At 71.1% G+C, this 115,343-nt stretch carries 96 protein-coding genes, 1 tRNA gene and 4 pseudogenes (2 of these 101 cut by a window edge); 62 read left to right on the forward strand and 39 right to left on the reverse strand.

Translation table 11 applies throughout. The features are described from left to right. Positions 1-1,547: the 3' portion of a molecular chaperone DnaK gene (gene dnaK, locus ACZ5SK_RS21800; protein WP_361701861.1), read on the forward strand. It extends 367 nt beyond the left edge of the window; 1,547 of the gene's 1,914 nt are visible here — the last part of the coding sequence; its start codon lies off the left edge, out of view; it ends in the stop codon at positions 1,545-1,547. 20 nt (positions 1,548-1,567) lie between these two features. Here the strand turns inward: dnaK and ACZ5SK_RS21805 are convergent, their stop codons facing one another. The 5 genes from ACZ5SK_RS21805 to ACZ5SK_RS21825 form a co-directional block, all read right to left on the reverse strand. Beyond that, entirely contained in the window at positions 1,568-1,975 is a 408-nt protein-coding gene (locus tag ACZ5SK_RS21805) for a hypothetical protein (RefSeq protein ID WP_334575673.1), read from the reverse strand. Beyond that, positions 1,972-3,708, reverse strand: coding sequence for a right-handed parallel beta-helix repeat-containing protein (locus ACZ5SK_RS21810; RefSeq protein ID WP_468576482.1), 1,737 nt, complete (start codon positions 3,706-3,708; stop codon positions 1,972-1,974). Before ACZ5SK_RS21810 ends, ACZ5SK_RS21805 begins: the two co-directional genes overlap by 4 nt. Positions 3,709-3,822: 114 nt before the next feature. Then, complete coding sequence (locus ACZ5SK_RS21815) at positions 3,823-4,644, reverse strand: SAM-dependent methyltransferase (RefSeq protein WP_334575671.1); 822 nt, start codon at positions 4,642-4,644, stop codon at positions 3,823-3,825. 39 nt (positions 4,645-4,683) lie between these two features. Continuing rightward, complete coding sequence (locus ACZ5SK_RS21820) at positions 4,684-5,547, reverse strand: helix-turn-helix domain-containing protein (RefSeq protein ID WP_334575669.1); 864 nt, start codon at positions 5,545-5,547, stop codon at positions 4,684-4,686. Between the two features lie 122 nt (positions 5,548-5,669). Next, on the reverse strand, positions 5,670-6,500 hold the full coding sequence (locus ACZ5SK_RS21825) for a helix-turn-helix domain-containing protein (protein WP_334575668.1): 831 nt from the start codon (positions 6,498-6,500) through the stop codon (positions 5,670-5,672). Positions 6,501-6,594: 94 nt separating this feature from the next. Here ACZ5SK_RS21825 and ACZ5SK_RS21830 point away from each other — a divergent pair, with 94 nt between their 5' ends. The 3 genes from ACZ5SK_RS21830 (at position 6,595) to ACZ5SK_RS21840 (ending at position 7,979) form a co-directional block, all read left to right on the forward strand. Next, positions 6,595-6,741: an ADP-ribosylglycohydrolase family protein gene (locus tag ACZ5SK_RS21830; protein ID WP_468576484.1), complete on the forward strand. Its 147-nt coding sequence runs from the start codon at positions 6,595-6,597 to the stop codon at positions 6,739-6,741. Positions 6,742-6,828: 87 nt separating this feature from the next. Further along, complete coding sequence (locus ACZ5SK_RS21835; protein WP_079658549.1) at positions 6,829-7,134, forward strand: 4a-hydroxytetrahydrobiopterin dehydratase; 306 nt, start codon at positions 6,829-6,831, stop codon at positions 7,132-7,134. Positions 7,135-7,214: 80 nt separating this feature from the next. Then, positions 7,215-7,979, forward strand: a complete 765-nt coding sequence (locus ACZ5SK_RS21840) for a class I SAM-dependent methyltransferase (RefSeq protein WP_361701869.1) — start codon at positions 7,215-7,217, stop codon at positions 7,977-7,979. Here ACZ5SK_RS21840 and ACZ5SK_RS21845 read toward each other — a convergent pair. Both ACZ5SK_RS21845 and ACZ5SK_RS21850 read right to left on the reverse strand, forming a co-directional pair. Then, the gene (locus tag ACZ5SK_RS21845; RefSeq protein WP_334575666.1) at positions 7,927-8,424 is read right to left on the reverse strand and encodes a hypothetical protein; all 498 of its coding nucleotides are present in this window, start codon (positions 8,422-8,424) and stop codon (positions 7,927-7,929) included. The two genes, ACZ5SK_RS21840 and ACZ5SK_RS21845, sit on opposite strands and share 53 nt — an antisense overlap. Next, on the reverse strand, positions 8,421-8,909 hold the full coding sequence (locus ACZ5SK_RS21850; protein WP_468576486.1) for a hypothetical protein: 489 nt from the start codon (positions 8,907-8,909) through the stop codon (positions 8,421-8,423). Before ACZ5SK_RS21850 ends, ACZ5SK_RS21845 begins: the two co-directional genes overlap by 4 nt. A 40-nt stretch (positions 8,910-8,949) precedes the next feature. Here ACZ5SK_RS21850 and ACZ5SK_RS21855 point away from each other — a divergent pair, with 40 nt between their 5' ends. Together ACZ5SK_RS21855 and ACZ5SK_RS21860 are read left to right on the forward strand one after the other, a co-directional pair. Beyond that, positions 8,950-9,900: a helix-turn-helix transcriptional regulator gene (locus ACZ5SK_RS21855; protein WP_361701871.1), complete on the forward strand. Its 951-nt coding sequence runs from the start codon at positions 8,950-8,952 to the stop codon at positions 9,898-9,900. A 40-nt stretch (positions 9,901-9,940) separates the two neighbouring features. After that, the gene (locus ACZ5SK_RS21860; protein WP_334575504.1) at positions 9,941-11,830 is read left to right on the forward strand and encodes a rhamnogalacturonan lyase; all 1,890 of its coding nucleotides are present in this window, start codon (positions 9,941-9,943) and stop codon (positions 11,828-11,830) included. An 81-nt stretch (positions 11,831-11,911) separates the two neighbouring features. On the opposite strand, the gene ACZ5SK_RS21865 is transcribed toward ACZ5SK_RS21860, so the two are convergent. After that, positions 11,912-14,575: a cellulose binding domain-containing protein gene (locus tag ACZ5SK_RS21865; RefSeq protein ID WP_361701873.1), complete on the reverse strand. Its 2,664-nt coding sequence runs from the start codon at positions 14,573-14,575 to the stop codon at positions 11,912-11,914. 601 nt (positions 14,576-15,176) lie between these two features. Continuing rightward, entirely contained in the window at positions 15,177-18,092 is a 2,916-nt protein-coding gene (locus ACZ5SK_RS21870) for a glycoside hydrolase family 48 protein (RefSeq protein WP_334575501.1), read from the reverse strand. A 265-nt stretch (positions 18,093-18,357) separates the two neighbouring features. Between ACZ5SK_RS21870 and ACZ5SK_RS21875 the strand changes: the two genes are divergently transcribed. From ACZ5SK_RS21875 to ACZ5SK_RS21890, 4 genes are all read left to right on the forward strand, one after another. Then, a complete protein-coding gene (locus ACZ5SK_RS21875) occupies positions 18,358-19,845 on the forward strand; it encodes a cellulase family glycosylhydrolase (protein WP_468415931.1) in 1,488 nt (495 codons plus the stop codon). Positions 19,846-19,941: 96 nt separating this feature from the next. Continuing rightward, positions 19,942-21,660, forward strand: coding sequence for a glycoside hydrolase family 6 protein (locus ACZ5SK_RS21880; protein ID WP_334575498.1), 1,719 nt, complete (start codon positions 19,942-19,944; stop codon positions 21,658-21,660). Between the two features lie 244 nt (positions 21,661-21,904). Continuing rightward, positions 21,905-22,801: a class I SAM-dependent methyltransferase gene (locus ACZ5SK_RS21885; RefSeq protein WP_361701878.1), complete on the forward strand. Its 897-nt coding sequence runs from the start codon at positions 21,905-21,907 to the stop codon at positions 22,799-22,801. Between the two features lie 105 nt (positions 22,802-22,906). Further along, on the forward strand, positions 22,907-23,626 hold the full coding sequence (locus ACZ5SK_RS21890; protein WP_334575495.1) for an SDR family oxidoreductase: 720 nt from the start codon (positions 22,907-22,909) through the stop codon (positions 23,624-23,626). Between the two features lie 95 nt (positions 23,627-23,721). Here ACZ5SK_RS21890 and ACZ5SK_RS21895 read toward each other — a convergent pair whose 3' ends face one another. The 3 genes from ACZ5SK_RS21895 to ACZ5SK_RS21905 form a co-directional block, all read right to left on the reverse strand. Then, positions 23,722-24,558, reverse strand: coding sequence for an aldo/keto reductase (locus tag ACZ5SK_RS21895; protein ID WP_334575494.1), 837 nt, complete (start codon positions 24,556-24,558; stop codon positions 23,722-23,724). A 166-nt stretch (positions 24,559-24,724) separates the two neighbouring features. Next, positions 24,725-26,551 (reverse strand): AMP-dependent synthetase/ligase, encoded by a 1,827-nt coding sequence (locus ACZ5SK_RS21900; protein WP_334575492.1) that lies wholly within the window; start codon positions 26,549-26,551, stop codon positions 24,725-24,727. A 371-nt stretch (positions 26,552-26,922) separates the two neighbouring features. Beyond that, positions 26,923-27,864, reverse strand: a complete 942-nt coding sequence (locus tag ACZ5SK_RS21905) for a LysR substrate-binding domain-containing protein (RefSeq protein ID WP_334575491.1) — start codon at positions 27,862-27,864, stop codon at positions 26,923-26,925. Positions 27,865-28,008: 144 nt separating this feature from the next. On the opposite strand from ACZ5SK_RS21905, the gene ACZ5SK_RS21910 reads away from it, so the two are divergent. Next, positions 28,009-29,025, forward strand: a complete 1,017-nt coding sequence (locus tag ACZ5SK_RS21910; RefSeq protein ID WP_334575490.1) for a bile acid:sodium symporter family protein — start codon at positions 28,009-28,011, stop codon at positions 29,023-29,025. A 34-nt stretch (positions 29,026-29,059) separates the two neighbouring features. Here ACZ5SK_RS21910 and ACZ5SK_RS21915 read toward each other — a convergent pair whose 3' ends face one another. Continuing rightward, positions 29,060-29,977, reverse strand: coding sequence for a quinone oxidoreductase family protein (locus ACZ5SK_RS21915; RefSeq protein ID WP_468576490.1), 918 nt, complete (start codon positions 29,975-29,977; stop codon positions 29,060-29,062). A gap of 81 nt (positions 29,978-30,058) precedes the next feature. Between ACZ5SK_RS21915 and ACZ5SK_RS21920 the strand changes: the two genes are divergently transcribed. Both ACZ5SK_RS21920 and ACZ5SK_RS21925 read left to right on the forward strand, forming a co-directional pair. Next, positions 30,059-30,496, forward strand: coding sequence for a MarR family winged helix-turn-helix transcriptional regulator (locus ACZ5SK_RS21920; protein WP_468576491.1), 438 nt, complete (start codon positions 30,059-30,061; stop codon positions 30,494-30,496). A gap of 19 nt (positions 30,497-30,515) precedes the next feature. Beyond that, positions 30,516-31,043: an isochorismatase family protein gene (locus ACZ5SK_RS21925; RefSeq protein ID WP_334575486.1), complete on the forward strand. Its 528-nt coding sequence runs from the start codon at positions 30,516-30,518 to the stop codon at positions 31,041-31,043. A 129-nt stretch (positions 31,044-31,172) separates the two neighbouring features. Here the strand turns inward: ACZ5SK_RS21925 and fdhD are convergent, their stop codons facing one another. Both fdhD and ACZ5SK_RS21935 read right to left on the reverse strand, forming a co-directional pair. Beyond that, positions 31,173-32,021, reverse strand: a complete 849-nt coding sequence (gene fdhD / locus ACZ5SK_RS21930; RefSeq protein WP_334575485.1) for a formate dehydrogenase accessory sulfurtransferase FdhD — start codon at positions 32,019-32,021, stop codon at positions 31,173-31,175. A gap of 7 nt (positions 32,022-32,028) precedes the next feature. Next, positions 32,029-32,250 (reverse strand): annotated as a pseudogene (locus tag ACZ5SK_RS21935) (2Fe-2S iron-sulfur cluster-binding protein); the annotation flags it as partial. A 216-nt stretch (positions 32,251-32,466) separates the two neighbouring features. Between ACZ5SK_RS21935 and ACZ5SK_RS21940 the strand changes: the two are divergent. The 19 genes from ACZ5SK_RS21940 to ACZ5SK_RS22030 all read left to right on the forward strand — a co-directional run bounded on the left by ACZ5SK_RS21940 (position 32,467) and on the right by ACZ5SK_RS22030 (position 55,781). Further along, on the forward strand, positions 32,467-33,801 hold the full coding sequence (locus ACZ5SK_RS21940) for an OFA family MFS transporter (protein ID WP_334575484.1): 1,335 nt from the start codon (positions 32,467-32,469) through the stop codon (positions 33,799-33,801). Beyond that, the gene (locus ACZ5SK_RS21945) at positions 33,767-33,904 is read left to right on the forward strand and encodes an MFS transporter small subunit (RefSeq protein ID WP_334575482.1); all 138 of its coding nucleotides are present in this window, start codon (positions 33,767-33,769) and stop codon (positions 33,902-33,904) included. The genes ACZ5SK_RS21940 and ACZ5SK_RS21945 overlap by 35 nt, the downstream gene beginning before the upstream one ends. 181 nt (positions 33,905-34,085) lie before the next feature. Further along, positions 34,086-35,033 carry a beta-ketoacyl-ACP synthase III gene (locus ACZ5SK_RS21950; RefSeq protein WP_334575481.1) on the forward strand — a complete coding sequence of 316 codons (948 nt, stop codon included), beginning with the start codon at positions 34,086-34,088 and terminating at the stop codon, positions 35,031-35,033. 258 nt (positions 35,034-35,291) lie between these two features. Continuing rightward, positions 35,292-35,969 (forward strand): GntR family transcriptional regulator, encoded by a 678-nt coding sequence (locus ACZ5SK_RS21955; protein ID WP_334575480.1) that lies wholly within the window; start codon positions 35,292-35,294, stop codon positions 35,967-35,969. Positions 35,970-36,155: 186 nt separating this feature from the next. Then, positions 36,156-37,337: an ROK family transcriptional regulator gene (locus ACZ5SK_RS21960; RefSeq protein ID WP_334575479.1), complete on the forward strand. Its 1,182-nt coding sequence runs from the start codon at positions 36,156-36,158 to the stop codon at positions 37,335-37,337. Positions 37,338-37,612: 275 nt separating this feature from the next. Beyond that, on the forward strand, positions 37,613-39,136 hold the full coding sequence (locus ACZ5SK_RS21965; protein WP_334575477.1) for a sugar ABC transporter ATP-binding protein: 1,524 nt from the start codon (positions 37,613-37,615) through the stop codon (positions 39,134-39,136). Next, a complete protein-coding gene (locus tag ACZ5SK_RS21970; RefSeq protein WP_334575476.1) occupies positions 39,133-40,149 on the forward strand; it encodes an ABC transporter permease in 1,017 nt (338 codons plus the stop codon). Before ACZ5SK_RS21965 ends, ACZ5SK_RS21970 begins: the two co-directional genes overlap by 4 nt. Positions 40,150-40,166: 17 nt before the next feature. After that, a complete protein-coding gene (locus ACZ5SK_RS21975; RefSeq protein ID WP_361701885.1) occupies positions 40,167-41,228 on the forward strand; it encodes a substrate-binding domain-containing protein in 1,062 nt (353 codons plus the stop codon). Positions 41,229-41,747: 519 nt separating this feature from the next. Then, positions 41,748-42,974 carry a Gfo/Idh/MocA family protein gene (locus ACZ5SK_RS21980; RefSeq protein WP_457493979.1) on the forward strand — a complete coding sequence of 409 codons (1,227 nt, stop codon included), beginning with the start codon at positions 41,748-41,750 and terminating at the stop codon, positions 42,972-42,974. Between the two features lie 20 nt (positions 42,975-42,994). Further along, a complete protein-coding gene (locus ACZ5SK_RS21985; protein ID WP_334575472.1) occupies positions 42,995-43,993 on the forward strand; it encodes a sugar phosphate isomerase/epimerase family protein in 999 nt (332 codons plus the stop codon). A gap of 116 nt (positions 43,994-44,109) precedes the next feature. Then, on the forward strand, positions 44,110-46,632 hold the full coding sequence (locus ACZ5SK_RS21990; protein WP_334575470.1) for a PQQ-dependent sugar dehydrogenase: 2,523 nt from the start codon (positions 44,110-44,112) through the stop codon (positions 46,630-46,632). Positions 46,633-46,643: 11 nt separating this feature from the next. Then, positions 46,644-48,005, forward strand: coding sequence for a ThuA domain-containing protein (locus ACZ5SK_RS21995; RefSeq protein ID WP_334575468.1), 1,362 nt, complete (start codon positions 46,644-46,646; stop codon positions 48,003-48,005). 84 nt (positions 48,006-48,089) lie between these two features. Beyond that, positions 48,090-49,229, forward strand: coding sequence for an inositol-3-phosphate synthase (locus ACZ5SK_RS22000; RefSeq protein ID WP_334575467.1), 1,140 nt, complete (start codon positions 48,090-48,092; stop codon positions 49,227-49,229). Positions 49,230-49,236: 7 nt separating this feature from the next. After that, positions 49,237-50,460, forward strand: coding sequence for a sugar phosphate isomerase/epimerase family protein (locus ACZ5SK_RS22005; protein ID WP_334575466.1), 1,224 nt, complete (start codon positions 49,237-49,239; stop codon positions 50,458-50,460). Then, positions 50,457-51,263 carry an EboA domain-containing protein gene (locus ACZ5SK_RS22010; RefSeq protein WP_334575465.1) on the forward strand — a complete coding sequence of 269 codons (807 nt, stop codon included), beginning with the start codon at positions 50,457-50,459 and terminating at the stop codon, positions 51,261-51,263. Before ACZ5SK_RS22005 ends, ACZ5SK_RS22010 begins: the two co-directional genes overlap by 4 nt. Continuing rightward, complete coding sequence (locus tag ACZ5SK_RS22015; RefSeq protein WP_334575463.1) at positions 51,263-52,111, forward strand: TatD family hydrolase; 849 nt, start codon at positions 51,263-51,265, stop codon at positions 52,109-52,111. The genes ACZ5SK_RS22010 and ACZ5SK_RS22015 overlap by 1 nt, the downstream gene beginning before the upstream one ends. Before the next feature lie 3 nt (positions 52,112-52,114). Beyond that, entirely contained in the window at positions 52,115-53,290 is a 1,176-nt protein-coding gene (eboE, locus tag ACZ5SK_RS22020; protein ID WP_334575461.1) for a metabolite traffic protein EboE, read from the forward strand. Beyond that, the gene (locus ACZ5SK_RS22025; protein ID WP_468576496.1) at positions 53,287-54,669 is read left to right on the forward strand and encodes a nucleotide pyrophosphatase/phosphodiesterase family protein; all 1,383 of its coding nucleotides are present in this window, start codon (positions 53,287-53,289) and stop codon (positions 54,667-54,669) included. Before eboE ends, ACZ5SK_RS22025 begins: the two co-directional genes overlap by 4 nt. 71 nt (positions 54,670-54,740) lie before the next feature. After that, on the forward strand, positions 54,741-55,781 hold the full coding sequence (locus tag ACZ5SK_RS22030; protein ID WP_457493986.1) for a sugar phosphate isomerase/epimerase family protein: 1,041 nt from the start codon (positions 54,741-54,743) through the stop codon (positions 55,779-55,781). Positions 55,782-55,877: 96 nt separating this feature from the next. On the opposite strand, the gene ACZ5SK_RS22035 is transcribed toward ACZ5SK_RS22030, so the two are convergent. The 5 genes and pseudogenes from ACZ5SK_RS22035 to ACZ5SK_RS22055 all read right to left on the reverse strand — a co-directional run bounded on the left by ACZ5SK_RS22035 (position 55,878) and on the right by ACZ5SK_RS22055 (position 63,798). After that, positions 55,878-57,278, reverse strand: a complete 1,401-nt coding sequence (locus ACZ5SK_RS22035; RefSeq protein ID WP_334575457.1) for an OFA family MFS transporter — start codon at positions 57,276-57,278, stop codon at positions 55,878-55,880. Position 57,279: 1 nt separating this feature from the next. Continuing rightward, positions 57,280-58,573, reverse strand: a pseudogene (locus ACZ5SK_RS22040) (OFA family MFS transporter). Positions 58,574-58,696: 123 nt separating this feature from the next. Continuing rightward, entirely contained in the window at positions 58,697-60,841 is a 2,145-nt protein-coding gene (locus tag ACZ5SK_RS22045; RefSeq protein ID WP_334575455.1) for an acetate--CoA ligase family protein, read from the reverse strand. Between the two features lie 4 nt (positions 60,842-60,845). Next, the gene (frc, locus tag ACZ5SK_RS22050) at positions 60,846-62,096 is read right to left on the reverse strand and encodes a formyl-CoA transferase (RefSeq protein ID WP_443041316.1); all 1,251 of its coding nucleotides are present in this window, start codon (positions 62,094-62,096) and stop codon (positions 60,846-60,848) included. A 19-nt stretch (positions 62,097-62,115) separates the two neighbouring features. Further along, entirely contained in the window at positions 62,116-63,798 is a 1,683-nt protein-coding gene (locus ACZ5SK_RS22055) for a thiamine pyrophosphate-binding protein (protein ID WP_334575453.1), read from the reverse strand. Between the two features lie 208 nt (positions 63,799-64,006). Between ACZ5SK_RS22055 and sucC the strand changes: the two are divergent. The 7 genes and pseudogenes from sucC to ACZ5SK_RS22090 all read left to right on the forward strand — a co-directional run bounded on the left by sucC (position 64,007) and on the right by ACZ5SK_RS22090 (position 69,740). Continuing rightward, a pseudogene (sucC, locus tag ACZ5SK_RS22060) lies at positions 64,007-65,084 on the forward strand (ADP-forming succinate--CoA ligase subunit beta). A gap of 260 nt (positions 65,085-65,344) precedes the next feature. Continuing rightward, positions 65,345-65,429 (forward strand) — tRNA-Leu (locus ACZ5SK_RS22065). A gap of 446 nt (positions 65,430-65,875) precedes the next feature. Next, positions 65,876-67,048 carry an ATP-binding protein gene (locus ACZ5SK_RS22070; RefSeq protein ID WP_334575451.1) on the forward strand — a complete coding sequence of 391 codons (1,173 nt, stop codon included), beginning with the start codon at positions 65,876-65,878 and terminating at the stop codon, positions 67,046-67,048. Continuing rightward, positions 67,045-67,446 (forward strand): roadblock/LC7 domain-containing protein, encoded by a 402-nt coding sequence (locus tag ACZ5SK_RS22075; protein WP_334575450.1) that lies wholly within the window; start codon positions 67,045-67,047, stop codon positions 67,444-67,446. Before ACZ5SK_RS22070 ends, ACZ5SK_RS22075 begins: the two co-directional genes overlap by 4 nt. Continuing rightward, complete coding sequence (locus ACZ5SK_RS22080; protein WP_020125672.1) at positions 67,443-67,820, forward strand: DUF742 domain-containing protein; 378 nt, start codon at positions 67,443-67,445, stop codon at positions 67,818-67,820. The genes ACZ5SK_RS22075 and ACZ5SK_RS22080 overlap by 4 nt, the downstream gene beginning before the upstream one ends. Next, a complete protein-coding gene (locus ACZ5SK_RS22085) occupies positions 67,795-68,388 on the forward strand; it encodes a GTP-binding protein (protein ID WP_079658517.1) in 594 nt (197 codons plus the stop codon). Before ACZ5SK_RS22080 ends, ACZ5SK_RS22085 begins: the two co-directional genes overlap by 26 nt. 8 nt (positions 68,389-68,396) lie before the next feature. After that, complete coding sequence (locus ACZ5SK_RS22090) at positions 68,397-69,740, forward strand: cytochrome P450 (RefSeq protein ID WP_361701888.1); 1,344 nt, start codon at positions 68,397-68,399, stop codon at positions 69,738-69,740. A gap of 151 nt (positions 69,741-69,891) precedes the next feature. Here the strand turns inward: ACZ5SK_RS22090 and ACZ5SK_RS22095 are convergent, their stop codons facing one another. The 8 genes from ACZ5SK_RS22095 to ACZ5SK_RS22130 form a co-directional block, all read right to left on the reverse strand. Next, positions 69,892-71,178, reverse strand: a complete 1,287-nt coding sequence (locus ACZ5SK_RS22095; protein WP_334581095.1) for a flavin-containing monooxygenase — start codon at positions 71,176-71,178, stop codon at positions 69,892-69,894. 141 nt (positions 71,179-71,319) lie between these two features. Continuing rightward, the gene (locus tag ACZ5SK_RS22100; RefSeq protein ID WP_334575446.1) at positions 71,320-72,021 is read right to left on the reverse strand and encodes a GntR family transcriptional regulator; all 702 of its coding nucleotides are present in this window, start codon (positions 72,019-72,021) and stop codon (positions 71,320-71,322) included. 90 nt (positions 72,022-72,111) lie between these two features. Then, entirely contained in the window at positions 72,112-73,113 is a 1,002-nt protein-coding gene (locus ACZ5SK_RS22105; RefSeq protein WP_334575444.1) for a proline racemase family protein, read from the reverse strand. Positions 73,114-73,137: 24 nt separating this feature from the next. Continuing rightward, positions 73,138-74,061 (reverse strand): dihydrodipicolinate synthase family protein, encoded by a 924-nt coding sequence (locus ACZ5SK_RS22110; protein ID WP_334575443.1) that lies wholly within the window; start codon positions 74,059-74,061, stop codon positions 73,138-73,140. Positions 74,062-74,146: 85 nt separating this feature from the next. Then, positions 74,147-75,577 carry an FAD/NAD(P)-dependent oxidoreductase gene (locus ACZ5SK_RS22115; RefSeq protein WP_468576499.1) on the reverse strand — a complete coding sequence of 477 codons (1,431 nt, stop codon included), beginning with the start codon at positions 75,575-75,577 and terminating at the stop codon, positions 74,147-74,149. After that, a complete protein-coding gene (locus ACZ5SK_RS22120) occupies positions 75,570-75,869 on the reverse strand; it encodes a (2Fe-2S)-binding protein (RefSeq protein ID WP_334575441.1) in 300 nt (99 codons plus the stop codon). The genes ACZ5SK_RS22115 and ACZ5SK_RS22120 overlap by 8 nt, the downstream gene beginning before the upstream one ends. Next, positions 75,866-77,056 carry an NAD(P)/FAD-dependent oxidoreductase gene (locus ACZ5SK_RS22125; RefSeq protein WP_334575439.1) on the reverse strand — a complete coding sequence of 397 codons (1,191 nt, stop codon included), beginning with the start codon at positions 77,054-77,056 and terminating at the stop codon, positions 75,866-75,868. Before ACZ5SK_RS22125 ends, ACZ5SK_RS22120 begins: the two co-directional genes overlap by 4 nt. A 68-nt stretch (positions 77,057-77,124) precedes the next feature. Beyond that, the gene (locus ACZ5SK_RS22130; protein ID WP_443041197.1) at positions 77,125-78,021 is read right to left on the reverse strand and encodes a hypothetical protein; all 897 of its coding nucleotides are present in this window, start codon (positions 78,019-78,021) and stop codon (positions 77,125-77,127) included. Positions 78,022-78,294: 273 nt separating this feature from the next. Here ACZ5SK_RS22130 and ACZ5SK_RS22135 point away from each other — a divergent pair, with 273 nt between their 5' ends. The 5 genes from ACZ5SK_RS22135 to ACZ5SK_RS22155 all read left to right on the forward strand — a co-directional run bounded on the left by ACZ5SK_RS22135 (position 78,295) and on the right by ACZ5SK_RS22155 (position 84,390). Beyond that, positions 78,295-78,999, forward strand: a complete 705-nt coding sequence (locus ACZ5SK_RS22135; protein WP_457494046.1) for a nucleotidyltransferase domain-containing protein — start codon at positions 78,295-78,297, stop codon at positions 78,997-78,999. Positions 79,000-79,359: 360 nt separating this feature from the next. After that, positions 79,360-81,558, forward strand: a complete 2,199-nt coding sequence (locus ACZ5SK_RS22140) for an elongation factor G (protein ID WP_468576502.1) — start codon at positions 79,360-79,362, stop codon at positions 81,556-81,558. Positions 81,559-81,737: 179 nt separating this feature from the next. Then, positions 81,738-82,655, forward strand: a complete 918-nt coding sequence (locus ACZ5SK_RS22145) for an LLM class flavin-dependent oxidoreductase (protein WP_334575437.1) — start codon at positions 81,738-81,740, stop codon at positions 82,653-82,655. A 198-nt stretch (positions 82,656-82,853) separates the two neighbouring features. Further along, on the forward strand, positions 82,854-83,699 hold the full coding sequence (locus ACZ5SK_RS22150) for an alpha/beta fold hydrolase (protein WP_334575436.1): 846 nt from the start codon (positions 82,854-82,856) through the stop codon (positions 83,697-83,699). 145 nt (positions 83,700-83,844) lie between these two features. Continuing rightward, positions 83,845-84,390, forward strand: a complete 546-nt coding sequence (locus tag ACZ5SK_RS22155; protein WP_334575434.1) for a hypothetical protein — start codon at positions 83,845-83,847, stop codon at positions 84,388-84,390. 264 nt (positions 84,391-84,654) lie between these two features. Here the strand turns inward: ACZ5SK_RS22155 and ACZ5SK_RS22160 are convergent, their stop codons facing one another. Next, entirely contained in the window at positions 84,655-85,047 is a 393-nt protein-coding gene (locus ACZ5SK_RS22160; RefSeq protein ID WP_334575433.1) for an SCO5389 family protein, read from the reverse strand. A 58-nt stretch (positions 85,048-85,105) separates the two neighbouring features. After that, a complete protein-coding gene (locus ACZ5SK_RS22165; RefSeq protein ID WP_334575432.1) occupies positions 85,106-86,059 on the reverse strand; it encodes an ATP-binding protein in 954 nt (317 codons plus the stop codon). 142 nt (positions 86,060-86,201) lie between these two features. Here ACZ5SK_RS22165 and ACZ5SK_RS22170 point away from each other — a divergent pair, with 142 nt between their 5' ends. The 6 genes from ACZ5SK_RS22170 to ACZ5SK_RS22195 all read left to right on the forward strand — a co-directional run bounded on the left by ACZ5SK_RS22170 (position 86,202) and on the right by ACZ5SK_RS22195 (position 93,082). After that, positions 86,202-86,822: a GNAT family N-acetyltransferase gene (locus ACZ5SK_RS22170; RefSeq protein WP_334575430.1), complete on the forward strand. Its 621-nt coding sequence runs from the start codon at positions 86,202-86,204 to the stop codon at positions 86,820-86,822. A gap of 11 nt (positions 86,823-86,833) precedes the next feature. After that, positions 86,834-88,348 carry an ABC transporter substrate-binding protein gene (locus ACZ5SK_RS22175; protein ID WP_334575429.1) on the forward strand — a complete coding sequence of 505 codons (1,515 nt, stop codon included), beginning with the start codon at positions 86,834-86,836 and terminating at the stop codon, positions 88,346-88,348. A gap of 4 nt (positions 88,349-88,352) precedes the next feature. Next, positions 88,353-90,176, forward strand: coding sequence for an ABC transporter permease subunit (locus tag ACZ5SK_RS22180; RefSeq protein ID WP_361701899.1), 1,824 nt, complete (start codon positions 88,353-88,355; stop codon positions 90,174-90,176). A gap of 2 nt (positions 90,177-90,178) precedes the next feature. Continuing rightward, positions 90,179-91,423, forward strand: coding sequence for an MDR family MFS transporter (locus tag ACZ5SK_RS22185; protein WP_334581092.1), 1,245 nt, complete (start codon positions 90,179-90,181; stop codon positions 91,421-91,423). Between the two features lie 234 nt (positions 91,424-91,657). After that, on the forward strand, positions 91,658-92,263 hold the full coding sequence (locus tag ACZ5SK_RS22190) for a hypothetical protein (protein WP_334575426.1): 606 nt from the start codon (positions 91,658-91,660) through the stop codon (positions 92,261-92,263). 75 nt (positions 92,264-92,338) lie between these two features. Continuing rightward, the gene (locus ACZ5SK_RS22195) at positions 92,339-93,082 is read left to right on the forward strand and encodes a YcnI family protein (protein WP_334575425.1); all 744 of its coding nucleotides are present in this window, start codon (positions 92,339-92,341) and stop codon (positions 93,080-93,082) included. A 92-nt stretch (positions 93,083-93,174) separates the two neighbouring features. On the opposite strand, the gene ACZ5SK_RS22200 is transcribed toward ACZ5SK_RS22195, so the two are convergent. Continuing rightward, on the reverse strand, positions 93,175-93,930 hold the full coding sequence (locus ACZ5SK_RS22200) for a CDP-alcohol phosphatidyltransferase family protein (protein WP_334575424.1): 756 nt from the start codon (positions 93,928-93,930) through the stop codon (positions 93,175-93,177). Between the two features lie 108 nt (positions 93,931-94,038). Here ACZ5SK_RS22200 and ACZ5SK_RS22205 point away from each other — a divergent pair, with 108 nt between their 5' ends. The 5 genes and pseudogenes from ACZ5SK_RS22205 to ACZ5SK_RS22225 form a co-directional block, all read left to right on the forward strand. Further along, the gene (locus ACZ5SK_RS22205; protein WP_334575423.1) at positions 94,039-95,028 is read left to right on the forward strand and encodes a zinc-dependent alcohol dehydrogenase; all 990 of its coding nucleotides are present in this window, start codon (positions 94,039-94,041) and stop codon (positions 95,026-95,028) included. 111 nt (positions 95,029-95,139) lie between these two features. Further along, complete coding sequence (locus ACZ5SK_RS22210) at positions 95,140-95,538, forward strand: 6-pyruvoyl trahydropterin synthase family protein (protein WP_319671315.1); 399 nt, start codon at positions 95,140-95,142, stop codon at positions 95,536-95,538. Positions 95,539-95,570: 32 nt separating this feature from the next. Further along, positions 95,571-96,755, forward strand: a complete 1,185-nt coding sequence (locus tag ACZ5SK_RS22215; RefSeq protein ID WP_443041315.1) for a glycosyltransferase family 4 protein — start codon at positions 95,571-95,573, stop codon at positions 96,753-96,755. Next, positions 96,752-97,807 carry a trans-aconitate methyltransferase gene (locus tag ACZ5SK_RS22220; RefSeq protein ID WP_334575421.1) on the forward strand — a complete coding sequence of 352 codons (1,056 nt, stop codon included), beginning with the start codon at positions 96,752-96,754 and terminating at the stop codon, positions 97,805-97,807. The genes ACZ5SK_RS22215 and ACZ5SK_RS22220 overlap by 4 nt, the downstream gene beginning before the upstream one ends. Further along, positions 97,807-98,817, forward strand: a pseudogene (locus ACZ5SK_RS22225) (lysylphosphatidylglycerol synthase transmembrane domain-containing protein); the annotation flags it as partial. The gene ACZ5SK_RS22220 and the pseudogene ACZ5SK_RS22225, both read left to right, overlap by 1 nt. 158 nt (positions 98,818-98,975) lie before the next feature. Here the strand turns inward: ACZ5SK_RS22225 and ACZ5SK_RS22230 are convergent. After that, positions 98,976-99,806, reverse strand: a complete 831-nt coding sequence (locus tag ACZ5SK_RS22230) for a creatininase family protein (RefSeq protein ID WP_334575420.1) — start codon at positions 99,804-99,806, stop codon at positions 98,976-98,978. A 38-nt stretch (positions 99,807-99,844) separates the two neighbouring features. On the opposite strand from ACZ5SK_RS22230, the gene ribA reads away from it, so the two are divergent. The 4 genes from ribA (at position 99,845) to ACZ5SK_RS22250 (ending at position 104,081) form a co-directional block, all read left to right on the forward strand. Next, entirely contained in the window at positions 99,845-100,504 is a 660-nt protein-coding gene (gene ribA, locus ACZ5SK_RS22235; protein ID WP_079658375.1) for a GTP cyclohydrolase II, read from the forward strand. A gap of 113 nt (positions 100,505-100,617) precedes the next feature. Next, positions 100,618-101,763: an NAD(P)/FAD-dependent oxidoreductase gene (locus ACZ5SK_RS22240; RefSeq protein WP_334575418.1), complete on the forward strand. Its 1,146-nt coding sequence runs from the start codon at positions 100,618-100,620 to the stop codon at positions 101,761-101,763. Then, positions 101,760-102,815: a saccharopine dehydrogenase gene (locus tag ACZ5SK_RS22245; protein WP_361701904.1), complete on the forward strand. Its 1,056-nt coding sequence runs from the start codon at positions 101,760-101,762 to the stop codon at positions 102,813-102,815. Before ACZ5SK_RS22240 ends, ACZ5SK_RS22245 begins: the two co-directional genes overlap by 4 nt. A gap of 81 nt (positions 102,816-102,896) precedes the next feature. After that, positions 102,897-104,081, forward strand: coding sequence for a saccharopine dehydrogenase family protein (locus tag ACZ5SK_RS22250; RefSeq protein WP_334575415.1), 1,185 nt, complete (start codon positions 102,897-102,899; stop codon positions 104,079-104,081). A gap of 42 nt (positions 104,082-104,123) precedes the next feature. Here the strand turns inward: ACZ5SK_RS22250 and ACZ5SK_RS22255 are convergent, their stop codons facing one another. The 3 genes from ACZ5SK_RS22255 to ACZ5SK_RS22265 all read right to left on the reverse strand — a co-directional run bounded on the left by ACZ5SK_RS22255 (position 104,124) and on the right by ACZ5SK_RS22265 (position 107,501). After that, positions 104,124-105,353: a serine hydrolase domain-containing protein gene (locus tag ACZ5SK_RS22255; RefSeq protein ID WP_334575414.1), complete on the reverse strand. Its 1,230-nt coding sequence runs from the start codon at positions 105,351-105,353 to the stop codon at positions 104,124-104,126. Positions 105,354-105,420: 67 nt separating this feature from the next. Further along, complete coding sequence (locus ACZ5SK_RS22260) at positions 105,421-106,833, reverse strand: MFS transporter (RefSeq protein WP_334575413.1); 1,413 nt, start codon at positions 106,831-106,833, stop codon at positions 105,421-105,423. Next, entirely contained in the window at positions 106,830-107,501 is a 672-nt protein-coding gene (locus ACZ5SK_RS22265) for a TetR/AcrR family transcriptional regulator (RefSeq protein WP_334575411.1), read from the reverse strand. Before ACZ5SK_RS22265 ends, ACZ5SK_RS22260 begins: the two co-directional genes overlap by 4 nt. An 83-nt stretch (positions 107,502-107,584) precedes the next feature. Between ACZ5SK_RS22265 and ACZ5SK_RS22270 the strand changes: the two genes are divergently transcribed. Beyond that, positions 107,585-108,034 carry a PPOX class F420-dependent oxidoreductase gene (locus ACZ5SK_RS22270; RefSeq protein ID WP_334575410.1) on the forward strand — a complete coding sequence of 150 codons (450 nt, stop codon included), beginning with the start codon at positions 107,585-107,587 and terminating at the stop codon, positions 108,032-108,034. A 114-nt stretch (positions 108,035-108,148) separates the two neighbouring features. On the opposite strand, the gene ACZ5SK_RS22275 is transcribed toward ACZ5SK_RS22270, so the two are convergent. Together ACZ5SK_RS22275 and ACZ5SK_RS22280 are read right to left on the reverse strand one after the other, a co-directional pair. Next, positions 108,149-109,492, reverse strand: a complete 1,344-nt coding sequence (locus ACZ5SK_RS22275) for an MFS transporter (protein ID WP_334575409.1) — start codon at positions 109,490-109,492, stop codon at positions 108,149-108,151. A 297-nt stretch (positions 109,493-109,789) separates the two neighbouring features. Next, positions 109,790-110,467 carry a TetR/AcrR family transcriptional regulator gene (locus tag ACZ5SK_RS22280; RefSeq protein WP_457493999.1) on the reverse strand — a complete coding sequence of 226 codons (678 nt, stop codon included), beginning with the start codon at positions 110,465-110,467 and terminating at the stop codon, positions 109,790-109,792. A 157-nt stretch (positions 110,468-110,624) separates the two neighbouring features. On the opposite strand from ACZ5SK_RS22280, the gene ACZ5SK_RS22285 reads away from it, so the two are divergent. Continuing rightward, positions 110,625-111,509, forward strand: a complete 885-nt coding sequence (locus ACZ5SK_RS22285; RefSeq protein ID WP_334575406.1) for a shikimate dehydrogenase — start codon at positions 110,625-110,627, stop codon at positions 111,507-111,509. A gap of 20 nt (positions 111,510-111,529) precedes the next feature. Beyond that, positions 111,530-113,371, forward strand: a complete 1,842-nt coding sequence (locus ACZ5SK_RS22290) for a bifunctional sugar phosphate isomerase/epimerase/4-hydroxyphenylpyruvate dioxygenase family protein (RefSeq protein WP_468576508.1) — start codon at positions 111,530-111,532, stop codon at positions 113,369-113,371. A gap of 4 nt (positions 113,372-113,375) precedes the next feature. On the opposite strand, the gene ACZ5SK_RS22295 is transcribed toward ACZ5SK_RS22290, so the two are convergent. After that, positions 113,376-114,818, reverse strand: coding sequence for a membrane-associated oxidoreductase (locus ACZ5SK_RS22295; RefSeq protein ID WP_334575403.1), 1,443 nt, complete (start codon positions 114,816-114,818; stop codon positions 113,376-113,378). 42 nt (positions 114,819-114,860) lie between these two features. Continuing rightward, positions 114,861-115,343, reverse strand: the 3' portion of a protein-coding gene (locus ACZ5SK_RS22300; RefSeq protein WP_334575401.1) for a histidine phosphatase family protein. The gene runs 111 nt beyond the window's last position; the window shows 483 of its 594 coding nt (coding positions 112-594); its start codon lies off the right edge, out of view; it ends in the stop codon at positions 114,861-114,863.

Consider the following 115,343-nt stretch of genomic DNA (forward strand, 5'->3'; position numbering starts at 1 on the left):
TGATCACCGTGCCCGCCTACTTCGACGACGCCCAGCGGCAGGCCACCAAGGAGGCCGGGGAGATCGCGGGCCTGAAGGTGCTGCGGATCATCAACGAGCCGACCGCCGCCGCCCTCGCCTACGGCCTCGACCGCGGCGAGGAGCAGACGGTCCTCGTCTTCGACCTCGGCGGCGGCACCTTCGACGTGTCGCTCCTGGAGATCGGCGACGGCGTCATCGAGGTCAAGGCCACCAACGGCGACACCCACCTCGGCGGCGACGACTGGGACCAGCGGGTCGTCGAGTACCTGGTGAAGAAGTTCAAGGGGCAGCACGGCATCGACCTCGGCAATGACAGGATGGCGCTGCAACGGCTGCGCGAGGGCGCCGAGAAGGCCAAGATCGAGTTGTCGTCCTCCTCGGAGACGACGATCAACCTCCCGTATGTCACGGCCTCCGCCGAAGGTCCGCTCCACCTCGACGAGAAACTGACGCGCGCTCAGTTCCAGGAGCTCACCGCCGACTTGCTCGACCGCTGCAAGCAGCCCTTCCATCAGGCGGTCAAGGACGCGGGCGTGAAGCTGTCCGCGATCGACCATGTCATCCTCGTCGGCGGATCGACCCGGATGCCCGCGGTGACCGAGCTGGTGAGGGAGTTGACCGGCAAGGACCCGCACAAGGGCGTGAACCCCGACGAGGTCGTGGCCGTCGGCGCCGCCCTCCAGGCCGGTGTGATCCGCGGCGACGTCAAGGATGTCCTGCTCCTCGACGTCACCCCGCTGTCCCTGGGCATCGAGACCAAGGGCGGCATCATGACCAAGCTCATCGAACGCAACACCACGATCCCCACCCGGCGTTCGGAGATCTTCACCACGGCCGCCGACAACCAGCCCTCGGTCGGCATCCAGGTCTACCAGGGCGAGCGGGAGATCGCCGCGTACAACAAGAAGCTCGGTGTCTTCGACCTCACGGGCCTGCCGCCGGCTCCGCGTGGGGTGCCGCAGATCGAGGTGGCCTTCGACATCGACGCCAACGGGATCATGCACGTCTCCGCGAAGGACCTGGCCACCGGCCGCGAGCAGAAGATGACCGTGACCGGCGGCTCGGCGCTCCCCAAGGACGACATCGACCGCATGATGCGCGACGCCGAGCAGTACGCGGAGGAGGACCGCAGGCGCCGGGAGGCGGCCGAGACCCGCAACCAGGCCGAGCAACTCGTCTACCAGACCGAGAAGTTCCTCCGGGACAACGAGGAGCGGGTGCCCGCCGAGACGAAGGGGGAGGTGGAGTCGGCGGTCGCGGACCTCAAGGCCCTGCTGGAGCGCGACGCCGACACGGGCGCCCTGCGCGAGGGCGTGGACAAGCTCTCCTCGGTCAGCCAGCGGATGGGCCAGGCCATGTACGCGCAGGCCCAGCAACAGCCGGCCGAGGGGGCGGCCGGGGACACCGCCGGGGAGCGCACCTCGTCGTCCGCGTCGTCGTCCGCCTCGTCCCGGGACGACGAGCAGGTCGTCGACGCGGAGATCGTCGACGACGACGAACGCGACACCAGGGGCGGGGCGGCCTAGGGCACTCCCCGGCGCTCGGCTCAGACGAGGCCGGCCAGGCCGTGGATCGCCGACTGGGCCCACTCCTGCGTCCCCGCCGCCGTTCCGGCCGCGAGGCCGGTCGCGACGGGGGCGAGGGCTCCCCTGAGCAGGGTCACGGCACGGCGGAGCCTGCCTGGCTCGGGGGCCTGCGGGCCGGTGATCTCCGCGAGGACCTCCTGGGCCGCGCTCTCGGTGTCCTCGCGCTCCCGGTCGCCGAGGCCGGCCCCGGGCAGTTGCCGGAGCAGGTCGGCCACCAGCGTCGCCAGCGCCTCGTAGCCGGGGGCGACCGCGGTGTTGAGCTGCTGGTTCTGGTTGACCGTCTCGTTGTTCCAGGAGATCTGGGAACCCGACACGTTCCCGTGGAACACCGGACCGTCGTAGTGGTGCACCTGCTGCGGTTCGCTCATCGGTCGACTCCGTCCTGATCGCTCTGATCGCTGTGATGGGTCTGCTGCTGGACGACGCTGTGGTTGCCCCATGCCACCTGGATGCCGTGGACATCGCCGTGGAAGACCGGCCCGTTGAAGATCTGGACGATCGACGGGGGAGGCGTGGCCGGCGGTGTGCTCTTGTCCATGATCGGAAGGGATGTCCGCAGCGCGACCAGTTCGACGCTGCCGTTGTCCCGTACGGCCTTGCCCTTCGTGCCGGTGACGGAGCAGTTCACCAGCCGGCCGCCGGCCGCGTCGTCGAAGCTCGCCCCGAAGGACCCGCAGTCGTCGAACCGGCTGTCGGCGACGTCCAGCAGCGCGGAGTCCTTTCCGGCGATCCCGAAGGACGCGGAGCCGGTGACGGCGAGGTTCCTCGCGACGAGCCTGGACGTGCCGTACGCGATGGCGCCGCCCGAACTCACCGCCGTGGCCTCGCAGTCGTGCAGATGCAGCTGGGCCTCCTCGCCGACGCCGAAGCCCAGCAGCCCGCGGTGCGCCGAGACGTTTCTGAGGGTGACGCGGGACTGACCGAGCACGGCCACGGCGAGCATGTCGAAGTCGCTGAACGTCGTGTCGGTGAGCTCGGCCGTCGTACCGCCGTTGTCCCGGGTCTCCAGGCCGAACGGGCAGCGTTCCACCCGCAGGTGCTCGAACACCGCCTTGGACTCCTCACGGACCCGCAGGGCCAGGTTGGTGTGGTCCTCGACGCCGATGCGGGTGAAGGTGCCCCGGGCCTTGTCGGTGACGGCGATGCCGACGTTGCCTCGCGAGATGCGGCAGTCGCTCACCCGTGGGGCGCCGCCCCGTGTCGACAGCACACCCACGTTTCCCGCGCCGTGGATCTCGCAGTGCTCGAACGTGCCCCGGCCCGACTCCTGGACGTGGATGCCGGTGTCGCGGCAGTCGGCGAACACACAGCCGCGCACTAAGGGGTCGGCGCCGCTCGCCACCAGGATCCCGTTCTCGGCGTCGGTGACGCGGGTGTCGACCACGGTGCCCCGGGACTGTTCGATGAACGCGAGCGCCGCCATCTGGACGGCGTCGACCGTGCAGTCCTCGACGATCAGTTCGGCCCGGGTGTCCGCGATGACGGCGGCCTTCTCGGTGCCGGTGACCTCGCACCCGGTGAGCCGTGCCCAGGCGTCGCTGACGCGCACGCCGTGGATGCGGCTGCCGTCGATCCGCGTGCCCCGGACGGTGACCCGGGCGCCCTCGATCACCGCGATCGCGTTGTCGGCGGCGTCGGCGAACCGGCACCGCTCGACGTGCCCGGTGGAGCCGGCGAACACGGCTCGCCCGAACAGGAACTGACTGTCCGTCAGTAACATGGACGTGCCCGGTCGCGCATGCGCGCAGACCCCGTTGTGCGCCCGGATCTCCGTCCGGTCGAGGGTGAGGGATCCGGTGCGGCAGTCCACGACTCCGGCGTCGGCGTCCCGGCCGACCAGGACGAGGCCGCGGACGACGGCCGGTCCGAAGGCCTCGAGCACGGTGCCCCGGGGACGGCTCACCACCACCGAGCCGGGCTCACCGAGCGCGACCAGCTCGATCTCACCCCGCAGGGCGAGGGGGAGCGGTTCCTGGTAGTGGCCGGGCGCGATCTCGACCCGAGCGGCCCGGCCCCGCCCGGCCGCGGCACGCAGCGCGGATCCGATGTCGGGGTGGGCGCCACGACCGCCGTGCGGTGAGACGACGTACTTCTTGACCATGACCGCCCCCGCAGCACCCGCCCGTGCAGAATCGTTGACTCCCGGTCACCGATGCTACCGGAGCGGGGCAGCCGCGTCGGGTGGGCACCGAGTGGCCGCGCAGCCACAAGCGGCTCATCTCTTGCGCGCGACCCCGGCGTACACCGGCACGATGCCCTCCGCCTGGGCCGCCACGTCCTGGGGTTCCGGTCGCCAGCCGGAGACCGGGATCGCGCCCGGGCCGAGCAGCTCCAGGCCCTCGAAGAAGCGGGAGAACCCGGCGAGGGAGCGGGGGTGGAAAGGGGTGCCGCTGCGCCGGAACTGCTCGGCGGCCCTTTCGACGGCCTCGGGGCTCAGATCGGGTGTGACCTGGGAGAGGATCAGCCAACTGCCCGGGGCGAGGGCGGCCACGTATCTCTTCAGCAGGCCGTACACGTCGTCGCCGGCAAGGTCCTCGCCCAGGTAGTGCGTGAGCGCCACCAGCGACAGGGCGACCGGCCGCGTGAGGTCCAGGGTGTCGGCGGCCCGGTGCAGCAGCGCGTCGGGGTCGCGGACGTCGGCGTGCACGTACTGGGTGGCGCCCTCGGCCGAGCCGCGCAGCAGCGCCTCCGCGTGCCGCAGCACGATCGGGTCGTTGTCCGCGTACACCACCTTGCACTCCGGGGCCACGCCCTGCGCCACCTGGTGCAGGTTGGGCTCGGTGGGGATGCCCGTGCCGATGTCCAGGAACTGGCGGGTCCCGGCCTCGGCGGCCACCCGCACGGCCCGCTGCATGAACCGGCGGTTGGCCCGCGCCCCGCGCACCACCGTCCCGTCCACGGCGAGGATTCTGCGGGCCAGCTCCTCGTCCACCGGGTAGTTGTCCTTGCCGCCCAGCCACCAGTCGTACACCCGGGCCGGATGCGGCCGGCTGGTGTCGATGGGGACGGTGGCCTGCTCTGCCTCGGATCCGGTCATGCGGTCTGCTCCTGGCGGGTGGGAGGAGGACGGCCGAACTCAGTGGCCTGCGCGGGCGTCCCGCAGGATCTCCTTGGTGCGTGGCGCGGACGCGGCGTGCGTCGTCATGTGGTCGAGGACCTCCAGATGCGCGGAGACCTCCTTGCGGTCGTCGAGGTACAGCGCGCCGGTCAGATACTCGGTGACGACCATGTCGGGCAGCTCGGGCTCGGCGAACCGGAACAGCGAGAACGGCGCGGACGTGCCCGGGTGCGGACCGGCCGCGAACTCGGCGATCTGCAGGGTGATCCGGTCGCGCTCGGCGAACTCCACGAGCCTGTCGAGCTGTTCGGACATCACGGACGCGTCCACGCTGACCGGGCGGCGCAGCACCGTCTCGTCCATCACCACCCACAGATGGGGCGGGTCGGCGCTCTCCAGCAGCTGCTGGCGCGCCATGCGCAGCGACACATGCCGCTCGATCGTCTCCGGGGTGGTGCGCCCGACCGTCCCGGCCTCCAGCACGGCGCGTGCGTAGTCCTCGGTCTGCAGCAGCCCGGGCACGAAGTGCGGCTCGTAGGAGCGGATCAGCCGGGCCGCGCCCTCCAGGCTCACGTACAGGCTGAACCACTCGGGCAGCACGTCGTGGAACCGCTGCCACCAGCCCGGCCGGTTCGCCTCCTCGGTGAGCGCGACGAACGCCTCTGCCTCGTCCTCGGGGACGCCGTACGTCTCCAGCAGCACCTGCACATAGGGGACCTTCAGCGCGACGTCGGCCGTCTCCATGCGCCGTACGGTCGCGGGCGCCACGCGCAGGGCGCGGGCCGCCTCCTCGCGGCCGAGGCCGGCCGCCTCGCGCAGTTCCTGCAGCCGCCTGCCCAGTACCACCTGGCCCACGGTGGGTGCGGGCCGTCGCTCACTCACCCCACGTCTCCCCTACGCGTCGAGGCACGCGGGCCAGTGTGCCACGTTCCGACGCCGGTCACACCGGAACGGACTCGAACGTTCATCTGAGTCCGCCCTCCGGCACGGCCCCCTGTGGAGCATCAGTTGATCAGCGAGTGCAGGTGGGCGACCGTGGCGGGGTCGGCTGGGAGGAAGGTCTCGATGGCCAGCTCGGCGACGGTCACGTCCATCGGGGTGTTGAAGGTGGAGACCGACGAGATGAACGACAGGATCCGCCCTTCGTGCTCGATCTGCATCGGCAACGCGAAGTACGGGACGGGTTCCGCCGGTTCCTTGGTCGGCGCGCTCTGCGCGACCGGGTAGGCGGCGACCTCGTCGTACAGCTCCCGCAGCGGCGCCGAGCGGTACAGGGCGATCTGGCGTTCCATCTGTGCGAGCAGGTGGCCGCGCCACTCGCGCAGGTTGCGGATGCGCGGCGCCAGGCCCTGCGGATGGAGGGTGAGGCGCATCGCGTTGAGCGGGGCCGCAAGCAGCGACTCCGGTACGCCGTCCAGCAGCATCGTGATGCCCCGGTTGGCCGCCACCACGTCGTACCGGGCGTCCATCACCAGGGCCGGGTACGGCTCGTAGCCCTGGATCAGCCGGTCCAGGCCCGCCCGCAGGGCGTCCAGCGCCGGGTCGTCCAGCGGGGTCTGCGGATAGTGCGGGGCGTAACCGGCCGCCAGGAGCAGCGCGTTGCGCTCCCGGACGGGCACGTCGAGGTGCTCGGCGAGCCGCAGCAGCATCTCCTCGCTGGGCCGGGAGCGGCCCGTCTCGACGAAACTGATGTGTCTGGCCGAGGAGTCGGCGCGCAGCGCCAGCTCCAGCTGACTCAACCGCCGCCGCTCCCGCCAGGCCCGCAGCAGCGGGCCGACCCCCGGATCGGCGGGGGCGGCGGAATAGGCCTTCGTACCGGTCGCGACAATGGTCATACGTACGACGGTAGTTGAGAAGCGAGCGGATGAACGACCGGCGGACGCCTGCCCCGGAGCCGACGCCGGTGCACCGCGCCCGAGTCCGGTGCTCGTGCCCGATGTCAGGGCCACGCCCCGGGTCCGGGACGCCCTGCTGCCGTCCGTGAACCACTTCGGTGACAGTGACTCCACGGGCTCGATCCGCGGCGGCATCCCGGGCGCCCGGCACGGCGATGTCGTCCCTGGCTTCCCTGGCTGACCAGCACGAACCCCTCTGACCAGGGCCGCCACGGCCGTCCTGTGGCACGCTGGACGGGTATGCGCCGCCCAGGAAGGGAGCCGGGTCATGGCCGTCGAACCGCTGTCGCAGAAGGAGATCGAGGAGCGGCTGTCCGAGCTGCCCGGCTGGTCCGCGGACGGCGACCGCCTCACCCGCACCTACCGCCTCGACTCCCACTTCGCCGCGACCGCCCTGGTCATCCACGTCGCACAGATCCAGGAGGAGCTCAACCACCACTCCGAGCTCACCCTCGGCTACAACACCGTCTCCCTCGCCGTGAACACCCACAGCGCGGGCGACGCCGTCACCGACCTCGACGTAGAACTCGCCCGGCGGGTGGAGGCCGCGGCCCCGGGGCACGGAGCGCACTGAGGGCGCGGCGACGGGCAGGGGTACGGCCGGGCGTACGGCCGGGCGTCACGGAGTCGGCGGCGGGGGAACGGGGAGCGCGCGTGCTGGACTACGACAAGGAAGCGGAACGCTACGACGCCCTCCGCGGCGGAGAGCCCAGGGCGGCCGCCGCCGCGGAGGGCGTCCTCGGCCTCCTGCCGGCTCGGGCGCGCAGCCTGCTGGACGTGGCCTGCGGCACGGGCATCGTCACCCGGCACCTCGCGGCCGGGCGGCAGGGGCTGCGGGTGACCGGCGTGGACCGGGCGCCCGGCATGGCCCGGCACGCCGCCGCCCGGCTGCCGGGCGCGGTCGTCCTCGCCGACGGCCGCCGACTCCCCTTCCGGGACGGGGAGTTCGACGCCGTCAGCAGCGTGTGGCTGCTGCACCTCGTGGAGGACCCCGCGGACGCGCGGCGGATCGTCGCCGAGTGCGCCCGGGTGCTGCGGCCCGGCGGGGTGTACGTCACCACGGTCGACAAGGGCGCCTCCCACAACGTGGGCAGCGACATCGATGTCGTGCTGGCCTCCCGCCCGCGCCGTCCGGCCTCCGACGCCGCCGCGCTCGTGGAGTCGTACGCCGTCGGGTGCGGGCTGGTTTTGGCCGGGCAGGCCCGCTTCCGGGGCCGAGGCCAGGGCCGCAGCCCACGCCGGGCCATCGCCGACCTGCGGCGCGGCTGGTTCGTCACGCTGCCGCCCGGACACCCCCTGGCCGACGGTTTCGCCGCCCGCCTCGCGGCCCTGCCCGACCAGGACCGGCCCCGCCCGGACCCGGCCTTCACACTGAAGGCGTTCCGGAAACCGGTTTCCGATGCGTTCCCGGGCGAGTGAAGTCCATGACCCAGTTGGTCAGCCAGGTCTTCCCGCCGTCCAGTGAGAAGGCCTGCTCCCAGCGGGCGGACACGGCGGAGACCCCCGACCAGATGAACCGCGCCCGTACGTCCTTGTCATCGTGCGTGTCATCGCCGTAGAACGCGCCGCGGTCGCCGTCGAAACGGCCGACGACCGGCGGGAAGAGTCGGCCGGTGCTGCTGGAGGACCAGTTCAGCGACCACTGGCCACTCCCGTGGTCGAAGAGGCGCAGCGTCAGTCCCTTGGCGCCCAGGTGCGGCATGTCGATCTCGTCGATGTTCGCGGCCCCGTCGAACAGCGGCCAACAGCGGCTCGTGGACGGGAACTCCTCCCAGTCGCTGTCGGGGTCGAGGAAGTCGGCGCGCCGGCGGTGCCGGACCTCCCACTCGCCATGGAGGAAGTCGAAGTCGTGCGGGCTGCTCATGAGCGGTCTCCAGTGGTTCCTGCGGGCAGGGAATCGGCCAGGTAGGCGTCGAGGTCCGGGATGTCGGGCGCTGTGGGAGCGAGCATGTGCCGCACCCAGGCGTCCCGTTCGTGCAGGATCGGCGGCAGTTCCCAGACGCAGCCGATCCAGGGCCGGTGGGTGACCACGAAGTGGGTGGGGGCGTCGTCCGGACAGCTGAGCACCGGCTGGCCCGCGGCCGCCCCCCGGAAGTGCAGGACGTTGTCCCACACCCAGCTGTAGGCGTTCAGATAGGCGCCGTCGTCACCGCCCCGGTGCAGGACGACGAACGTGGCCGGCGGCGTCCCGTCCGGTTCCGGCAGCAGCTCGGGCAGGATCGCGTACGCCGCCTTCTCCACCTCGGGCGCGATGCCCGCCGGATCGGCGGTGACGTGGTAACGCTTGATCCGCCGCCCCGCCACCTCGATCGGCGGGGGCACGGTAAGGAGTTTCTCGGTGAAGGCCATGGACGGGACGCTAGGCCCACTTCACTGACATCCTGTGTCAGTGAAGTCCAGCCGACTTGTCTCCCTTCTGCTGCTGCTCCAGACCCGGGGCCGGATGACGGCCGCCCAGCTCGCCGAGGAGCTTCAGGTGTCGGTGCGCACGGTCTACCGGGACGTCGACGCGCTGGGCGCGGCGGGCGTTCCGCTGTACGGCGACGCGGGTCACGCCGGTGGATACCGCTTGCTCGACGGTTACCGCACCCGTCTGACGGGACTGACCGCGGACGAGGCGGAGGCCCTCTTCCTCGCCGGCGCCCCCGGCCCGGCCGCCGAGCTCGGCCTGGGCTCGGTCCTCGCCGCCGCCCAGCTCAAGGTTCGCGCGGCCCTGCCGCCGGAGCTGCGCGCCCACGCCGACCGGATCAGCGGCCGCTTCCACCTCGACGCGCCCGGCTGGTACGCGGACGACGCGGAGACGCCGTACCTCCCGGCGGTGGCCGACGCGGTGTGGAACAGCCGGGTACTGCACGTCCTGTATCGCCGCTGGGCCGAGCCCACCGATGTGGAGCGCCGCCTGGAGCCGTACGGGCTGGTGCTTAAGGCGGGTCGCTGGTACGTCGTCGCCGGTCCGGGGCCGCGTACGTTCCGCGTCGACCAGATTCTCGAACTCGCCTCTCGCGGCGAGGAGTTCGCACGTCCCGACGGCTTCGACCTGGCCGCGTACTGGGCGGGGTACCAGCGGGCCTTCCACGAACGGCTGTACCGCGGCGAGGCGCTGGTGCGGCTGGCGCCGGGCGTGCGGTTGCCGAGGGCGGTCGACGGGCGTGTCGACGACGACGGTTGGACACTGGCCCGGGTCCCCATCGAGTCCGTCGCGCACGCCCAAGCCGAGTTCCTGCGCCTGGGCGCGGACATCGAGGTGCTCAAGCCGCCCGAGCTGCGTGAGCGGATCGCCCGGACCGTCGCGGAACTGGCCGCCCGATACGGCAACTCGCTTGCCCCCGGCGGCGACTGACGGTACGGAACCCGTCCGTCCCACCCGGGAGGTACGTCTCGTGCAGCATCCGCACCCGCACTCGCACCCGCCCAGGCACCGCAGACGAAGGGCTGTCCTGTCCGCGCTGACCGCCGTCACCGCGCTGGTCGGCGCCGGACTGACCGCGCTCGGCGCCGGCACGGCCGAAGCCGCCACCGCCCGCCAGGTGGAGGCCCTCGACCGGGGCGTTGTCAGCGTGCACACCGACAGCGGCAACCTGGTCAGCTGGCGCTGGCTCGGCACCGACCCCGACAGCGTCTCCTTCAACGTCTACCGGGCCGGCACGAAGGTCAACGCGACCCCGGTCACCGGCTCCACGAACTACTTCCACTCCGGCGCCCCGGCCCAGGCCGACTACACGGTCCGCGCGATCGTGAACGGCGTCGAACAGGCCGACTCCGTCCACGCGATCCAGTTCCGCACCGGCTACAAGGACGTCCCGATCAGCCCGCCGGCCGGCGGCACGACCCCGGACGGCGTCGCCTACACCTACGAGGCCAACGACGCCTCCGTCGGCGACCTGGACGGCGACGGCGCCCTGGACATCGTCCTGAAATGGCAGCCCACGAACGCCAAGGACAACTCCCAGTCCGGCTACACCGGAAACACCATCGTCGACGGCGTCAAACTCGACGGCACCCGACTGTGGCGCGTCGACCTGGGCCGCAACATCCGCTCCGGCGCCCACTACACACAGTTCCAGGTGTACGACTACGACGGCGACGGCAAGGCCGAGGTCGCCATGAAGACGGCCGACGCCACGGTGGACGGCACGGGCACGGTGATCGGCAGTTCGTCGGCCGACCACCGCAACTCCAGCGGCTATGTGCTGTCCGGCCCCGAGTACCTGACCATGTTCAACGGCCAGACCGGCCGGGCCATGCAGTCCGTCGACTACGTCCCGGCCCGCGGCACGGTCTCGTCCTGGGGCGACTCCTACGGAAACCGTGTCGACCGTTTCCTTGCGGGAACCGCCTACCTGGACGGATCCCGGCCCTCGCTGATCATGGCACGCGGTTACTACACGCGGACCGTGATCGCCGCCTGGGACTGGCGTGGCGGCGCCTTCACCCGGCGCTGGACCTTCGACACCAGCTCCTCCACGAACACCGGCAAGGGGTACGACGGCCAGGGCTCGCACAGCCTCTCCGTCGGGGACGTCGACGGCGACGGCAAGGACGAAATCGTCTACGGCGCGATGGCGGTCGACGACAACGGAAACGGCCTGTGGACGACGAAGACGGGGCACGGCGACGCCCAGCACCTCGGCGACCTCGACCCCTCCCACCCAGGCCTGGAGTACTTCAAGGTCTCGGAGTCGAGCAGCCAGCCGGCCGAGCTCTACATCAACCCGGCCAACGGAACCGTCAACTGGAAGCTCGCCGCCTGCTGTGACAACGGCCGCGGAGTCGCCGGCGACATCTGGGCCGGCAACGACGGCGCCGAGGTCTGGTCCGCCTCCGACTCCTCCGTCCGCGACGAGGCGGGCGCGACCAAGGGCCGGGAACCGTCCTCCGTCAATTTCCTGTCCTGGTGGGACGCCGACACCACCCGCGAACTCCTCGACGGCACCCACATCGACAAGTACGGCACGTCCTCGGACACCCGTCTGCTGACCGGCTCGGGCGTCCACTCCAACAACGGCACCAAGGCGACCCCGTCCCTGTCCGGCGACATCCTCGGCGACTGGCGCGAGGAGGTCGTCTGGCCGACCAGCGACAACACCGCGCTGCGCATCTACTCGACGCCGCAGGAGACGACGACGAGGATCACGACCCTCCTGCACGACACGATGTACCGCACGGGACTGGCCTGGCAGAACACCGCGTACAACCAGCCGCCACACCCGAGCTTCTACGTCGGCAACGGGATGCCGACGGCGCCCCGCCCGGCGGTCTACACCCCGTGACCGAAGGTGGGTGCGCGTCCGCCGGGGCGCGCACCCACCGTCGTTCGCTCACCGAGCCGTCGTCAGCTCACCGAGCTGTCCTCAGCTCACCGTGCAGCTCTGGTCGCCGAGTCTGAACGCGGTCGGCTTCGTGTTCGTGCCCGACCAACTGCCCGTGAAGCCGAAGCTGACGGACGAGCCGGCCGCCACGTTGCCGTTCCAGCCGATGTTCTTCGCCGTCACCGCCGAACCCGACTGCGTGTAGTCGGCGTTCCACAGCTGGGAGATGCTCTGGCCGCCCGGGAAAGCCCAGTTGAGACTCCAGCCGGTCCACCCGCTCGTGCCCGTGTTGGCCAGCTTGACGTCCGCCTGGAAGCCGCCCGACCACTGGTTGGTGATCGTGTACGTCACCGCGCAGGCCCCCGTGGGCGTGGGGTCCGTACCCCCGCCGCCCCCGCTGCCGCCGCCGTTCGGGTCGGAGGTGTCGCCGTAGACGACGCCCCGGCCGTTGGTCGAGACGTACACCCGCCCGTACACCCTCGGGTCGCCCGTGATCGCTCCGCCCGTCCAACCCCACTGGTGCGCGTCGTCGTTGATGCGCGTCCAGGTCGCGCCCTTGTCAGTCGAGCGGAAGATGCCGCGGACCCCGGCGATCTTCGCGCTGGTGTACAGCGTCTGGTACGACGCTCCCGTCGCGGCCTTGCCGAAGCCGATCGTGTCGGCCTGCTCGACGCCCGACAGCTTGGTGAAGGTCGCGCCGGAGTCGGTGGAGTGCCACAGCCCGTAGGCGCCGTCACTCGCTCCGCCCGCCAGCCAGACATCGCCCTTGACGCCTGGCAGCGCCTTGAAGCGCACACTGTCCCCGCTGGGCAGGCCGCTCGCCGCGGACGCGGTGAACGTGGCGCCTCCGTCCGAACTCACGTAGAACTTGCCCGACTTGAAGCCGTAGAACGTCTTGGCGTCGACCCGGTCCGACTCGACGATCGCGCCGGCCGGGATCCCGCTCGACGCCGACCACGACGTACCGAAGCCGGCGGTGTACTGCACGCCGGCGCCCGCCGGGCTCCACACGAAGCGGCTGCCGTCCGCCGCCGCGGCGACCGTTCCGCCGCCGCTGACCCCCGAAGGGTCCGTCCCCGCGAACCAGTTGGCGCCGTTGTCCGTGGAGAACGCCACATGCGGACCCGAGTCGAGGTCGCCGACGCGGACCACCGTGTTGGGGTTGGTCTCGGCGTAGTCCAGGCTGGTGGTCGTCGTGAAGTTCGGCGAGGTGTACATCATCGACGGCACCTTGCTCAGGTCGGTGTGGCGGAAGCCGCCGACGTCGCCGAGCGCGCTGAGCAGCGGGGCGCCGGACGGGGGAGAGGCGAGGTCGTTGACCGCCGTCTCCTCCAGCCCCTGCACCATCGGCTTGATGGTGAACTGGCCGCCGCTGTCCCAGTTGGCCAGGTTCTCCGTGCCGTAGATCGTCGCACCCGTCCCGTACATCATGCGGCTGGAGTTGAACGGGTCGATCTCCAACGCCTCGGTCATCCAGCCGAGTTTGGGCGTCTGCTCCGGTGGCGACGGGTTGGCGCCCCAGGTCAGCCACGGTGAGGAGGAGACGTCCATCGTGAACCGGTTCGAGCGGTTGGGATACGAGGTGTAGTCCCACGCCTTCGTCCAGGTCCCGCCGCTGTCCGTGGAGCGGAAGATCTGTGTGTCCGGCCACCAGGAACTGTAGGCGGTGGCCATCACCGTGCCGGGCTTCTGCCGGTCGATCGTCAGCCCGCTGAAGCCGTAGTACGTGTCGGCCTCTGCCACCGGGCTGATGTCCGTCCAGGCGCCGGTCGCCGTCGCGTACCGCAACAGCCGGCCCTTGCCGCCGTCGTAGGGACCGCCTTTGTCGCTGTAGGCGATGTAGAGATAGCCGTTGACGGCATCCAGCACGCCCTTGTGCGCCAGGTAACCCGTCGGCTGGCCGGCCAGCCGCGTCCAGGTCGCGCCCGCGTCCGTCGAGCGGTACACCGCGTTGTCCTTGTCGGCCACCCCGACGTAGATGGTCTTCGTGGCCGTGCCGGAGGTACCGGTCGACTCGTCGAACGTGACCCAGACGATGCCCTGGTTGTCGGAGGCGTAGCCGCTCGTGTCGGTCGGGTCCTGCTGGTAGTTGCCGACGTTGGGGAAGTTCGTCACCTGCGACCAGGTGACCCCCGAGTCCGTCGACCGCCACAGCCCCTTCCCGCTCGGCGCGCCGAGATACAGCACGCTGTTTCTGTTCGGGTCGACCGCGAGGCGTTCACCCATGCCCCGGCCGGGCATGTTGCCGCCCAGCTTGAACGGCAGGTCCGTCTTCTGCCAGCTCGCGCCCCGGTCGGCGGACCGCAGCACGGCCCCGTTGCCGGGGTCCCAGCTGTTGGTGTAGGTGCCGACCGCCGTGTACACCTTGTTCGGGTCGACGGAGTCGGAGGCCAGGCTGACCACGCCCGTGTGCCCCCAGTCCGTCCAGCCGACCGAGTCCAGCAGCGGCGTCCACGTCTTGCTCGACTCCTGCCAGCGGTAGGCGCCGCCGATGTCGGTGCGCGCGTAGGCGAGGTTCTTCTCCTTGCGGTTGAAGACGATGCCGGGCACGAAGCCGCCACCGTCGATCCGGGCGTTCTTCCAGGTGTACGACTCTGCGGCCAGTGGCGCCTTCGGGCTGCCGTCCGCCGCCAGCACGGGTGGGCTGCCCGCGACCAGACCGGCGGCGAGCGCCAGTACGGCCGTGAGGATGCGGGTTCTTCGCACGGTGGGGGTCCTTCCTCGCGAAGCCATGTGGGAGGAGATCTGTGCGGAGGAGATTGGTGCGGGGTGGAAACGGTGGGGGTGGAGATTGGTGCGGGGTGGAGACGGTGGGGGTGGAGATTGGTGCGGGGTGGAGACGGTGGGGGTGGAGGTCGGTGCGGGGTGGAGACGGTGGGGGTGGAGATTGGTGCGGGGTGGAAGCGGTGGGGGTGGAGGTCGGTGCGGGGTGGAAGCGGTGGGGGTGGAGATTGGTGCGGGGTGGAAACGGTGGGGGTGGAGGTCGGTGCGGGAGGAAGCGGTGGGGGTGGAGATCGGTGCGGAGGAGACCGGTGCGGGAAGAAACGGTGGGGGTGGAGATCCGTGCGGGTGGAGATCGGTGCGGGTGATACGGGACGTGCGACTGCCGGGCGGCCCCCTGTGCGGGTGGGGGCCGCCCGGCCGGGGCCCCGTCGTCAGGTGACGGAGCCGCGTACGCGGAGTTTCGAGCGACTCCGCGGGAGAGCGGTGCGCTACCGCGCCCTTTCAGGGGCGCGGGGAACTGCGCGACCAGCCACGTCCGGCCGGCAGACGAACACCGCCCGACCCGCGGAGCGCCCGGCGGGGGCTATTCGAGAAGCTCCGCGTACGAACCCATGGCCAGGGCGATGTCCGCCTGGGCCCAGAACCGGTGATACGTGAACACGGGCGCGGCTCCGCCCGCGAGATAGCTCTCGATCTTCGACCAGGCCGGGTCGTTCTTGTAGAAGGACCGCAGCGAGGCGAAGGTCGAGGAGGAGTTGATCGTGTCGCCGTTCGGCATCTTGCCGCTCCAGCCGCTCGGGACGTACACGCTGTCGTCGAAGCGGTTGTAGTCGGCCCGGGTCTCCGGGACCGCGATGCCGAGGGCGTCCTGGTTGTTGGTCCACATGCCGTCCAGGAGCGCCTTGGCGGTCGTCTTCGCCTCCGTGTCACCGGACTTGGCGGCGTAGTACGTCAGGGTCTTGGCGTACGCGGCCGCCACGCCGACGTCATTGGTGTAGTCGGCGACGGTGACGTGAAGTCCGGTGTTCGCACCGGGACTTGACGCGTTCCAGGTGTCGGGCTGACCCGACCACTGGAGGGTGGAGGGGATCCGGAAGGTGCCGTCCGGGTTGATCGTGGTCTTGGACAGCGCCCAGTCCACCCACTTGTCGAGAACCGCCTTGGCGCTCGCGTTCCCGGTCTGCTGGTAGTACTCGGCGACCCGCTCCATCGACCACGCCTGGAAGCCGAACCACTGGTTGGACGGCGGGTCGTGGTAGACGGGCTGCTGGTCGTAGTACATGCCGTAGAACGTCGAGGTGCCGGCCGGGGGAGTCGCGTAGCGGCCCGCCCAGCTGTTCGTCGCCCCGCCCGCGATGGCGCCCTCGCTGGACTGCAGCCAGCGGTAGAACTCCAGCTGCCGGGTCAGCGACTTCGCCCAGTCCGCCTGGCCCGTCGCCGACTTGGGCTTCAGGTCGGCGTAACTGCTCAGCGCGTAGGCGGCCAGCGGGTTCTGGTAGCCGCCGTGGGTGTGGCTGGAGCCGATGCGCCAGGCCCAGCCGGCGCTGGTGTCCGTGGCGCCGCCCCAGGCGTAGTACCAGGACAGCAGATAGTGCGAGGCGTCCTTGCCGGTGCCGGCCGGGCAGGCGGTCGGTCCGACGCAGTTGCCGATCTTCTTGAAGTACTTGTCGTACATCGCGTAGCGCAGGTAGTCGCCCATCTTCGCGGCCTTGCCGACGGCCGCGGAGACGTCACCGCCCTTGCCCTGCGCCTTGGCCCAGATGTCCGCCCAGTACGCGGCCTGCACGACCCGGGCGTCGGCGTCGGGGGCGTCGGTGTACTTCCACTGCTTGGCGTAGGAGGAGTCACCGGTGAACAGGTCCAGGTACCCGTTCGTGCCGCCGTACTTGAAGGCGTCGCAGGTCGGTTGCGGAATCGTTTCCCACACCGATTCCTGCGCGCCGCGCTGGAAGGTGTTGATGTAGGACGGGCCGGTGTCCGTCGGACCGGCCTCGCACTTGCCGGGCGCGTTGCCGTAGCCGTAGGTGTTGTCGACGTCCTGCAGCCAGTGCATGCCGTAGACGTCGTCCGTGCCGTAGGCGGACTTCAGCTCACCGGCCAGGGGATCCGAACCCACGGACACTCCGGTGTCCAGCTTCGCCGGATACTCGTTCGGAGTGTCCAGCTCGGGCGCGTACGTGGCCGGTTTCGACGCGTTGTAGAACGAGTTCGTCGGCTGGTCGGCGTGGGTGGGGATCATGTACTTCTCCATGATGTCCCAGGCGCCGTTGAACTTGGTCCAGTCGCCGGTGATCTTCCCGTACATCGCCTGCAGCCAGAGAAGGTAGCTGTAGGCCTCCGACGTCGTCTCGTGCCCCTGGTCCGGAGCCTCGACGATCAGTGTCTCGACCGAGTGGTACGGGATGCCCTCGGGGGAGAAGTAACCGTTTGCCGGGTTGGTGATCTTGCCGTAGAGGTCGAGGAACCGGGCGTCGTACGCCTTGGTGCCCGCGATCTCCGTGGCCGTCACCGAGGCCTTCGCGTGCCCGGTCGCCGTCGACTCGAAGGTCGCGGCGCCTGTGCCGGAGGCGTTGGCCGTGACGGTCACGTTCTGGGCGGTGCTCCAGTTCGACGGCGTGAAGGTGAGGCTTGCGCCGCCCGTCACGGTCAGCCCGGTGTTTCCGGTGGTGCGGGCGGTCGTGACGGTGACATTGGCCGACGGCTGGGTCGACAGCTTCAACGAGTACGTGCCCGTCTTGCCCTGCTGCACGGCCAGTTGGTTCGTGGAGGCGACCACGGCCGGTCCCGAGGCCACCGTGATGCCGACCGGGGTCGACGACGCCGACGCCCCCAGGCTGTCGTAGGCCTTGGCGACCAGGGAGTGGTTGCCCACGGACAATCCTGAGGCGGACAGGGAGTACGGCGCACTCGTGTCCGTGCCCAGCAGGGTCGTGTCGTCGTAGAACTCGATCTTGGAGATCGTCGCGCTGTCGGCGGCCGCGGCGGTCGCCGCGAGCGGCACCGCGTTCCCCTGCGTGTAGACGGCGCCCGCGGTCGGGCTGGTCAGCACGGTGACCGGCGGCTGGTGCGCGCCGGCGCAGGTGGTGCCGTTGACCGCGAAGCTCGCGGGAGCGGCGTTCGTGCCGCTGTAGGTGAACTGCCCACCCGTACTGACTGCCGCTCCGGCGGCGATCGTCGCGTTGTACGAGGCGTTGGTCACCGTGATCTGCTGACCGGACTGCGACCAGCTGCCGTTCCAGCCGTTGGACAGCTTCTGGTTGCCCGCGTAGGAGTACGTCAGGGTCCAGCCGCTGATCGGGTCGGCGCCCCGGTTGGTGAGGGTCAGGTCCGCGGTGAACCCGGAGCCCCAGTCATTGGTCTTGTAGTCCACGCTGCACTGAAGTGCCGCCGCCTGGGCGGGAGTTGTGCTCGTGCTCAGCATGGCGAGGGGAAGCGCGAGGGCCGCCACGACGGCGGTCCACAGGCGCCGCGCCCTGCGACGTCTGCGTGAGGGATCCATGATGCTGGTTCCTCCTTGCGGCTCGGAGAAGTGGGGGGAGGAGCAACAAGCCTTGAACCAGTGGGAGCGCTCCCATAGTGAGGATGGGGGTGAACGCGGTCAAGGTGCTTGAAGAGTCGAAAAGATTCGACGCCGTAAGTTGAGGGAAAGTCAGCGACGCCCCTGTTCTTTGCCAGCACGTGGCGCTAACTTCGAGACACCAGTGGGAGCGATTCCATCAGTCGACGCGTCCGCCACGACGCGCCTGAGCTGCAAGGAGTCGCTCATGCGACACCCCCCGCGTTCAGTACTTTTAGCCGTCGCCGGCACGGTCGCCCTCGGGACGGGCGTGGCCCTGCCGGTCATGACGGCTCAGGGAGCCACGCCCGCCTGCACGGTGGAGTACTCCGTCACCGGCCAGTGGGACGCCGGCTTCCAGGCTGCCGTGAAGATCACCAACAATGCGGCGGCCGTGAGCGGTTGGAGCCTCACGTTCGACTTCTCGGCCGGTCAGAAGGTCACCCAGGGCTGGAGCGCCAAATGGTCCCAGTCGGGTACGGCCGTCACCGCCGCGAACGAGAGCTGGAACGGTTCCCTCGGCACGGGCGCGAGCGTCAGCACGGGCTTCATCGCCTCCAAGGCGGGCGCGAACAGCGCACCGACCACGTTCAAGCTCAACGGCACCACCTGCAACGTCGACACCGAACCGACCCCCACCACCCCACCCACGACCGATCCACCGAACACCGGTGACGCGCCGCCCGCGCTGCACGTCGCGGGGAACAAGCTCGTGGACGCCGGCGGAAAGACCCGCCGTCTGCTCGGCGTGAACCGCTCCGGCGGCGAGTTCATGTGCGTCCAGGGACGCGGTATCTGGGACGGACCGGTCGACGACGCGGCCGTCAAGGCGATCGCCGACTGGCACGTCAACACTGTCCGCATTCCGCTCAACGAGGAGTGCTGGCTCGGCCTGTCGAACATCAACTCCGCTTACGGCGGCGCGAATTACATCAACGCCGTCAAGGACCTGGTGGCCCGCGTCAAGGCGCACGGGATGACGCCGATCGTCGAACTGCACTGGAACTACGGGCAGTACACGGGCAACTCGGCCGGCTGCTCCGACGTGCACGCCAGCTGCCAGAAGCCGATGCCCGACATGCAGTACACGCCGTCGTTCTGGACCTCGGTGGCCAACACCTTCAAGAACGACACGGCCGTCGTGTTCGACCTGTTCAACGAGCCCTACCCGGACCGTGCCACCTCCACGACCACCCAGGCGTGGCAGTGCTGGCGGGACGGCGGAACCTGCCCCGGCATCGGGTACGAAGTCGCCGGAATGCAGGACCTCGTCGACTCCGTACGGGCGACCGGCGCCAAGAACGTGATCCTGGCCGGCGGACTCGCGTACTCCAACGACCTCAGTCAGTGGCTGACGTACAAGCCCACCGACCCGACCGGCAATCTCGCCGCCGCCTACCACGTCTACAACTTCAACTCCTGTGCAAACGAGAGCTGTTGGAATTCGACGCTCGCCCCGGTCGCCGCCCAAGTGCCGCTGGTGGCAGGGGAGATCGGCGAGAACACCTGCTCACACGGTTTCGTCGACCAGGTCATGAAGTGGTTCGACGAGCGCGCACTGTCGTACCTGGGCTGGACCTGGAACACCTGGGACTGCTCCACGGGACCGTCCCTGATCTCGGGTTACGACGGTACGCCCACGGCGTACGGCACCGGCCTGCGCGACCACCTGCGCGCACTCGGGCTCAACGGATAGGCGCCACCGCACAGCTCCACCGCACAGCTCCATCGAACAGCTCCATCGAAGGAACGCAACGGAAGACACCCGCAACCAAGAAGGAAGCCCGCACTCATGAGCCGTAGCAGAACAGCGATACTCGCCGCGCTGGCGCTGGTCGCCGGCGCCTCCGGGACGGCGCTCGCGGTCGTCCCCGGCGATCCCGGCATCGCCGCCATCCCGTGCAGTGTCGACTACAAGGTGCAGAACGACTGGGGCACCGGCTTCACCGCCGCCGTCACCGTCACCAACAACTCGGCCGCGAAGTCGAGTTGGTCGGTGAAGTGGGCGTACGCCGGCAGCCAGAAGGTCACCAGCGGCTGGAACGCGAAGATCACCCAGTCCGGTACGGCCGTCACCGCCAACAACGAGACCTACAACGGGACGTTGGCGACCGGCGGTTCGGTCAGCTTCGGATTCCAGGGCACCTACAGCGGCACCAACGCCGTCCCGGCCACGTTCACCCTCGACGGCGTGACCTGCAACGTGGACAGCGGGACCGGCGGGCCCACCGATCCCCCCACCGACCCCGGCACCCCGTCCACCAAGGTCGACAACCCCTACGCCGGCGCCAAGGTGTACGTGAACCCCGAATGGTCGGCGAAGGCCGCCGCCGAGACGGGCGGCAGCCGCATCTCCAACCAGCCCACCGGCGTCTGGCTCGACCGTATCGCCGCCATCAACGGCGTGAACGGCGGCATGGGCCTGCGCGCCCACCTGGACGCGGCCCTCGCTCAGAAGGGCAGCGGCGAGGAAGTCGTCCAACTGGTCGTCTACGACCTTCCCGGCCGGGACTGCGCGGCCCTCGCCTCCAACGGCGAGCTCGGCCCGACGGAGATCGACAAGTACAAGACGCAGTTCATCGACCCGATCGCGGCGATTCTCGCCGACAGCAAGTACGCCTCGCTGCGGATCGTCACCACCGTCGAGATCGACTCGCTGCCGAACCTCGTCACCAACACCGGCAGCCGGCCCACCGCCACCCCGGCCTGCGACACCATGAAGGCCAACGGCAACTACATAAAGGGCGTCGGCTACGCGCTGAACAAGCTGGGCGCGATCCCGAACGTCTACAACTACATCGACGCCGGTCACCACGGCTGGCTCGGCTGGGACGACAACTTCGCCTCCTCCGCCCAGGTCATGTACCAGGCCGCCACGGCCGAAGGCGCGACCGTCGACGACGTGCACGGCTTCATCACCAACACGGCGAACTACAGCGCCCTGAAGGAGAACAACTTCACCATCAACGACTCGGTGGCCGGCAAGTCGGTCCGCGAGTCCAAGTGGGTGGACTGGAACCGTTACGTCGACGAGTTGTCGTACGCCCAGGCCTTCCGCAACCAGCTGATCTCCACCGGCTTCAGGTCGAACATCGGCATGCTGATCGACACCTCCCGCAACGGCTGGGGCGGTGCCGCACGACCCACCGGCCCGGGTGCCACGACCAGCGTGGACACCTATGTGAACGGCGGCCGTTACGACCGTCGTATCCACATCGGCAACTGGTGCAACCAGTCCGGCGCCGGCCTCGGCGAGCGCCCGCAGGCGGCTCCGGCCGCCGGGATCGATGCGTACGTGTGGATGAAGCCGCCGGGCGAGTCCGACGGCTCCAGCTCCGCGATCGCGAACGACGAGGGCAAGGGCTTCGACCGGATGTGCGACCCGACGTACACGGGCAACCCGCGCAACGGCAACAGCATGTCGGGCTCCCTGGCGAACGCCCCGCTGTCCGGGCACTGGTTCTCGGCCCAGTTCCAGCAGCTGATGCAGAACGCGTACCCGCCGCTGTAGGCAGCCCGGTGAAACAGACCGCCACACGGCGGTGATCCGTACGGCGGTGATCCGTACGGCGGTGAGTCGAAGTGACGGTGATCCGTCGGGGTCGGTCGGCCCTCCCGGGCCGGGCCCCGGCGGATCACCGGCTCGAAAAGGCTTGCCATCCGCGTTTCTTTTTTTGCCGTCCCGGCAACAGGAGTGGCTCTCGTCCGGTGCGTCGGCGCACGCTGACGGCACACCGGACGAGAGGCTGACCACCATGGCGCACGATCCGCACGCATCCCACGGCGACCGGCACACCCACGGCCACCACACCGACATCGACTGGGCCGCGATGGCCCCGCATCTGGAAGCACAGGCCGAGCTGTTCACCCCGCTGTACGAGCGCGCCCTGTCCTGGCTCGGCAAGGAGGTGACCGACCCGGGGCTGATCGTGGACGCGGGCAGCGGACCCGGCGTCATCTCCTGTCTGTTCGCCGAGACGTTCACCGGGGCGCGGGTCATGGCGGTCGACGGCTCCGCGCCGCTGCTGGACCGGGCCCGGCAGCGGGCCGACCGGCTCGGGTACGGCGACCGCTTCGACACCCTTGCCGGAGAACTCCCCGGCGTCCTCGACGAGTTGGAGTATCCGGCGGATCTGCTGTGGGCCGGCCGCAGTCTGCATCACCTGGGCGACCAGCGCGCCGCGCTCACCGCCTTCGCGGAGCGGCTCGCACCCGGCGGAACCCTGGCGATCATGGAGGGCGGTCTGCCGGCCCGGTTCCTGCCGCGCGACCTCGGCTTCGGGCGGCCCGGTCTGGAGGCACGGCTCGACGCGCTGGAGGCCGAGTGGTTCGCGCGGATGCGGGCCGACCTGCCCGGCTCGGTGGCCGAGACCGAGGACTGGGCGGGGCTGCTCGGCGCGGCCGGCCTCAAGCACACCCGCACCCGCAGCTTCCTGCTCGACCTGCCCGCGCCTGCCTCCGACCGGGCCCGCGCCCACATCGTCGCGTCCCTGTCCCGGCTGCGGGACGTCTTCGGCGACACCCTCGACCCGGACGACCGCGCCACGCTCGACCGGCTGCTCGACCCGCAGGACGAGGGGGGCGTGCACCGAAGGGCGGACGTCTTCGTGCTCGCGGCGCACACGGTGCACACGGCGGTGAAGGCGGTTTAGGGCCTGCCCGGCGGATCAAGTCCGCCCGGTGGGGCTTGACTTGGAGAGTGCTCCAACTGGTGAACTGCGAGTCACGCAACACAGGCATCGCTATGGGGGCACGTCATGAGCAACTCTTCCGGCACGCCGGATTCTCCGGTCGCACTGATCACCGGCGGCGGCAGCGGCATCGGGGCGGCCGTCGCGCGGCAGCTGCTGGACGCCGGACACCGGGTCACCGTCACGGGGCGCGGCGAGGAACGACTGCGGGCCTTCGCCGCGGAACTCGGTGACCCGGACGGGTTGTTGACGGTGGCCGGGAACGCCGCCGACTACGACTCCGTACGGACGGCGGTCGACCGTACGCTCAAGCAATACGGCCGGCTGGACACGGTCGTCGCCAACGCGGGGACCGCCACGCACGACTCGGTCGCCGAGGGCGACCCGGCCGGGTGGACCGACATGGTGCTGACCAACGTCCTCGGCCCCGCGCTCCTTGTCCGCGCGTCGATCGACGCGCTGAAGGAGACACGGGGGCGGATCGTTCTGGTCGGCAGTGTCGCCGGGTTCGTGCACACGCCGGGCAACATCTACGGGGCGACGAAGTGGGCGGTGACCGGGCTCGCGGAGAACACCCGCCGCCAGGTCACCGAGTGGGGCGTCGGCGTGACGCTGATCGCGCCCGGTCGGGTCGAGACCCCGTTCTGGGACAGCTATGGCAGTCTGCCGCCCGGGCACCTGCTCACCGCCGACCAGATCGCCGACTCCGTGGTCTGGGCGATCCGGCAGCCCGCGGGCGTCGACATCAACACCGTCGTCGTACGGCCGATCGGGCAGCCCAACTGACGAGCGCGGCCGGCGGGCGCGTCCACGGGCCCGTCCGACGTGCCGAGGGCGCCCCCTGAACAGGGGGGGGCGCCCTCGACCACGTGCGGGAAACCTCAGCCGAGGTCGAAGGTGCCCGGGTCCGGACCGATGCGCCGGTCCTCGTTCAGCGCGCTGATCGCCGCCAGGTCCTCGGTGTCCAGGCTGAAGTCGAACACCTCGATGTTCTCCTTGATCCGCGACGGCGTCACGGACTTCGGGATCACCACGTTGCCGAGCTGGAGGTGCCAGCGCAGCACGACCTGGGCCGGGGTGCGGTTGTGCTTCTGGGCGATCGCCACGATCGCCGGGACCTCGAGCAGGCCCTTGCCCTGGCCGAGCGGGGACCAGGCCTCGGTGGCGATGCCCTGGTCCGCGTGGAACGCACGGGAGGCGTGCTGTTGCAGGTGCGGGTGCAGCTCGATCTGGTTGACCGCCGGGATGACCGACGTCTCACCGATCAGCCGCTCCAGGTGCTCCGGCAGGAAGTTGGACACGCCGATGGCCCGTACCCGGCCGTCCGCGAGGAGCTTCTCGAAGGCCTTGTACGAGTCGACGTACGTGTCGCGCGCCGGCAGCGGCCAGTGGATGAGGTACAGGTCCAGATAGTCCAGGCCGAGCTTCTCCAGGGAGGCGTCGAACGCGCGGAGCGTCGCGTCGTACCCCTGGTCGCTGTTCCAGAGCTTGGTGGTGACGAAGATGTCCTTGCGGGGCACACCGCAGGAGGCGATGGCCTTGCCGGTGCCCTCCTCGTTGCCGTAGATCGCCGCTGTGTCGATGCTGCGGTACCCGGCCTCCAGGGCGGTGGACACCGCCTGCTCCGCCTCGTCGTCCGGCACCTGCCAGACGCCGAAGCCCAGCTGGGGCATCTCCACGCCGTTGTTGAGGATGATCGGGGGGACCTTGCTACTCACGAGCTCTTGATCCTTCGGTTGTCCGTCAAAGTGGTACTCCCATCGTCAACGATCACGGCGGCCATCGCATTCCTGACGCCCGATCCCGTCCCCCGATTTCGGGGCGGGTGCCCGCCGACAACCGATTCACACCCGTTCCCACCCAGAGGAAACCCCAGGACCGCTCCTAGGTGCGGTACAGCGCGTCGACCTCGTTCGCGTAAGCGTTTTCGATCGCTTTGCGCTTCAGTTTCAGCGACGGCGTCAGCAGTCCGTGCTCCTCGGTGAACGGCTGGGCGAGGATGCGGAACGTGCGGATCGACTCGGCCTGCGAGACCAGCGTGTTCGCCGCCACGACCGCCCGGCGCACCTCCGCCTCCAGATCCGGGTCGCGCACCAGCTCGACGGGCGGCAGCTGCGGCTTGCCGCGCATCTGCAGCCAGTGCTCGACGGCCTCCTGGTCGAGGGTGACCAGCGCCGCCACGAACGGCCGGTCGTTGCCCACGACGATGCACTGGTTGACCAGCGGATGGTCGCGCACCCGCTCCTCCAGCAGCCCCGGCGAGACGCTCTTGCCGCTGGAGGTGACCAGGATTTCCTTCTTGCGGCCGGTGATGGTGAGGTAACCGTCCTCGTCGAGGGAGCCCAGGTCGCCGGTGGCCAGCCAGCCGTCGTGCAGGGTCTCGTCGGTGGCCTTGGGGTTGTTGAGGTAGCCCTGAAACACGTTTTCGCCGCGCAGCCAGATCTCGCCGTCGTCCGCGATGTGCACGGTCATCCCCGGGATGGGCTGGCCGACCGTACCGTACCGGGTGCGTCCCGGCGGGTTGGCGGTCGCGGCCGCGGTCGTCTCCGTCAGGCCGTAACCCTCGTAGATCTGCACGCCCGCCCCGGCGAAGAACAGGCCGAGCTTGCGGTCCATGCCCGAGCCGCCGGACATGGCGTGCCGGACCCGGCCGCCCATGGCCGCGCGCACCTTGGAGTAGACGAGCTTGTCGAAGAGCTGGTGCTGCATGCGCAGGCCCGCCGAGGGGCCGGGCCCGATGCCCCAGGCCTTCGCCTCGAGGGCCTCCGCGTAGTTCACGGCCACCTCGACGGCCTTCTCGAACGGCCCCGCCCTGCCCTCCCGCTCCGCCTTGCGGCGGGCCGCGTTGAAGACCTTCTCGAAGATGTACGGCACGGCCAGGAAGAACGTCGGCCGGAAGGCGGCCAGGTCGGGGAGCAGGGCGGCCGCGTGCAGTTGGGGCTGGTGACCGAAGCGGACCCTGCCGCGGATCGCCGCGATCTGCACCATCCGTCCGAAGACATGCGCGAGCGGCAGAAACAGCAGGGTCGCCGCCTCGTCGCCCCGCTTGGAGTGGAACACCGGCTCCCAGCGCTCGATGACCGTGTCCGCCTCGAACATGAAGTTGCCGTGCGAGATGACACAGCCCTTGGGCCGGCCCGTCGTGCCGGACGTGTAGATGATCGTCGCGGTCGAGTCGGGGGTGACCGCTTCCCGGTGCCGGTGCACCACGTCGTCCTCGATGGAGGCGCCGGCGTCGTACAGCTCCTGCACGCAGCCCGAGTCCAGCTGCCACAGCTGCCGCAACTGCGGGAGGCGGTCGATGACGGTGGCGATCGTCATCGCATGGTCCTCGTGCTCGACGACCGCGGCCGTGCACTCGGCGTCGTACAGCATCCAGAAACACTGTTCCGCGGAGGAGGTCGAGTAGACCGGCACCACCTGGGCGCCGATCGTCCACAGGGCGTAGTCGAACAGCGTCCACTCGTAGCGCGTGCGGGACATGATGGCGACGCGGTCGCCGAACCGGATGCCCTGGGCGAGCAGGCCCTTGGCGAGGGCGAGTACCTCGTCGCGGAACTCGGCGGCGGTCACGTCCCGCCATTCGCCCCGTTCGTCCTTGCGGCCGAGGCTGACGTACTGCGGGTCGTCCTGGGCGTGCTGGAAGACGACGTCGGCCAGACCGCCGACCGGCGGTGCCAACGCCAACGGAGGGATGGTGAACTCGCGCAAACCCCGCACCCCGCTTCTCATGGCCGCACAGCGCCGTGAAAGCTACCCCACCCGACGACGCGGCGGGAGGGGGCCAGAAAGCGAGCGATGCTCTCGTCTGCGCTGGTCAGTGCCGGAAAATGGGCTCACATGGGGAAGGGTCGGACAGAAAGCTGACGGTTGAGTAAGTTTCGGTACCGTAATCTCCACCGAATCTGCCCGTACCACTTACGCTGTCCGACCCCTCCCGAGGCCCGTCACGGCCTTCGTTGCCGATCCCTGCCCCATGGGTCCCGGCCGGGGGGTCACCCTCTTTTCCGACAGCGGCGGAGCGTCTGATTCCGTTACTCCGGCCGCAGGTGAACGCGGACCGCGGGGGGTGCTCGCGCCGCTCAGCCCTCGTCGGCGTCCCGGGCTTCCCGGACCTCCCGTGCTTCTCGCGGGCCGGTGCGCCGGGCGGGTCCCGGTGCCGGTCGTCGGTGCAGGCGGTCGCCGCCCGCCAGGATGGCCGCCGCCAGTGCGTCCGCGGTGCCCTGGGCCGACGTCCGCCCGCGTCCGTGCACCAGCACGAAGTCGACCCGCCCCAGTTCCGGCAGCCCCGCCCGGTCCGGGATCCGCACCAGGCCCGGCGGAATCAGGCCCCGCGAGTGCGCCATCACGCCCAGGCCGGCCCGGGCCGCCGCGATGAGACCGTTGAGGCTGCCGCTCGTGCAGACGATCCGCCAGGCCCGCCCCTGCCGCTCCAGCGCCTCCAGGGCCAGCGCCCGGGTGATGCCCGGCGGCGGGAAGACGATGAGTGGAACCGGACGGTCGGCGTCCAGCCGCAGCCGCTCCGCGCCGATCCAGACCAGCCGGTCGTGCCACACCAGCTCACCCCGTGGATCCTCGGGGCGCCGCTTGGCCAGCACCAGGTCCAGTTTCCCGGCGGCCAGCTGCTCGTGCAGGGTGCCCGACAGCTCCACCGTCAGTTCCAGGTCGACCTCGGGGTGGTCGTGGCGGAAGCCCTCCAGGATCTCCGGCAGCCGGGTCAGGACGAAGTCCTCCGAGGCGCCGAAGCGCAGCCGGCCGCGCAGCCGGGTGCCGGTGAAGAAGGCCGTGGCCTGCTCGTGCACGTCCAGGATCCGGCGCGCGAAACCGAGCATCGCCTCGCCGTCCTCCGTGAGCTCCACGGAGTGCGTGTCCCGGGTGAACAGCGCCCGGCCGGTCGCGTCCTCCAGGCGCCGCACGTGCTGGCTGACGGTGGACTGGCGCAGCCCGAGCCGCCGCGCGGCCTGCGTGAAACTCAGCGTCTGGGCGACGGCGAGGAAGGTGCGCAGATGGGAGGGTTCGTACACGCCCGTCACAGTAGCCGTTGTCATCGTGTTTCGCGATGACAGTGAGAGCGGTATGCCGGATTCCCGATGACGGTGCTCCGGAGGACGATGGAGAGGGGCCTTCCGGGCCCGGACGCACACCCATCGAACCGCACGTGGAGCACCGTGAAACGCCTGCACTGGCCGAGTTGGATGCCGGTCGATCCCTACATCCTGCTGTTGCTCGGGACCGTCGGGCTCGCGGCACTGTTCCCGGCCCGCGGCGGCGCCGCCGACGTGGCCTCCGGCGCCTCCACGGCCGCGATCGCCTTCCTCTTCTTTCTGTACGGGGCCCGCCTGTCCACCCGTGAGGCGCTGGACGGACTGAGGCACTGGCGCCTCCATGTGACCGTCCTGGCCTGCACTTTCGTGGTCTTCCCGCTGCTGGGCCTGGCCGCGCGCGGCCTCGTCCCGGTATTCCTCACCCACCCGCTCTACCAGGGGCTGCTCTTCCTCACCCTCGTCCCGTCGACGATCCAGTCGTCGATCGCGTTCACCTCCATCGCCCGCGGCAACGTGCCCGCCGCGATCTGTGCGGGTTCCTTCTCCTCGCTGGTCGGCATCGTCGTCACCCCGCTGCTGGCGGCGTCCCTGCTCGGCAGCAGCGGTGGCGGCTTTTCCGCCGACTCGCTCGTCGAGATCGTGCTGCAACTGCTCGTACCGTTCCTCGCGGGACAACTGCTGCGCCGCTGGATCGGCGGCTTCGTCGCCCGGCACAAGAAGGTGCTCGGACTGGTCGACCGCGGCTCGATCCTCCTCGTCGTCTACACCGCGTTCAGCGAGGGCATGGTCCAGGGCATCTGGCACCAGGTCAGCGCCGTGCGGCTGGGCGGACTGCTCGTCGTCGAGGCCGTCCTGCTCGCGGTGATGCTGACCCTGACCTGGTACGGCGGCAAGGCGCTGCGGTTCGATCGTGAGGACCGCATCGCGATCCAGTTCGCCGGCTCGAAGAAGTCCCTCGCCTCCGGGCTGCCCATGGCGAGCGTCCTGTTCGGCGCGCACGCCTCCCTCGCCGTACTGCCGCTGATGCTCTTCCATCAGATGCAGCTCATGGTGTGCGCCGTCATCGCCAAGCGCCGGGCACGGGATCCGTTGGAGGCGTCGGGGGAACGGCGCGACGACCGGGCGTCGGCCACGGCGTGAGACGGCCGTCCTCTGGCCACCGACGACCTCCAGCTCACGGCACCAGAACCACTTTCCCCAGATTGCTCCGTGACTCGATCGTCCCGTGTGCCTCGGCGGCGTCCTCCAGGCCGAATTCCCGGTGGACGAGCGGCTTCAGCGTCCCCTCCGCGAACACACGCCACAGTTCCTGGCGCCACCGCTCGTACACCTTCGGCCTCCCGCGCGCGACGTGGGCCATCTGGAAGCCGATCACGGACTTCGCGCCCACCAGCAGGTCGTACGCCCGGATCGTCCCGCCGCCCGAGCTGTAGGCCACGAGTCGCCCGCCGGGAGCGAGGGCCGCGACGGCGGGAGTGAGCAACGCGCCGCCGACGGCGTCCAGGACGTAGTCGACGGGGGCGCCCCAGTCGGCGCGGTCGTAGGCGATGACATCGTCGGCGCCCAGTGCGCCCACGAAGTCGGACTTCGCCGGGTCGGACACGGCGCCCACGACCCGGGCCGCGCCGCGCGTGCGCGCCAGCTGCACGGCGAGGTGGCCGACCCCGCTCGCCGCCGCGGTGACGAGGGCCGCCTCGCCGGGTTCGGGCCGCGCGGCCGTGAGGGCGCCCAGCGCAACCAGGCCGCTGCGCACGAGGGCGACGGCGTCGACCGCGCTCGCGTCCTGCGGGACGGGGGATGCCATGGCCTCGTGCAGGAGCGCGAAGTCGGCGTAGCCGTGGCCGAAGCACAGGCCCGTCACCCGCTCGCCCACCCGGAATCCGGCGACCCCGGGCCCGACGGCCACGACCTCCCCGGCGATCTCGCCGCCGAGCGGAATCGGCTCCGTGCCCTCGGTGACCTTGCGGACGACGGGCAGGGTCACACCGATCGCCGCGCAGCGCACGAGGAGTTCGCCCGGGCCCGGCTCGGGGACGGGCGTCTCCTCCAGAAACAGCGGTCCGCCGATGGAGTCGTACCGGACGCGACGCATCGCACCTCCAGAACTCGTTGGGACTCCCAACGATATCCAAGAGTTCGTTGGGAAGTCCAATGAATTCGGTAGGCTGGGGGCATGTCCGAAGCGCCCCTCGCCGCCATCCGCTCTCTCCCCAGCTGGCTCCTCGGCCGGGCCGCAGCGCGCGGCCGTGCCCTGGTCGCCGACGCTCTTGCCGTCGAGGGCCTGAAGATGTGGCACCACGTCGTGCTCTCCGCCGTCCGCGATCTCGCCCCCGTCGCTCAGGCCGACCTCGGGCGCAGTGTCGGACTCGACCCCAAGGACCTGGTCGGCGTCCTCAACGACCTGCAGTCCGCGGGCCTCGCCGTGCGCGCGCCGGATCCCGGTGACCGTCGGAAGAACGCCGTGTCACTCACCGAGGAGGGCCGGCAGCTGCTCCAGCGCTGCGAGAGGGCCGCTCGGGAGGCGAACGACGCCCTGCTCGCCCCGCTCTCGGCGGCCGAACGGGATCAGTTCATGGGCCTGTTGACCCGGATTTCCGGCACAGAGGGCTGACGGTGGATAACGTTTCGTCATGACCGCACCTCTCGCGCTCGACCCCGCGCACACCGCCCTTGTCCTCGTCGACCTGATGGACCGCATCGTCGCGTTGCCCCTGGAGCCCCGTAAAGGGACCGAAGTGCTGTCCGTCGCCGAGGAGTTGGCCGCTGGGTTCCGCTCGGCGGGCGGCCCTGTCGTCCTCGTCCGCGTCGAGCGCCCCGGGGTCGCCGAGCAGCCGCCCGGCAGCGGTCTGGTCCACGGGCTGCGCCAGGAAGGCGACCTGGAGATCGTCAAGCGCACCATCGGCGCCTTCCAGGGGACCGGACTGGACGACCGTCTCCGCCGACTCGGCGTCACCACGCTCGTGTTCGGCGGCATCGCCACCAACCTCGGCGTCGAGTCCACCGCCCGTGCCGCCGGCGACCTCGGCTACGACCTGCTCTTCGTCGAGGACGCGATGTCCGCTCTCACCGAGGCCGAGCACGAGGCGTCGGTGAAACTGGACTTCCCCCGGCTGGGGACGGTGGTGCGTGCGGCCGACGTGCGGTTCATGGGCGGCTGAGGCCCGAGCGGCTCACGAGCGCGCGGAGGAGCGGCACGGGATCGTGCGGGGGCCGAGGCGGGGCCCCCGCGGCGCAGCGGGCGCTCCCCGCCGGTCGGGGCCCCGCCGCCGTGCAGCGGGGGGAACCGGTCAGCCCCGGGCGGCCGCGGTCCGCAGGGTGATGCGGTCCTCGCCCGCGTACACGTTCATGGAACTGCCGCGCAGGAAGCCCACCAGGGTCAGCCCGGTCTCCGCGGCCAGGTCCACGGCCAGGGAGGAGGGCGCCGAGACCGCGGCGAGCACCGGGATGCCCGCCATCGCGGCCTTCTGCGCCAGCTCGAACGAGGCCCGCCCCGAGACCAGCAGGATCGCCCGGGACAGCGGCAGGTCCCCGTTCTGCAGGGCGCGGCCGACCAGCTTGTCGACCGCGTTGTGCCGGCCCACGTCCTCCCGGACGTCGAGCAGCTCGCCGTCCTCGGAGAACAGGGCCGCCGCGTGGAGTCCCCCGGTCCGGTCGAACACCCGCTGGGCCGCACGCAGCCGGTCGGGGAGGCTCGCGAGCAGCTCGGGCTCGATCCGGAGCGGGGGAGCGTCGGCGATCGGCCAGCGGGTCGTCGTACGGACCGCGTCCAGGCTCGCCTTTCCGCACAGGCCGCAGGAGGAGGTCGTGTAGACGTTCCGCTCAAGGGTGATGTCGGGGATCGTCACACCGGGGGTCGTCCGGACGTCCACCACGTTGTAGGTGTTGGATCCCTCGAGCGTCGCGCCCGCACAGTAGACGATGTTGAGCAGATCGGACGCGGTGGCCAGTACGCCCTCGCTGACCAGGAAGCCGGCGGCCAGCGCGAAGTCGTCGCCGGGCGTGCGCATGGTGATCGCGAGCGGCTTGCCGTTGAGCCGGATCTCCATTGGTTCCTCGGCGACGAGGGTGTCCGGCCGGGCGGAGAGCACTCCGTCCCTGATGCGGATCACCTTGCGTCGTTCGGTGACTCGTCCCATGTCGTCATCAGCCCCGGTTCTGTACGTGCTGGTAGCCGAAGCGGCCCTTGATGCAGAGATTGCCGTGAGTCACCGGGTTGTCGTGCGGTGACGTCACCTTCACGATCTCATTGTCCTGCACATGGAGCGTGAGGTGGCAGCCCACCCCGCAGTAGGCGCGCACGGTCGTGGTCCGCGTCTGTGCCGATGCGTCCCAGGTGCCGGCCGCGCGGCGGTCGAACTCGGACCTTGTTCTGCCACTGGCCACCATGGGTGCGCGCAGCGCCGGGGCCGGGGTAGGGGTAGGGGCCGGGGCTGGAGCCCGTGGCGATCCCGGCAGCGGTCGTGCAAGCGGTTTCGAAAAACCGGTCGGTCCGACCGTTCGGCGCAGCTCGCATACCGTTCACCGAAACTGTCGACGCGCCGCCTTCTCAACGCCGTTGTGGGTTCCTAACGTTCAGGATTCATGAGTCCCCCTGTCGCACCGCCCGGCTGGAGCCGCTGGCTCGTCCCCCCGGCCGCGCTCTCGGTCCATCTCTCCATCGGCCAGGCCTACGCGTGGTCCGTGTTCAAGCCGCCGCTGGAGTCCGCGCTCGACCTCAGCGGCACGCAGAGCGCGCTCCCCTTCCAGCTCGCCATCGTCATGCTCGGCCTGTCCGCGGCCTTCGGCGGCACGATCGTGGAGCGCAACGGGCCACGCTGGGCGATGACCGTCGCCCTGGTCTGCTTCTCGTCCGGCTTCCTTATCTCCGCGCTCGGCGCCGCCACCGAGCAGTACTGGCTGATCGTCCTCGGCTACGGCTTCGTCGGCGGAATCGGTCTCGGCATCGGTTACATCTCGCCCGTGTCCACATTGATCAAGTGGTTCCCGGATCGTCCTGGCATGGCCACCGGCATCGCCATCATGGGCTTCGGCGGCGGCGCGCTCATCGCCTCGCCCTGGTCGGCGCAGATGCTGGAGTCGTTCGGCTCCGACAGCTCCGGGATCGCGCTCGCCTTTCTCGTGCACGGGCTTTCGTATGCGGTCTTCATGACGCTGGGCGTGCTGCTGGTGCGGGTGCCGCGCAGCGAGCGGCCGGTCGCGGGCGGACCGAGCGCCGTCGAGGGGGTGCAGGTCTCGGCGCGCAGTGCGGTGCGCACCCCCCAGTTCTGGTGCCTGTGGGTCGTGCTCTGCATGAACGTGACCGCCGGCATCGGCATCCTGGAGAAGGCCGCGCCGATGATCAAGGACTTCTTCGCCGACACCTCCACCCCGGTCTCGGTGTCCGCCGCCGCCGGCTTCGTCGCCCTGCTGTCCGCGGCGAACATGGCCGGCCGGATCGGCTGGTCGTCCACCTCCGACCTGATCGGACGCAAGAACATCTACCGGGTCTACCTGGGCGTCGGCGCCCTGATGTACGGGCTGATCGCGCTGATCGGCGACTCGTCGAAACCCCTGTTCGTCCTGTGCGCGCTGGTGATCCTCTCCTTCTACGGCGGGGGCTTCGCGACCGTCCCCGCCTACCTCAAGGACCTGTTCGGGACCTACCAGGTCGGCGCGATCCACGGCCGGCTGCTCACCGCCTGGTCCACGGCCGGAGTGCTCGGCCCGCTGATCGTGAACTGGATCGCCGACCGGCAGGAGGAGGCCGGAAAGCACGGCTCGTCCCTGTACACGCTGTCCCTGTTCATCATGATCGGGCTGCTCGCCGTCGGCTTCGTCGCCAACGAACTCGTCCGTCCCGTCCACCCCCGTCACCACCTGCCCGTCCAGAAGGAGGTCGCCGATGTCGAACGACAGCAGCCCGAGTCCGCAGCCTGACCGGCGGCCACTGATCGCCTTCGCCTGGCTGTGGGTGGGCGCGCCGCTCGCCTACGGGGTGTACGAGCTCGTACAGAAGGCGACGCAATTGTTCACCGGGTAACGGTTTGCGTGGGGTGTGTGTGCGGCGGGTGGATGTTCGGCGGTTGCTCGGGCGTCCGAGGGCTATGGGGAAGCCGACAACCCGGGAACCGGTTTCCTGTCGCTTCACGCGCCCTCGTACCCGCGAGTCACTGATCAGACTGGAGGATCCCGCTACCCAAGGCAACGAGGGGGACCCCCCAATGAACGGCTCGCGCATCGCCGCCGTCGGCCACTACCAGCCCGCCAAGGTGCTCACCAACGAGGACCTGGCGGGCCTGGTCGACACCAGTGACGAGTGGATCAGGAGCCGGGTGGGCATCCGCACGCGCCACATCGCCGGCCCCGACGAGCCCGTGGACGAGCTGGCCGCGCACGCCGCCGCCAAGGCGCTCGCCTCGGCCGGCCTCACACCGGCCGACATCGACCTGGTGCTGGTCGCGACCTCCACGGCCGTCGACCGCTCGCCCAACATGGCCGCCCGGGTCGCCGCCCGGCTCGGCATTCCGCAGCCGGCCGCGATGGACGTCAATGTCGTCTGCGCCGGTTTCACCCATGCGCTGGCGACGGCCGACCACACCGTCCGGGCGGGGGCAGCCACCCGTGCCCTGGTCATCGGCGCCGACAAGATGTCCGAGGTGACCGACTGGAGCGACCGCACCACCTGCGTGCTCGTCGGCGACGGAGCGGGCGCCGCCGTGGTCGAAGCATGCCCCGACGGGGTCGAGCCCGGCATCGCGCCCGTGCTGTGGGGCTCGGTGCCCGAGATGGGCCACGCCGTGCGGATCGAGGGTCAGCCGGCACGGTTCGCGCAGGAAGGGCAGAGCGTCTACCGCTGGGCCACCACCCAGCTGCCGCCCCTGGCGCGACAGGCCTGCGCGCGGGCCGGGCTCACTCCCGAGGACCTCGCCGCCGTCGTCCTGCACCAGGCGAACCTGCGCATCATCGAACCCCTCGCGCAGAAGATCGGCGCCGTCAACGCGGTCGTCGCGCGCGACGTCACCGAATCGGGCAACACCTCCGCCGCCAGCATCCCGCTGGCCTTCTCCAAGCTCGTCGAGCAGGGCGCCGTCTCCACGGGCGACCCGGTGCTGCTCTTCGGCTTCGGCGGCAACCTGTCGTACGCGGGCCAGGTCGTGCGCTGCCCCTGAGCGCGGAAAGCCGCGGCCGGCGGGCAGGCCCGGAGGCCGGCTCGCGCCGCGAGGCCGCGCCGTGGTGTGACGCGATCGACCGTGCCCGGGACTGGTCCACCGAGCGCCGTAGACTGTAGACGAAAGACAATCGATACTCGGCTGTGGACGGCTGACACCCGGCTGTGGGCGGCCGGCAGGTCGTGTCGAGCCGGTATGTCAATCGATACGGGACTGTCGGGGCGCGGTTGCCCGGTGTTGCCCAGGAGGGGGACCCCGATGTTGTCGCCAGGACTGCCACAGGGTGCGGTGCCCAAGCTCGAACGGCCCGGTCCGCTGCGCGACCGCGTCTACGAGGCACTGCTCGAACTCATCACCACCCGTGCCCTCCAGCCCGGCCAGCACCTCGTCGAGAGCGAGCTCGCCTCGCACCTGGGCGTCTCACGGCAGCCGGTGCGGGAGGCCCTGCAGCGGCTGAACACCGAGGGGTGGGTGGACCTCAGACCCGCCCAGGGCGCGTTCGTGCACGAGCCGACCGAGGAGGAGGCAGACCAACTCCTCACCGTTCGCACGCTGTTGGAGGCCGAAGCCGCACGGCTCGCCGCCGCGCACGCGGACCAGGCGGGCATCGAGGCCCTGAACGAGATCCAGGCCCAGGGGATGCTGGCCGTCGCCCAGGACGACGTGGACGCCGCCGTCGCCCTGAACGCCCGTTTCCACGCCAAGATCATGGAGATCGCGGGCAACACCGTCCTCGCCGAGCTGGCGGCCCAGGTCGACCGCCGGGTGCGCTGGTACTACACGCCGATCGCCCGCCGGCGCGGCCACCAGTCCTGGGACGAGCACCGCGAACTGATCACCGCGATCGTCGCTCACGACGAGCAACTGGCGACCCGGCTGATGCGTGAGCACACCGAGCACACCCGGCGCTCGTACCACGCCCGCGCCAAGTCCTGAGCCCTCCTTCCCGCGCTGGCCGGGCCGATGCGTGAGTGCTGCCCACCCTTCTTTGTCCTGTGAGTGGAGAAAGTTGGCAGCAATCTGTGCACAGCTTCTTCCCAGGTTCGGCAGCCGCTGCTACGTTCCCTTCGAAAGCCCGACACTGGTGGCCGAAATTGAGGCGGGGAGGGGTTCGTGAGACGCATGACGGCACGACCCGCGAACGCTCACCAGGCCCGCCTGCTCAAACTGTTGCGGGACAGCGGCCCCAACTCCCGTGCCCAGCTGGGTGATCGGGTCGATCTGTCCCGGTCCAAGCTGGCCGTGGAGGTGGACCGGCTCCTGGAGACGGGACTGGTCGTCGCCGACGGACTCGCCGCCTCGCGCGGTGGTCGTCGTTCACACAATGTCCGGCTCAACCCCGGGCTGCGCCTCCTCGGCGTCGACATCGGCGCGACGTCGGTCGACGTCGCGGTCACCAACGCCGAACTGGAGACCCTCGGACACCTCAACCAGCCCCTCGACGTACGTGAGGGACCGGTCGCGGTCTTCGAGCAAGTCCTGTCCATGGCCGCGAAGTTGAGGGCGACGGGACTCGCCGAGGGCTTCGACGGCGCCGGCATCGGGGTACCCGGTCCGGTTCGTTTTCCCGAAGGCGTGCCGGTCGCGCCGCCGATCATGCCGGGTTGGGACGGCTTTCCCGTGCGGGAGGCGCTCAGCCAGGAACTCGGCTGCCCGGTCATGGTCGACAACGACGTGAACCTCATGGCGATGGGGGAGCAGCATGCGGGCGTCGCCCGCACCGTCGCCGACTTCCTCTGCGTCAAGATCGGCACCGGCATCGGCTGCGGCATCGTCGTCGGCGGTCAGGTCTACCGCGGTACGACCGGTAGCGCGGGCGACATCGGGCACATCCAGGCCGTGCCCGACGGCCGTCCGTGCGCCTGCGGCAACAGAGGATGCCTGGAGGCCTACTTCAGCGGCGCGGCCGTGGCCCGTGACGCGACGGAGGCGGCCCAGCAGGGCCTCTCGGCGGAACTCGCGGCACGGCTGGAGACGAACGGCGCGCTGACCGCCGTCGACGTCGCCGCCGCGGCCGCAGCGGGCGACGCCACCTGCATCGAGATGATCCGCGAGGGCGGCAACCGGGTCGGCCAGGTCATCGCCGGACTCGTCTCCTTCTTCAACCCCGGCCTGGTGGTGATCGGCGGCGGGGTGACCGGCCTCGGCCACACCCTGCTCGCTGCGATCCGCACGCAGGTGTACCGCCAGTCGCTGCCGCTCGCGACCGGCAACCTCCCCATTGTCCTGGGGGAGTTGGGCCCCACCGCCGGTGTGATCGGCGCGGCCCGACTGATCAGCGACCATCTGTTCTCACCCGCGTAAGCCAGCCACCCGACACGATCTCCGCAAGCCCGCCATTGACACGGTTCACCAGCGCGGCGCCCAGCCACGCCCTGCTCCGACGGCCATGCCCTGCCTGATCCGTCCTCCCTGATCCGTCCTCCCTGTTCTGCCCTCCCTGTTCTGCCCTCCCTGTTCTGCCCTGCTTGTTCTGCCCTGTGCGTCCTGTCCAGCCTTGCCCTGCCCTGCCCTGCCTTGCGAACAACGACTTCGTTCTGCCCTGACTCCGGCCCGCACGCCCGCCGAGGGGAACCCACATGGCATCACCACCACCGCTGCTCAGCATGTCCGACATCACCAAGTCCTTTCCCGGAGTACGGGCGTTGGACGGCGTCGACCTCGACGTCCAGGCCGGCGAAGTGCACTGTCTGCTCGGCCAGAACGGCGCCGGCAAGTCCACCCTCATCAAGATCCTGGCCGGCGCCCACCAGCCCGACGGCGGCGTCATCCGCTGGCAGGGCGACCCCGTCACCCTGCGCTCCCCGATCGCGGCCATGCGCCTCGGCATCGCCACCATCTACCAGGAACTCGACCTGGTGGAACACCTGTCGGTGGCGGAGAACGTCCACCTGGGCCATGAACCCACCGCAGTCGGCTTCGTCGTACGAGGCAAGGCCGCACGTACCTCAACTGCGGCCCTGCTGAAGCGACTTGGTCATCCCGAGATCGATCCCGCCCGACTGGTCGGCGAGTTGTCGGCGGCGCAGCAGCAGATCGTCTCCATGGCACGCGCCCTCTCGCACGACGTACGGCTCATCGTGATGGACGAACCGTCGGCCGCCCTCGACCCCGACGAGGTCGACAACCTGTTCCGCATCGTCGGCGACCTGACCGCCGACGGAGTGGCCGTCGTGTACATCTCGCACCGGCTGGAGGAGATCCGGCGGATCGGCGACCGCGTGACCGTACTGAAGGACGGACGGGCGGTGGCAGGCGGACTGCCCGCCAAGACGACGCCGACGCGCGAGATCGTCGCGCTCATGACGGGACGCAACGTCGAGTACGTCTTCCCCGAGCGGCCGTCGGGTGACGCGGCCGGGGACGGGAAGCCCGTACTGGAGGTGCGGGGGCTGGCCCGGGACGGTGAGTTCGCCGCCCTCGACCTGACCGTGCGGCCCGGCGAGATCGTCGGACTCGCCGGACTGGTCGGCTCGGGGCGCTCGGAGATCCTGGAGACGATCTACGGAGCGCGAAAGCCCACCGCGGGCCAAGTCCTCGTCGACGGACGGCCGTTGCGCTCCGGCAGTGTGCGCGCCGCCGTACGGGCCGGGCTCGGGCTCGCCCCGGAGGAACGCAAGGCACAGGCCCTGCTGATGCTGGAGTCCGTCACACGAAACGTCTCCGTCTCCTCCATGTCCCGTTTCTCGCGGGGCGGTTGGATCGACCGGCGCGCCGAACGGGGGGCGGCGCAGGCCGCGACGCGTGAGCTGTCCCTGCGCCCCGACAATCCGTCCGTCCCCGTGCGCACTCTGTCCGGCGGCAACCAGCAGAAGGCCGTCCTGGCCCGCTGGCTGTTGCGCGGCTGCCGGGTCCTGCTGCTCGACGAGCCGACACGCGGCGTCGACGTCGGCGCCCGCGCCGAGCTGTATGCAGTCGTCCGTCGACTCGCCGACGAAGGCCTCGCCGTGCTGCTGGTCTCCAGCGAGGTCCCCGAGGTGCTCGGCCTCGCCGACCGCGTGCTGGTGCTCCGCGAAGGCCACGTCGTCCACACGGCACCCGCCCGTGACCTGGACGAACACCGCGTACTCGATCTCGTCATGGAAGGAAGCCCGGCGTCATGACGCAGCCCGTCTCCCCACCGCGGAACAGCACCGACAAGGTGCCGCAGATCCCACTCCCCGCCTGGCGCACCGTGGTCGCCCGCGCCGACCTCCGCACGCTCTCCCTGCTCGGTGTGCTCGCCGCGCTCGTCGTCATCGGCGGGATCACCAAACCTGACGAGTTCCTGGACACCCGCAACCTCCAACTCGTCCTCACCCAGGCTTCGGTGATCGGGGTGGTGACCGTCGGCATGACCTTCGTCATCACCTCCGGGGGCATCGACCTCTCCGTGGGCGCGATCGTCGCCCTCTCCTCGGTGTGGGCCACCACGGTCGCCACCCAGGAATACGGTATCGCGGGCATCCTCTTCACCGCGGTGATCGTCGGCGTGGGCTGCGGCCTGGTCAACGGACTGCTCATCGCCTACGGCGGCATGGTGCCGTTCATCGCGACGCTCGCCATGCTGGCCTCCGCCCGCGGGCTGGCGCTGCAGATCACGGACGGCCGGACGCAGATCGTGACGATCAACGGCATCCTCGACCTCGGCGAGCGCGACTCCTATGTGCTCGGCGTCCCGCCACTCGTGATCGTCTTCGCGATCGTGACGGTCATCGGGTGGCTGGTGCTGAACCGCACCACCTTCGGCCGCCGCACGGTCGCCGTCGGCGGCAACGCGGAGGCCGCACGGCTCGCCGGCATCGACGTACGCCGTCAACGGCTCTACCTCTACCTGCTGTCCGGACTGTGCTGCGGCATCGCCGCCTTCCTGCTGATCATCCTGTCCGGCTCGGGCCAGAACACCAACGGCAACCTCTACGAACTCGACGCCATCGCGGCCGCGATCATCGGCGGCACGCTGCTCAGCGGGGGCCGCGGCACCATCACCGGCTCCGTGCTCGGCGTCCTGATCTTCACCACGATCACCAACATCTTCGCCCTGAACAACCTGCAGAGCGACGTACAGCAGATCGCCAAGGGCGCGATCATCGTCGCCGCCGTGCTGGTCCAGCGCCGTACCGCGAGCACGACCTGAGGAAAGGGTTCACCGCCATGCCAGAGCCGACGCGTTATCCGAACCGCTTCACCAGTCGCAGAGGAATGCTCTTCGGAGCTGCCGCCGTCTCCGCCGGAACCTTCCTCGCGGGTTGCACCAGCAACGATTCCAAGGACGAAGAGCCGGCCGCGAACGACCAGCCGGCCGCCGACGACAAGCCCGGCAAGAAGGTCACCATCGGCTTCGCCGGACCCCAGGCCGACCACGGCTGGCTCAACGCCATCAACGACAACGCCGAGAGCCGCGCGAAGAAGTACTCCGACGTGACCCTGGAGATCACCGAGGGCTCGAACGACACCGCCCAGCAGATCGGCCAGATCGAGACCCTCATCAACAAGAAGGTCGACGTCCTGGTCGTGCTGCCCGCCGACGGCAAGGCCCTCACCCAGGTCGGCCTGAAGGCGATGCGCGCCGGGATTCCGGTCGTCAACCTCGACCGGATCTTCAACACCCCCCAGGCGTACCGGTGTTGGGTCGGCGGCGACAACTACGGCATGGGCCTCAACGCCGGGCGGTACATCGGGGAGAAACTCAAGGGAAAGTCCGACGCCCGCGTGATCGAGCTGGCCGGGCTGGACAACCTGGAGCTCACCAAGCAGCGCACCAAGGGCTTCGACGACGCTCTCAAGAACTACCCCAACATCAGGAAGGTGGCCCGCCAGGCCGCCGAGTTCACGGTCGAGTCGGGACAGGCGAAAATGGCCCAACTCCTCCAGGCCCAGCCCAAGTTCGACGCGCTGTGGAACCACGACGACGACCAGGGCGTGGGTGCGCTGCGCGCCATCGAGCAGGCCGGGCGCGACGACTTCCTCATGGTCGGCGGCGCGGGGGCGCTCGCCGCGTTCCAGGCGATCAAGCAGGACAACGGGGTCCTGAAGGCCACCGTTCTCTACCCGCCGACCATGGCCGCCTCCGCGATCGACCTCGCCCGCGCCCTCGGCCAGGGCAAGGGCGTCGGCGGCCTCGCCGAGTTCGAGATCCCCGCCTCGATCACCCTCTACTCGGCCGTGGTCGACAAGACGAACGTCGACCAGTACATGTCCACCGGCTTCAAGTAGGACACGACTGCCCGGCGGGCGGCGGCACAGCCCACCGGGTGCCGTCTACCGGTGTGGGCTGACGGTGCGGCCTACCAGTGTGGTCGAGAGGGCACCGGACGGGCGCCAAGGGCTGCGGGCTGTGAGCTATGGGCTATGGGCTGCGGTTTTCGGTTCGTGGGTCATGGTCCGGGGGTCGCGGGCCTCGGGCATCCGGCTACGGGCTACGGGCCGCGCCTACGGGCTATGGGCCACGGATGCGGGGTGTTCCGTTGGCGGGGCCGGGAGCCTCGGCCGGGGTCCACGGGCCGTCGGCTGCGAGCAAGGCGCTTGCCGTACGGAGAGGCGCATCCGGCGGACCGGGCCTCGGCGAGCGTCCGTGGCCTGAGCGAACCCGGGACGAGCACGGCGCCCGCTCCCGGCCGATGCCCACCTGCTCCCACCGGCCACCGGCCGCCTGCCGCCTGCCGCACGGTCCGTGTCCTGGATCCGACGGCGTCCCACCCCCCACCGTGCCACGACGACAAGGAGGACCACCGTATGGAACAGCCGCAGCAGTCAGCAGGACCGGAAGCCGGCAAGCCGCCGCTCCGGGTGGGGATGGTCGGTTACGCGTTCATGGGCGCCGCCCACTCCCAGGGCTGGCGCACCGCGGGCCGCGTCTTCGACCTGCCCCGCCGCCCGGTCCTCGCCGTGATCTGCGGCCGCGACGCCTCCGCCGTGCGCGCGGCGGCGGACCGGCAGGGCTGGGCGGCGACCGAGACCGACTGGCGTGCCCTGATCGCCCGGGACGACGTCGACCTCGTCGACATCTGCACCCCCGGCGACTCGCACGCCGAGATCGCCGTCGCGGCGCTGGCCGCCGGCAAGCATGTGCTGTGCGAAAAGCCCCTCGCCAACACCGTCGAGGAAGCCGAGACCATGGCGCGCGCGGCGGAAACCGCCTATGGGCGCGGCCAGTTGGCGATGGTCGGGTTCAACTACCGACGTGTCCCGGCCACGGCCCTGGCCCGGCGGATGGTCGCCGAGGGCAGGATCGGCGCCCTGCGGCATGTGCGGGTGACGTACCTTCAGGACTGGCTCGTGGACCCGGACTTCCCGCTGACCTGGCGACTGCGCAGGGAACTGGCGGGTTCCGGGGCGCTCGGCGACCTGGGCGCGCACATCGTCGACCTGGCACAGCACCTGGCGGGGGAGCGGCTCGCCGGAGTCTCCGCGATCACCGAGACCTTCGTACGGCAGCGGCCGCTGACCGAGGGGCCGACGAGCGGCCTGGGCGCGACGTCCGCCGACGGCGCCGGCACCGGCACTCGCACCGGCATGGTCACCGTCGACGACGCCGCCCTGTTCACCGGCCGCTTCGCCTCCGGGGCGCTCGCCTCCTTCGAGGCGACCCGGTTCGCCACCGGACGCAAGAACGCGTTGCGTCTCGAACTCAACGGTGAGCGCGGCTCGTTGGCATTCGACCTGGAGCGCCTCAACGAGCTCTGGTTCCACGACGCCACCGAGCCCGGCACACACGCCGGCTTCCGCCGCATCCTCGTCACCGAACCCGACCACCCCTACCTGGACGCCTGGTGGCCCCCGGGGCACGGCCTCGGCTACGAGCACAGCTTCGTCCACCAGGCCCGCGACCTGGTCCATGCCGTCGCCGAGGGCAGCCGGCCCGAACCCTCCTTCGCCGACGGGCTGCAGGTGCAGCGCGTCCTGGCCGCCGTCGAGGAGAGCGCCGAGAAGAACTCCGTCTACACCCCCATCGCGGACTGAGGAACGAGGAGGGCTGCAGCATGCCGCGCACATTCACACTCTTCACCGGCCAGTGGGCCGATCTGCCCCTGGAGGAGGTCTGCCGCCTCGCCCGCGACTTCGGCTACGACGGCCTCGAACTCGCCTGCTGGGGCGACCACTTCGAGGTCGACAAGGCGCTGACGGACCCCGGATATGTGAAGTCCCGCCACCAACTCCTCGACAAGTACGGCCTGAAGTGCTGGGCCATCTCCAACCACCTGGTGGGTCAGGCAGTCTGTGACGCCATCATCGATGAACGCCACCAGGCGATCCTGCCCGACCGCATCTGGGGTGACGGCGAGCCGGAAGGCGTCCGGCGGCGAGCCGCCACGGAGATCGCCGACACCGCGCGGGCCGCAGCGGCCTTCGGCGTCGACACGGTGATCGGCTTCACCGGCTCCGCCATCTGGCACCTGGTGGCCATGTTCCCGCCCGCCCCCGAGTCGATGATCGAGCGAGGCTACGAGGACTTCGCCGAGCGCTGGAACCCGATCCTCGACGTCTTCGACGCGCAGGGCGTGCGGTTCGCGCACGAGGTCCACCCCAGCGAGATCGCCTACGACTACTGGACGACCGTGCGCGCGCTGGACGCGGTCGGCCGTCGACCGGCCTTCGGTCTCAACTTCGATCCCAGCCACTTCGTGTGGCAGGACCTCGACCCGGTCGGCTTCCTGTGGGACTTCCGCGACCGCATCTACCACGTGGACTGCAAGGAGGCCCGCAAGCGCCTCGACGGCCGCAACGGCCGCCTCGGCTCCCACCTGCCCTGGGGCGACCCGCGGCGCGGCTGGGACTTCGTCTCCGCCGGCCACGGCGACGTCCCCTGGGAGGACGTCTTCCGCATGCTGCGCTCCATCGACTACCGGGGCCCGATCTCCGTGGAGTGGGAGGACGCCGGCATGGACCGTCTCCAGGGCGCCCCCGAGGCCCTGACCCGCCTCAAGGCCTACGACTTCGAGCCGCCGTCAGCCTCCTTCGACGCGGCGTTCGGCAACTGAGTTCGGCAACTTCCGTCGGACCACATATCTCTGACTTTCCATCAGCTCTCCGGGATGACGGCGCATCCCGGCGTACGCACCCACCCGTACAACCAGCCCCAATCCTGGAGGCACCCGTGCACGGGAACGACCCCACCACCCGCACCCCCCACCGGACCGGCAGAGCCGGGACGCGCAGGCGACGTCCTTCACTGCGCAGGGCGATCGCCCTTCTGAGCGGCGCCCTGCTGGCCGGCGCGTCCCTCACCCTCACCACACCCCGGGCCGGCGCAGCCGTCGCCGACCCGGTGGCCGCGGCAGCCGCCGCCGAGGACTTCCAGCAGGTCACCCTGGCCAAGGGGGAGGCCGAGGTCGGCGAGCCCATGTCGCTGGCCGTGCTGCCCGACCGTTCGGTCCTGCACACCTCGCGCGACGGCGAACTCCGGCTCACCGACGCCGCCGGCAATACCCGGCCAGCGGGCAAACTCGACGTCTACTCCCACGACGAGGAGGGCCTCCAAGGCATCGGCGTGGACCCGGAGTTCACCAGCAACCGCTTCATCTACCTTTACTACGCGCCGCCGTTGAACACTCCGGCGGGCGACGCGCCGGAGACCGGAACGGCCGCCGACTTCGCCCCCTTCGACGGCGTCAACCGCCTCTCCCGCTTCGTGCTGAAGACGGACGGGACGCTGGACGCCACGAGCGAGAAGAAGATCCTCGACGTGCCCGCCTCGCGCGGCCTGTGCTGCCATGTCGGCGGCGACATCGACTTCGACGCGGCGGGAAACCTCTACCTGTCCACCGGCGACGACACCAACCCCTTCCAGTCGGACGGCTTCACCCCCATCGACGACCGCGACGGCCGCAACCCCGCCTTCGACGCCCGCCGTTCCGCCGGGAACACCAATGACCTGCGCGGCAAGATCCTGCGCATCAAGGTGAACGCCGACGGCTCGTACGCCATCCCTGACGGCAACCTCTTCGCGCCCGGCACGGACCGGACGCGGCCCGAGATCTACGCGATGGGTTTCCGCAACCCGTTCCGCTTCAGTGTCGACAAGGCCACCGGCATCCTCTACGTCGGCGACTACGGTCCCGACGCGGGCGCCGCCGACCCAGCCCGCGGCCCGGCCGGCCAGGTCGAGTTCGCACGCGTCACCGGTCCCGGCAACTTCGGCTGGCCGTTCTGCACGGGCGACAACGACCCGTATGTCGCCTACGACTTCGCGACCGGTGCATCCGGCGCGCCCTTCGACTGCGGCGCCCCGAAGAACACCTCGCCGCACAACACGGGACTCACCGACCTTCCCCCGGCCCAGCCCGCCTGGATCCCGTACGACGGCGCTTCGGTACCCGAGTTCGGCGACGGGTCGGAGTCCCCGATGGGCGGCCCTGTCTACCACTACGACGCCTCGCTCGACTCGCCGGTGAAGTTCCCGCAGGCGTACGACGGGAACTTCTTCGCCGGGGAGTTCGGCCGCCGTTGGATCAAGCGCATCGTCAGCGACGCGAACGGCTCCGTGCAGTCGATCAACCCCGTCCCGTGGACCGGCACCCAGGTCATGGACATGGCGTTCGGGCCCGACGGGGCGCTGTACGTCCTCGACTACGGCACCGCCTGGTTCGGCGGAGACGAGCACTCGGGTCTGTACCGCATCGAGAACGCCACCGACGGTCACTCCCCGGTCGCCCAGGCCGCTGCCGACCGCACCTCGGGACAGGCCGCTCTGAAGGTGCGTTTCTCCTCCGCCGGCTCCACCGACCAGGACGGCGACACGCTCACCTACCGCTGGGACTTCGGTGACGGCGGCACCTCGACGGTGGCCAACCCCACGCACAAGTACAAGAGCAACGGTACCTACACCGCGACCCTGACCGCCGCGGACGGCTTCGGCCGCACCGGCAGCGCGAGCGTGCAGATCGTCGTCGGCAACACGGCCCCGAAGGTGGTCCTGGAGACGCCGAAGGACGGTCAGTTGTTCAGCTTCGGCGACGCGATCCCGTTCAAGGTGAAGGTCACCGACCCCGAGGACGGCACGGCGATCGACTGCGCCAAGGTCGAGGTCACCTTCGTCCTCGGCCACGACAGCCACGGCCACCCGGTGACCTCGGCCAACGGCTGCACAGGCACCCTCCAGACCAGCGCCGACGGCGGCCACGACGAGGACGCCAACATCTTCGGGGTCCTGGACGCCGAGTACACCGACGGCGGAGGCGGCGGCCAGGCCCCGCTCACCTCGCACGACCAGAGCGTGCTCCAGCCCCGCCACCGGCAGGCCGAACACTTCGGCGCCTCCTCCGGCGTCACGGTGACCGCACGCGAGTCCGCCCACGGCGCTCGCACGGTCGGTGACATCAGCAAGGGCGACTGGATCTCCTTCACGCCGTACGCGCTCGGCAACGCCCAGAAGATCACCGCACGGGTCTCCTCCGCCGGGGCCGGCGGCGTCCTCGAGGTCCGCGCGGGCTCGCCGAAGGGCACCCTGCTCGGCAAGGCGACCGTGCCGGTCACGGGCGGGTGGGACACCTACCAGGACGTCAGCGCCGGCCTGTCCCGCGCCCCGAGGGGCACGACCACGCTCTACCTGGTCTTCAAGGGCGGCAGCGGAACCCTGTACGAGGTGGACGACTTCACGTTCACGACGGCGACGGGCTGAGGGAGGACTGCATGCGCACAGTGAGTGCTGTCGCCGGGGCCGCCCTGCTCCTCGGCTGCCTCGCACAGCCGGCCGTGGCCCACTCGGCAGCCACGGACGACGGCCCGCGGGTGCTGGTCTTCTCGATGACGGCCGGGTTCCGGCACGACTCGATCCCGGACGGCGTCACGGCGCTACGGGAACTCGGCGCGACGGGTGGCTTCACGGTCGACGCGACGGAGGACGCGGGCGCGTTCACGCGGGCGAACCTGCGGCGCTACGACGCGGTCGTCTTCCTGTCGACGACCGGGGACGTTCTGGACGCCGCCCAACAGGCGGCCTTCGAGGGCTACATCCGGCACGGCGGCGGCTACGTCGGGATCCATGCGGCGGCCGACACCGAGTACGACTGGGCGTTCTACGGCGGCCTCGTCGGCGCCTGGTTCCAGTCGCACCCGGCGATCCAGCCCGCGACGGTCGCCGTCGAGGACCGGGCCCACCCGGCGACCTCGGGACTCGACCGGACCTGGAACCGCACCGACGAGTGGTACAACTACCGCTCCAACCCGCGCGAGCGGGTCCATGTCCTGGCCTCGCTCGACGAGTCGTCGTACACGGGCGGCACCATGAACGGCGACCATCCGATCGCCTGGTGCCAGAATTATCAGGGCGGCCGCGCCTTCTACACCGGCGTCGGTCACACGAAGGAGTCCTACGCGGATCCGGCGTTGCGCAGGCATCTGCTGGGCGGGATCCAGTATGCGGTCGGCGAAGTGCAGGCGGACTGCCGACCGGAGAACGGATACCGTCCGCTCTTCGACGGCACGTCCCTGGACGGCTGGCAGCAGGCCGGCCCCGGCTCCTTCACCCTCTCCGACGACGGCACGCTGACGTCGACGGGCGGCATGGGCCTGCTCTGGTATGCGGGCCGGAGCTTCGGGGCGTACTCCCTGAAGCTCGACTGGAAGACCACGGCCGGCGAACCGAGCGGCTCCGGTGACGACAACTCCGGTGTCTTCGTGGGCTTCCCGCCGTCGGACGACCCGTGGTCCGCGGTGAACAACGGCTACGAGATCCAGATCGACTCCACCGACGTCCCCGAGAAGACCACGGGGTCCGTCTACGGCTTCAGGTCCGCGGACCTTCGGAAACGGGACCGTGCGCTGAACCCGCCGGGTGAGTGGAACACGTACGAGATCCGCGTGGAGGGCGAACGCCTGCGCGTCTGGCTCAACGGCGTGAAGATCAACGATTTCACCAACACCGATCCGGCCCGGAGCCTGCGCGACGGACACATCGGCCTGCAGAACCACGGAGCCGACGACCAGGTGTCCTTCCGTGACGTCCGGATCAAGGAACTGCCCGTCAAGGAACTGCCCGTCAAGGGCGACTGAACGGCGGCGGGCGGGGGACGCCGGACCCCCGCCCGCCGTCACCCCCTCGTTCTCCGGGGTTCGCGCACGACAAGGAGGCTGCCCATGTCCGCGTCACTCTCCCGCCCCCCGCGCGTCGGCGTCTGGCTGATCGGGGCCCGCGGTTCCGTGGCCACCACCGTGGTCGCGGGATGCGCCGCCGTCACCGGCGGTCTGCACCCGCCGACGGGCCTGGTCACCGAGTCGCCCGCCTTCGCCGACAGCGACCTGCCGGCCCTGTCCTGCCTCGTCTTCGGCGGACACGACACATCCGACTGCCCCCTGCCCAAACGCGCCGAACAACTCGCCGCCGGAGGCGTCCTGCCGGCCGGGCTGCCCGCGGCGGTCGGCGCCGAACTCGCCGCCGCCGACCGGGAGATCCGCCCCGGAGGCCCGGTCCCCGGAGACACCCGCGACGAGGAGCAGCTGATCGCCGCGTTCACCGCCGACCTCAGGGACTTCGTACGCCGATGCGGGCTGGCGCGCGCAGTCGTCGTGAACGTGGCCTCCACCGAACCCGCGGCGAACGGGCCTGCGCTTCCCCCGAGTTCGCTGTACGCGGCGGCCGCCCTGCGCGCGGGCTGCCCATACGTGAACTTCACGCCCTCCACCGGGCTGCACCACCCGGCGCTGGCGTCCCTGGCGGAGTCGAGCGGACTGCCGCACGCCGGACGCGACGGCAAGACCGGCCAGACGCTCCTGCGTTCCGTGCTGGGCCCGATGTTCGCCCAGCGGGCGCTCGCGGTGCGGGCCTGGTCCGGAACCAACCTCCTGGGCGGCGGTGACGGAGCCGCCCTGGCCGACCCGGCCGCCGCCGAGGCGAAGAACGCGGGCAAGGAGCGCGTCCTCGCCGACACCCTCGGCGTCACTCCAGAGGGCCGGGTGCACATCGACGACGTGCCCGTCCTGGGGGACTGGAAGACCGCCTGGGACCACGTCGCCTTCGACGGGTTCCTCGGCACCCGGATGATCCTCCAGACCATCTGGCAGGGGTGCGACTCCGCGCTCGCCGCACCCCTCGTCCTCGATCTGGCTCGCCTCGCCGCCCGGGCCCACGAAGCCGGCCTGTCCGGCCCGCTCTGCGAACTCGCCTTCTTTTTCAAGGACCCCGTGGGCGAGGCACCGTCGGCCTTGGCGGAGCAGCACGCGCAACTGCGGCGTTTCGCTCGACGGCTGAAGGACGCGCCCGGTGAGGAGGCGGGGTGAGCACCCTATGAGCTTCGAACACGCCAACCTCGAACACGCCAACCTCGAACACGTGAACGACGGGAAGGCTCCGCGGCAGAGCGCCCCGCAGGAAAACGCCCCGCGTCGCACCGCCCGGCACACGCACCCCCTGTCTCCCGTCCCCGACGACAGCCCGCCCCCGCCGCCCTCGCCCCCGCTCCGTTTCGGCTACGGCACCAACGGCCTCGCCGACCTGCGCCTCGACGACGCCCTCGGCCTCCTCGCCGATCTCGGCTACGACGGCGTCGGACTCACCCTCGACCACATGCATCTCGACCCGTTCGCCCCGGACCTCGCCGCCCGCACCCGACGCGTCGCACACCGACTGGACACGCTGGGGCTCGGCGTCACCGTGGAGACCGGCGCCCGCTATGTTCTCGATCCGCGCCGCAAGCACGGCCCCTCCCTGCTGGACCCGGATCCGGACGACCGCGCCCGCCGCGTCGACCTGCTCCTGCGGGCCGTCCGCATCGCCGGCGACCTCGGTGCCCACGCCGTCCACTGCTTCAGCGGGACCCTCCCGACGGGCACGCACCCGGGCACGCGCCCGGAGACGGACCCGGGCACGGACCGGGACATGGCATGGCAGCGCCTCGCCGAGACCCTCACCCCCGTCCTGGACGCCGCCGCAACGGCCGGCATCCCCGTCGCGATCGAACCCGAACCCGGTCACCTCCTCGCGACGCTCGCCGACTTCCACCGGCTCCGCCGCACTCTCGGCGACCCGGCGTCCCTCGGCCTCACCCTCGACATCGGCCACTGCCAGTGCCTCGAACCGCTCCCTCCCGCCGACTGCGTACGCGCCGCCGCTCCCTGGCTGCGCCACGTCCAGATCGAGGACATGCGCCGCGACGTCCACGAACACCTTCCTTTCGGAGACGGCGAGATCGACTTCCCGCCGGTCCTCGCCGCCTTGGCCGCGACCGGCTACCGCGGGCTGACGGTGGTCGAACTGCCCCGTCACTCCCATGCCGGACCCCACTACGCCGAACTCTCCCTTCCGTTCCTGCGCCGCGCGCAGGCAGCTGCCCAAGCCGTCGAGTACGCCGACCCGCGACCGCCCTCCTTCCTCGCCCCGACCGACCGCCCCGCCGGCCGGCCGCAGCCTCCCTCCCACGCAGTCCTCCCGAGCCTGCCCTCCCTGGCAGCGAACCCGTCCGTCGCTCCACCCGGCGAGCCCTCCGCCACCCCGGAAGGGAGCACTCCATGACCCCGCCCCAGGCCGACCCGGCACCCCGGGCAGCGGGACCCACGGGCAGCGCCCTCGCCCCCCTCGACGCCCTGCACAGCCATCTCGACACCCACCTCCAGGGAACCGCCCGCACCTGGTTCCACCAGGCTCTCGACGATGCCGCTGCCCACCCCGGGACCCACGGGCCCATCTCCGTCTGGGAGTTGCGCCTCGCCGAGGCCGGACGCCGCTGCGGCAGCCGGTACGCCGACGCCGCCCGCGTGCTCATCCTGCACGCCGCCCGCGCCGACCCGGCGGCCCTCGCCCGCGTCTATTTCCAGGGCACGGCCGACGAGCGTCGCGCGGTCCTGCACGCACTGCCCCACCTCGTGCCCGGTCCCGACGCCCTTCCGCTCGTCGAGGACGCCCTGCGCACCCATGACACCCGGCTCCTCGCCGCTGCCGTCGGCCCCTACACGGCCCGCCATCTCGACGCCCACGCATGGCGCCACGCCGTCCTGAAGTGCCTGTTCGTGGGAGTGCCCGTCGACGAGGTGGCAGGCCTCGAACAGCGCGCCCGCGCCGACGCCGAACTCGCCCGCATGCTCGCCGACTACGCCGCCGAACGCACCGCTGCGGGCCGCCCCGTACCCCCCGATCTGGACCGCGTCCTGACCCTGACCGACCCGGGCACGCCCACCGCGCCTCCCTCGAGCACCGCGGATCCACACCGCCCGGACCCAGGTGGGCCAGACCCGCACAGCCCGACCCTCGACCGCACGGACCCCCCTGGCACGGGCAGCCGCCACAGCCCGGTCCACCCCCACGGCAAGGAGTCCTGATGCGTATCTTCGACCCCCACATCCATATGACCTCGCGCACCACCGACGACTACGAGGCGATGCACGCGGCCGGCGTCCGCGCCGTGGTCGAGCCGTCCTTCTGGCTGGGGCAGCCCCGTACCTCGCCCGCCTCCTTCCTCGACTACTTCGACTCCCTCCTCGGCTGGGAGCCCTTCCGGGCCGCGCAACACGGCATCGCCCACCACTGCGCGCTCGCTCTCAACCCCAAGGAGGCGAACGACCCGCGCTGTGCCGCCGTCCTGGACGAACTGCCGCGGTATCTCGTCAAGGATCACGTCGTGGCCGTCGGTGAGATCGGCTACGACTCGATGACCCCCGCCGAGGACACCGCCCTGGCCGCCCAGCTCCAGCTGGCCGCCGACCACGCTCTGCCCGCCCTCGTGCACACCCCGCACCGCGACAAGCTCGCCGGACTGCGCCGCACCCTCGACGTCGTCCGTGAGTCCGCCCTGGCCCCGGACAGGGTCCTGCTGGACCACCTCAACGAGACGACCGTGAAGGAGGCGAAGGCCGCCGGCTGCTGGCTCGGCTTCTCCGTCTATCCCGACACGAAGATGGACGAGATCCGCATGATCGAGATCCTCCGTGCCCACGGTCCGGAGAAGGTTCTCGTCAACTCCGCCGCGGACTGGGGCAGGAGCGACCCCCTCAAGACCCGCAGGGTCGCCGACCTGATGCTCGCGGAGGGCTTCGACGATGACGACGTCGATCTCGTCCTGTGGCGCAACCCCGTCTCCTTCTACGGCCTCAGCGGTCGCCTCACCCTGGACGTGGCAGCCCCCGACCCCACGCACGAGGGCAACTCCATCCTGCGCGGCGGGGAGTGACCGATGCGCTTCCGCCACCCCGACGGCACCACCGTCCACCTCGCCTACTGCACCAACGTCCACCCCGCCGAGACCCTCGACGGCGTCCTCACGCAACTCCGGGACCACTGTGCACCCGTCCGTCGCCGCCTCGGCCGCGACCGGCTCGGCATCGGTCTGTGGCTCGCCAAGGACGCCGCCCGCGCCCTCGACACCGATCCTTCGGCCCTGCGCGGCCTGCGCACCGCGCTCGACCGGCGTGGCCTCGAAGTCGTCACCCTCAACGGCTTCCCCTACGACGGGTTCGGTGCCGGAGAGGTCAAGTACCGTGTGTACAAGCCCGATTGGGCCGACCCCGAACGCCTCGAACACACCACGGCACTGGCCCGTGTCCTCGCCGGGCTGCTCCCCGACGACGTCACCGAGGGCACCGTCTCCACCCTCCCCCTCGGCTGGCGCACCGCGTGGACCACCGAACACTCCGATACGGCCCGCTCCGCCCTGCGCACCCTCGCCGACCGCCTGGACGCGCTGGCGGACCTCACCGGCCGCTCCGTCCGCGTCGGTCTCGAACCGGAACCCGGCTGCATCATCGAGACCACCGCCGACGCCCTCGCCCCGCTCACGGCCATCGGCCATCCCCGCATCGGCGTCTGTGTCGACACCTGCCATCTCGCCACCTCCTTCGAAGACCCGCACACCGCCCTGGACGCACTCGCCGCAGCCCGCGTCCCTGTCGTCAAATCCCAGCTGTCAGCCGCCCTGCACGCCGAACACCCCCGTCTCCCGGCCGTACGCGAAGCCCTCGCCGCGTTCGACGAACCCCGCTTTCTGCACCAGACCCGCACGGCCGCCGCCAACGCCGCCGGTCTGCACGGCACCGACGACCTCGGCGAGGCCCTCGCAGGCAACGCCCTGCCCGATAGCGGGCCCTGGCGCGCCCACTTCCACGTCCCGCTGCACGCGGCCCCCGCCGCGCCCCTCACCTCCACTCTCCCGGTACTCAAAGCCGCGCTGACCCGACTCGTCGGCGGACCGCATCCGCTCACCCGACACCTCGAGGTCGAGACCTACACGTGGCAGGCCCTGCCACCCGAGCTACGGCCCCGCGCCCGAACCCAGCTCGCCGACGGCATCGCGGCCGAACTCTCCTTGGCCCGCGACCTGTTGACGGACCTCGGCCTCAAGGAGCTGCCGTGAGCGACGCTCCCGTCCCCCTGCTCGTCCTCGACGTCGTCGGTCTCACCCCCCGTCTTCTCGACCACATGCCCCATCTCAAGGCCCTCGCTCAGGCCGGTTCCCGTGCGCCGCTCGGGACCGTCCTGCCGGCCGTCACCTGCGCCGCGCAGTCCACCTTCCTCACCGGGACTCTCCCGGACGAGCACGGCATCGTCGGCAACGGCTGGTACTTCCGTGAGCTCGGTGACGTCCTGCTGTGGCGGCAGCACAACGGTCTCGTCACCGGAGACAAGCTGTGGGACGCCGCCCGCCGGGCGCACCCCGGCTACACGGTCGCCAACATCTGCTGGTGGTACGCCATGGGCGCCGACACCGACTTCACCGTCACCCCCCGTCCGATCTACTACTCCGACGGCCGCAAGGAGCCCGACTGCTACACCCGGCCCCCGGCCCTGCACGACGAACTCACCGACGAACTCGGCACCTTCCCCCTGTTCCACTTCTGGGGACCGGGCGCCGACCTGGTCTCCAGCCGCTGGATCATCGACGCGACCCGCCACATCCTGCGCACCCGCCGACCCGACCTCGCCCTGTGCTACCTCCCTCACCTCGACTACGACCTCCAGCGCTTCGGCCCCGACGACCGGCGCTCCCTGCGGGCGGCCGCCGACCTGGACAAGGCCATGGCCCCCCTCCTGGCCGACGCCCGCACGCAGGGCCGTACCGTCGTCGCACTGTCCGAGTACGGCATCACCCCGGTCAGCCGGCCCGTCGACATCAACCGCGCCCTGCGCCGCGCCGGCCTGCTCGAGGTGCACACCCAGGACGGCATGGAGTACCTCGACCCGATGGCGTCCCGTGCCTTCGCGGTCGCGGACCACCAGGTCGCCCACGTCTACGTACGCCGCGCCGAGGACCTGGAGGCCACCCGGGCCGCGCTCGCCGGACTGCCCGGCGTCGAGCAACTCCTCGACGACGAGGGCAAAAAGGCCCACCACCTCGACCATCCACGCTCCGGCGAACTCGTCGCCGTGGCGGAGCCGGACGCCTGGTTCACGTACTACTACTGGCTCGACGACGCCCGCGCGCCCGACTTCGCACGGCTCGTCGAGATCCACCGCAAACCCGGCTACGACCCGGTCGAGCTGTTCATGGATCCACGCGACGCCTATGTGAAGGTCAAGGCGGCCACCGCACTGGCCCGCAAGAAGCTCGGCATGCGCTACCGCATGGCGGTCGTGCCCCTCGATCCGTCACCTATTCGCGGCAGCCACGGCCGCCTTCCGACGAGCGACGCCGACGGTCCGCTCCTCATCTGCTCCACCCCCCGTTCGCTCGGCGACCGCATCGCGGCCACCGACGTGAAAGCACTGCTGCTCCAACTGGCCGGCCTGTCCTGACAGGTTGCCGACTGGTCACAAGTGAAGCACTCACCACTGACAACGCCCTCCGAACCCGAGGAGTTCCAGACATGAGCCGCATCTCCGACACCGACCCCGAACTCACCCACCGCCTCACCAGACGAGGCATGCTCGGCGTCGCCGCGGGAGCCACCGCCGCCGCACTGCTGGGGGCCGCCGCGACCCCGGCCACGGCAGCACCCGTCGCCGAAACGTCGGCCGCCGGCCGTGGCCGGCCCGTCCTGCCTCCCGGCCGGCTCGGCGTCCAGCTCTACAGCCTGCGGGACAAGGTCTCCACGCTGGGCTTCGCCGCCGTCTTCGCCGAGCTGAAGAAGTACGGCTACGACGAGGTCGAGTTCGCCGGCTACACCCAGGGCTCCGCCGGGCCCATCACCCTCGCCCAGCTCAGGCGGCTGGCCCGCAACCACGGCCTGACGCCGATCGGCAGCCACGTCGGGTACTACGCCGACGACCCGAACGCCTACACCTTCGCCCAGAACCTCACCAAGGTCCTCGACGACGCCCAGGCCCTCGGCCTCAAGCACATCGGCACCGCCTCGGGCCCCTTCCGCTACGGGTCCACGGTCGACGCCTGGAAACGCGCGGCCGAGGAGTTCAACACCTACGGAGCGGCGGCGCGAGCCCGCGGCATGAAGTTCTACCAGCACAACCACTCCGACGAGTTCGCCTTCGCGACCGACAACCCCAAGGTCCGCCTCTACGACGTGCTGCTCGCCGAGACCGACCCCGACCTGGTGTTCCTGGAGATGGACATCTTCTGGGCGTACGTCGGCCAGTTCCGCTTCTCGGCGCGGACCGACGGTACGCCCGCGCCCTTCGAGCCGCTGGACTACGTACTGAGGCAGCCGCACCGCTACCCGCTCTTCCATGTGAAGGACGGCGTCAGCGACCCCTCGAACCCGTTCGGGTACCGGATGGTCGACGTAGGTGACGGTGACATCGACTACCAGCGGTTCATCTCCGCCGTGACCCGGCTGCGCGGCGAGCGCCTGGCCCACCACTGGCAGGCCGAACACGACAACCCGGTCGAGTCGTTCGCCTTCGCCCGGAAGTCGAGCGCGCACCTGCACTCGCTGCGCGAGAAGTGCTGAGCACCGGGCGGCGCCGGATGCGCTGACCACGCACGCACGCGTGCAGGCCCCACCCCCGTGCCTGCCGGGGTGGGGCCTCCACACGCGCGTGCCTCGTCAACCCGCGGACCGGGGCGGGGCGGTCGAGCCGACCTCCCCGCTCCGGCCCGGCTGCCGCAGCAGCAGTGCGATGGCCGCCGCGACCATCGAGACGCCGCCGGCCAGTGCGTACGCGCCGTTGTACCCCCAGGCCGCGACCACCATGGAGCCGAGGCCGCCGCCGAACAGACCGCTGATCAGCTTGCCGCTGTACACCAGCCCGTAGTTGGTGGCGTTGTAGTTCTCGCCGAAGTAGTCCGGGGTCAGTGCCGCGAAGAGCGGGTAGAACGCGCCGCCGCCGAAGCCGGACAGGAAGGCGAAGAGCAGGAACAGCCATTCGCTCCTGACGTCACCGGCCCAGATCACGCCGAACTGCGCGAGCCCCAGGACGACGATGACGAACACGAGCGTGGGCTTGCGGCCCCAGCGGTCGGACAGCCAGCCCACGACGCCGCGGCCGATGCCGTTGATGACCGCCATGACCCCCATCGACGACGCCGCGACCAGCGGTCCGAAGCCGACCTCCTTGGCGAAGTCGACCTGGAAGGAGATCCCGAAGATGGACACGCCGGCCGTCAGCACGATGGAGAGCCACATCAGGGGCAGCATGCCGGTCCGGACGGCCTCCTGCGGTGTGTACTGCTTCACCGCCGGGGGGTTCTTGGCCAGGCTCGCCGCGTTCTTGTGGTCGCCGGAGAAGGCCAGCGGGTCGAGGTCGGCGGGCCACCAGTTCTTCGGCGGGTCCTTGAAGAAGAACGCGCACCCGAACACCACCACCATGATGTAGCAGCCGATGAGGTCGAGGACGCGGTGGTAGTTGGCGGTGTCGAAGCCGTAGTTGAAGATGAAGATGAACGGCAGTGACCCGTACGCGAACCCGCCGTTGACGAAGCCGGTCCGGGCGCCGCGCCGCTCCGGGAACCACTTGCCGACCATGTTGATGCAGGTCGCGTAGACCAGACCGGCCCCGATCCCGCCGACCACCCCGAAGCCAAGAATGGCCAGCAGGACGTTGTCCAGATGGGACAGGGCGACGAAACCGGCCAGGCACATGCCGGAGCCGATGTACATGGCCCTGCGGGCCGTCAGGACGCCCTTCTCGCGCAGCCAGCCTGCCGGGAAGGCGATGCCGGCCTGGAAGAACACCCAGACGCTGAGGATCCAGAAGGTGTTGCCCTGCGTCCAGCCGTGCGCATGGGACAGAGTGTCCTCCGCGGAGCCGTACGCGTATTCGAAGACGCTGATCGCCATCATGGCGATCCACGGCAGGTAGATCATGAGCTTGCGGGAGTGGCCGAGGATGTCGCGGTCGGTCTCGCCGATGCGGTAGACGCGGCCGCGGGAGTCGGTCACCTCACGGTAGGGACGGGGTGCGGCGTCGGTCGGAGAGCTGTTCGTTGCGAGGGGATCTGCCGTCATGTCAGGCCATTTCCTCACCGAGCGGATGCGGATTGGGGACGATGCGACGACTGGTCAGGGGCCTGCCGGGCGCCTTCAGGAAGAGCGCCAGCACCGCGGACGCCAGACCGATCGAGCCCGCCAGGACGAACGCGCCCTCGTAGTCCCACGCGCCGACCACGATCGAGCCGACGCCGGAGCCCACGAGACCCGAGACGAGTTTGGAGCTGTAGACCATGCCGTAGTTGCCGGCGTTGTTGTTCTCGCCGAAGCAGTCCGCCGTCATCGCGGCGAACAGCGGGAAGATCGCGCCGCCGCCGAAGCCGGAGACCATGGAGCAGAACAGGAAGAACGGCATGCTGCCCAGCCGGCCGGAGACCAGCACACCGAACTGGGCTGTACCGAGCACGAGACAGACGATGATCAGCGTGTGGCGGCGTCCGCAGCGGTCGGAGATCCAGCCGATGATGCCGCGCCCGGTGCCGTTGACGATCGCCTTCAGGGACATCGCCGTGGCCACGATCCCGCCCGCGAAGCCCATGTCCTTGCCGAACGGCACCTGGAAGGCGATCCCGAAGATGTCGATCCCGGCCGTGCACAGCAGACAGAACCACATCATCCACAGGACGGGGGTGCGGACGGCCTCCTTCGGCGTGTACTGCCTCACCGCGGGCGGGTTCTTCTCCAGCGCCCGACGGATCTTCGGGTCGTCGGTGAGCCTGAGCGGGTCTACCTGCGCCGGCCACCAGTTCTTCGGCGGGTCCCGGAAGAACCACCCCGCGAACGCGACGACGGCGCAGCAGACGAGGCCCACCATCACCAGCACGCCCCGGTAGTTGCCCAGGTCCATGTACGACGTGAACAGGAACACGAAGGGCACCGAGCCGTAGGCGAAACCGCCGTTGACCATGCCGGTCTTGCCGCCCTTGCGCTCCGGATACCACTTGCCGACCATGTTCACGCAGGTCGCGTGGACGAGGCCGGCGCCGATGCCGCTGCACACGCCGAAGCCGAGATAGGCGACGGCGACGTGCGGCGCGTACGCGAGTGACAGATAGCCGAGAACCGTGCCCAGCGCGCCCAGCATCATCGCGTACCGCGCGGGCAGTTTGCCGCTCTCGCGCAGCTGCCCGGCCGGGAAGGCCACGGCCGCCTGGAAGGACACCCAGACGCCCATCAGCCCAGGGGAAGAGCACCATGGTCCAGCGTGGCCGCCCCATGATGTCCAGGTCGCTCTCGCCGATCCGGTACACGCGGCCGTTGCGGTCGGTCACCTCCCGGTAGGGGAGGGAGGTCGAGTGGTCGGTGGTTGTCATACAGCTCAGCACCCCTTGCGTCGAAAGTTCTGGCCAGCGCCCCCTGTCCAATGCCTTTCGTGTGCGCACGGGTCCCGGGGCCGGCCGACACGCACCGTCGGCGGGCCCCGAGCCTGGGTCACCTCATGAACCGCCCCCCAACATCCCCGCGGCCCGCGCCCAGCGGTACTTGGCGCCGAGCACGGCCACCGGCTTCTCCGTCGTGTACGGGTACGCCACGACGCCCCGTTCGTAGAGGTACTGGCAGGCCTCCTCGACCTCCACGTCACCCGCGAGCGACGCCACGACGGGTTTCTCGATGCCTCGCTCGCGGAACTCGGCCACCACGCGCGCGGTGAGCTCCGCGAAGACCATCGGGGGAGTGACGATGGTGTGCCAGTAGCCGAGCACCAGCGCGTGGATGCGCGGATCCTCCAGCCCCAGCCGGATCGTCGCCTCGTACGTCGACGGCGGCTCGCCCCCGGTGATGTCGACCGGGTTGCCCGCGGCCCCGAAGGGCGGGATGAACTCCCGGAACGCCGCGTCCAGGTCCGGCGGGATCTCCATCAGGGTCAGGCCGTTGTCCATCACCGCGTCCGACAGCAGCACCCCGCTGCCGCCCGCGCCCGTGATGATCACGACGTTGTCCCCCTGAGGGGTGGGCAGCACCGGCAACGCGCGCGCGTACTCCAGCATGTCGTTCAGCCCGGGCGCCCTGATGACGCCTGCCTGCCGCAGGATGTCGTCGTAGACGGCATCGTCGCCCGCCAGCGCCCCGGTGTGGGAGCCGGCCGCCTTGGCGCCCGCCGCCGTACGGCCCGCCTTCAGGACGACGACCGGCTTCTTCGGAACGGTGGCCCGCGCGGCCTCGACGAAGGCGCGCCCGTCCTTGAGGTCCTCCAGGTGCATCGCGATGCAGTCGGTGTGCGGGTCCTCGCCGAACCAGGTCAGCAGGTCGTCCTCGTCCAGGTCCGACTTGTTGCCGAGCCCCACGATCGCCGACACGCCCGTCTTCGTGGTGCGCGCGAAGCCCAGGATGGCCATCCCGATGCCACCGGACTGCGAGGTCAGCGCGACCCCGCCCCTGACGTCGTACGGGGTGCAGAACGTGGCGCACAGGTCCTGCCAGGTCGAGTAGTAGCCGTAGATGTTCGGCCCGAGCAGCCGCACGCCGTAGCGCTCGGCGATCGCCACGAGCTCGTCCTGGAGGGCGTGTTCCCCGGTCTCCGCGAACCCGGAGGGGATCAGGACGGCGTTCGGGATGCCTTTGCGTCCCACCTCCTCCAGGGCCGCGGCCACGAACTTGGCGGGTATCGCGAAGACCGCCACATCCACCTCACCGGGAACGTCGGTGACACTCTTGTACGCCTTGCGGCCGACGATGTCATCGGCCCGGGGGTTCACCGGATGGATGTCCCCGGTGAAGCCGCCGTCGACGAGGTTGCGCATCACCGAGTTGCCGATCTTGCCCTGCTCGTTGGAGGCGCCGATCACGGCCACGGAACTCGGCTGCATCAGACGGCGCATCGAGGTGAGGATCTCCGCGCGCGTGTAGCGACGACGCTCCTTGACCGGCGTGTCGGACAGGAGCACGCGGATGTCCGCGGCGACGGCGCCGTGTGGCGTCGCGATCACCGGGTTGAGGTCCACCTCGGCGATTTCGGGGAAGTCCGCGACCAGTTGGGACACCCGGCGGATCTGCTCGGCGACCGCCCACCGGTCCACGCCGGGCAGACCGCGCACCCCGCGCAGGATCTCCGCCGACCGGATCGAGTCCAGCATGGAAAGCGCCTCGTCGGAATCCACCGGAGCCAGCCGGAAGGTGACGTCCTTGAGCACCTCGACGAGCACCCCGCCGAGCCCGAACGCCACGACCTTGCCGAACGTCGGATCGGTGACCGCCCCGACGATGACCTCCTGCCCCTGCGGCACCAGTTCCTGGATCTGCACACCCGCGATCCGGGCCCCGGCGTCGTACGCGCGCGCGTTCTCGACGATCCGGTGGAACGCCGCCCGTACGTCCGCCGCGCCCGCCACCCCGACGACCACTCCGCCGGCGTCGGTCTTGTGCAGGATGTCCGGCGAGACGATCTTCATCACGACGGGGCCGCCGAAGCGCGCGGCGTACGCGACGGCCTCCTCGACGTCGGTCGCGAGCTCCTCGCCCGGTACGGCGATCCCGTACGCGTCGGCGATCACCTTGCCCTCCGGCGCGGTGAGCGCCGTCCGCCCCTCGGCGCGCACCGCGTCGAGCAGCGCACGCACCCTGAGCACCCGGTCCTCGGCCATCACCTCAGATCACCCCGTTCGACTTGAGCAGGCGCAGCTCCTCGTCCCCGAGGCCGAGTTCGCCGATGTACACCTCTTCGTTGTGCTCGCCCAGCAGCGGTGAGCCGGTCACCTCGACGGGGGAGTCGGAGAGCTTCAGCGGGCTGCCCACGGTCATGAACTCGCCGCGCTGCGAATGCGGTACGCGCACCACCATCTCGTTGGCGGCCAGCGACTCGTCCTCGATGATCTCCTTGGTGGACAGGATCGGCCCGCACGGGATGTTGTGGGCGTTGAGCCGCTCCAGCACCTCCCACTTGGGCAGCGTCGAGGACCACTCCTCGATCAGCTGGAACATCTTGTTCAGCTTGGGCAGCCGGGCCTGCGGAGTCGCCCACTCGGGGTCGTCGGCCAGCTCGGGCCGGCCGATGAGCTCGCTGATCGGCTGCCAGCCGACCGGCTGCACGATGACGTACACGTAGTCGTTCGGCCCGCCCGGCGCACACTTCACGGCCCAGCCGGGCTGGCCGCCGCCGGACGCGTTTCCGGACCGGGGAACCTCCTGGCCGAAGTGGTCGTTGGGGTATTCAGTGAGCGGCCCGTGTGCCAGGCGTTGCTGGTCCCGCAGTTTCACCCGGCACAGGTTGAGTACGGCGTGCTGCATGGCCACGTTGACCCGCTGACCGCGCCCGGTGTTCTCCCGCTGGTACAGCGCCGCGAGAATCCCCGCCACGGCGTGCACCCCTGTCCCCGAGTCCCCGATCTGGGCCCCCGTCGCCAGCGGCGGCCCGTCCTCGAAACCGGTGGTCGACATCGACCCGCCCATGGCCTGAGCGACGACCTCGTACGCCTTGAAGTTCGTGTACGGGCCGTCCCCGAACCCCTTGATGGAGGCATACACGATCCGCGGATTGATCTGCTGGATGCGGTCCCAGGTGAAGCCCATACGGTCGACCGCCCCCGGTCCGAAGTTCTCGACCATGACGTCGGAGCGCCGGATCAGCTCGGTGAGGATCTCCTTGCCGCGCTCGGTCTTGGTGTTGAGGGTGATGCTGCGTTTGTTGCAGTTGAGCATCGTGAAGTAGAGCGAGTCGACGTCCGGGAGGTCGCGCAACTGCCCGCGCGTGATGTCACCGGACGGCGCCTCCAGCTTCACGACGTCCGCGCCGAGCCAGGCGAGCAACTGGGTCGCGGACGGGCCCGACTGGACGTGCGTCATGTCGAGGACACGGATGCCTTCGAGAGCCTTGGCCGTCGTTCCTGTCGCGGGAGTCATGGCGGTCATCGGGGGCACCTCACTTGTACATCGTCTGGTTCATCGTTCCGGGGGCGTACGCGTCCGGGTCGACCCAGACGTTGATCAGGGAGGGCTTCCCGGACTCGCGGGCGCGCCGGAGCGCGGGGCCGATGTCGGCGGGGTCGCGCACCTCCTCGCCGTAACCGCCCAGCATCTGCGCGAACTTGTCGTAGTGAACGTCGCCGAGGGTGTTGCCGATCCGCGCGCGCTCCGGGCCGTACTTGGCGGCCTGGCCGTAGCGGATCTGGTTCATGGAGGAGTTGTTGCCGACGATGCCGACGAACGGGAGGTCGTAGCGGACGAGGGTCTCGAAGTCCCAGCCGGTGAGGGAGAACGCGCCGTCGCCGAAGAGAGCGACGACCTCCTTTTCGGGTCGCGCCTGCTTGGCGGCGAGCACGAAGGGGATGCCGACGCCGAGGGTGCCCAGCGGACCCGGGTCCATCCAGTGGCCCGGTGACTTGGGTTGCACGACCTGCCCGGAGAAGGTGACGATGTCGCCGCCGTCGCCGATGTAGATCGAGTCCTCGGTGAGGAAGTCGTTGATCTCGCTGACCAGGCGGTAGGGATGGATCGGCGAGGCGTCCGACCTGAGGCGGGGCAATCGCTTCTCGAGCGCGGTCTGCTCGGCGGCGCGCAGTTCGTCGAGCCACTCCTTGCGCTTCGACGCGCCCCCGTTGAGGCGGCCGGAGGCGGCCTCGGTCACCGACTTCAGCACCAGCCCGGCGTCGCCGACGATACCGAGGTCGATGTCGCGGTTCTTGCCGACGGTGCGGTAGTCGAGGTCGATCTGCACGACGGTCGCGTCGGGGGAGAGCCGCTTGCCGTAGCCCATCCGGAAGTCGAACGGGGTGCCCACAATGACGATCACGTCGGCTCCTGAGAAGGCGTACCGGCGCGACAGCTGGAAGTGGTGCGGGTCGCCGGGCGGCAGTGTGCCGCGGCCCGCGCCGTTCATGTACGCCGGGATGTTCAGCGTGCGCACCAGTTCGACGGCCGCCTCAGTGCCCCGGGTCGTCCACACCTGACTGCCCAGCAGGATGGCGGGTTTCTCGGCGTGCACCAGCAGGTCGGCGAGCTTTTCGACGGCCTCGGGGTCGCCGGCCGAGCGGGTGGAGGCGCGGTAGGCGCCCGGCCTCGGCACCCGGGCCTTCGCCGTCGGCACCTTGGCGTCGAGGACGTCGCGCGGGATCTCCAGGAAGGAGGGTCCGGGCGCGCCGTGGTAGCACTCGCGGAACGCCATCGACACCATGTCCGCCGCGCGGGCCGTGTCCGGCACGGTCGCCGCGAACTTGGTGATCGGCGTCATCATGTCGACGTGCGGCAGGTCCTGCAGGGACCCCATCTTGTGCTGGGTGAGCGCCCCCTGACCGCCGATCAGCAGCATGGGCGACTCCGCGCGGAAGGCGTTGGCGACACCGGTGACGGCGTCGGTGGTGCCGGGTCCGGCGGTGACGACCGCGCAGCCGGGCTTGCCGGTGATGCGCGCGTAGCCGTCGGCGGCGTGGGCGGCGACCTGTTCGTGGCGTACGTCGACGACTTCTATGCCCTCGTCGACGCAGCCGTCGTAGATGTCGATGATGTGGCCGCCGCACAGGGTGTAGATACGGTCGACCCCCTCTGCCTTCAGCGCCTTGGCAACGAGATGACCACCGGAAATCACGTCCTGGGTGTCGTCTGGCATGGCGAAGTCCTGTCCCTTCGTTAGGGGGATGGGATGCAGTCGTCGTACATTGCATACAGTCGACGAATACTGTATGAAGCTTGTTATCCCGCATCCGGTGGGCGGTGTCCAGGGGGCGTGCGGCACTTTCGGCCATCGGAGTTCGGCCTCGCGATGGCTCGGCGGACTTCGGATTCGACTTCGCAAGACTTCGCAGACGGGAGCCGAGATGGACCTGTACGAACACCAGGCAAGGCAACTCTTCGAGGAACACGGCATCGTGGTGCCACAGGCCGAGGTGACCGATTCACCCAAGGAGGCGCGCGAGATCGCCCGGTGGCCGAGGCAAGGCGGGCGGAGTTCGGCTCGCCGCTGATCCGGCCGCGGCCGAGCTGACAGCCCGCCAGATGCTCGGCATGGACATCAAGGGGCGCCCGGTCGGCGCGGTGATGCTGGCCCAACCCGTGGATATCGACAGGGGGTTCTACGTCTCCTACGTGCTGGACCGCGCGGGCGGCCGTTTCCTCGCGGTCGCCTGCGCCGAGGGCGGTATGGAGATCGAGGAGGCCGCCGCCACCAGGCCCGAGGCGGTCGCCCGCATCCCCGTCGACCCGGCGCAGGGCGTCACCTCGGCGAAGGCCGGCGAGATCGCCGGGGCAGCCGGACTGCCGCCGCAGACCGTGGACGTCCTGGCCCGGCTGTGGCAGGTGCTGATCCGGCAGGACGCCCTCCTGGTCGAGGTCAACCCGCTCGTTCGCACCCGGCAGGGACAGATCGTCGCCCTCGACGGCAAGGTCACCCTCGACGACAACGCGTCCTTCCGGCGGGCGCGTTGGGGAACGGAGACAGCGGACCAGGGCGACGCGTGGGAGGCGGCGGCCGCGGCCAAGGGCCTCACCTACGTGAAACTGGACGGCGAGGTCGGCATCATCGCCAACGGCGCCGGACTCGTCATGTCGCCCCTCGACGTGGTCGCCGGCTGCGGCGCCCGCCCCGCCAACTTCCTCGACATCGGCGGCGGGGCGTCGGCCCGGATCATGTCCGACGGTCTGTCGGTCGTGCTCTCCGACCCCGCCGTGAAGTCGGTCCTCGTCAACGTCTTCGGCGGCATCATCGCCTGCGACGCGGTCGCCGACGGCATCGTGCGCGCCCTGGACACCGTACGGCTGACCAAACCGCTCGTCGTCCGCCTGGACGGCAACAACGCCCCGGGGCGGGCGATCCTCGACGGACGTCGCCATCCCCTGGTCGAGCAGGCCACCACCATGGACGGCACGTCGGCGGGGAACTGCTGGTATGCGCGGTGACACGAGGACCGACCGGGGAGCGGCTGCCCGGAAACTTCCCGGAGTACCAGCAGATGCCCTGACCGCGGGTGCCCCTCAGCCAGGTGGTCGTCCCGCAGCCCGAGCGCGGAGCGATCGTGCGGTCACCCGGCGTGAGGTGCCCGCGGCGGTGGCCCGCCCCCTGTGTGGCCAGCGGATATGCAGGTGAAACGCACTCCGAAAGCTTGGTATTGTTGTCCATGTCGCCGCGGGGAACGCTTCCGCACGGCGGCAGACACCTGGTCCGGGTGGCGGAATGGCAGACGCGCTAGCTTGAGGTGCTAGTGCCCTTTATCGGGCGTGGGGGTTCAAGTCCCCCCTCGGACACTCTTACTCTCCGCATCGAGCAGATTTCGCTCGGTGATCTTTGATGGCCAGTCAGTGCCCGCATTCGGCGATCCGCCGGGTGCGGGTTTTGTTGTTTCCGTATCCATTGCCGCCCGAATGTCGCGGAAGCCCGTTTATCGGTTGTCCTGTCGTGGCACCCGACACCCTGTCCGGGCGGCGCTTCGGGCGGCGCTTCGCGCGTCGCTCCGACAGCTTACTGACAGTCCGTCAATGTTCATCTCCGTCCCCATATTGACGGTCTATGGCTCGTTCTTGTGGTGATACGATCACGCTCGCTTGTAGAGCGGGCGGATGGGTGCAAGACGACATCTCCGACTACGGGGACAGTCCGGGCGGTCACCCCGGTGCGGGCGGTCCGCCGGTCCACCCGCGTTGACGGGAATTCAGCAACTGGCCGTCAGTCGAGGCCGCCTGAAGAGAGTCTTATGACTGATTACATACAGAACCCGGTACTCTGGGCTCTCCTCGTCGCCGTACTCGTCGCAGTCACCCTCATTGTGCGTCAGCGCAGGGTGGCGCGTGCCTTAAGGCAGGAGATCGCGGGGCTCAAGTCCCACTACTCCACGTTGGAAAACGAGTACGCGCAATCCGTCGAGGCAGCTCAGGAACGAGCCGAAGAGGCTACGAAAACGGTCCTCAAGTCCGCGATGCGGACCCTTCAGGGCCTGGCCGCGGAACAGCAGTTGATTGTCTCCCGGCTGCAGAACAAATACGGCGAGTCGGTCATCCTGCAGGACCTCCTGGAGATCGACCACACGAACTCGCAGTTCGGCCGACGCGCCCAGTCCATCGCCGTGCTCTGCGACGGCTGGCTGGGGCGCGCACGTGATGTCGCGTCCGTCTACGACGTGGTGCGCAGCGCGCAGGGCAGGGTTCGCCACTACCGGCGGGTGGAGATTCTCTCGCAGGTCGACTTCGGCGTCACCAGCCGTGCCGTCGAACCCGTCGCACTGGCCCTCGCCGAGCTGCTCGACAACGCCACGAGCTATTCCAGCCCGGACACCGTCGTCGAAATCAACATTCGTACCGTGCCCAAGGGCATTTGCATCGTCGTCGACGATGCCGGTGTCGGTATGAACGACGAAGAGCGCACCCGTGCCGACAAACTCCTCGCCAGCGACCGGGTCTCGGGCGTCTCCGCGCTCGGCAACCCGCCGCAGTTCGGCTTCGCCGTGATCGGTGTGCTCAGCGAGCGCTTCGGCTTCGAGGTGTCCGTGGACTCCACCTCCCCCTACGGAGGTGTCCGCGCGGTGCTGCTCCTGCCGCACGACCTGCTCACCAACGCGCCCGAGCAGAAGGAGCCGGCTCCGGCCGTCGCTCCCACCGCCACCGCCACGGGCTTCAGTGGCCCCGAAGGCGCGCTGACCGCCAGCACCACCACCGCCGACGGCCTGCCGAAGCGGCGGCGCAAGCGGCCCATGGCCATCGTGCCGGGCAGCGCGTCCGCCCCCGCTCCCGCCCGCTCGGGCGCCGAGACGGCGGCGATCATGGGCGCCTTCCAACGGGGTACCCAGTCGGGCCGGGCCACGCCTGCGGATCCCGCTGACAAGTCGAGCAGTACACGTGGTGCAAGCAGCGAAGGGCATGAGGTCTCGTGAACGACGATCTGTCATGGATGCTTGACAGTGCCTTGGAGATTCCCGGGGCCCTGCACGCCGTCCTGATCTCCGCCGACGGCCTGCTGATGGCCCGGACGCAGGACTTCGACAAGGACGACGCGGACCGCGTGGCCGCCGCGATGAGCGGGGTGCAATCGCTCAGCCGTTCGCTAGCGTTCTTCTGTGAGGACCCGCAGATGCGGTGGCGGCAGACGGTGGTCGAGTTCGACGGGGGCTGGGTCTTCCTGATCTCCGCCGGTGAGGGCGCCTACCTCGGCGTCTCGGCCGCCCCGGACATCGACATGCAGGACATCACCTTCCGCATGCAGCAGCTCGTCGGTCAGCTCGGCAAGGCCCTGATGACACCGCCGCGCGAGAACCTCGGCGCGCGGTCATGAACGGCTTCGACGAACTGGAGCCCCAGACACCGGAGTTAGTGCGCCCGTACGTCATCACCAAGGGGCGCGGGCTGCCCGACGAAGGGCAGCTCTCCCTCATCACCCTGGTCACGGCGGCCGCCGATCACGAGCAGCGGCCGACCCGTCTGTCCCCCGAGGAACAGAACCTGTTGGACCTGTGCTCGGCCGGCTACCTCTCGGTCGCCGAGATCGCCGGACACACCCAACTGCCCCTGGGCGTGGTGAAGATCCTCCTCGCCGCCCTCACCGAAGGCGGCTACCTCATCACCCGTCCGCCCGTGCAGCGGGCGCCGCTCGCCGACCGGGACATCCTGGAGGAGGTGCTGAATGGTCTCAGGGCCAAGTTTGGATGAACAGGCGTACGTCCGCGACGGGGCTACGCAGACGGCGGTGAAGATCCTCGTCGTCGGCCACTTCGCGGTCGGCAAGACCACGTTCATCGGGGCGATCTCCGAGATCGAGCCGCTGACCACCGAGGAGACGATGACTCGGGCCGCCGAGTCCGTCGACGACCTCAAGGGAGTCCAGGGCAAGACCACCACCACGGTGGCCATGGACTTCGGCCGTCTGACCATCAGCGACCGCGTCGTGCTGTACCTGTTCGGAACGCCGGGCCAGCAACGCTTCGTCCAGATGTGGGAGGACATGGCACGCGGCGCGCTCGGCGCGCTGGTGCTCGTCGACCCCGAGCGGCTCGCGGACTCCTTCGCCGTGATCGACCTCATCGAGCAGTACGGACTCGACTACGCCATCGCCGTCAACCACTTCGACGGCTCGCCGCTGCGCGACGAGATGGCCCTGCGCGACGCACTGGACCTGCTCGACGACACCCCCGTCGTCACCTGCGACGCACGAGACGAGAAGTCCTCGGCGGAAGCGCTGATCACCCTCGTCCGTCACCTGCAGGACCGTGCCCACTAGGAGCAGACATGGACGCCCAACCCACCGCCCCCGTGCCCCCTCCGGGTTGCCCGGCGCACCAGCCCGGCGGCCGAGTGCCGCTCTACGGACCGGAGTACGCGGCCGACCCGGAGCCCTACTACACCTACCTGCGGCACTACGGGCCGACCGCGCCCGTGGAGATCGCCCCGGGGGTAGCGGCCACCCTCGTCACCGACTACGCCACCGCCCTCCAACTCCTGCAGGACTCCGGCTCGTTCCGTAAGGACGCACGCCGCTGGCGGGACCTCAACGAAGGCCGGATCGCCCCCGACAGCCCCGTTCTGCCCGTGCTCGCCTACCGGCCCAACTGCATGTCCTCCGACGGCGCCGAACACCTGAGGCTGCGGCAGTCCATCTCGGACTGCCTCGCTCGCATCGACCCGATGCGACTGAGCCAGAGCGTCGAGCGGATCTCCGACTTCCTCATCTCCCAGTTCGGCGAACGCGGTTCGGCCGACCTGATCGGCTCCTACGCCAAGCAGCTCCCGCTGTTCGTGTTCAACGAGCTCTTCGGCTGCACCGCCGACATCGGCGACCGCGTCTTCTTCGGCATCTCCGGCATGTTCGACGGCGTCAACGCCGAAAAGGCCAGCGAGGTGTTGTTCGAGGCCGTCGGCGAACTCGTCGCGCTCAAGCGGCGCAAGCCCGGCGAGGACGTCACCTCCTGGCTGCTGAAGCATCAAACCCGTCTGTCTGACGAGGAGATGGTGCATCAGGTCTCCCTGCTGCTGGGTGCGGGAGCCGAGCCGCTGGTCAACCTCATCGGCAACACCCTGCACCGAATCCTCACCGACGACCGGTACGCCCATGAGGGCGGGCTGATCGAGGAGGCGATGGACGACACGTTGTGGGAGAACCCGCCCATGACCAACTTCGCCGCCCACTACCCGGTGGCCGACATGGAGTTCGCCGGTCAGAAGCTCACCGCAGGCGACCTGATGCTGGTCAGCATCGCCGCCGCCAACACCGGTCCCACGCTGTCGGCGGCCCGCAAGGCCGGCAGTAACCGTGCGCACCTCGCCTGGAGCGCAGGCCCGCACGCCTGCCCCTCGAAGGAACCCGCCCGGCAGATCGTCGTATCGGCCGTCGAGAACCTCCTCAACCGCCTCCCGGACGTCGAACTCAGCGTTCCCGAAGGCAGTCTGACGTGGCGCCAGGGAGCGTTCAGCCGTGGGCTCGTCACGCTTCCCGCGCGGTACACCCCCGTCAAAACGGTGATCCGTCCGAGCCGGCAGAGCACCCCTCAGGCGCCGCCGCGCGAGACCGCCGGAGCGGTCCGTCACGAACAGGCCGGAGTGTGGAGCAAGTTCCTCAACTGGCTGACCAAGTGATGAGCTGCACGCACACCGTTGCAGCCAACTAGATACCCGCCCTTCGGGGCGGGTATCTCCTTGTCGGCGTCCCGGCGTCCCGGCGTCCCGGCGTCCCGGCGTCCCGGCGTCCCGGCGTCCCGGTGTTCTGGTTTCCGGGGCCCGTCCGACCTCACTCCTCGCGCAGTTCCTGCAGATACGGCGCTACGTTGACCTGGATCGACGCGCTCTCCCGCTGCCCGTACTGACCCGCCACACCGCTCAGGTACGTGGCGATCTCCTTGCGCATGACCTCCGCCTCCGGCAGCACCGCATCGCCGTTGACGAGCCGCGCGATCCACCGCGCCTGCGCCTCCACCAGCCGCGTGATCGAACCGACCGGGCGCACCAGACCGACGAAGAACAGTCCGGGACGGTCCGGGGCGACGACCCGTTTGTACAGCTCGACCGAGCCCTGTGCGCCGATCGGGCAGCCGGGCTCCAGGAACGGGAAGGTCATCTGGTAGCCGGTGCAGTACACGATCGCGTCGGCCCTGACCGATGTGCCGTCGACGAACGAGACCCGGCCGCCGTCGACGGCGGCGATCGACGGCTTCGGGGTGACCGCGCCATGGCGGATACGGCTGAGGATCTCGTCGGAGATGGTGACGGCCGAGGCGAAGACCGGATGGTCCGGCTCGGGCAGCCCGTGGTCGCGGAGTCTGCCGCGGGCGATCAACAGGGCCTGTTCGATGAAACGGCGCTGCTCGGCCAGGGACATGCTGATCCACCACGGCGCGTCGGCGATCTCGTCGAGCGCCATGCCGAACAACTGCTTGGGCATGATGTGCAGTCCCCGGCGTGCCGAGAGAACGGTCAGCTCGGCGTGCCGGGACAGGTCCGCGGCGATGTCCACCGCCGAGTTGCCGAGCCCCACGACGATGACGCGCTGTCCGGCGAACGCGCTGCCGTCGAGGTAGTCGAGAGAATGGCGAATCGTCCCGGTGAACGTCTCGGCGCCCTTCGGCAGAGCGGGCATCGACGGCTCCGAGTTGTGCCCGGAGGCGACGATCACCTGCGTGAAACTGCGGGACGCCATCGTGCCGTCGGCATCCCGGCTGACGACCGTCCACCCACCGTCGGCCTTCTGCCGTACGGATTCCACGGTCGTACCCAGCTCGATGCGGTCCCGTATGCCGGCCCACTCGGCGAACGAGCTCAGATAGGCGGCGACTTGACTGTGCCGGGGGTAGAGCGGGTAGGAAGCGGGCATCGGGAAGTCCGCGTAACCCGTGAGCTGCTTGGCGGTGTTGAGGTGCAGCGACAGATAGCCGGGGCCGCGCTCGCCCGCCTGCGGCCGACGCCACAGCCCGCCGACGTCACTCGACTGCTCCAGGCAGACGAAGTCGACACCGGCGCTCTTCAGGGCGTGTGCCGTCGCCAGCCCCGACAGTCCCGCACCGATCAGACACAGACGCACGGCTTCCCCCACGGGATAGACACCATCCTTTCGCGCACGGGCAATTGACTGCCCAACCGGCGCTGCGCCCACTCTTCTCCCGTCCGCGACAAGGATCACAGGACGTTTCGGGGACGCCGGGGTATCTGCGCGGAGGGCGGCCTACTCGCGGGCTGACGCCCACAACCCCCGGACATGCCCCAGATGCCGTGTCATGACCTCGCGAACGGCCCGTTCGTCGCGTGTCAGCAGGGCGTCCAGAAGCTCCAGGTGTTCTTCGGCGGAGGCCAGCAGACGGCCGGAGGCGGAGAGCGCGGTCAGGCCGTACAGGCGGGCGCGGCCGCGCAGTTCCCGGACGACCTCGACGAGATGGGCGTTACCGGCCAGGGCGAGCAGGCCCAGGTGGAAGCGGGTGTCGGCCTCGACGTAGGCGATGAGGTCGCCCGCGACCGCGGCGGCGACGATCTCCCGGGCGGCGGGGCGGAGTGCCTCCAGCGACACCGGGTCGGCGCTCGTCGCCAGCGCCGCCACCGTGGGGATCTCGATCAGCGCGCGGATGTGCGTGTATTCGTCGAGCTGCCGGTCGGAGACGTCCGTGACCCGGAACCCCTTGTTGGGGACCGCGTCCACCAGGCCCTCCTTGGCGAGATCCAGCATCGCCTCGCGGACCGGCGTCGCCGAGACGCCGAAGCGGGTGGCGAGGGTCGGCGCCGAGTACACCTCGCCGGGGCGCAGTTCGCCCGCGATCAGCGCGGCCCGCAGGGCGTCCGCGACCCGCTCGCGGTAGCTGCTGCGGCGCCCGCCGAGCACGGGGAGCGACGGCTCGGCGGGCGGCTGGCTGCTGCTCACGGGCGGCGGGGCCATGGTGGGTCTCCTCGGAAGCGGGCTGTGCCATCGCACTGTGCCATGTCACGTATCACGGCCATCAGTATCTACGGCGGGCGGGCCCCGGTGTCACAGGACGAACCCCGCCGGGAACGGGTCCGTCGGGTCCAGCAGGTACTGGGCCGTTCCCGTGATCCAGGCCCGGCCGGTGAAGCTGGGCAGTACCGCCGGGCGGCCGGCGACCTCCGTCGTGCCGAGCAGCCGCCCCGTGAACCGGGTGCCGATGAAGGACTCGTTCACGAACTCGGTGCGCAACGGCAGCTCGCCCCGGGCGTGCAGTTGCGCCATGCGCGCGCTCGTCCCCGTACCGCAGGGCGAGCGGTCGAACCAGCCGGGGTGGATGGCCATCGCATGCCGCGAGTGCCGGGCGGTGGCGCCGGGCGCGTACAGGTGGACGTGGTGGCAGCCGCGGATGGACGGGTCCTCGGGGTGGACCGGCTCCTCCTCGGAGTTGATCACCTCCATCAGGGACAGGCCGGCCCGCAGGATGTCGTCCTTTCGAGCGCGGTCGAAGGGCAGCCCGAACTCCTCCAGGGGCAGGATCGCGTAGAAGTTGCCGCCGTAGGCCAGGTCGTATGTCACGCTGCGCCCGTCGGGCAGGGTCGCCCTGCGGTCCAGCGCGACCGCGAAGGAGGGGACGTTCTGCAAGGTCACGGAGGTGGCCGCGCCGTCCTCGACGGTCACCTCGGCGACGACGAGTCCGGCCGGGGTGTCCAGGCGGATGGTGGTGACCGGTTCGACCACCTCCACCATGCCCGTCTCGACGAGTACCGTCGCCACCCCGATCGTGCCGTGCCCGCACATCGGCAGGTAGCCGGAGACCTCGATGTAGACGACGCCCCAGTCGCAGTCCGGCCGCGTGGGCGGCTGGAGGATCGCGCCGCTCATCGCGGAGTGCCCGCGCGGCTCGTTCATCAGCAACTGCTTGACGTCGTCGCGGTGTTCACGGAAGTACAGCCGCCGCTCGTTCATCGTCGCGCCGGGGATGGTGCCGATCCCGCCGGTGATCACTCGGGTGGGCATGCCCTCGGTGTGCGAGTCGACGGCGTGCAGGACGAGCTTGCTGCGCATGAAGTCCCCTTGTCCGGTGCGGAGTTACGCGAGTCCTGCGGCGACGGCCTTCTCGGTGGCCGCGCGGACCGTCGCCTCCTGGTCCGGCAGCAGTGGGACCCGTGGCGGACGGCAGCCGCCGCCGTAGCGGCCCACGACGTCCATCGAGAGTTTGATCGCCTGGACGAACTCGACGCGGGAGTCCCAGCGCAGCAGCGGGTGGAGCTGACGGTACAGGGGGAGCGCCGTGGTGAGATCACCGGCGACGGCCGCCCGGTACAGCTGCACCGAGGCCTTCGGCAGCGCGTTGGGGTAGCCCGCCACCCAGCCCTTCGCCCCCGCCACGGCCAACTCCAGCAGCACGTCGTCGGCGCCGATCAACAGGTCGAGTTCGGGGGCGAGTTCGGCGATCCGATAAGCGCGTCGGACATCGCCGGAGAACTCCTTGACGCCGTGGATGAGACCCTCTCCGTGCAGCCGCGCCAGCAGGTCGGGCACGAGGTCGACCTTGGTGTCGATCGGGTTGTTGTACGCCACGACCGGCAGGCCCGCCCGGGCGACCTCCGCGTAGTGGGCCACGACGGAACGCTCGTCCGCTCGGTAGGCGTTGGGCGGCAGCAGCATCACCGCTTCGCAGCCCGCCTCGGCGGCCCGCTCGGCCCAGCGGCGGGCCTCCGCGGAGCCGTACGCGGCGACGCCGGGCATCACCCGCGCCCCGCCGATCGCGGTCACCGCCGTCTCCACCACCCTGGTGCGTTCCTCGGGCGTGAGCACCTGGTACTCGCCCAGCGAGCCATTGGGTACGACGCCGTCGCAGCCGTTCGCCACCAGCCAGGCGCAGTGCTCTGCGTACCGGTCGTAGTCGACGGAGAGGTCGTGCCTGAGCGGGAGCGCGGTGGCGACGAGGACACCACGCCAGGGGCGATGCCGGGGATCGGCGGGGCCGGGGGGAGGGGTGGGGGCGGTCATCCGAGGTCCCTTTCAGGTGGCGTTCGATGAGCGTTCGACGAGTGGTGGGAGACGGGCGTGTGGCGTGGGAGTGACATGTGACATATCACTGGGTCCTCGGGGTGGGGTCCGTCGGCGGGGCGGCCAGCACCGCCAGGGGCACGGGGCGGGCCAGCAGCCGGCGGGCCGGGGTGAGCTCACAGCCGGCGACACCGGCCACGCCGGGCTCGCACATCCGGCCCTGGCACCAGCCCATGCCGGCCCGGGTCAGCAGTTTCACGGTGCGCAGGTCACCCGCGCCGAGTGTGCCTACGGCCTCGCGGACGGCGCCCGCGGTGACCTCCTCGCAACGGCACACGACCGTTTCGTCGCTCACCTGGTCCGTCCACCGGACGGGCCGTGCGGCGTACGCGCCGTCCAGTGCCGCGAAGAACGCCCGCAGCCGGGTCCGGGACCGGGCGGCCGGCGCCCACGCTCGGGGGTCGGGAACCGTGCCGGTCAGCCTGGCCGCCGCCGACCGTCCGGCGATATGCCCCTCGGCGAGCGACAGCGTCGCGCCGCCGATGCCCGTGGTCTCCCCGGCGGCCCAGACGCCGGGGACGTCGGTGCGCTGTTCGTCGTCGACGCGTACGCCCGGCCCGTCGAGGCGACAGCCGAGCCCCTCGGCGAGATCGGTGTGCGGCAGCAGGCCGTGCCCGACGGCCAGGGTGTCGCAGGGGACACGTCGCTCGGAACCGGGCACCGGCCTGCCCTCGGCGTCCAGCGCGGCGACGACGACGTACTCCAGCCGTTCGGCCCCGTGCGCTTCCAGCACCAGGTGACGGGCCGTCACCGGGACGCGGTGGCGCAGGAGTCGGGCCGCGTACCCGGCCCCTTCGGCCAGCTTCCGAGGGGCTGTGGCCCAGGCCGGGGCGCGACGCACGAAGTTCCCCGGCCCGGCCGACTCGACCAGGGCGACGATCCGCGCACCTGCAGCGGCGAGGCCGGCCGCGACGGGCAGCAGCAAGGGGCCCGTGCCGGCCACGACGGCCGTACGGCCGGGCAGCACGAGTCCGCCCTTCAGCAGGGCCTGGGCGCCGCCCGCGGTGATCACACCGGGCAGGGTCCAGCCGGGGAACGGCAGGACCTTCTCGTAGCCGCCGGTCGCCAGCAGCACCCCGTCGGCGCGGACCGCGACGGACTCCTCCTGCCCAGGACCCGTCAGAGCGTGCACGGTGAAGCCGTCTGATTCGCCCGAGCCGCTCGACTCCCGTTCCACACACCACACATGACGGTCATTCAGATGCGTGACGCGTCCGGTGGCGAGGTGGGTGTCGAGTCCGGCGCGCAGTCGCTCCCAGGTGCGCCACTGGTGGTGGAGTGCCTGGGGGCGACGGGCGCGGAGTGCGGGTGCGGGCTGCCGGTAGAACTGTCCGCCCGCCTCGGCGGCGGAGTCGATCAGCACCACCCGCACGCCGTGCGCCGCGGCTGCCGACGCGGCGGCGAGCCCGGCCGGGCCCGCGCCGATCACCGCGAGCACCGGGTGCCGCTCAGTCATCGTGGCCCGTCCCTTCCTGCGTGCGGATGTCCGCGCCCGGCGCGGCCGGCACCAGGCAGGCGCGCTGGTTGGGGCGGCCGTCGACGGTCACCAGGCAGTCGAAGCACACGCCGATCCCGCAGAAGACCCCGCGCGCACGCCCTCCGCCCCGTGTGGTGCGCCAGGCCGTGACACCGGACGACCACAGTGCGGCGGCGATCGTCTGCCCGGGCAGTGCCTCGATCTCCCGGCCGTCGAAGGTGAGGGCGAACGGGGTGCCGGGGCGCGCCCGGACCAGCTTCAGGGGGTTCACGGCACGGCCTCCTCGGCGGAGCGGTCGGGGTGGTCGGGGTGGTCGGGGTGGTCGAAGCGGTCGGGGCGGAACGGTGTCAGGCTCAGTTCAGGGCCCTGACCGGCGAGGGTTTGCGCGATCAGGTGGCCGGTGCCGGTGGCGAGCCCGATGCCCGCGCCCTCGTGGCCACAGGCGTGGAACAGTCCGGGCACGCGGGGGTCGGGTCCGATGGCGGGGAGGTGGTCGGGCATGTACGGGCGGAAGCCGAGATACGTGCGCATCGCCCGTACCTGCTCCAGGAACGGGAACAGGCGGGTCGCCCCTGCCGCCAGGGCGCGGACGACCGGCAGCGAGAAGGACCGGTCGAAGCCGACCCGTTCCCGGCTCGCGCCGATCAGCACCGGCCCGGCGGCGGTCCCCTCGACGACCGGTGAGGTCTGCAGGGCGGCCGAGTCGCTCGCCACGTCGGCCACGTAGTCGGCGGCGTACACCTTGTGCCGCACCCGGCGTGGCAGCGGCTCGGTGACCAGGACGAAGCCCCGGCGGGGGAGTACCGGCAGCCCCACCCCCGCCAGTTCGGCGACCTGCGCACCCCAGGTCCCGGCCGCGTTCACCACGACCGGCGCGAGGATGTCGCCCCGGTCGGTCCGCACGCCCCGGACGGCGCCGTCGGCGCCGCGCAGGATCCGTGTCACGGCGCGACCGGTCTCCAGCCGCGCGCCCGAGGCCCGTACGAGGTGCGCGGCGGCAAGGGTGGGCATGACCTGGGCGTCCTGCGGATACAGCACACCGCCCGCGAGGCCGGGTGCCAAGTACGGTTCCAGGTCGTGGAGTTGGTCCGCTCCGACGTGGACCGTCTCCACCCCGGCAGCCCGCTGACCGGTCGCCAGGTCCGTCAGGGCGGTGAGGGCGTCGGGGGCGGACGCGACGACGAGGCCGCCCTTGGGCTCGTACTCGACGGCCGTGCCCAGCTCCTGGGCCAGCTCGGCCCACAACCTGGCAGACAGCAAGGCCAGTTGGAGCTCGGGTCCTGGCTCCTTGTCGGAGACGAGGAGGTTGCCCTCGCCCGCGCCGGTCGTGCCGCCGGCCACGGGGCCGCGGTCGACCAGCACCACCTCCAGCCCGGCACGGGCCGCGTACAGCGCGCAGGCGGCGCCCACCATGCCGGCGCCGACGACCACGACGTCACCGCTCGGTCGCTTGGTCACGACAGTAATATGTCACATGGTTCTGCTCGGAGGAAGAAGGCCGGACGAGGCCGGGCGCAGAGCCTCGATCAGTCGAACTGGCTGGGCTCCGGAGCCGGTGTACGGCCCTCCCGGACGTCCTTCAGCCGCGTCGTGCCATGGCTCACTGCGTCCTTGGTGCTGTCGTGGTCCACGCCGTCGGTGCCGCCGTTCGTGACCGTGATCGCGTCGTCGCCGACCCGTACGACGGCGACGTCGAGGGTGAGCGTGACCGGCGAACCCCCCGAGACGCCCTGCACCGTCACGGTCACGCCCTGCCGGGCGTCGCCTGCCTTGGGCAGGGAGGCCTCGACGACCTGCACGGTTCGGGTGGAGTTGTCTGAGCCGACCGCGTTGAACTGGTCGCAGTCGGTCGGAAGCGACTCCAGCCACTTCAGTGACTGGTCGAGGTCGGCCTTGTCGTATGCGGCGACCTGGTAGAGCAGCCGGGAGTCGCCCTGCTGGAAGCCGGTGAGTGCCGACCCGCCCGACGGCTTGCCCAGCAGGTCGTTCTCGTAGAGACCGTCGAGCAGTCGCTGACAGTTGGCGGCCTGCGTCTTGGCGGTGAGGAACTGGGCGACGTCGACCTTGTCGATCAGCAGGGTGTCGTGCCAGTTCCCCGCGGTCTTGACCTGATTCCAGGCGTCCTCCAGATCTCCCTCCGTGATCAGTGCGATCTGTGCGCGGGCGTTCGTGAGCGGCAGGTCCGGGGACTTGGTGGCGGTCCGCTCGGCGACGGGTCTGGCCGCGACACCCGAGTCGGTCGACGCGCTGTCGTCCCCGTCGGAACAGGCCGCGGTGGCCAGCAGCGTTCCGCAGGCCAGGACGGCGGCCAGGACGCGCGCGGGACGAGCCGGACGAGCCGGACGGGTCGGACGGGTCGGACCGGCCGGGCCCGGCGGGCGGGGCGGGCAGGACGGGCGGGACGACGGGCGAGGGGTGGTCACGGGTGCCTCCTGAGGGCGGGGCCGGCTGCCCCCGCTCCTCCACGGCACCACCGGCCACGCCGCGCGACCAGTGCAATGAGCCGTACGGGTGAGGCGGCGGGCGTGGGGACGGTCGCGGCGAGGGCGGGGCGAGCGGGGCGACCGGGCGGGCGCCGCCGGAGCGGGCGCCGCCGAAAAATGTGAGGTGCTCGGGGTCGGCGCCGGGGCATCATGGCGGTCCCGTCGCCCGACCCGGCGGCGCTGATCAGCATCGGGGAACGACCGGGGGCACCAGTGACCGTCACCAACATCCTGCTGTCCGGCATCGTCGGCTCGACCGCCTACGGGCTCGCCCACGAAGGCTCCGACGTGGACCGCCTCGGCATGTTCGCCGCCCCCACCGAGGAACTGCACGGCCTGCACCGGCCGCAGGAGTCGCATGTCAGCACGTCACCCGACCGCACCCTGCACGAGGCCGCGAAGTGGTGCCGACTCGCCCTCGGCGGCAACCCGACGGTGATGGAACTCGTCTGGCTGCCGGACGAGTTGTACGAGGTGCGCACTGCCCTGGGTGACGAACTCATCGCCTTGCGCGAGACGTTGCTCAGCGCACGACGGGTCCGCGACGCCTATCTCGGTTACGCCACCCAGCAGTTCCGCAGACTCCAGAACCGCAGCGAAGGGGCCCTGACCGCGGGCACCCGCAGCCGGACCGCCAAGCACGCCCGTCACCTCAAGCGGCTGTGCACCCAGGGCTACGAGCTCTACACCACAGGGAAGTTGACGATTCGCGTCGAGGACCCCGAGAGCTATCACCGGTTCGGCGAACAGGTCGCCGCCGACCCCGAAGCGGCGCTGCCGCTGCTGCGGGGATTCGAGGACGCCTTCGCCGGGACGCGCAGCGTTCTGCCCGAACACCCCGACGACGCAGCTGCCGACGCATGGCTGCGTCAGGTGCGGAGGCAGTTCTACCCGGTGGCGGTGGGCCCGGTGCGATAAATCGCGTGCCGGGCACGCCCGCCCGCCCCTACACTCACCGAAGACCAAGCGTGGCCCACGATCAGGGCGCGCCGCACCGATGCGAACGAGGGGAGCCCGCCATGCGTGACCATACCGCTGTCGCCGCTCCCCGCTCCCGCTACGAGGTGATCCTCGTGTCTTCGTCCGTCCGGTGCTCGCTGCGCGGCCGGCACCGGATGTCCTGACGAAGGGCTGAGTAGCCCAACATGCCGTCTTGAATCGGTATCTGACGGTCCGTCATGTCTGTGCTCATGCACATATATGTCATGCACGTGCTGCCCGTCTTCGTCCGGAAATCGCGCTGCCCGTTCTCGGAAACACCCCGAAAGGCCAAGGGCCGTGCGCAACAACCTCGACCGTCACCTCCTTGCCGTACGCAACCTGGGCATCCTCGCCCATGTCGACGCGGGCAAGACCACCGTCACCGAACGGATCCTGTACGCCACCGGGACCACGCACAAGCGCGGCGAGGTCCACGACGGCACCACCATCACCGACTTCGACCCCCAGGAGCGCGACCGTGGGATCACCATTTTCGCCGCGGCCGTCAGCTGCGGCTGGGACGGTCACCGCATCAACCTGATCGACACCCCCGGGCACGTCGACTTCGCCGACGAGGTGGAGCGATCCCTGCGGGTGCTCGACGGGGCGGTGGCGGTGTTCGATGCCGTCGCCGGCGTGGAGCCGCAGAGTGAATCGGTGTGGCGGCAGGCAGACCGGCACGGCGTTCCCCGGATCGCGTTCGTCAACAAGCTCGACCGGGTCGGCGCCGACCTCGACTCCGCGGTGGCGTCGATCCGTGCACGCCTCCACCCGGTCCCGCTGGTCGTGCACCTGCCCATCGGCAGGGAGAACGACTTCACCGGCGTCGTCGATCTGCTCCGCATGCGGGCGCTGACCTGGAGCGACGACGGCGAAACGGCCGGCGGGACGATCGTCGAGGCGGCTGTGCCGCAGGAGCTTCGGGAGGACGCGATGCGTCGGCGCAGGCTGCTGGAAGAGGCTGTGGCGGAGCGGCATCCGGCAGCGCTGGAGGAGTTCTGCGACCGGGAGACGCTGTCTGCCGAGACCCTCTCCCAAGCGCTGGGCGACCTGACCCGCACGGGCGACGGCGTGGTCGTGCTGTGCGGCTCGGCCTACCGCAATCGCGGCATCGAGCCGCTGCTGGACGCCGTCGTCGCCTACCTGCCGTCGCCGCTGGACGTGCCGCCGGTACGCGGTGTGCAGGCCGCCGGCCGCAGCACGCGGAGGGGTGCCGACCGTGTGCAGGGAGACGCCGACAGTACGCAGGCAGGCGCCGACAGCATGCGGCGAGACGTCGATCGTGTGCAGGAGGCCGTCGGTGAGCAACGGCCCGCCGACCCCTCCGCGCCGTTCGCCGCTCTCGCGTTCAAGGTCAGCGCCACGCCGACCGGTCGGCTCACCTACCTGCGGGTGTACTCGGGCACGATCGAGAAGGGGGACGCGGTGTGGGAGTCGGGCACGCGACGCACCGAGCGGATCGGTCGGATCCTGCGTGTGCAGGCCGACCGGCACGCCCAGGTGGAGCGCGCGGTCGCCGGGGACATCGTGGCCGTGATCGGGCTGAAGTCGGCGCGTGCGGGCTCGACCCTGTGCGCGCCGGAGGCGCCGATCGTCCTCGAACCGCCCGGGGTCGCCGAACCGGTCGTCTCCGTGGCGGTCGAGGCGCGGACGAGCACCGACGCCGACCGGCTGGCCTCGGCACTCGCGCGGCTCGCGGAGGAGGATCCGTCGCTGGTCGTCAGGACCGATGCCGAGACCGGTCAGACGGTGCTGTCGGGCATGGGTGAACTGCATCTGGAGGTCGCGGTGGAGAAGGTGCGCCGTGGCCTCGGCGTGGAGGTCAACGTGGGGCGTCCGAGGGTGACGTATCGCGAGACGGTCGCCCGTGGGGTGTCCGGCCTGCTCTTCCGGCACGTCAAACAGGACGGTGGCGCCGGCCAGTTCGCGCACGTCGTGCTCGACGTCGAACCGCTCGACGCGGTCGGCGGCGAGAGGGCGGACGGCGACGTCGAAACCGGTTTCGCGTTCCGTTCGGCCGTCGTGGGCGGTCGGGTGCCGCAGGAGTACGTCCGTGCCGTCGAGGCCGGCTGCCGGGACGCGCTTGCCGAGGGTCCCCTGGGCGGGCACCCGGTCACCGGGCTGCGGGTCACCCTCACCGATGGGGCGACCCATGTGAAGGACTCCTCGGAGACCGCCTTCCGCGCGGCCGGCCGGCTCGCGCTGCGGGAGGCCCTGCGCCGCTGCGCGATGGTCCTGCTGGAACCGGTTGTCGAGGTGTGCGTCACCGTTCCCGAGGACGCCGTCGGCGGAGTCCTCGGAGACCTGGCCGCTCGGCGCGGGAGGGTCACCGACTCGACCGTGCGCGGCGCTTCGGCGGTGATCACCGCGACCGTGCCGCTGGCCGAGCTGTTCGGCTACGCGACCCGGCTGCGCAGCCGCACCCAGGGCCGAGGCACGTTCTCGGCCCGACCTACGGGATACGCTCCGGCACCGGTGTCGGCGGTCACCAAGTAGGTCCCGAGTTCGTAAGGCGTAGGTCCGCGGACCCTGGACCGTGGACCTACGCCCCCTACGGCGTCGTACGTCACAAGTCCCGTTGTCGGTTCGCGCCACGCACCCATACCGTTCGTGGCACGAACTGAAAGGGGTGTCCCGCGGACGCTCCACCGACGGGGGGAAGGGCTGTCTTCGCCATGCCACTGCACAGCAAGCCGTTGTTCGGGACCGGGATCAGCACAGCCGTCGACGAGGTCGAGGAAACCCTCCGCCTGGCCGTCCAGGCCGACCGACAGGGCTTGGACCTGGTGACCGTTTCCGACCACCCTTACTTCGGCGGTCGGCTCGACGCGTACGCCATCCTCGGTGTCGTCCTCGGCCGTACCGAGCGGGTCTCCGGGCTGGTGTGCGTCACCAACCTGCCCAGCCGCCCGGCGCCGATGCTGGCCCGCACGGTCACCTCGCTGTCCGCCCTCACCGGCGGCCGGCTGGTGCTGGGCATGGGGGCGGGCGGGCTCTGGGACGACATCGCCCGGCTCGGGCTGCCCAAGCTCGGGCCGGGCGCCGCGGTACGCGCGCTCGAAGAGGCGATCACCCTGGTCCGGCTGCTCTGCGGGAAAGGCGAACCGGTCACGTTCGAGGGAGAGTTCTACCAGGTCCGGGATCTGGAACCCGCCCCCGTCGAGGTGCCGCCGGTGTGGACGGGCGCCGTCGGCCCGAAGTCCCTTGCCGTCACGGGGCGGGTGGCCGACGGCTGGATACCCGGGCATGCCGCGGACTGGCTCAGCCCGCGCTACCGGGAGTCGCGGCCCGTCATCGACGAAGCGGCGCTGACGGCGGGCCGCCAACCCGGCGACGTCGCCACCGTCTACAACCTGCCCGGCGTCATCACAGCCACCGCGTCGGCCGCCCCGCGCGACCGCGAAGGGCGCTGGCGGGGCGGCTCGGTCGGCCAGTGGGTGGAGGAACTCACCGGCGCGGCCCTGGAGTTCGGGGCGTCCGGGTTCGTGCACTTCCGGGTCGAGGACGGCACCCCCGCCGACGTCACACTCGGCCGCTGGGCCGAGGAGATCGCACCGGCGGTACGCGAGGCGGTCCGCTCCGCCCGGAACTGACTCAACGTCAGAAATCTGTGCCATCAGCCGGTTCATGATTATGAGAGCAATGCCGACAGTGCTGCCGCAGTTCCGGACTGCGTGAGAAGCCCGCGTCGACGGTGGGGCGTCGGGACAAGCGCTCGGTTGTGCCGGCGCGGGGCGTCCCTGAGGGGAATCCCGTTGCCCGCCGAGCCCGCCGCTGTGAGGCTCTGTCCTATGTCGATCTTCACCGCCTCCGACGGAACCCGCCTCGCCCACCACGAGTCGGGGGACGGTCCGCCGCTGGTCTGTCTGCCCGGTGGCCCCATGCAGTCCGCGGCGTACCTGGGCGATCTCGGCGGCCTCTCCGCCCACCGCCGTCTGATCGGACTGGACCTCAGAGGTACCGGTGAGTCGGCCGCCCCCGCGGACACCGCGTCGTACCGCTGCGACCGCCAGGTCGACGACGTCGACGCCCTGCGCGAGCACCTCGGGCTCGACCGGATCGACCTGCTCGCGCACTCCGGCGGGGCCAACCTGGCGATCCTGTACGCCACCCGTCACCCGGACCGCGTCAACCGTCTGCTGCTGATCACGCCGAGTGTGTACGCGGTAGGTCTCGGGATCACCGCCGAGGACCGTCTGACGACTGCCCGGCTGCGCGGGAATGAGCCATGGTTCGCCGCCGCCTACGCGGCGCTGGAGGATGTCACCGCCGACCGGGGCGCCGCCGGCTCCTGGCAGGCCATCGCCCCCTTCTTCCATGCCCGTTGGGACGAGGAGGCCCGGGCCTTCGACCAGGCGGGCGAGCGGCAGCGGAACGACGAGGCGGCAGCCGTGTACGCCGCCGAGGGCGCCTTCGACCCGACCGCGACCCGCGAAGTCCTCGCCGCCTTCCCGTCCCCGGTGCTGATCCTCGCGGGACAGGTGGACGTGGCGGGACCGCCGCGCGTGATGCGGGAGTTCGTGGAACTGTTCCCCAAGGCCGAGCTCGTCGTGCAGCCGGGGGCGGGGCACTACCCGTGGCGGGACGATCCCGAGCGGTTCGTGACGACCGTGAAGCGTTTCATGGACATGGGTTGACGGCCTGAGGCGGGCAGCGTGCGAGTGTGCAGACGGGTCGTTCACGCGAACGAGTGAACTCATGGCGGACGGGGCACGCGCGAAATCGGCGGGCCGTTGTGCGGGTGTCGGGATCTTCCCGCTTGTGAGGACCACGGGGGTACACATGAGCCTGCATTTCCAGCGCAACGCCGATGGCACGCTCACCGGCCGCAACACCGAGACCGGCTACACGGTCACCTTGGCGGACGAGGAGGAGGTGCAGCGGCTGGTCTACGAGGACGCCGGCTGCGAGTACACTCCGCCGCCCGCTCCTCCGCCGCCGGGGTTCCACCGGTTCGCCCTGGTGCACGAGGAGTTCGGCCAAGGGGGCTTCGGGGACGAGCGGTACGAGAGCCTGCGCACACGTCCGCCCACCGGCTGCGAACCCGCCGACTGGGGCTGCTTCGCCCTGGAGTGCGAGCGACCGGGGGCCTCGCTCCTGAGTGCCGTGTCCGACACCGTCGCCGAGATCCGCCGGGAGCACGGGCTGGTGATGAACAGCCTCGGCATCGAGAAACCCGACGAGTGGTTCGGGGAGGACAGAAACGGCTACGGCGCACAGATCGTGGCGCATCTGATGCTCATGTCGGCCCATCGCGCCGCACTCCTCGGATACGGGCGGAAGGACTTGGTGCGGCTGCTCGATGCCACGGGGATCGGCTGGGCGTGAGGTCTGGTGGGCGATGAGGGCAGCGATGGGAGGGACGACGCGAGACCGGGTGAAGCCTCAAAGGGCCGTTGGCGGTTCATATGCGGCGAGCGACTCGCGGGTACTGCGCCTGTGGAGCACCGGACTTCACTCCCGACGTCCGTGTCGTGTTCACGGCGGCCTGCGGGAAGGCCGTGCCCGTCTCGCGGAATCTCCTGAGCCTCGGCACGGTCTTCCTCGCGTGGCCGTGAGCCGCGTCGACGACTGCGTGTGTTCGTGTCGGCGTCAGCAGTCCCGCAGTTCCGCCGACTGGTTCAGTACCTGGGCCCGCGTGGACGTGAAGCGTGCATACGTGTCCCCGTTCCGCGCCCCCGGGCGGAACGCTGCGACGCGGTGGCAGTTCTGGAAGGCCAGGGCGATGTCGAAGTGGCGTTCCAGGCTGCCGCGGATGGCATCGCTGGCCATGGCGCGCAGCAGCTGGCCGCGCTCCTGCTCGGACGCCGGCGGTGTCTGGTTGTCGGTGAACTCGCTGATTCCGGCGTGCAGTTGGGAGGCGAGGGAGTCGACGAGCTCGTAGGCGTAGGGGAGGGAGGTACGGACCGTGTCCACGAAGTCCTCCTCGCGGATGGCACCGGCTTCGGCCTCGGCGAGGAGCTTCGGGGAGACGTCGAGAGACATGGGTATGAGGTCCTGTTCTTGTGGAGGGGAGAGGGAGGGTGAGGTTGTTCGGGTCCGCCTACGGCAGTGACGCCGGGCCGGGGACGAACTCCGGGTCCACCTGCGCCGCGAGGTCCTGGCCCGTTGCCTTGTTCGCCCAGGACCGGGCATTGCGCAGATGGAAGTCGACGGCGTGGCGGTGCAGGGTCGGCCAGTCCTTCGCGCGGGCGTCGACCGTCTCACGCAGGACGTTGAGGGCGTGGCGGTTGGTGTCCTCCAACGCGCCCTGGGGGCTGCCCCGTTCGGCCGAGCGGACCCAGGGCGAGAGAACGAGGTGGGTGAGCAGGTCGTCGCCCACTTCCTTCTTGAGGAAGAGCAGATCGTCCTCGCCGGTCACCTTGTTGCCGATCACGGCGAGAGGGATGTCGAACTCTCGGGCGTGGTCACGGTACTGGCGGTAGACGGAGACGCCCCTGCGGGTCGGTTCGGCCACCAGGAACGTCATGTCGAAGCGGGTGAACAGTCCGGAGGCGAAGGCGTCGGCACCGGCAGTCATGTCCATCACCAGATACTCGCCGGGACCGTCCACCAAGTGGCTCAGGTAGAGCTCCACCGCGCCCAGCTTGGAGTGGTAGCAGGCCACGCCCAGGTCGCTCTCGTCGAACTCGCCCGTCACCATCAGCGGCACACCGCCCACCCGTTGGACATGACGGGCGTGCAGTGCGTCGTGGCCCAGCAGGCGCAGTAGTCGGGAGCCGCGGCCCGGCGGGGTCGTCTTGACCATGGCCTCACGGGAGGTGATCCGCGGGTTGGTGCCGCGCAGCAGGTCCTTGATCTCGCCCAGGTGTGCGGCCAGGGGCGGGGCGGTGAAGGGCGGCGTTTCGGCCGTGGGGTCCAGGGCCTCGGACAGATGCTGGTTGATGTCGCCGTCCACGGCGAGCACCGGTGCGCCGGACTGCGCCAACTGCCGAGCGAACAGGGCCGACAGCGTCGTCTTGCCGCTGCCGCCCTTCCCCACGAACGCGACGCGCACCTATCGGCCCGCCGTTTTGAAAATGAATGTCATGTGGCTAGATTTAGGGGAGGTCATGATCGCTGTCAAGTCGGAGCGGGGTGGTGTGAGGGTGTGTCGGGCGGTGATCAAGTGCATGAGCCTTAATGCATATGATGTGCAGGTGCGTGACTACTGCATAAGGCCCGCGGGGCCAGACGACCTCGACGGCGCCCGTGCCGTCATGCTCGACACCGTCTACCGCGACTTCGGCACCGGTTATGTGCCGCGCTGGCACGGCGACATCATCGACCCGGTCGCCGCCTACCTCGTTCCGGCCCGCCACACCCTGCTGGTCGCAATCGAGGGTGCTGAGGGTGAGGGTGGGGGAGGCGAGGTCGTGGCCACGGCCGCCCTGGACTCCCGCGGTCCCGTGCACCCGCCGAACCCGCGTCATGTCGCCGAGCGCTACCCCTGCGGCACGACCGCGCAACTACGTCGCGTCTATGTGCGTCGGGAGCATCGGCGGCGCGGCCTCGCACGGCGGCTCGTCGCCGAACTCCTCGCCTTCGCGGCGGAGGACGGCGGCTACCGGTCCGTCTATCTGCACACCGACCCGGCTGTGGAAGGGGCCGAGGGCTTCTGGCGCTCGCTCGGCGAGGTCGTGCACGACGAGCGTGCGGACCCCGGCGGCGGCCAGCGGATCGTCCACTTCGACCTCCCCCTCCATGCTCCCGCCCCGTTCGCCACCCCATCCCCCACCCCATCCCTCACCCCGTTCCCCGCTCCGTCCCCCACCCCCTAGGTCGGTCACCCGTGCGCCACCCCCGTCGCCCCCCTCTCCCGCGACTGCTCGCCTCCCTCCTCCTCGCCCCGCTCCTCGCCGGCTGCTTCGCCTCTTCCTCCGGCGGTGACGGTGCGGCCTCCGGCGGTGACGACGGCTCCCGGCTGCGCATCGCCCTCGCCTTCCCGCCCGCCGAGAACCTCTCCCCGTACGGCGCAGACGCGACGATCCTCAGTCGTCTCGGTGTCACCGAAGGTCTGACCGCCCTCGACGCCAATGGCGCCGCCGCCCCCGCACTCGCCGCGTCGTGGCGCCGCGAGAACGACCGGACCTGGCTGTTCACCCTGCGCGAGGCCGACTTCCAGGACGGTACGGACGTCACACCCGTCGCCGTCGCCGCATCCCTCACGCACGCCACCCAGGCCAAGCCGGCCCCCGCCGCGCTCTCCGGCGTCACCCTCACCGCGAGGGCGGCGGGCGGCACCGGTGTGCGGGTCACCACCAGCGCCCCCGACCCGGTCCTGCCGCTGCGGCTGTCCAGCCCCGGCCTCGCCGTCCTCGCCCCGAAGGCGTACGACGGCGGGCAGGGCGCCGTCGACCCGGTCGGCACCGCCACCGGCCCCTTCGAGATCACCAACGTGACCGGCGCCACCGGCGCCGACCTCGACCGCTTCGACGACTACTGGGGTGGCCGGGCCCAGGCCTCCGGCATCGATGTGCGCTTCATCGCCGACGGCGCCGCCCGCGCCAACGCGCTGCGCACCGGTCAGGTCGACCTCGCCGAGGCGATACCCGTCGCCCAGGCCGCGACCCTCGGCGCCGACACCCGCCGCGAGACTGCCACCACCCGCACCACCGGCCTGTTCCTCAACACCAAGTCGGGCGTCTTCAAGGACCCGGCCCTGCGCGCCGCCGCCCGCGCGGCCGTCGACACCTCCGCCCTCGCCGAGGGCGTCTACGAGGGGCACGCCGACGCCGGCGCCGGGATATACGGCCCCGCCGTCACCTGGGCCGCGGGCAAGCGTGTCCCGCCCACCGGGCGGGCCAGGGCCGGCGCCCCCGGCGGGGCCTCCCTCACCCTCGCCACCTACGACAACCGGCCCGAACTCCCCGAAACCGCACAGGTGTTGAAGCAGCAGCTGGAGAAGGCCGGCTTCACGGTGAAGCTGGAGGTGCGCGAGTACTCGCGACTGGAGAGCGACGCGCTCGCCGGGAGGTTCGACGCCTTCGTCGGCGCCCGCAACAGCCTTCTCGACACCGGCGACCCCGTCTCCGTGCTCGCCAACGACTTCACCTGCGACGGCGGCTACAACCTGGCCCTGCTGTGCGACACGGCAGCCGACCGGGCCGTCGGCGCGGCGCAGGCGGTCGCCGACACCGACAAGCGGCAGGACGCCGCGATGGCCGCCGAAGCCGCGATCCTCGGCACCGACGCCGTCGTCCCGCTGGTCCACCAGCGTGTCATCACCGGCGTGGCCGCCAAGGTCAGCGGTGTCCTCCTCGACCCGTACGAGCGGACCCTCGTCGGCACCGGCACCCGGCGCTGACGGCATGAGGAGCAGGGTGGGCACGCTGCTGTGGCGTGCCGGACTGGCCGCGCTGCTGGTGTGCGGGATCGGGCTGCTGCCCTGGCTCTCGCACACCGACCCGGCGCTCACCGTGCTGAAGTCACGGTCCGCCGACCGTGACCCCACCCCCGAGGTGCTCGCCGACGTGCGCGCCCAACTCGGCCTGGACGACGGCCCGTTGAGCCTTCTCGGGGAGTGGGCAACGGGGTTGCCGCGCGGGGACGCCGGACGGTCGTGGATCTCCGGCGCGGAGGTCATGCCCGGCATCCTCCAAGCCCTGGGCGTGTCACTGCTGTTGATGGCGGTGGCGCTGGCGGTCGCCGTCGTCACCGGCGCCGGGGTGTGCGCCCGCACCCTGTACCTCGGCGCGCGGCGCAGCCTCGACCGCCGGACCGCCGGCGGTACCGGCTCCGCCGTCCTCGCCGCACTGCCGGAGTTCCTCACCGCCTCGGTCCTCGCCACGGTGGTCGGCGTGCAGTGGGGATGGCTGCCCGCCCTCGGCTGGTACGGCCCGCAGTGGACCGTGCTGCCCGCGCTCGCTCTCGGCCTGCCCGCCGGGGCGGTGCTCGGACGCCTCCTCGACGACCAGTTGCCCGCCGCCTTCGCCGAGCCATGGGCGGTGGCAGCCGTCGCGCGCGGACTGCGCGGCCGGGTCATCGCCCGCAAGGCGCTGCGCCGCTGCGTGCCGGGGCTGCTGCCCAACGTCGGGCTGTTCGTCGTGGGACTGACCGGCGGGTCCGTCGCCGTGGAGCAGATCTTCGACATCCCCGGGCTCGGCCGGACCACCCTCCAGGCGGCGATCGCCCAGGACCTGCCCGTCCTCCAGGCCGGCGCGCTCGTCCTCGTCGCGCTCGCGGCCGTCACCGCCGGGGGCGCCCGTCTCGCCGCGCGGCTGCTCATCGGGCCCGCCCTGCGCGACGGTGCCCTGCACACACTCCACACGCCATCGCCGACGGCCCGCAGGATCCTGCCGCTCGCCCACGGTCTTGTGCTGTTCGCCGTCATCGCCCTCGGCCTGCCCCGCGACCCGCTGGCCCTCGACACCCACGCGCGCCTCCAACCGCCCTCCCTCACCCGTCCGTTCGGCACCGACGCGCTCGGCCGCGATGTCCTCGCCCGGGTTGCGCACGGCGCCCTCGACACCCTGCTCCTCGCCCTCGCCATCAGCGCGATCGCACTGACCGCCGGAGTCCTGCTCGGACTGCTGCCCCGGCTGTCCGGGCCGCTCGTGGACACCGTCAACGCCGTACCGCCCGTTCTCGCCGCGTTGCTCGCCGGCGCGGTCTGGGGCAGCGGGCCCATGACACCCGTCCTGGCCGTGGCGGTCGTGGCCTGGGCGCCGCTCGCCGCGCACACCACGGCGCTGTTGCGGCAGGAGCGGGCCACCCTCCACCTGACCGCCACCCGGGCCCTCGGCGCCGACCCCTGGTATCTGCTGAGGAGCGAACTCCTGCCCGCCGTCCTGCCGCCCGTCGCCCGCCACGCCCTGCTGCGGCTGCCCGGCATCGCCCTCGCTCTGGCCTCCCTCGGCTTCCTCGGCCTCGGCGCCCAGCCGCCGTCCCCCGAGTGGGGCCTGCTCCTCGCCGAGAACCAACCCTACGCCGAACGAGCCCCCTGGGCCGTCCTCGCCCCCGCCACCGTCCTCGCCCTCCTCGGCGCCCTCGCCGTCACCGCCGCCGGAGCACTGCGACGACCACGACGGCGTCGTACGGCGGACAACGCGGAACCGGCAGAACCGGGGGGATCGGCACACCTGCGTACCGGTGAACGGACCGTCACCGAAGCCGAGGTAGCGGGCACACGATGACGATGCCCGGGTCCGCGCCCTTGTCGCCGCCGTATCGCGTGGCGAAGGAAACCGCTCGACTCACGCCTCTCCTACGCCTGCTGATCCTCACTCAACTCGCCTTCAACGTCGGCTTCTTCGTCGTTCTGCCGTTCCTTGCCGAGCACCTGGGCAGTGCGCTCGGCATGGCGGGCTGGATGGTCGGGTTCGTGCTCGGGCTGCGGACCTTCAGCCAACAGGGCCTGTTCGTGGTCGGCGGGGCGCTGGCCGACCGGTACGGGGTGCGGCCCGTCGTCCTCGCCGGGTGCGTCCTGCGCATCGCCGGGTTCGGCTGGCTCGGGTACGCCGAGCAGCCCTGGACGGTCGTCGGGGCAGTGCTGCTCATCGGGTTCGCGGCCGCGTTGTTCTCGCCCGCCGTCGAGTCCGAGGTGGCCCGGCAGGCCGTGGTGCACGAGGAGTCGGGCGGCGGGTCGCGGACCCGGGTGCTGGCGCTGTTCACGGTCGCCGGACAGGCCGGTGCGTTCGTCGGGCCGCTGCTCGGCGCGCTGCTCCTGGAGGTCGACTTCCGTGCGGTGTGCCTGGCCGGCGCCGGGGTCTTCGTCCTCGTCCTCGCCGGTCACGCCCGGCTGCTGCCGCAGCACATCCCCGGCCGAACCCGCGTCGAGGTCCGCGGCGGTCTCGGCCCGCTGCTGCGCAACCGCCGCTTCCTCGCCCTGTGCGGCGCGTACGGCGCCTACCTCCTCGCCTACAACCAGCTCTATCTCGCGCTGCCCGCCGAGGTGGAGCGCGCGGCCGGTTCGCAGGCGCCGCTGGCCTGGCTGTTCGCGCTGTCGTCGCTGCTGGTGGTGACCGCGCAGCTGCCGGTCACCCGGTGGGTGGGGGAGCGGCTGAGTCCACGCCGGTCGATGGCGGCCGGACTCGCCCTGATCGCCGCCGGGTTCGCCGTCGTGGCCGCCGCGTTGCCCGCCGGGCGGACCGGGACGGGCGGGCTGCTGCCCGCGGCCGGCTTCGTCGTGCTGCTCACCCTCGGCCAGATGCTCCTCGCGCCCGCCGCCCGCGCCTGGGTGCCCGACCTCGCCGAGGACGGCAGGCTCGGCCTGTACACCGGGGCGCTGTCCTCGGCCTCGGGACTGATGGTGCTCCTCGGCAGTGCGGCCACCGGCGCCCTCCTCGACGCCGGCCTGCCGCCGACAGTGGTCTGGCTCCTCCTGTCCGCGGTGCCGGCCGCCGCCGTCGCCCTGGTCTTCCGTACGACCCGGAGGGGGTGAGCGCGGGATCGGCGGGGTGTGCTCAAGGCGGCGAGCGCGGGCTGGGCGTCAGGTTGTCGTCGGGGGTGGGCCGGCGGTCGGTCCTGACCGCCGGGTTGTCGTCGGTGTGCGAGGGCGGTTTGTCGTGGCCGTCGTATCGGGTGCTGCCCTTGTGGTGCTTCGTCGTGCGGGCCGGGCGGGTGAACGCGGGAGGGGGCGTCGACGTATGTGTCGGGCGTGGGAGGATCCCTCACCATGAGTGCGTCCCCGGAGGTCCGGAGTCTGCGCGCTGCGGTGTTCGCCGCGGTGTGTGTGCTGCTGGCCGCCACCGGGCACGGGCTCGCCACGGGTGACACGCCGCCGCCGTGGGCGGACGGCGCCGGATTCCTGGCCGTGTTCGCCGCCGGGTGGCTGCTCGGCGCCCGGGAGCGCTCGCTGCCCGGGATCGGCGCGGCCATGCTCGCCACGCAGGCCGGTCTGCACATCGCGTTCGACGCGGCCCGCTCCCGTACGACGGCGCACACCATGCCCGCGATGGCCATGCCGTCCGGGCACGGCATGCAGATGCACGCCCACACCGCCACGGCGATGACGCCGCACGCCACGGCCGCCCATGTCCTTGCCGCGCTCGCCGCCTCCTGGTGGCTGCGGCGCGGGGAGGCCGCCCTGTGGAAGCTGCTGCGCTGGGCGGTCGCGCTCCTGCCGGGCCTCGCGGCCTGGTGGCGGGACGCCCCCGTCCCGTTGCCCGTGCCGTCGCTTCTCCCCGCCGCCGCTCCGGCTCCGGTCCCACCCCGGCAACAGCTGCTGCGGCACGCTGTGAGCCGCCGCGGACCGCCCACCCCGATCCCGTACGCGAGCTGAACCAGGGCCGGACGCCACACCTGTCCGGGCCCGACTCCCACCTTTCCTGACTTCCTGTACGGAGATCACCCACTCATGCCCACGACACGCCTCGCTCTGCGCCGCGCCGGTCTCGGCGCCGTGCTCGCCGCCGCCACGGTCCTCACCGCCGCCGGCGTGGCCTCCGCGCACGTCACCGTTCACCCCGAGAGCTACGCCAAGGGCGCCGCCGACGGCGTCCTCAGCTTCCGGGTTCCCAACGAGGAGGACACCGCGAGCACCACCAAGGTCCAGGTCTTCCTCCCCACCGACCATCCCGTGCTCGGCGTGTTGGTCCACCCGCAGGACGGCTGGACCGCGAAGGTGACCACCACCAAGCTCAAGACGCCGGTCAAGACCGACGACGGCACCATCACCGACGCCGTCTCCGAGATCACCTGGACGGGCGGGAAGATCGGCGCCGGCCAGTACGAGGACTTCGACGTGGCCTTCGGCCGGCTTCCCGACGACGCCGACCAGTTGGCCTTCAAGACCCTGCAGACGTACTCCGACGGCAAGACCGTGCGCTGGATCGAGGAGGCCGCGGCGGGCGCGGACGAGCCGGAGAACCCGGCGCCGGTGCTGAAGCTGACAGCGGCGGCGGACGACACCCCCGCCTCCACCGCCTCTGCCCCCACCACCTCTGCCTCCACCGCCTCTCCCAAGAGCACGACAGCGGCCTCCGCCGACAGCAGTGACTCCACCGCCCGCGGCCTGGGCGTCGCCGGGCTGGTCGTCGGCGTGCTGGGCCTCGCGGCGGCCGTCTTCGCCGTCGTACGGACGCGGTCGACGCGGTCGTAGCACCGGCGTAGTGGTGTCCTGGCACCGGCGCAGAGGTGAGGCCCGGACCGTTTGCACGGTCCGGGCCTCACCTCTGCCGGGGCGGGATACCGCTACACGAGCTCCAGCATCTTGGGCGCCGGAGCCTCGGCCGTGATGCGCGAGGTGCGCCACAGCCACAGCACGTCCCGGCCGAACGACCACACCAGCGAGCCCAGCGCCAGCAGCACGACGGCGAAGTTGCCCGCGTACGGCAGCAGGTTCGCGCCCGCCAGCAGCAGCAGGACGCCCTGCAGGGCGGCGACCGTCTTGCGGGCGGTGCTCGGCGGGAGCGGGGCGTTGAGCCACGGGGCGACGCGGGCCGCGGCGACGAAGACATAGCGCATGCCGCCGATGAGGAGTACCCACGGGCCCAGCGCCATCGAGACGTACACGCTGAGCACGAGGATCAGGAACGCGTCGACCTCCATGTCGAAGCGCGCGCCCAGCGCCGTCGAGGTGCCGGTGCGGCGGGCGACCTTGCCGTCGACGCCGTCGAGGATCAGGGCCACCGCCGTCAGACCGACCAGGAGTGTCACCGGCGGCGCGCTCTCGAAGGAGTCCGCGACCAGCGCGGTCACCCCGCCGACCAGCGTCGCCCGGCCGAGCGTGACCCGGTTGGCCGGGCCGAACGTGCGCAGACTGGAACGGTGCAGCGCCCGGGAGAGCACCGCCCAGGTGGCGATGGCGAAGACGAGACCGGTGACCCAGCCCGCCGGCCCCATGCCGATCGCCGTGCCGAGCAGAGCCAGCAACAGGATCTGAACGCCCGCTCCCACAGCGGTCTCCTGCTGGACCAGCCTTGCGTCGTAAGTGTTGTTCAGGGCCACCGCACATTCCTCCGGCCAGATGACAGAGATGATCAGTGCCGCGTACTGTGCGCGGACTGTGCACACCTCGGTACGTGAACAGGTTCCCGATCGTTCAGGAGGATGTGGATGTCGATCAGCGCACGTGCGTTCTGGGTCACCTCTTCGGGTGAGGGAGAGATCCGCGAAGTCGGTCTTCCGGCCCCGGCCGAGGGCGAGGTCCTGGTGCGTTCGCTGTGGTCCGGCGTCAGTCGTGGCACGGAGACCCTCGTCTTCCGGGGCGGGGTGCCCGAGAGCCAGCACGCGGTCATGCGGGCGCCGTTCCAGGAGGGCGAGTTCCCGGGGCCGGTGAAGTACGGCTACCTCAACGTCGGGCTGGTGGAGGAAGGCCCGGCGGAGCTGGTCGGGCGCACGGTCTTCTGTCTCTATCCGCACCAGACGCGGTACGTCGTCCCGGCGACGGCGGTGACGGTCGTACCGGACTCCGTGCCCGCCGAGCGGGCCGTGCTCGCCGGCACCGTCGAGACGGCCGTCAACGCGCTGTGGGACGCGGCGCCGCTGGTCGGCGACCGCATCGCGGTGGTCGGCGGCGGCATGGTCGGCTGCTCGGTGGCAGCCCTCCTCGCCCGCTTCCCCGGCGTCCGGGTCCAGTTGGTGGACGCCGACCCGGCGCGGGCGAAGATCGCCGAGGCCCTGGGCGTCGACTTCGCCGCCCCCGAGGACGCCCGCGACGGCCTCGACCTCGTCGTGCACGCCAGCGCCACCGAACAGGGCCTCGCCCGCTCCCTGGAACTGCTGTCGGCCGAGGGCACCGTCCTCGAACTGAGCTGGTACGGCGACCGGAAGGTCTCCCTGCCGCTCGGCGAGGAGTTCCACTCCCGCCGCCTGGTGATCCGCAGCAGCCAGGTCGGCACCGTCTCCCCGGCCCGCCGCTCCAGCCGTACCTACGCCGACCGGCTCGCCCTCGCCCTGGAGCTGCTGGCCGACCCGGCGCTCGACGCGCTTGTCACGGGGGACAGCGCTTTCGAGGAGCTGCCGCAGGTGATGCCGAAGCTCGCGTCGGGTGAGATCCCGGCGCTGTGTCACCGCATCGGGTACGGGCAGGAGCGCCTGACCTGAGAAAAGAGTGAGATCGGGCTGAACGGGGGGAAGCGAAGAGCCGTACTACACGGCATCCCCCGGCGGCCAACGGCCGGGGGACCAGACGCGCCGCACCTGGAGGGTCGTCCGTTGTTCAGTGTCACCGTCCGCGATCACATCATGATCGCCCACAGCTTCCGCGGCGAGGTCTTCGGACCCGCGCAGCGCCTGCACGGAGCGACGTTCCTCGTGGACGCCACCTTCCGCCGCGAGCAGTTGGACGACGACAACATCGTCGTCGACATCGGACTGGCCACGCAGGAACTCGGTGCCGTGGTCAGCGAGCTGAACTACCGCAACCTCGACAACGAGCCCGACTTCGCGGGCATCAACACGTCGACGGAGTTCCTCGCCAAGGTCGTCGCCGACCGGCTCGCGGAGCGGATCAACAAGGGCGCGCTCGGTGAGGGCGCCCGGGGCATCGCCGCCATCGCGGTCACGCTGCACGAGTCGCACATCGCCTGGGCGAGTTACGAGCGTGCGCTGTGACCGACGCGACCCTCGAGAAGACCGTGCAGACCGTGCCGGCCTCACAGCCCGTGCAGAAGGCCCCGCTCACGTACGTGCCCGCGCAGGCGCCGCTTCCCAAGATCGGCGGGATCATCCCCATGTCGCTGCGCTCCGTGCACTTCGTGATGCCGGGCGGGGTCGACGACCCGGCGAACCCGAGCGGCGGCAACGCCTACGACCGGCGCCTCTGCCTGGATCTGCCAGGCTTCGGCTGGCAGGTCCACAAGCACCTGGTGAACGGTTCCTGGCCCCGCCCGGAGGCGGCCGCCCGCGCGGAACTGGCGCACACGCTGCGGGAGTTCCCCGACGGCACGGTCGTCCTCATCGACGGGCTGGTCGCCTGCGGGGTCCCGGAGATCATCGCCCCCGAGGCGGAGCGGCTGCGGCTCGTCGTCCTCGTCCACCTTCCGCTCGGTGACGAGCGGGGCATCGCGCCCGAGGTGGCGGCCGAACTCGACGCCAAGGAGCGGGCCGTGCTGCGGGCCGTGCCCGCCGTCGTCGCCACCAGCGAGTGGGCCGTGCGCCGCCTCGTCTCCCACCACGGCCTCGCCCCCGAGCGCGTGCACGTCGCCGCGCCCGGCGCCGACATCGCCCCCCTCGCCTCCGGCACCGACGGCGTCTCGCGCCTGCTGTGCGTGGCCGCCGTGACCCCGCGCAAGGGCCAGCACCGGCTGGTGGAGGCGCTGGCCGCGGCGCGAGACCTGCCGTGGAGCTGTGTGTGCGTGGGCGGCCTCGGACAGGACCCGGAGTACGTCGCCCACCTGCGCGGCCTCATCGCCAGATACGGCCTTGAGGACCGGCTGGAGCTCGCGGGCCCGAAGGCCGGCGCCGACCTCGACGCCGCCTACGCCTCCGCCGACCTGATGGTCCTCACCTCCTACGCCGAGACCTACGGCATGGCCGTCACCGAGGCGCTCGCCCGCGGCATCCCCGTCCTCGCGACGGACGTCGGCGGGCTGCCGGAGGCGGTCGGCCGCGCCCCCGACGGCGGCGTCCCCGGCATCCTCGTCCCGCCGGAGGACCCGGCCGCCCTCGCGGCCGAACTGCGCGGCTGGTTCGGCGAGGCCGACGTACGGCGCCGTCTCAAGGCCGCCGCGCGAGGCCGCCGCGCGGCCCTGAACGGCTGGGCGACCACCGCCCAGAGCCTGGCCGGAGTCCTCGGCCGGCTTCCCAGCGAACCCCGGAGGGCGGCATGAGGAAGACGACGGCGACCCCGGCCGACGTGGCACGACGCGTGGGCGGCATCCCGGCACAGCCGGGCCGGAAGGAGGCTGTTTCCGTGGTGGAGGCCATTTTCGGCGCGGACCCCGGCGCGGACTCCGTGGCGGACCCCGGTGCGCAGAGCGTCATCGCCGGCGCCGGGCCCGCGGGCCGGCCCGGCGAGCGGCCCACCGTGCGGCTGCGGGACAACGGGCCGGACGAGCAGCCGCGCTACGCCCCCGAGTGGCTGGAGCTGCGCGAGCCCGCCGACGCCGCCGCGCGGGCGCTGGACCTGCTGGACCCGCTGCGGATCCGGCTGGCCAACCTGCCCGGCCGCAGGGGGCTCGCCATCCACGACCTGGGCTGCGGCACCGGCTCCATGGGCCGCTGGCTCGCCCCCCGCCTCGACGGCGCCCAGCACTGGGTGCTGCACGACCGCGACCCCTACCTCCTGCACTTCGCCGCCGTCGCCTCCCCGCGCGCGGCCGCCGACGGCAGCCGGGTCACCGTCGAGACGCGGCGCGGCGACGTCGCCCGCCTCACCCCGGACGCGCTGCTCGGCGCCTCGCTGGTCACCGCGTCCGCCCTGCTCGACGTCCTCACCCGCGAGGAGGTCGAGACCCTCGCGGCGGCCTGTGCCGGCGCGGGCTGCCCGGCGCTGCTGACGCTTTCGGTCGCCGGGCGCGTCGAGTTCAGCACGCCGGACCCGCTGGACGCGGACCTCGCCGCCGCCTTCAACGACCACCAGCGGCGCGGCGGCCTCCTCGGCCCCGACGCGGTGAGCGTCGCCTGCGAGGCGTTCGCCGCCCACGGCGCGACCGTCAAGGTGCACCCGAGCCCCTGGCGGCTCGGCCCCGAGAACGTCGGCCTGACCGCGCAGTGGCTGCGCGGCTGGGTCGGCGCGGCCGTGGAGGAGCGCCCCGAACTGGCCGAGCGCGCCGAGTCCTACCTCGCCGCCCGGCTGGCGGCCTGCGCGGCGGGCGACCTGCACGTCACCGTCCACCACAGCGACCTGCTGGCACTGGCCCGGCCGACGGGACGGGCGTGATGAGCGCGGAGACGGTGGGCCCACGGGTGCGGACCGCGGCGCCGGTGGTGTGGAACGAGGGGACCGGGCCGCTCGTACGACGGCCCCTGCGCAGCCCGTCGGTGGCCCGCACCGACGCCGCCGTGTCCGAGGCCCGCATCGGCGTCATCGTGACCGCGCCGCACACGAAGAAGCCCTCCCGGCTGCGCGCGCTGCTCGGCAACCGGGCCGTCCGCACGCACATCGGGACCGTCGCCGGGGTCGTCATCCTCACCGCCCTGCTGTGGCGGCTGGGCACCGGCGTCTTCCTCGACGGGCTGCGGCGGATCGACGCGCCGACGCTGCTGGTGGCGCTCGGGGTCGGCGCCGTCACCACCTTGTTCAGCGCCTGGCGGTGGGCGCTGGTGGCCCGCGCCCTGCGGATCCGGCTGCCGCTCGGTCCGGCCGTCGCCGACTACTACCGGGCCCTGTTCCTCAACGCGGCCCTGCCCGGCGGCGTCCTCGGCGACGTGCACCGCGCGGTGCGGCACGGGCAGAGCGCCGGCGACGTCGGACGCGGTGTGCGGGCCGTGGTCCTGGAGCGCACCGCCGGACAACTCGTGCTGCTTGTGGCAGGCGTAACGGTCCTGCTGACCCTGCCGTCGCCGGTCATGCAGGACGCCCGGCAGATCGCCGCGCCGGTCCTGTTCGCCGCGGTGGGCGCGCTCGCCGTCGTCCTCGCCGTCCGCGTGCGCTCCTCGAAGCCGCGCCGCGGCGGGCGGCTGCGGGCGGCGCTGACCGAGGCGCGCGAGGGACTGCTGTCGCGGCGCAACGCGCCGGGCGTCGCCCTGTCGTCGGCGGTCGTACTGGCCGGGCACCTCGGCATGTTCGTCGTGGCCGCCCGGGTCGTCGGCTCCGGGGCCTCCGTCCTCGCGCTGCTGCCGATCGCCGTCCTCGCCCTGCTGGCCATGGGCCTGCCGCTGAACGTCGGCGGCTGGGGCCCCCGCGAGGGCGTCACCGCCTGGGCCTTCGGCGCCGCCGGACTCGGCGCGAGCACCGGCCTCGCGGTCGCCGTCGTCTACGGCGTCCTCAGCTTCGTGGCGGCGCTGCCCGGCGCGGTCGTGCTGGTCGTCCGCTGGTACGCGGGGCTGCGCGAGGGAACCGGGGCCGGGGCCGACGACATGGCCGGCCCCGAGGACGACGAGCGGCGCTACGACGACCGCACGGAATCGCCCGTCGCGGCGCCGTCCGCCTCGGTTTCTACCTTTTCGGTTCCCGAATCCGCCGAAGTCAGCAACGAGAAATACGCGCCGAAGGATTCCGCCAAACTCGCCAGGAGTTCCTTCCCCTTTTCCGCCGACCCCAGGGAAGGACGGCCGATGACGCCCGAATCGGTATAGGCGGACATTCCCAGCGTGAGCAGATGGCGACGGTCGTCCGCGACGAAATCGGCCGACTCGTAACCGGGCCGGACGAGTTCGGGGTGGGCGTGCAGCAGGATCGAGGTCTCGATCTCCCCGGCGTGCATGTCGGTGAGCAACGACGTCGCGACCCCGGACCGCTCCAGCGCCGTCTCCCAGTCCTCCGGGGCCGGGAAGAGCGCCATCCGTTCACCTGCGGCGGAGGACTCCTGGACGACATTGCCCAGGACGTAGTTCCCGCCGTGTCCGTTGACCAGCACCAGGGCCTCGACGCCCGAGCGGCGCAGTGACGCCGCGATGTCCCGTACCACCGCGTGAAGGGTCACGGAGGAGATGCTGACGGTCCCCGGCCAGGCCGCGTGCTCGTGCGAGCAGGCGATGGTCACCGGCGGAAGGAGGTGCACCGGGAACGCCTCGGCGATCTCCCGGGCGATGGCGCAGGCGACCAGTGTGTCCGTCGCCAACGGCAGGTACGGACCGTGCTGCTCGAAGCTTCCGACGGGAAGGACCGCCACCTGCGTGGGAACTCCGGCACCCCGGGTCCGTACGTCTTCGGTGGTGTCCGTCGGCACCTGTCCGTACGTCGCCGACGCCGCCGACCGTATGTCCGAACCACTCATCTTTTCCCGGCCCTTCGTCTCTGCTTAGGAACCAGATCATGACAGACAACATTGGCGTACTCGGCACGAAGACCCCCCAGCGCACCGGTGTGGAACGCGTGGTGAATGCGCCCTTGCCCACCGTGTACGGCAAATTCCAGGCGGTCGGTTACCTGGACCACGACCGCGGCGACGAACAAGTCGCGCTGGTCTACGGGGAGATCGGCGCCGAGGACGTGCTGACCCGGCTGCACTCGGAGTGCCTGACCGGCGACGCGTTCGGCTCCCAGCACTGCGAGTGCGGCGACCAGCTGGAGTCCGCGCTGCGCGCGGTCGTCGACGAGGGCCGCGGCATAGTCGTCTACCTGCGCGGGCACGAGGGGCGCGGGATCGGGCTGCTGGGCAAGCTGCGGGCGATGGCGCTGCAGGCGGAGGGCCTGGACACGGTCGAGGCGAACGTGGCGCTCGGCTTCCCGGTGGACGCCCGCGACTACAAGGTGGCCGCCGACATCCTGCGCGATCTCGGCGTGCGCTCCGTCCGCCTGATGTCGAACAACCCGCGCAAGCGCGAGGCGCTGGTGGACAACGGCATCAAGGTCGCCGAGGAGGTGCCGCTGCTGATCGAGCCGTGCGAGAACAACATCACCTACCTGCGCACCAAGCGGGAGCGCATGGACCACCGGCTGCCCCACCTGGACGCGGTGGCGCACTGGTCCTGAGCGCGCGCGCTTCGCACCGCCGCCCGCACGGGTAGGGATCACGGCGGTCACGGCGTACAACAGCCTCGGCTCCGGCAACCGGGCCGGGGCCGCCGCCGAAAGGAGCCGCTCGCGTGAACACACATGCCTCGGTCGTCGTCATCGGCGGCGGGGTGATGGGCACCAGCATCGCCTACCATCTCGCCGCCGCCGGCGTCCGTGACGTTCTGCTGCTGGAACGGGACGAACTCGCCGCCGGCTCGACCTCGAAGGCCGCGGGCGGGGTGCGCGCCCAGTTCTCCGACGAACTGAACATCCAGCTCGGAGCGCGCAGTCTGGAGGCGTTCGGGCGGTTCGGCGAGGAGATCGGACACGACATAGGGCTGCACCGCGTCGGTTACCTCTTCCTGCTGTCCACGCCCGAGGAGGTCGCCTCCTTCGAGGCCGGGGTGCGGCTGCAGAACGCGCTCGGGGTGCCCAGCCGGATGATCGGCCCGGCCGAGGCGCAGCGCCTCTCCCCGCTGATCAGGACCGAGGGGTTACGCGCGGCCGCGTTCTCGCCCGACGACGGCCACTGCACACCGGAAGCCGTCGTCCACGGGTACGCGGCCGCCGCCCGCAGGTGCGGTGCGCGCATCCTGCGGCGCACCGCCGTCACCGGCATCGAACGGCAGGGCGCCGCCATCACCGCCGTGCAGACCACCCTCGGCCGCATCACCACCAGCGCGGTGATCTGCGCGGCCGGCGCCTGGTCCAGGGCCGTCGGCGCGATGGCCGGCGTGGACCTGCCGGTGCAGCCGCTGCGCCGCCAGATCGCGGTCACCGAACCGGTCCCCGCTCTCCCGCCGGACCTCCCCATGACCATCGACTTCACCAGCACCCTCTACTTCCACCGGGAGGGCCCCGGCCTTCTGGTCGGCATGTCGGACCCGGACGAACGTCCCGGCTTCGCCACCGACACCCACGACCGGTGGATCCCCCGCCTCACCGCTGCCATGGAGCACCGCGCTCCCGCCCTGCTCGACCTGCGCCGCACGGGCGGCTGGGCGGGCCTGTACGAGGTCACCCCGGACCACAACGCCCTGATCGGCGAGGCGTCTTCGGTATCCCGCTTTCTGTATGCGACCGGCTTCTCCGGTCACGGTTTCCTTCAGGGCCCGGCGGTCGGCGAGGTCGTCCGCGACCTGTACCTCGGCCGCGTACCCTTCGTGGACGTCACCCCCCTGAGCGCCGACCGTTTCGCGGCCGACGCCCCGCGTCCGGAGGCCAACCGCGTATGACCGAACTGCACCTGTGGCTGCGTCATGAGGCCCGCACCACCGAACGGCGCACCCCGGTCGTCCCCGACGACGCCCGCCGCCTCGTCGAGGCCGGAGTGCACCTGACCGTCGAGGACTCCCCGCAGCGCGTCCACCCGACCCAGGAGTACGAGGCCGTCGGCGCCCGGATCGCCCCCGCGGGCTCCTGGATGTCCGCGCCGCGCGACGCCGTCGTCCTCGGCCTGAAGGAACTCCCGGACGGGCCAGGTAAGTTGACGCACCGCCATATCTTCTTTGGGCACGCCTACAAGCAACAGCCGGGCGCGGCCGACCTGTTGCGCCGGTTCGCCGCCGGGGGAGGGGCGCTTCTCGACCTGGAGTATCTGGTCGACGACCACGGGCGTCGCCTCGCCGCGTTCGGATTCTGGGCGGGCTACCTGGGTGCGGCGCTGGCCGTCCTCCAGCACCGGGGCAGGCTCCTCGCGCCCCTGCGGCCCATCGGCAAGGAGGAGCTGGACGAGACGTTGCGTCCGGCCCCCGGCGACGTGGAGTTCACCGCCCTCGTCGTCGGCGCCCTGGGCCGCAGCGGCCGGGGTGCACGGCTCGCGTTCACCACGGCCGGCGCCGACCCCACCTGCTGGGACCTCGCCGAAACCCGCGACCTGGACCGCACCGCCCTGCTGGCCCACGATGTGCTGGTCAACTGTGTCCTCGCCACGACCGCGGTGCCGCCGTTCGTCCGCGAGGAGGACCTCGACGACCCGGCCCGCCGGCTGCGCACCCTCTCCGACGTCACCTGCGACGTGGGCTCACCCCTCAACGTCCTGCCGGTGTACGACCGCACCACCGAGTGGACCGACCCCGTGCGCCGCCTGCGCAAGGAACCCCCGCTCGATCTGATCGCCATCGACAACCTGCCGTCCCTGCTGCCACGCGAGTCCAGCGCCGACTTCTCGGCGGCTCTGACGCCCCACCTGCTGGACTTCGGCGTCGGCGGACCCTGGGGCCGCTGCCTGGACCGCTTCCGAGAGGCAAGCCGTGAGCTCGGCGTGACAGAGGAGGGTTCGGTGTGACGGAGGGGAATTTCGGTTCGGCAGAAGGGGAGTTCGGTGTGACGGAAGGAGCCTGCGTGGTGACAGTAGGGGAGTTCGACGGTGTCTGACCTCGTTCCCGCGAACGGCACCGTCCACTGGGTCGGCGCCGGTCTCTCCACCGGCAGTGGACTGGCCGCCTTGTGCGAGCGCACCGACCGGGTACGCCTGTGGCACCGTACGGCGGAGCGAGCCGCCGAGGCCCTCGACCGGCTCGGCCTGAGCGGACGCGCCGAGCCGCGCGCCTACACGCTCGACGCGCTCACGGCCGAACTGGCCCCCGGGGACGTCGTGGTGTCGATGCTCCCCGCCCCCGAGCATGCCGCGCTGCTGTCGGCGTGCGTGGCCCGGCGGGCCCACTTCGCCTGCTCCAGCTATGTCTCGGACACGGTCCTTGAGCAGGTGCCCGCCGCCGAGGCGGCCGGGATCGTCGTGCTCACCGAGGCCGGCCTCGACCCCGGTATCGACCACCTCTTCGCGCACAGCCTCGTGGCCCGCGCCCGGGAGGCGATCGGCGACGACACGTCGGCCTCGTACCGCCTCACCTCGTACTGCGGCGGCATCCCCGCCGTACCCAACGAGTTCAAGTACCGCTTCAGCTGGGCGCCCCTCGGCGTCCTCAACGCCCTGCGCTCACCCGCGCGTTACATCGACGACGGCACCGAGACCGTGGTCGGCCGGCCCTGGGAGGCGACCCGCGAGCACCTCGTCGGCGGGGCGGCCGAGGAGAGCTTCGAGGTCTACCCCAACCGCGACAGCGTCCCCTTCATCGAGCAGTACGAACTGCCGCAGGCCTGGAAGCCGCGGACCTTCGTGCGCGGCACGCTGCGTCTGAACGGCTGGCTGCGCGCGTGGGACACGGTGTTCGAGGAGCTGAAGGCCGGCGACGACGCCCGGATCACCGCCCTGGCCCGGGAGTTGGCGGCCGCGTACCCCACCACTGACACCGACCGCGACCGGGTGGTCCTGGCGGTGTCCCTTGCGGTGGACGCGGACAACGGCGGCGAAGTCGGCCACAACGGCTTGGCCTGGTACGGGAGTTACCTCCTGGACCTGGAGGGCGACGCCAGGGAGAGCGCCATGGCCCGCTGTGTCTCCCGGCCTCTCGCCCTCGGCGTCCGGCACATCCTGGACGGCTCGTTGCCGCCGGGGCTGAGCCGGGCGGCCGAGACGGCGGCGAGGTCCGAGGAATGGCTGCGGGAACTCGCCCACGAGGGCCTGGAGTTCACGCTGCGGGCCGACGGCTGAGGCGGTCCGCACAGGTCTGCGTGGTCTGCGTCGGCTGCCGTCTCAGCCCGTGATCGACTCGTGGACCAGTCGCTTCAGGTCGGGGTACAGCTTCAGGGACCTGCGTGGCCTCAGCTGGGTCAGGAACTGGACGGTCACGTCGTGCTCCGGGTCGACCCAGAACGTCGTCGTGGCGACGCCGCTCCAGCCGTAGGCGCCGAGGCCGGCGGGGGCCTGGGTGCGCTCCGGGTCGACGACCACGGAGACGCCGAGGCCGAAGCCGACGCCGTCGTTGCCGGGTTCGTCGTGGGCGGGGCGGCTGCCGAAGGCGCGCAGGTCGGCGCCGCCGGGGAGGTGGTTGCGGGTCATCAGGTCGACCGTCTCCGGGGCGAGGAGGCGGACGCCGTCCAGTTCGCCGCGGCGGCGCAGCAACTCGGTGAAGCGGTGGATGTCGTACGCGGTCGCCACCATGCCGCCGCTGCCGGACAGGAACCGCGGCCGGCCGGACAGCGGCAGGCCCGGGATCGGCTCGATACGGCCGTCGTCGGTGTCGCCGTACAGCTCCGCCAGCCGGCCCGCCTGCTCGTCCGTGATCTGGAAACCGGCGTCCGGCATGCCGAGCGGGCGGAAGATCCGCTCGGCGATGAACTCGTCCAGCGGCCGGCCGGAGACGACCTCGATGATCCGGCCCAGGACGTTGGTGGCCACCGAGTAGTTCCACTGCGTGCCCGGCTCGAACTGCAACGGCAGCCTCGCGTACGCCTCCACCGTCCCGGCCAGGTCCGAGCCCGGCAGCACCGCCGACTCCAGACCGGCCTCGCGGTAGAGCGCGTCGACGGGATGACAGTGGTAGAAGGCGAAGGTCAGACCCGCGGTGTGGGTCATGAGGTGCTTCACGAGCAGCGGTTGCCCGACCGGGCGGGTGGTGAGCCCCGAGCCGGTGCCGCCCGCGTACACCCGCTGGTCGGCGAAGGCCGGGAGGTGCTCGGCGACCGGGTCGTCGAGCCGCAGCCGGCCCTCCTCCATCAGTATCAGCGCGGCGACCGACGTGACCGGCTTGGTCATGGAGTAGATCCGGTAGAGGGTGTCGGGCTCGACCGGCAGCCCGGCGGCGACGTCGCGACGGCCGTGTGCGGTCAGGTGGGCGACCCGGCCGCCACGGGAGACGGCCACGAGGAAGCCCGGCAGGCGCCCTTCGTCGACATAGTGCGCGATGTGCTGGTCGAGGCGGTCCAGCGCCTTCGCGTCCAGCCCGACCTCGCTCGGGTCGACCTCTTGTCGCAGCAGTGCCATCGTTCTCCTCCGGTGCGCTCTCTCAAGGTGCGGTCCAGGCACTACCCCGCCCGGAGGACCTCAGACCTCATGGTCGCGTAGGGAACGCGTGTGCGGACCCCTTTTCGACGCCCTGTCCTGTGTGCGTTGCGTCGCTTCCACCAGCCGGGGGACCGCCGGAAGGGGAATGCGCGCCGGGGCGCGCGCGGCTCGGCAGCGCCCGGCAGAGCGGCAGCGCCGCCGCGGTCGCGGCCGCCAGCACGAGGAGAGGCGTACGCGCCGGGCCGAGACCCATCAGCAGGGTCGCCGACGCCACGCCCAGCACCGGGCCCACGTTCATCGCCGTCTGCTGCAACCCGCCCGCGACCCCGGCCCACTCTGCGGGGGCCTGCCGTACGACGACATGGGTCGCCGCGACCATCACGGCGCCGAACCCGGCGCCCACCAGCGCGAACCCGGCGCAGAAGGCGACGGACCCGGAGGCTCGGGCGAGCACGATGAGGCCGACGGCGAGGAGGGCCGTCGCCCCCGCGACCGTGGCGCGGGCGCCGGCCCGGCGCAGCAGGACGGCGGAGACGGGCGCGGCGGCCACCAGGAACACCGCCAGCGGCAGGCTGAGCAGCGCGCTGCGCAGCGGCGTCAGCCCCAGATCGTCCTGGAGGACGTAGACGCAGACGAACAGCCCGCCGTTCAGGGCCGCGGACGCGACGACGAGCACGCCGAGCGCCCCGCCCACCGCCGGGGAGCCCACCACGTCCGGCGGCAGCACGGGAGAGGCGGTGCGGCGTTCGTGCCGTACGAAGGCGGCGCCGACGGCGAGGGCGACCGGGGCCGACCAGGTGAGAGCGGGCAGGCTGACGAGGGCGTGCACCAGACAGGCCAGGGCCACGGCCGCCAGCAGGGCGCCGGGGATGTCGAGCGGGACGGGGGCGGGGGAGCGTGGGAGGTCCTGGTCCCCGTCTCGGGAGGTAAGAGCGAGTGCGCCGAACAGCAGCGTGGGCGCGATGGTGAGGAGGAACACCGACCGCCAGCCGAACTCCGTGGCCAGTGCCCCGCCCACCACCGGTCCGGCCGCCGCGGCCACGCCGATGCAGGCGGTACGGACCGCGATCGGCGTCCGCAGCCGGTCGGGTGGGTACGCCGTCCGCAGCATCCCCAGCGTGGCCGGTTGCAGCAGGGCCCCGAACACTCCCTGGACGACCCGGAGTCCGATCACCCAGCCGACGCCCGGCGCCAGCACGATGCCCGCCGAGGCGGCGCCGAAGCCGAGCATGCCGACGGCGTAGGCGCGCCGGTGGCCGTAGCGGTCGCCCAGCCGCCCGGCGAACAACAACAGGCCTGCCACCGCGACGAGATAGCCGGTGCTGGTCCACTGGACCTGGGCGAAGGAGGCGTGCAGGTCGCGGCGCAGGGTGGGCTGGGCGACGGTGAGCACCGTGCCGTCCAGGGCGACCACCATGGCACCGGCCACACTGCTCGCGAGCGCCAGGGGACGGTTCACCTCGCGGCCCGCGGACCGAGATGCGCGTCCAGAGTCGTGTGCAGGAGCACGGTGAAGTCCTCAGCCCCCGTGGCGAGTTGGAGGCTTCCCCAGCGCCACAGCTGGGCGATGCCGTGCAGGTTCGCCCACACGGCCCCCGCGACGGCTCGCGCGTCGGCGTCGGGGCGCGCCCGGCCGATCAGGTCCACCAGCACGCCGAACAGCGGCAGACTGGTGTCCCGCAGTCGCAAGTGGCCGCTCTCCAGCAGGTCATGACGGAACATCAGCTCGTACATTCCAGGGTTCTCCAGGGCGAACTCCAGGTAGACGTGGGACAGTTCGGCCACTCGCTGGCGTGGGTCCGTGCTCGCGCCATCACCGGAGCCGCTCGCCGTCACGCGTACGCCGAGGTCGGTGAAACCGCGGTGGGCGATGGCCGACAGCAGCTCCAGATGGGTGGGGAAGTAGCGGCGCGGCGCCCCGTGCGAGACTCCCGCCCGCCGGGCGATCTCCCGTAGCGTCAGCGCCCCGACGCCCTCCCGGGACACCAGGTCCACGCCGACGCCGACGAGGCGGGTGCGCAGGTCCTGATCGGAGGACTGCCGACCGGACGAGTGCTGGTCGGACGAGCGTTGGTCGGACGAGTCCTGGTCGGGCGAGTGCGGGTCGGGCGGCTCCGATCTGTGCATAGACAGTGTCTACTCGATGAACGTAGACACCGTCTACTACCGGCGGCGGGGAATGTGCGCCGAGGGGTGCGGGTTGTGCGGATATGACTCAGGACACGACGCAGAACGCACTGCTCGCGCAGCTCTCCGAGAGCCGCGGCGGGGTACTGGTCACCCTCAAGCGAGACGGCCGCCCCCAGCTGTCGAACGTCTCGCACCACTACTACCCGGACGAGGGCGTCATCCGGATCTCCGTCACGGACGACCGCGCCAAGACCCGCAACCTGCGCCGTGATCCCCGGGCCTCGTACCACGTGAGCGCCCCCGACCATCGTGCCTACACGGTCGCCGAGGGCACCGCCGACCTCACGCCGGTCGCCGAGGACCCCTACGACGACACCGTCGAGGAACTGATCCGCCTCTACCGCGACGTCATGGGTGAGCACCCCGACTGGGAGGACTACCGCGCCGCCATGGTCCGCGACCGCCGCCTGGTGCTGCGCCTGCGCGTCGAGCGGGCGTACGGCATCCCGAAGGGCGCCAACGACGGCTAGTGGATCTGCCGCCCCACCCCCGAGCCCCCCGAGCCCCCGGCGCCGCGAAGGCGTCCGGGGGCTCGGGAGGTCGGGGGAGGGCCGAGAGGGGCCCGGGCGGCGTGAGCCGCTGAATCAGGCGGTCACGGTTTCCGGCTGGGCCGCCTTGTGCGCGTCCCGCTCGCCCAGCAGTTCCGTCGGGACCTTCGCGGTCTCCCGGGCCGACAGGGCCGCGATCACCGGCGGGACGCACAGCGCCGCCGTGAAGAGGGCCACCGAGGACCAGTCGTCGCCGTCCGGGCCCGCGATCCGCGCGGCGAAGGTGACCGCGAAACCGGCCACGGCGAAGCCGATCTGGGTGCCGATCGCCATGCCGGACAGCCGGACGCGGGTGGAGAACATCTCGCCGTAGAAGGAGGGCCACACCCCGTTGGCGGCGCTGTAGACCACGCCGAACGTGACGATGCCCAGGAGCAGGACCAGCGGGTAGGAGCCGGTGGAGATCGCCCACAGGTAGGCGAACATCATCACCGCGCTGCCGGCCGCGCCGATCAGGAACACCGGCCGGCGGCCGACACGGTCGGCGAGCGTGGCCCACAGGGGGATGGCCGCCAGCGCGACCAGATTGGCCAGCGCGCCGACCCACAGCATGGAGGTCCGGCTCATGCCGACCGTGTCGCTGGTCGCGTACGCCAGCGCCCACACGGTGAAGATGGTGCTGACCGAGGCGACCAGCGCACCCGCGATCACCCGCAGGACGTCCGCCCAGTGCTCGCGCAGCAGCACCGCCAGCGGCAGTTTGACGACATCGCCGGTGGCCTGCTGGGCGGCGAAGGCCGGGGTCTCCTCCAGCTTGCGGCGGATGACGTAGCCGACGACGGCGACCGCGATGCTCAGCCAGAACGGCACCCGCCACCCCCACGACAGCAGCTGGTCCTCGGGCAGTGCGGCGATCGGGATGAAGACGAGCGTGGCGAGGAGCTGACCGCCCTGGGTGCCGCTGAGGGTGAAACTGGTGAAGAAGCCCCGCCGGTGCGGCGGCGCGTGTTCCAGCGTCATGGAGTTGGCGCTGGCCTGCTCGCCGGCCGCGGAGATGCCCTGCAGGACACGGCACAGCACCAGCAGGACCGGCGCGAGGCCGCCGACCTGGGCGCGGGTGGGCAGGCAGCCGATGAGGAACGTCGAGACGCCCATCAGGATGAGCGTGAAGACCATGATCTTCTTACGGCCCATCCGGTCGCCGAAGTGGCCGAGGAAGAGCGCGCCGACGGGCCGGGCCGCATAGGCGACGCCGAACGTGGCCAGCGACAGCAGGGTCGCGGTGGCCGGGTCGGACTCGTCGAAGAAGACCTTCGGGAAGATCAGGGCGGCCGCGCTGCCGTAGATGAAGAAGTCGTAGTACTCCAGGGCGCTGCCGATCCAGGCGGCCATGGCGGCCTTCTTCGGCTGGCCGGGGGGTGCGGTGGAGGGGACGGACACGGCGTGCTCCTTCGGGGGAACTCCAACGTAAGTGGAGTGAGCGATGGGGAGAAGTGCCGGATCCCAGGGGTGACGGGACGGCCCGGCCGCGCCGGGCGCGCTCCGGCTAATTAACCCACTAGGTAGTTAGTGGTGATGGGTAGGGATGTTGCGCTCACGTTTCCCGGGTGTCAAGAGGCTGCGCGCACGCCGCGGCTCGGCCCGCTCGGCCCGCTCAGCCCGCTCGGTCCCGATCGGCCCGCGGTCCGCTCGGTTCCCTCGGCCCGCCCGCTCCGCTCAGTTCGCCGACGGCTCCGCTCAGTTCGCCGACGGCTCCGTCGTCCGCTCCGCCGTCAGATAGGCGATCACCATGTCGCCGAGCATGGTGCGGTAGTGCTCGCGCTGGGCCGGGTCGACCAGGTCGCGGCCGAACAGCGCGCCGAACGTGTGCCGGTTGGCCACCCGGAAGAAGCAGAACGAGCTGATCATCGCGTGCAGGTCGACGGCGTCCACCTCCGCCGTGAACAGGCCGGACTCCTGCCCGGAGGCCAGGATGCGGCGGATCACGTCGAGCGCGGGGGAGCCGATCCGCCCGAGCTTCTCGGAGGCGGCGATGTGCTCGGCCTCGTGGATGTTCTCGATGCTCACCAGGCGGATGAAGTCGGGATGCTCCTCGTGGTGGTCGAAGGTCAGCTCCGCCAGCCGGCGGATGGCCGCGACCGGGTCGAGGTGCTCCACGTCGAGCCGCTGCTCCGCCTCGCGGATCACGCCGTACGCCCGCTCCAGGACGGTGGTGAACAGTTGCTCCTTGCCGCCGAAGTAGTAGTAGATCATCCGTTTCGTGGTGCTGGTGAGGGCGGCGATGTCGTCCACCCGGGCACCCGCGTAGCCGACTCTGGCGAACTCGCGGGTGGCCACGTCGAGGATCTCGGCCTGGGTGCGGGCGGCGTCACGGCTGCGCCCGGCGGGTCGTACCGGTTCGTCGACGCTGGTCATCGGGTTCCTTCGGGCGGTGGGGCGCTGCATGGTCGCGTGACGGGATTCTAGAAGCCCCGCCCGGTCCCGTGGCGAGAGAGGGCTTCCCCCGCGGCCCGGCGTGATGCTATGACTAACTCACCAGTTCGTACATTAGTCGGTGCATAGGAGGTTTGCCGTGGCCGTCGTCTCCCAGGACTCGTATCTCGTCGGGCTGATCGGTTCCGGGATCGGCCCGTCGCTCAGCCCGGCGCTGCACGAACGGGAGGCCGACCGGCAGGGGCTGCGTTACCTGTACCGCCTCCTCGACCTCGACGCCCTCGGGACCCGCCCCGAGGCGGTGGGCGACCTGGTGCGGGCCGCGCGCGACCTCGGCTTCGACGGCCTCAACATCACGCATCCGTGCAAGCAGCTGGTCATCCCACACCTGGATGCGCTCTCCGCGCAGGCCGAGGCGCTCGGCGCGGTCAACACGGTCGTCTTCGAGGACGGCCGGGCCGTCGGCCACAACACCGACGTAACCGGTTTCGCCGCCTCTTTCGCACGGGGGCTGCCGGATGTCCCGCTGGAGCGCGTCGTGCAGCTGGGTGCGGGCGGCGCCGGCGCGGCCGTCGCGCACGCCACGCTCACCCTCGGCGCCGGGCAGGTCACCGTCGTGGACGCGCTGCCCGACCGGGCCGCGGACCTCGCCGGCTCGCTGAACCGCCACTTCGGTCCCGGCCGGGCCGCGTATGCCACCCCGGACCGGCTGGCCGACCTGCTCGCGGGTGCCGACGGCATCGTGCACGCCACCCCCACCGGCATGGCCGCCCACCCCGGCCTGCCGTTCCCCGCGGAGCTGCTGCGCCGCGGCCTGTGGGTCGCCGAGGTCGTCTACCGCCCCCTGGAGACCGAGCTGCTGCGCACCGCCGCAGCCCTGGGCTGCGCCACGCTCGACGGCGGCGGCATGGCCGTCTTCCAGGCCGCGGACGCGTTCCGTCTGTTCACCGGCCGTGAGCCCGACAGTGCCCGCATGCTCGCCGACATCGCCGAGCTGGCCGGCGCCGTCGCCGCCCCGAAGTAATCCGAAGCAGAGGTGCCCAGGTGCGTACGTCCATAGCAACCGTTTCCCTCAGCGGATCCCTCACCGAGAAGCTCACGGCCGCCGCCGGGGCCGGATTCGACGGCGTGGAGATCTTCGAGAACGACCTGCTCGCCAGCCCCCTCACCCCGCAGGAGATCCGCGCCCGCTGCGCCGACCTCGGCCTGAGCGTCGACCTCTACCAGCCGATGCGGGACATCGAGGCCGTGCCCGCCGAGGAGTTCGCCCGCAACCTGCGCCGTGCCCGGCACAAGTTCGAGCTGATGGGCCGGCTCGGCGCGGACACCGTCCTGGTCTGCTCCAGCGTCTCCCCGCAGGCCACCGACGACGACGCGCTCGCCGCCGAGCAGTTGAGCCGACTGGCCGACCTGGCCCAGGACTTCGGCATCCGCGTCGCCTACGAGGCGCTCGCCTGGGGACGGCACGTCAGCACGTACGACCACGCCTGGCACATCGTCGAGACGGCCGGTCACCCGGCGCTCGGCACCTGCCTGGACAGCTTCCACATCCTCTCCCGGGGCAGCGATCCGAAAGCCGTCGAGGACATCCCCGGCGAGAAGATCTTCTTCCTCCAACTGGCCGACGCCCCGCTGCTCGGCATGGACGTCCTGCAGTGGAGCCGGCACCACCGCTGCTTCCCCGGCCAGGGCGGATTCGACGTCGCCGGGCTGGTGAAACACGTCCTGCGCACCGGTTACGACGGACCGCTCTCCCTCGAGGTCTTCAACGACGTCTTCCGGCAGGCCGAGGCCGGCCCCACCGCTGTCGACGCCCGCCGCTCCCTGCTCCTCCTGCAGGAGGAGCTCGGCCTCGCCGACCTGCCCTCCCCGGCCGCCCCGACCGGCGTCGCCTTCGCCGAACTCGTCACCCACGACGCCGAACCCCTCACCGCCCTGCTCGGCGGGCTCGGCTTCGCCCGCACCGCCCGCCACCGCGGCAAACCGGTCGAGCTGTGGGAGCAGGGCGAGGCCCGCATCCTGGTCAACACCGGCCCGGCCGCCCTCCCCCACCCTCGGCTTCGCCCGAGCGGGGGGACCTCCACCGACGGCACCGCCCTCGCCGCGATCGGCCTGGAGTCACCCGACCCGGCCGCCGCCGCGCGCCGCGCCGAGGCCCTGCTCGCACCCGTGCTGCCCCGCCGCCGCGCCGCCGGGGACGTCCCGCTCGACGCCGTCGCCGCCCCCGACGGCACCGAGCTCTTCCTGTGCGCGACGAACCGGCCCGGACTGCCCGACTGGCGCGCCGACTTCGAAGACCTGCCGGGCAGCCCCGTCCCCGCACCCGCCCCGGCGCCCACGGCCCCGGCGGACGTCCGCATCGACCACATCGCGCTCACCCAGCCCTGGCACCATTTCGACGAGGCGGTCCTCTTCCACCGCGGTGTCCTCGGCCTCGACGCCCAGGAGAGCGTCGACGTCGCCGACCCCTACGGGCTGCTGCGCAGCCGCGCGGTCACCAACGCCGACGGCAGCGTCCGCTTCCCGCTCATCGTCGGCGCCGCCCCCGGCGACGGCACCGCGCAGGCCCGGCACATCGCGCTGGCCACCGACGACGTGCTCGCCGCGGCCCGCCGCGTCACCGCGGCCGGCGGCCGCCTGCTGCGCATCCCGGCGAACTACTACGACGACCTCGCGGCCCGCTTCGCGTTCGCCGACGGCGAGCTGGAGACCTACCGCGACCTCGGCATCCTCTACGACCGGGACGAGCACGGCGTCTTCATGCACTGCTACACGCACACCGTCGGCCGCGTGTTCTTCGAACTCGTCCAGCGCGACGGCGGCTACCAGGGCTACGGCGCCGCGGGCGCGCCGGTGCGGCTGGCCGCGCAGCACGCCGTGCGCTGACCTCCTACTGCCGGCTGACGGTCCTGGTCACACCGGCGACGACCGTGGTGGCGAGGATCCAGCCGGTGACGATGAGGACGTAGGAGAGCGTCTGGTACCAGCCGGTCGGCGCGAACGCGTCCTCCTGCCCGAAGGAGATCACCGGCAGCAGCAGGTCGAGGGTGTAGAAGACCGGGTTGAAGTGGGGCGCCTCGCCCGCCTTGAGCGCGGGCGGGTGGTGTCCCGCGTAGACGATCGAGCCGACGGCGAGCAGTGACAGCAGCCAGATCGCGGCGCGCAGCGGGCGGAAGCCGTAGCCGACGGCTCCGTCCTGGAGCCGGCCCCATACCTTGCCGTACCAGGGGAGCGTGGAACGGCGGCGGCGCTGCTTGGCGAGCTGCACGAGCCGGGCGGCCTGGTCGTCGCCGATGCGCCGGTACGCGGCGGTGAGCTGTTCGTATGCGTGCGGGTCGAACCCCTCGCCGTCGCGCTCCAGCATCGGCAGCCGGCGTTCGGCGGGCTCGTGCGGGGTGAGGAACGTGTAGGTGAGGTCGAGGAGGCGGACCTGCTGGGGGAGCATCTCCGGCTCCACGTCGAACTGGTTGATCTCGGCGCGCCGCAGGTTCAGCATGCCCTCGACCGGGGCGCCCCGGCGCAGCCACAACTCGCCGATCACGCAGCTGCTGGCCCGCAGGGCGGTGGCGCCGGGATTGGACAGGCGGGCGTCCAGCAGATCCACCCGGCCGGGGACGCGCGCGCCGCGCAGGTCGATCCGGCCCTGGGCGCGCAGCCGCCGGGCGAGCAGATTGGTGCCGACGCCGAGGGCCTCGGCCTGGAGGACGTTGGCGCCGGGGTTGGTGAGCTGCGCGTCCTCCAGATCGAGCGTGCCGGCGATGGTGGCGCCGTCGAGCCGGATCATGCCGTGCGTGCGCAGGCCTCGGGCACAGAGGTCGTCCTCGATGGTGACCTGGTTGAGCTGGAGCACCGGTTGGGTGGGGTCTGCCGCGGTGATCTCCGCCTGGTCCACGAACAGCGCTCCGGAGATCTGCGCTCCGCCGAGGCGCACCGGGCCGCCGATTCGGCAGCGCGTCAGCCGCAGACTGCCGTCGATCCGGGTCCGTGCCGCCGCCAGACCGGGCAGCACCGAGTCACGCAGGTTGAAGTAGTTGAGCTGGGCGCCGGAGAGACGGGGGACCTCCTCGAAGCGGCAGTACATGATGCGCACGACGCTGTCGATGGAGGCGTACCGCAGATCCAGCGGGCCGGTGATCAGCGCCCCCATGACCTTGAGCGCCGCGATCTCCCCTGCCTCCCGTGGGCCGTTGAGGAGCAGCGCCCGCAACACGGCCGCGCGGACGGTCCGTTCGGGGCCGTCCTCCTCGCCCTGCCCGCGCAGGTCCACGGTCGCCCCTGTGGCGAAGGCCCGCCAGAGTCGCTGTTCGGCCGGTGTCAGATCGTTGATCTCCATCAGCCGCGACTCTGGCGGGCTTCGTCGAGCGGTGTCAACCGGCTATGCGCGCACGTTCCATTCGGCGATCACGGGCCGCCCGTGCTCGGTCGACAGCCGGCTGATCGTGCCCGTGGCCAGCTGGAACAACCGCCCGTCGGCGGGCGGCAGGCCGAGCCGACGGGCCGTCAGGACGCGCAGGAAGTGGCCGTGTGCGACCAGCACGGCGTCACCGCCGCAGTTCTGCAGCGCCGCGTCCACCCGGGCCAGCACCCGGTCCGCGCGCCGCCCGATCTCCTCGGGCGACTCGCCCGGGTGACTGTCGGGGCCGGGCGGCACGCCGTCGGTCCACAGGTCCCAGGTGGGACGGGAGCGATGGATCTCGACGGTGGTGACGCCCTCGTAGGCGCCGTAGTCCCACTCGTGCAGGTCGGGTTCGGGTACGGCCCCGGAGACGCCCGCGAGCTCGGCGGTGCGGGCCGCCCGGTGCAGCGGGCTGGTCAGGGCGAGGCAGAAGGGCCGGCCGGTCAGGAGCGGGGCGAGGGA

The organism is Streptomyces sp. NPDC031474, from assembly GCF_055581185.1.

What these genes read in the sequence shown, in the direction of transcription:
- ACZ5SK_RS21850 (WP_468576486.1), bottom strand. Translation starts at nt 8,909, where the DNA reads ATGGCCTTCACCGAGAAACTCCTTACCGTGCCCCCGCCGATCGAGGTG.
- ACZ5SK_RS22280 (WP_457493999.1), bottom strand. Translation starts at nt 110,467, where the DNA reads ATGACCAGCGTCGACGAACCGGTACGACCCGCCGGGCGCAGCCGTGAC.
- ACZ5SK_RS22000 (WP_334575467.1), top strand. Translation starts at nt 48,090, where the DNA reads ATGTCCGCGTCACTCTCCCGCCCCCCGCGCGTCGGCGTCTGGCTGATC.
- ACZ5SK_RS22230 (WP_334575420.1), bottom strand. Translation starts at nt 99,806, where the DNA reads ATGAGTGGTTCGGACATACGGTCGGCGGCGTCGGCGACGTACGGACAG.
- ACZ5SK_RS21960 (WP_334575479.1), top strand. Translation starts at nt 36,156, where the DNA reads ATGACGGCACGACCCGCGAACGCTCACCAGGCCCGCCTGCTCAAACTG.
- frc (WP_443041316.1), bottom strand. Translation starts at nt 62,096, where the DNA reads ATGACTCCCGCGACAGGAACGACGGCCAAGGCTCTCGAAGGCATCCGT.
- ACZ5SK_RS21915 (WP_468576490.1), bottom strand. Translation starts at nt 29,977, where the DNA reads ATGCGTCGCGTCCGGTACGACTCCATCGGCGGACCGCTGTTTCTGGAG.
- fdhD (WP_334575485.1), bottom strand. Translation starts at nt 32,021, where the DNA reads ATGGGACGAGTCACCGAACGACGCAAGGTGATCCGCATCAGGGACGGA.
- ACZ5SK_RS22245 (WP_361701904.1), top strand. Translation starts at nt 101,760, where the DNA reads ATGACCGAACTGCACCTGTGGCTGCGTCATGAGGCCCGCACCACCGAA.
- ACZ5SK_RS22005 (WP_334575466.1), top strand. Translation starts at nt 49,237, where the DNA reads ATGAGCTTCGAACACGCCAACCTCGAACACGCCAACCTCGAACACGTG.
- ACZ5SK_RS22090 (WP_361701888.1), top strand. Translation starts at nt 68,397, where the DNA reads ATGGACGCCCAACCCACCGCCCCCGTGCCCCCTCCGGGTTGCCCGGCG.
- ACZ5SK_RS21880 (WP_334575498.1), top strand. Translation starts at nt 19,942, where the DNA reads ATGAGCCGTAGCAGAACAGCGATACTCGCCGCGCTGGCGCTGGTCGCC.
- ACZ5SK_RS21845 (WP_334575666.1), bottom strand. Translation starts at nt 8,424, where the DNA reads ATGAGCAGCCCGCACGACTTCGACTTCCTCCATGGCGAGTGGGAGGTC.
- ACZ5SK_RS22045 (WP_334575455.1), bottom strand. Translation starts at nt 60,841, where the DNA reads ATGGCCGAGGACCGGGTGCTCAGGGTGCGTGCGCTGCTCGACGCGGTG.
- ACZ5SK_RS22105 (WP_334575444.1), bottom strand. Translation starts at nt 73,113, where the DNA reads ATGCGCAGCAAGCTCGTCCTGCACGCCGTCGACTCGCACACCGAGGGC.
- ACZ5SK_RS22145 (WP_334575437.1), top strand. Translation starts at nt 81,738, where the DNA reads ATGCCACTGCACAGCAAGCCGTTGTTCGGGACCGGGATCAGCACAGCC.
- ribA (WP_079658375.1), top strand. Translation starts at nt 99,845, where the DNA reads ATGACAGACAACATTGGCGTACTCGGCACGAAGACCCCCCAGCGCACC.
- ACZ5SK_RS21950 (WP_334575481.1), top strand. Translation starts at nt 34,086, where the DNA reads ATGAACGGCTCGCGCATCGCCGCCGTCGGCCACTACCAGCCCGCCAAG.
- ACZ5SK_RS22220 (WP_334575421.1), top strand. Translation starts at nt 96,752, where the DNA reads ATGAGGAAGACGACGGCGACCCCGGCCGACGTGGCACGACGCGTGGGC.
- ACZ5SK_RS22180 (WP_361701899.1), top strand. Translation starts at nt 88,353, where the DNA reads ATGAGGAGCAGGGTGGGCACGCTGCTGTGGCGTGCCGGACTGGCCGCG.
- ACZ5SK_RS22030 (WP_457493986.1), top strand. Translation starts at nt 54,741, where the DNA reads ATGAGCCGCATCTCCGACACCGACCCCGAACTCACCCACCGCCTCACC.
- ACZ5SK_RS22080 (WP_020125672.1), top strand. Translation starts at nt 67,443, where the DNA reads ATGAACGGCTTCGACGAACTGGAGCCCCAGACACCGGAGTTAGTGCGC.
- ACZ5SK_RS22110 (WP_334575443.1), bottom strand. Translation starts at nt 74,061, where the DNA reads ATGACCGCCCCCACCCCTCCCCCCGGCCCCGCCGATCCCCGGCATCGC.
- ACZ5SK_RS21815 (WP_334575671.1), bottom strand. Translation starts at nt 4,644, where the DNA reads ATGACCGGATCCGAGGCAGAGCAGGCCACCGTCCCCATCGACACCAGC.
- ACZ5SK_RS22265 (WP_334575411.1), bottom strand. Translation starts at nt 107,501, where the DNA reads ATGCACAGATCGGAGCCGCCCGACCCGCACTCGCCCGACCAGGACTCG.
- ACZ5SK_RS22070 (WP_334575451.1), top strand. Translation starts at nt 65,876, where the DNA reads ATGACTGATTACATACAGAACCCGGTACTCTGGGCTCTCCTCGTCGCC.
- ACZ5SK_RS21970 (WP_334575476.1), top strand. Translation starts at nt 39,133, where the DNA reads ATGACGCAGCCCGTCTCCCCACCGCGGAACAGCACCGACAAGGTGCCG.
- ACZ5SK_RS21875 (WP_468415931.1), top strand. Translation starts at nt 18,358, where the DNA reads ATGCGACACCCCCCGCGTTCAGTACTTTTAGCCGTCGCCGGCACGGTC.
- ACZ5SK_RS21890 (WP_334575495.1), top strand. Translation starts at nt 22,907, where the DNA reads ATGAGCAACTCTTCCGGCACGCCGGATTCTCCGGTCGCACTGATCACC.
- ACZ5SK_RS22100 (WP_334575446.1), bottom strand. Translation starts at nt 72,021, where the DNA reads ATGGCCCCGCCGCCCGTGAGCAGCAGCCAGCCGCCCGCCGAGCCGTCG.
- ACZ5SK_RS21995 (WP_334575468.1), top strand. Translation starts at nt 46,644, where the DNA reads ATGCGCACAGTGAGTGCTGTCGCCGGGGCCGCCCTGCTCCTCGGCTGC.
- ACZ5SK_RS22295 (WP_334575403.1), bottom strand. Translation starts at nt 114,818, where the DNA reads ATGGAGATCAACGATCTGACACCGGCCGAACAGCGACTCTGGCGGGCC.
- ACZ5SK_RS21870 (WP_334575501.1), bottom strand. Translation starts at nt 18,092, where the DNA reads ATGGATCCCTCACGCAGACGTCGCAGGGCGCGGCGCCTGTGGACCGCC.
- ACZ5SK_RS21975 (WP_361701885.1), top strand. Translation starts at nt 40,167, where the DNA reads ATGCCAGAGCCGACGCGTTATCCGAACCGCTTCACCAGTCGCAGAGGA.
- ACZ5SK_RS22010 (WP_334575465.1), top strand. Translation starts at nt 50,457, where the DNA reads ATGACCCCGCCCCAGGCCGACCCGGCACCCCGGGCAGCGGGACCCACG.
- ACZ5SK_RS21955 (WP_334575480.1), top strand. Translation starts at nt 35,292, where the DNA reads ATGTTGTCGCCAGGACTGCCACAGGGTGCGGTGCCCAAGCTCGAACGG.
- ACZ5SK_RS22255 (WP_334575414.1), bottom strand. Translation starts at nt 105,353, where the DNA reads ATGGCACTGCTGCGACAAGAGGTCGACCCGAGCGAGGTCGGGCTGGAC.
- ACZ5SK_RS21825 (WP_334575668.1), bottom strand. Translation starts at nt 6,500, where the DNA reads ATGACCATTGTCGCGACCGGTACGAAGGCCTATTCCGCCGCCCCCGCC.
- ACZ5SK_RS22115 (WP_468576499.1), bottom strand. Translation starts at nt 75,577, where the DNA reads ATGACTGAGCGGCACCCGGTGCTCGCGGTGATCGGCGCGGGCCCGGCC.
- ACZ5SK_RS22035 (WP_334575457.1), bottom strand. Translation starts at nt 57,278, where the DNA reads ATGACGGCAGATCCCCTCGCAACGAACAGCTCTCCGACCGACGCCGCA.
- ACZ5SK_RS21985 (WP_334575472.1), top strand. Translation starts at nt 42,995, where the DNA reads ATGCCGCGCACATTCACACTCTTCACCGGCCAGTGGGCCGATCTGCCC.
- ACZ5SK_RS21965 (WP_334575477.1), top strand. Translation starts at nt 37,613, where the DNA reads ATGGCATCACCACCACCGCTGCTCAGCATGTCCGACATCACCAAGTCC.
- ACZ5SK_RS22270 (WP_334575410.1), top strand. Translation starts at nt 107,585, where the DNA reads ATGACTCAGGACACGACGCAGAACGCACTGCTCGCGCAGCTCTCCGAG.
- ACZ5SK_RS21920 (WP_468576491.1), top strand. Translation starts at nt 30,059, where the DNA reads ATGTCCGAAGCGCCCCTCGCCGCCATCCGCTCTCTCCCCAGCTGGCTC.
- ACZ5SK_RS22085 (WP_079658517.1), top strand. Translation starts at nt 67,795, where the DNA reads ATGGTCTCAGGGCCAAGTTTGGATGAACAGGCGTACGTCCGCGACGGG.
- ACZ5SK_RS22150 (WP_334575436.1), top strand. Translation starts at nt 82,854, where the DNA reads ATGTCGATCTTCACCGCCTCCGACGGAACCCGCCTCGCCCACCACGAG.
- ACZ5SK_RS22185 (WP_334581092.1), top strand. Translation starts at nt 90,179, where the DNA reads ATGCCCGGGTCCGCGCCCTTGTCGCCGCCGTATCGCGTGGCGAAGGAA.
- ACZ5SK_RS22160 (WP_334575433.1), bottom strand. Translation starts at nt 85,047, where the DNA reads ATGTCTCTCGACGTCTCCCCGAAGCTCCTCGCCGAGGCCGAAGCCGGT.
- ACZ5SK_RS21925 (WP_334575486.1), top strand. Translation starts at nt 30,516, where the DNA reads ATGACCGCACCTCTCGCGCTCGACCCCGCGCACACCGCCCTTGTCCTC.
- ACZ5SK_RS21885 (WP_361701878.1), top strand. Translation starts at nt 21,905, where the DNA reads ATGGCGCACGATCCGCACGCATCCCACGGCGACCGGCACACCCACGGC.
- ACZ5SK_RS22055 (WP_334575453.1), bottom strand. Translation starts at nt 63,798, where the DNA reads ATGCCAGACGACACCCAGGACGTGATTTCCGGTGGTCATCTCGTTGCC.
- ACZ5SK_RS21810 (WP_468576482.1), bottom strand. Translation starts at nt 3,708, where the DNA reads ATGGTCAAGAAGTACGTCGTCTCACCGCACGGCGGTCGTGGCGCCCAC.
- ACZ5SK_RS22190 (WP_334575426.1), top strand. Translation starts at nt 91,658, where the DNA reads ATGAGTGCGTCCCCGGAGGTCCGGAGTCTGCGCGCTGCGGTGTTCGCC.
- ACZ5SK_RS22015 (WP_334575463.1), top strand. Translation starts at nt 51,263, where the DNA reads ATGCGTATCTTCGACCCCCACATCCATATGACCTCGCGCACCACCGAC.
- ACZ5SK_RS21835 (WP_079658549.1), top strand. Translation starts at nt 6,829, where the DNA reads ATGGCCGTCGAACCGCTGTCGCAGAAGGAGATCGAGGAGCGGCTGTCC.
- ACZ5SK_RS21940 (WP_334575484.1), top strand. Translation starts at nt 32,467, where the DNA reads ATGAGTCCCCCTGTCGCACCGCCCGGCTGGAGCCGCTGGCTCGTCCCC.
- ACZ5SK_RS21980 (WP_457493979.1), top strand. Translation starts at nt 41,748, where the DNA reads ATGGAACAGCCGCAGCAGTCAGCAGGACCGGAAGCCGGCAAGCCGCCG.
- ACZ5SK_RS21805 (WP_334575673.1), bottom strand. Translation starts at nt 1,975, where the DNA reads ATGAGCGAACCGCAGCAGGTGCACCACTACGACGGTCCGGTGTTCCAC.
- eboE (WP_334575461.1), top strand. Translation starts at nt 52,115, where the DNA reads ATGCGCTTCCGCCACCCCGACGGCACCACCGTCCACCTCGCCTACTGC.
- ACZ5SK_RS22205 (WP_334575423.1), top strand. Translation starts at nt 94,039, where the DNA reads ATGTCGATCAGCGCACGTGCGTTCTGGGTCACCTCTTCGGGTGAGGGA.
- ACZ5SK_RS22155 (WP_334575434.1), top strand. Translation starts at nt 83,845, where the DNA reads ATGAGCCTGCATTTCCAGCGCAACGCCGATGGCACGCTCACCGGCCGC.
- ACZ5SK_RS22195 (WP_334575425.1), top strand. Translation starts at nt 92,339, where the DNA reads ATGCCCACGACACGCCTCGCTCTGCGCCGCGCCGGTCTCGGCGCCGTG.
- ACZ5SK_RS21945 (WP_334575482.1), top strand. Translation starts at nt 33,767, where the DNA reads ATGTCGAACGACAGCAGCCCGAGTCCGCAGCCTGACCGGCGGCCACTG.